Origin of the sequence: Chitinophaga ginsengisegetis (genome assembly GCF_900168065.1) — a bacterium.
GTDB classification, from domain to species: Bacteria; Bacteroidota; Bacteroidia; order Chitinophagales; family Chitinophagaceae; genus Chitinophaga; species Chitinophaga ginsengisegetis.
This window is the reverse complement of record NZ_FUZZ01000001.1, coordinates 1,384,113-1,499,455: the sequence shown is the minus strand read 5'-3', so window position 1 is coordinate 1,499,455 and position 115,343 is coordinate 1,384,113. Positions and strand designations below refer to the sequence as shown.

The 115,343-nt window shown below is 47.2% G+C and carries 103 protein-coding genes (2 of these 103 cut by a window edge); 67 read left to right on the top strand and 36 right to left on the bottom strand.

Translation table 11 applies throughout. The annotated features are described in order from the left end of the window. The 4 genes from B5Z18_RS05875 to B5Z18_RS05855 form a co-directional block, all read left to right on the top strand. Window positions 1–1,031 carry the 3' end of a TonB-dependent receptor gene (locus B5Z18_RS05875; RefSeq protein ID WP_143313504.1) on the top strand. Its footprint begins 2,278 nt before the window's first position, so 1,031 of the gene's 3,309 nt are visible here — the last part of the coding sequence; its start codon lies beyond the left edge, outside the window; it ends in the stop codon at window positions 1,029–1,031. A gap of 18 nt (window positions 1,032–1,049) precedes the next feature. Then, a complete protein-coding gene (locus B5Z18_RS05870; protein ID WP_143313503.1) occupies window positions 1,050–2,675 on the top strand; it encodes a RagB/SusD family nutrient uptake outer membrane protein in 1,626 nt (541 codons plus the stop codon). A gap of 281 nt (window positions 2,676–2,956) precedes the next feature. Then, window positions 2,957–5,515: a GH116 family glycosyl hydrolase gene (locus B5Z18_RS05860; RefSeq protein WP_079468446.1), complete on the top strand. Its 2,559-nt coding sequence runs from the start codon at window positions 2,957–2,959 to the stop codon at window positions 5,513–5,515. Window positions 5,516–5,525: 10 nt separating this feature from the next. Then, complete coding sequence (locus B5Z18_RS05855) at window positions 5,526–6,605, top strand: hypothetical protein (protein WP_079468445.1); 1,080 nt, start codon at window positions 5,526–5,528, stop codon at window positions 6,603–6,605. Here the strand turns inward: B5Z18_RS05855 and fucP are convergent. The 8 genes from fucP to B5Z18_RS05815 all read right to left on the bottom strand — a co-directional run bounded on the left by fucP (window position 6,580) and on the right by B5Z18_RS05815 (window position 16,313). After that, the gene (gene fucP, locus B5Z18_RS05850; protein ID WP_079468444.1) at window positions 6,580–7,872 is read right to left on the bottom strand and encodes an L-fucose:H+ symporter permease; all 1,293 of its coding nucleotides are present in this window, start codon (window positions 7,870–7,872) and stop codon (window positions 6,580–6,582) included. The two genes, B5Z18_RS05855 and fucP, sit on opposite strands and share 26 nt — an antisense overlap. A 15-nt stretch (window positions 7,873–7,887) precedes the next feature. Further along, the gene (locus B5Z18_RS05845) at window positions 7,888–8,748 is read right to left on the bottom strand and encodes a fumarylacetoacetate hydrolase family protein (RefSeq protein WP_143313502.1); all 861 of its coding nucleotides are present in this window, start codon (window positions 8,746–8,748) and stop codon (window positions 7,888–7,890) included. 6 nt (window positions 8,749–8,754) lie between these two features. Beyond that, on the bottom strand, window positions 8,755–9,987 hold the full coding sequence (locus tag B5Z18_RS05840; RefSeq protein WP_079468443.1) for a DUF6786 family protein: 1,233 nt from the start codon (window positions 9,985–9,987) through the stop codon (window positions 8,755–8,757). A gap of 32 nt (window positions 9,988–10,019) precedes the next feature. Next, complete coding sequence (locus B5Z18_RS05835) at window positions 10,020–11,648, bottom strand: UxaA family hydrolase (RefSeq protein ID WP_079468442.1); 1,629 nt, start codon at window positions 11,646–11,648, stop codon at window positions 10,020–10,022. A 21-nt stretch (window positions 11,649–11,669) separates the two neighbouring features. Continuing rightward, window positions 11,670–12,452: an L-fucose dehydrogenase gene (locus B5Z18_RS05830; RefSeq protein ID WP_079468441.1), complete on the bottom strand. Its 783-nt coding sequence runs from the start codon at window positions 12,450–12,452 to the stop codon at window positions 11,670–11,672. Between the two features lie 9 nt (window positions 12,453–12,461). After that, on the bottom strand, window positions 12,462–14,024 hold the full coding sequence (locus B5Z18_RS05825; protein ID WP_079468440.1) for an aldehyde dehydrogenase (NADP(+)): 1,563 nt from the start codon (window positions 14,022–14,024) through the stop codon (window positions 12,462–12,464). Between the two features lie 19 nt (window positions 14,025–14,043). Beyond that, window positions 14,044–15,186: a glycoside hydrolase family 172 protein gene (locus B5Z18_RS05820; protein ID WP_235015879.1), complete on the bottom strand. Its 1,143-nt coding sequence runs from the start codon at window positions 15,184–15,186 to the stop codon at window positions 14,044–14,046. Window positions 15,187–15,293: 107 nt separating this feature from the next. Then, window positions 15,294–16,313 carry a LacI family DNA-binding transcriptional regulator gene (locus B5Z18_RS05815; protein WP_079468438.1) on the bottom strand — a complete coding sequence of 340 codons (1,020 nt, stop codon included), beginning with the start codon at window positions 16,311–16,313 and terminating at the stop codon, window positions 15,294–15,296. A gap of 149 nt (window positions 16,314–16,462) precedes the next feature. Here B5Z18_RS05815 and B5Z18_RS05810 point away from each other — a divergent pair, with 149 nt between their 5' ends. Together B5Z18_RS05810 and B5Z18_RS05805 are read left to right on the top strand one after the other, a co-directional pair. Continuing rightward, on the top strand, window positions 16,463–16,966 hold the full coding sequence (locus B5Z18_RS05810) for a GNAT family N-acetyltransferase (RefSeq protein ID WP_143313501.1): 504 nt from the start codon (window positions 16,463–16,465) through the stop codon (window positions 16,964–16,966). Between the two features lie 62 nt (window positions 16,967–17,028). Then, window positions 17,029–18,558: a site-specific DNA-methyltransferase gene (locus tag B5Z18_RS05805; RefSeq protein WP_079468436.1), complete on the top strand. Its 1,530-nt coding sequence runs from the start codon at window positions 17,029–17,031 to the stop codon at window positions 18,556–18,558. Here B5Z18_RS05805 and B5Z18_RS05800 read toward each other — a convergent pair whose 3' ends face one another. Continuing rightward, window positions 18,559–19,356 (bottom strand): class I SAM-dependent methyltransferase, encoded by a 798-nt coding sequence (locus B5Z18_RS05800; protein ID WP_079468435.1) that lies wholly within the window; start codon window positions 19,354–19,356, stop codon window positions 18,559–18,561. A gap of 198 nt (window positions 19,357–19,554) precedes the next feature. Here B5Z18_RS05800 and B5Z18_RS05795 point away from each other — a divergent pair, with 198 nt between their 5' ends. Both B5Z18_RS05795 and B5Z18_RS05790 read left to right on the top strand, forming a co-directional pair. After that, window positions 19,555–19,896 (top strand): YciI family protein, encoded by a 342-nt coding sequence (locus B5Z18_RS05795; protein WP_079468434.1) that lies wholly within the window; start codon window positions 19,555–19,557, stop codon window positions 19,894–19,896. Window positions 19,897–19,937: 41 nt separating this feature from the next. Beyond that, entirely contained in the window at window positions 19,938–21,173 is a 1,236-nt protein-coding gene (locus tag B5Z18_RS05790; RefSeq protein WP_079468433.1) for an RNA polymerase sigma factor, read from the top strand. A 6-nt stretch (window positions 21,174–21,179) separates the two neighbouring features. Here B5Z18_RS05790 and B5Z18_RS05785 read toward each other — a convergent pair whose 3' ends face one another. Then, the gene (locus B5Z18_RS05785; protein ID WP_079468432.1) at window positions 21,180–21,998 is read right to left on the bottom strand and encodes an SDR family oxidoreductase; all 819 of its coding nucleotides are present in this window, start codon (window positions 21,996–21,998) and stop codon (window positions 21,180–21,182) included. Window positions 21,999–22,083: 85 nt separating this feature from the next. Here B5Z18_RS05785 and B5Z18_RS05780 point away from each other — a divergent pair, with 85 nt between their 5' ends. Beyond that, window positions 22,084–22,434, top strand: a complete 351-nt coding sequence (locus B5Z18_RS05780) for a winged helix-turn-helix transcriptional regulator (RefSeq protein WP_079468431.1) — start codon at window positions 22,084–22,086, stop codon at window positions 22,432–22,434. A 15-nt stretch (window positions 22,435–22,449) separates the two neighbouring features. Here B5Z18_RS05780 and B5Z18_RS05775 read toward each other — a convergent pair whose 3' ends face one another. Further along, on the bottom strand, window positions 22,450–23,634 hold the full coding sequence (locus tag B5Z18_RS05775; protein ID WP_079468430.1) for a threonine aldolase family protein: 1,185 nt from the start codon (window positions 23,632–23,634) through the stop codon (window positions 22,450–22,452). 97 nt (window positions 23,635–23,731) lie between these two features. Between B5Z18_RS05775 and B5Z18_RS05770 the strand changes: the two genes are divergently transcribed. Beyond that, on the top strand, window positions 23,732–24,385 hold the full coding sequence (locus B5Z18_RS05770) for a hypothetical protein (protein ID WP_143313500.1): 654 nt from the start codon (window positions 23,732–23,734) through the stop codon (window positions 24,383–24,385). Between the two features lie 28 nt (window positions 24,386–24,413). Here B5Z18_RS05770 and B5Z18_RS05765 read toward each other — a convergent pair whose 3' ends face one another. Next, complete coding sequence (locus B5Z18_RS05765) at window positions 24,414–24,914, bottom strand: DinB family protein (protein WP_079468428.1); 501 nt, start codon at window positions 24,912–24,914, stop codon at window positions 24,414–24,416. 173 nt (window positions 24,915–25,087) lie between these two features. Between B5Z18_RS05765 and B5Z18_RS05760 the strand changes: the two genes are divergently transcribed. Further along, window positions 25,088–25,588 carry an RNA polymerase sigma factor gene (locus B5Z18_RS05760; protein WP_079468427.1) on the top strand — a complete coding sequence of 167 codons (501 nt, stop codon included), beginning with the start codon at window positions 25,088–25,090 and terminating at the stop codon, window positions 25,586–25,588. Between the two features lie 5 nt (window positions 25,589–25,593). Then, window positions 25,594–26,244 carry a hypothetical protein gene (locus B5Z18_RS05755; protein ID WP_079468426.1) on the top strand — a complete coding sequence of 217 codons (651 nt, stop codon included), beginning with the start codon at window positions 25,594–25,596 and terminating at the stop codon, window positions 26,242–26,244. An 80-nt stretch (window positions 26,245–26,324) separates the two neighbouring features. Here B5Z18_RS05755 and B5Z18_RS05750 read toward each other — a convergent pair whose 3' ends face one another. After that, window positions 26,325–26,909, bottom strand: coding sequence for a hypothetical protein (locus B5Z18_RS05750; protein ID WP_079468425.1), 585 nt, complete (start codon window positions 26,907–26,909; stop codon window positions 26,325–26,327). 164 nt (window positions 26,910–27,073) lie between these two features. Here B5Z18_RS05750 and B5Z18_RS05745 point away from each other — a divergent pair, with 164 nt between their 5' ends. The 9 genes from B5Z18_RS05745 to B5Z18_RS05705 all read left to right on the top strand — a co-directional run bounded on the left by B5Z18_RS05745 (window position 27,074) and on the right by B5Z18_RS05705 (window position 40,761). Then, complete coding sequence (locus tag B5Z18_RS05745; RefSeq protein ID WP_079468424.1) at window positions 27,074–27,682, top strand: RNA polymerase sigma factor; 609 nt, start codon at window positions 27,074–27,076, stop codon at window positions 27,680–27,682. Between the two features lie 50 nt (window positions 27,683–27,732). Next, the gene (locus B5Z18_RS05740) at window positions 27,733–28,308 is read left to right on the top strand and encodes an RNA polymerase sigma factor (protein ID WP_079468423.1); all 576 of its coding nucleotides are present in this window, start codon (window positions 27,733–27,735) and stop codon (window positions 28,306–28,308) included. Window positions 28,309–28,333: 25 nt separating this feature from the next. Beyond that, window positions 28,334–29,503, top strand: a complete 1,170-nt coding sequence (locus tag B5Z18_RS05735) for a FecR family protein (RefSeq protein ID WP_159454207.1) — start codon at window positions 28,334–28,336, stop codon at window positions 29,501–29,503. Window positions 29,504–29,664: 161 nt separating this feature from the next. Further along, entirely contained in the window at window positions 29,665–33,309 is a 3,645-nt protein-coding gene (locus B5Z18_RS05730; RefSeq protein WP_079468421.1) for a SusC/RagA family TonB-linked outer membrane protein, read from the top strand. A 22-nt stretch (window positions 33,310–33,331) separates the two neighbouring features. Continuing rightward, window positions 33,332–34,804 (top strand): RagB/SusD family nutrient uptake outer membrane protein, encoded by a 1,473-nt coding sequence (locus B5Z18_RS05725; protein ID WP_235015878.1) that lies wholly within the window; start codon window positions 33,332–33,334, stop codon window positions 34,802–34,804. A 27-nt stretch (window positions 34,805–34,831) separates the two neighbouring features. Further along, a complete protein-coding gene (locus B5Z18_RS05720) occupies window positions 34,832–35,758 on the top strand; it encodes an ABC transporter ATP-binding protein (protein ID WP_079468420.1) in 927 nt (308 codons plus the stop codon). Window positions 35,759–35,767: 9 nt separating this feature from the next. After that, complete coding sequence (locus tag B5Z18_RS05715) at window positions 35,768–38,080, top strand: Gldg family protein (protein WP_079468419.1); 2,313 nt, start codon at window positions 35,768–35,770, stop codon at window positions 38,078–38,080. Between the two features lie 6 nt (window positions 38,081–38,086). After that, window positions 38,087–39,427: a MutS-related protein gene (locus tag B5Z18_RS05710; protein ID WP_079468418.1), complete on the top strand. Its 1,341-nt coding sequence runs from the start codon at window positions 38,087–38,089 to the stop codon at window positions 39,425–39,427. An 11-nt stretch (window positions 39,428–39,438) separates the two neighbouring features. Further along, entirely contained in the window at window positions 39,439–40,761 is a 1,323-nt protein-coding gene (locus B5Z18_RS05705; RefSeq protein ID WP_079468417.1) for a MutS-related protein, read from the top strand. Between the two features lie 12 nt (window positions 40,762–40,773). Here B5Z18_RS05705 and B5Z18_RS05700 read toward each other — a convergent pair whose 3' ends face one another. From B5Z18_RS05700 to B5Z18_RS05690, 3 genes are read right to left on the bottom strand one after another with little or no spacing between them, the layout of a single operon-like run. After that, a complete protein-coding gene (locus tag B5Z18_RS05700; protein WP_079468416.1) occupies window positions 40,774–42,141 on the bottom strand; it encodes a hypothetical protein in 1,368 nt (455 codons plus the stop codon). Beyond that, complete coding sequence (locus B5Z18_RS05695) at window positions 42,128–43,111, bottom strand: caspase family protein (protein WP_079468415.1); 984 nt, start codon at window positions 43,109–43,111, stop codon at window positions 42,128–42,130. Before B5Z18_RS05695 ends, B5Z18_RS05700 begins: the two co-directional genes overlap by 14 nt. Before the next feature lie 3 nt (window positions 43,112–43,114). After that, window positions 43,115–44,545, bottom strand: a complete 1,431-nt coding sequence (locus B5Z18_RS05690; protein ID WP_079468414.1) for a hypothetical protein — start codon at window positions 44,543–44,545, stop codon at window positions 43,115–43,117. 257 nt (window positions 44,546–44,802) lie between these two features. Here B5Z18_RS05690 and B5Z18_RS05685 point away from each other — a divergent pair, with 257 nt between their 5' ends. The 5 genes from B5Z18_RS05685 (at window position 44,803) to B5Z18_RS05665 (ending at window position 49,704) form a co-directional block, all read left to right on the top strand. Beyond that, window positions 44,803–45,267, top strand: a complete 465-nt coding sequence (locus B5Z18_RS05685; RefSeq protein WP_133256279.1) for a GbsR/MarR family transcriptional regulator — start codon at window positions 44,803–44,805, stop codon at window positions 45,265–45,267. 63 nt (window positions 45,268–45,330) lie between these two features. After that, entirely contained in the window at window positions 45,331–46,653 is a 1,323-nt protein-coding gene (locus tag B5Z18_RS05680) for a TolC family protein (protein ID WP_079468412.1), read from the top strand. Window positions 46,654–46,659: 6 nt separating this feature from the next. Then, a complete protein-coding gene (locus B5Z18_RS05675) occupies window positions 46,660–47,751 on the top strand; it encodes an efflux RND transporter periplasmic adaptor subunit (protein WP_079468411.1) in 1,092 nt (363 codons plus the stop codon). A gap of 3 nt (window positions 47,752–47,754) precedes the next feature. Beyond that, window positions 47,755–49,017, top strand: a complete 1,263-nt coding sequence (locus tag B5Z18_RS05670; protein ID WP_200817206.1) for an ABC transporter permease — start codon at window positions 47,755–47,757, stop codon at window positions 49,015–49,017. Window positions 49,018–49,020: 3 nt separating this feature from the next. Beyond that, a complete protein-coding gene (locus B5Z18_RS05665) occupies window positions 49,021–49,704 on the top strand; it encodes an ABC transporter ATP-binding protein (protein ID WP_079468410.1) in 684 nt (227 codons plus the stop codon). Here the strand turns inward: B5Z18_RS05665 and B5Z18_RS05660 are convergent. Both B5Z18_RS05660 and B5Z18_RS05655 read right to left on the bottom strand, forming a co-directional pair. Further along, on the bottom strand, window positions 49,696–50,430 hold the full coding sequence (locus tag B5Z18_RS05660) for an SDR family NAD(P)-dependent oxidoreductase (RefSeq protein ID WP_200817205.1): 735 nt from the start codon (window positions 50,428–50,430) through the stop codon (window positions 49,696–49,698). The two genes, B5Z18_RS05665 and B5Z18_RS05660, sit on opposite strands and share 9 nt — an antisense overlap. A gap of 80 nt (window positions 50,431–50,510) precedes the next feature. Then, window positions 50,511–50,774, bottom strand: coding sequence for a carboxymuconolactone decarboxylase family protein (locus B5Z18_RS05655; protein ID WP_079468409.1), 264 nt, complete (start codon window positions 50,772–50,774; stop codon window positions 50,511–50,513). Window positions 50,775–50,841: 67 nt separating this feature from the next. Here B5Z18_RS05655 and B5Z18_RS05650 point away from each other — a divergent pair, with 67 nt between their 5' ends. Continuing rightward, the gene (locus tag B5Z18_RS05650) at window positions 50,842–52,644 is read left to right on the top strand and encodes a serine hydrolase (RefSeq protein WP_079468408.1); all 1,803 of its coding nucleotides are present in this window, start codon (window positions 50,842–50,844) and stop codon (window positions 52,642–52,644) included. 301 nt (window positions 52,645–52,945) lie between these two features. Further along, window positions 52,946–53,719, top strand: a complete 774-nt coding sequence (locus B5Z18_RS05645) for a LuxR C-terminal-related transcriptional regulator (RefSeq protein ID WP_200817204.1) — start codon at window positions 52,946–52,948, stop codon at window positions 53,717–53,719. Here the strand turns inward: B5Z18_RS05645 and B5Z18_RS05640 are convergent. After that, window positions 53,685–54,770 carry an ATP-binding protein gene (locus tag B5Z18_RS05640; RefSeq protein ID WP_143313499.1) on the bottom strand — a complete coding sequence of 362 codons (1,086 nt, stop codon included), beginning with the start codon at window positions 54,768–54,770 and terminating at the stop codon, window positions 53,685–53,687. The two genes, B5Z18_RS05645 and B5Z18_RS05640, sit on opposite strands and share 35 nt — an antisense overlap. Window positions 54,771–54,931: 161 nt before the next feature. Continuing rightward, window positions 54,932–55,462, bottom strand: a complete 531-nt coding sequence (locus B5Z18_RS05635; protein ID WP_079468406.1) for an NAD(P)H-dependent oxidoreductase — start codon at window positions 55,460–55,462, stop codon at window positions 54,932–54,934. A 99-nt stretch (window positions 55,463–55,561) separates the two neighbouring features. Here B5Z18_RS05635 and B5Z18_RS05630 point away from each other — a divergent pair, with 99 nt between their 5' ends. From B5Z18_RS05630 to B5Z18_RS05565, 14 genes are all read left to right on the top strand, one after another. After that, window positions 55,562–55,918: a winged helix-turn-helix transcriptional regulator gene (locus B5Z18_RS05630; protein ID WP_079468405.1), complete on the top strand. Its 357-nt coding sequence runs from the start codon at window positions 55,562–55,564 to the stop codon at window positions 55,916–55,918. A gap of 210 nt (window positions 55,919–56,128) precedes the next feature. Beyond that, on the top strand, window positions 56,129–56,734 hold the full coding sequence (locus tag B5Z18_RS05625; protein ID WP_079468404.1) for an RNA polymerase sigma factor: 606 nt from the start codon (window positions 56,129–56,131) through the stop codon (window positions 56,732–56,734). Continuing rightward, window positions 56,727–57,446 carry a tetratricopeptide repeat protein gene (locus B5Z18_RS05620; RefSeq protein WP_079468403.1) on the top strand — a complete coding sequence of 240 codons (720 nt, stop codon included), beginning with the start codon at window positions 56,727–56,729 and terminating at the stop codon, window positions 57,444–57,446. The genes B5Z18_RS05625 and B5Z18_RS05620 overlap by 8 nt, the downstream gene beginning before the upstream one ends. Further along, window positions 57,443–58,882, top strand: a complete 1,440-nt coding sequence (locus B5Z18_RS05615) for a S8 family serine peptidase (RefSeq protein ID WP_079468402.1) — start codon at window positions 57,443–57,445, stop codon at window positions 58,880–58,882. The genes B5Z18_RS05620 and B5Z18_RS05615 overlap by 4 nt, the downstream gene beginning before the upstream one ends. A 45-nt stretch (window positions 58,883–58,927) precedes the next feature. Beyond that, on the top strand, window positions 58,928–61,669 hold the full coding sequence (locus tag B5Z18_RS05610; protein ID WP_159454206.1) for a CHAT domain-containing protein: 2,742 nt from the start codon (window positions 58,928–58,930) through the stop codon (window positions 61,667–61,669). A gap of 87 nt (window positions 61,670–61,756) precedes the next feature. Further along, window positions 61,757–62,368 carry a hypothetical protein gene (locus B5Z18_RS05605; RefSeq protein ID WP_079468400.1) on the top strand — a complete coding sequence of 204 codons (612 nt, stop codon included), beginning with the start codon at window positions 61,757–61,759 and terminating at the stop codon, window positions 62,366–62,368. A gap of 27 nt (window positions 62,369–62,395) precedes the next feature. Then, complete coding sequence (locus B5Z18_RS05600) at window positions 62,396–62,929, top strand: hypothetical protein (protein WP_079468399.1); 534 nt, start codon at window positions 62,396–62,398, stop codon at window positions 62,927–62,929. Between the two features lie 121 nt (window positions 62,930–63,050). Next, window positions 63,051–63,890, top strand: coding sequence for an NAD(P)H-binding protein (locus B5Z18_RS05595; RefSeq protein WP_079468398.1), 840 nt, complete (start codon window positions 63,051–63,053; stop codon window positions 63,888–63,890). 45 nt (window positions 63,891–63,935) lie between these two features. Continuing rightward, window positions 63,936–64,337, top strand: coding sequence for a tetratricopeptide repeat protein (locus tag B5Z18_RS05590; RefSeq protein WP_079468397.1), 402 nt, complete (start codon window positions 63,936–63,938; stop codon window positions 64,335–64,337). A 161-nt stretch (window positions 64,338–64,498) separates the two neighbouring features. Continuing rightward, on the top strand, window positions 64,499–64,879 hold the full coding sequence (locus B5Z18_RS05585) for a hypothetical protein (RefSeq protein ID WP_133256281.1): 381 nt from the start codon (window positions 64,499–64,501) through the stop codon (window positions 64,877–64,879). Between the two features lie 184 nt (window positions 64,880–65,063). Next, window positions 65,064–69,434 carry a CusA/CzcA family heavy metal efflux RND transporter gene (locus tag B5Z18_RS05580; RefSeq protein ID WP_079468395.1) on the top strand — a complete coding sequence of 1,457 codons (4,371 nt, stop codon included), beginning with the start codon at window positions 65,064–65,066 and terminating at the stop codon, window positions 69,432–69,434. Between the two features lie 4 nt (window positions 69,435–69,438). After that, window positions 69,439–70,581, top strand: coding sequence for an efflux RND transporter periplasmic adaptor subunit (locus tag B5Z18_RS05575; protein WP_079468394.1), 1,143 nt, complete (start codon window positions 69,439–69,441; stop codon window positions 70,579–70,581). A 44-nt stretch (window positions 70,582–70,625) separates the two neighbouring features. Beyond that, window positions 70,626–71,231, top strand: a complete 606-nt coding sequence (locus tag B5Z18_RS05570; protein ID WP_079468393.1) for an HD domain-containing protein — start codon at window positions 70,626–70,628, stop codon at window positions 71,229–71,231. Window positions 71,232–71,265: 34 nt separating this feature from the next. Beyond that, the gene (locus B5Z18_RS05565) at window positions 71,266–71,781 is read left to right on the top strand and encodes a DinB family protein (protein ID WP_079468392.1); all 516 of its coding nucleotides are present in this window, start codon (window positions 71,266–71,268) and stop codon (window positions 71,779–71,781) included. Between the two features lie 54 nt (window positions 71,782–71,835). Here B5Z18_RS05565 and B5Z18_RS05560 read toward each other — a convergent pair whose 3' ends face one another. The 3 genes from B5Z18_RS05560 to B5Z18_RS05550 all read right to left on the bottom strand — a co-directional run bounded on the left by B5Z18_RS05560 (window position 71,836) and on the right by B5Z18_RS05550 (window position 73,451). Next, complete coding sequence (locus B5Z18_RS05560; protein WP_079468391.1) at window positions 71,836–72,207, bottom strand: cupin domain-containing protein; 372 nt, start codon at window positions 72,205–72,207, stop codon at window positions 71,836–71,838. 11 nt (window positions 72,208–72,218) lie between these two features. Beyond that, window positions 72,219–72,638 carry a DoxX family membrane protein gene (locus tag B5Z18_RS05555; RefSeq protein ID WP_079468390.1) on the bottom strand — a complete coding sequence of 140 codons (420 nt, stop codon included), beginning with the start codon at window positions 72,636–72,638 and terminating at the stop codon, window positions 72,219–72,221. Between the two features lie 81 nt (window positions 72,639–72,719). Continuing rightward, entirely contained in the window at window positions 72,720–73,451 is a 732-nt protein-coding gene (locus B5Z18_RS05550; RefSeq protein ID WP_235015877.1) for an AraC family transcriptional regulator, read from the bottom strand. 210 nt (window positions 73,452–73,661) lie between these two features. Here B5Z18_RS05550 and B5Z18_RS05545 point away from each other — a divergent pair, with 210 nt between their 5' ends. Together B5Z18_RS05545 and B5Z18_RS05540 are read left to right on the top strand one after the other, a co-directional pair. Continuing rightward, window positions 73,662–75,521 (top strand): hypothetical protein, encoded by a 1,860-nt coding sequence (locus B5Z18_RS05545; protein WP_079468388.1) that lies wholly within the window; start codon window positions 73,662–73,664, stop codon window positions 75,519–75,521. Window positions 75,522–75,648: 127 nt separating this feature from the next. Then, the gene (locus tag B5Z18_RS05540; protein WP_143313498.1) at window positions 75,649–76,215 is read left to right on the top strand and encodes a hypothetical protein; all 567 of its coding nucleotides are present in this window, start codon (window positions 75,649–75,651) and stop codon (window positions 76,213–76,215) included. Between the two features lie 7 nt (window positions 76,216–76,222). On the opposite strand, the gene B5Z18_RS05535 is transcribed toward B5Z18_RS05540, so the two are convergent. From B5Z18_RS05535 to B5Z18_RS05500, 8 genes are all read right to left on the bottom strand, one after another. Continuing rightward, window positions 76,223–76,534, bottom strand: a complete 312-nt coding sequence (locus B5Z18_RS05535; protein ID WP_079468386.1) for a hypothetical protein — start codon at window positions 76,532–76,534, stop codon at window positions 76,223–76,225. A gap of 79 nt (window positions 76,535–76,613) precedes the next feature. Then, entirely contained in the window at window positions 76,614–77,975 is a 1,362-nt protein-coding gene (locus tag B5Z18_RS05530) for a DUF3526 domain-containing protein (RefSeq protein ID WP_079468385.1), read from the bottom strand. An 8-nt stretch (window positions 77,976–77,983) separates the two neighbouring features. Beyond that, window positions 77,984–79,426: an ABC transporter permease gene (locus tag B5Z18_RS05525; RefSeq protein ID WP_079468384.1), complete on the bottom strand. Its 1,443-nt coding sequence runs from the start codon at window positions 79,424–79,426 to the stop codon at window positions 77,984–77,986. 4 nt (window positions 79,427–79,430) lie between these two features. After that, window positions 79,431–81,716 (bottom strand): TonB-dependent siderophore receptor, encoded by a 2,286-nt coding sequence (locus B5Z18_RS05520; RefSeq protein ID WP_079468383.1) that lies wholly within the window; start codon window positions 81,714–81,716, stop codon window positions 79,431–79,433. 11 nt (window positions 81,717–81,727) lie between these two features. Next, window positions 81,728–82,423 carry an ABC transporter ATP-binding protein gene (locus tag B5Z18_RS05515; RefSeq protein ID WP_079468382.1) on the bottom strand — a complete coding sequence of 232 codons (696 nt, stop codon included), beginning with the start codon at window positions 82,421–82,423 and terminating at the stop codon, window positions 81,728–81,730. Between the two features lie 90 nt (window positions 82,424–82,513). After that, window positions 82,514–82,903 (bottom strand): hypothetical protein, encoded by a 390-nt coding sequence (locus tag B5Z18_RS05510; protein ID WP_079468381.1) that lies wholly within the window; start codon window positions 82,901–82,903, stop codon window positions 82,514–82,516. Between the two features lie 120 nt (window positions 82,904–83,023). Further along, window positions 83,024–84,037 (bottom strand): hypothetical protein, encoded by a 1,014-nt coding sequence (locus B5Z18_RS05505; RefSeq protein ID WP_079468380.1) that lies wholly within the window; start codon window positions 84,035–84,037, stop codon window positions 83,024–83,026. A 157-nt stretch (window positions 84,038–84,194) separates the two neighbouring features. Further along, on the bottom strand, window positions 84,195–85,958 hold the full coding sequence (locus B5Z18_RS05500) for a glycosyl hydrolase family 18 protein (protein ID WP_159454205.1): 1,764 nt from the start codon (window positions 85,956–85,958) through the stop codon (window positions 84,195–84,197). 515 nt (window positions 85,959–86,473) lie between these two features. Between B5Z18_RS05500 and B5Z18_RS05495 the strand changes: the two genes are divergently transcribed. From B5Z18_RS05495 to B5Z18_RS05445, 11 genes are all read left to right on the top strand, one after another. After that, window positions 86,474–87,538, top strand: a complete 1,065-nt coding sequence (locus tag B5Z18_RS05495) for a LacI family DNA-binding transcriptional regulator (RefSeq protein WP_079468378.1) — start codon at window positions 86,474–86,476, stop codon at window positions 87,536–87,538. Window positions 87,539–87,901: 363 nt separating this feature from the next. Next, window positions 87,902–91,120 carry a SusC/RagA family TonB-linked outer membrane protein gene (locus B5Z18_RS05490; RefSeq protein ID WP_079468377.1) on the top strand — a complete coding sequence of 1,073 codons (3,219 nt, stop codon included), beginning with the start codon at window positions 87,902–87,904 and terminating at the stop codon, window positions 91,118–91,120. Between the two features lie 44 nt (window positions 91,121–91,164). Next, complete coding sequence (locus B5Z18_RS05485; RefSeq protein ID WP_159454204.1) at window positions 91,165–92,739, top strand: SusD/RagB family nutrient-binding outer membrane lipoprotein; 1,575 nt, start codon at window positions 91,165–91,167, stop codon at window positions 92,737–92,739. 32 nt (window positions 92,740–92,771) lie between these two features. After that, the gene (locus tag B5Z18_RS05480; RefSeq protein ID WP_079468375.1) at window positions 92,772–94,121 is read left to right on the top strand and encodes a glycosyl hydrolase family 18 protein; all 1,350 of its coding nucleotides are present in this window, start codon (window positions 92,772–92,774) and stop codon (window positions 94,119–94,121) included. Window positions 94,122–94,134: 13 nt separating this feature from the next. Beyond that, the gene (locus B5Z18_RS05475) at window positions 94,135–95,664 is read left to right on the top strand and encodes a beta-N-acetylhexosaminidase (RefSeq protein ID WP_079468374.1); all 1,530 of its coding nucleotides are present in this window, start codon (window positions 94,135–94,137) and stop codon (window positions 95,662–95,664) included. 5 nt (window positions 95,665–95,669) lie between these two features. Next, on the top strand, window positions 95,670–96,992 hold the full coding sequence (locus tag B5Z18_RS05470; protein WP_200817203.1) for a sugar MFS transporter: 1,323 nt from the start codon (window positions 95,670–95,672) through the stop codon (window positions 96,990–96,992). Then, window positions 96,992–98,200, top strand: coding sequence for an N-acetylglucosamine-6-phosphate deacetylase (gene nagA, locus B5Z18_RS05465; protein ID WP_079468373.1), 1,209 nt, complete (start codon window positions 96,992–96,994; stop codon window positions 98,198–98,200). Before B5Z18_RS05470 ends, nagA begins: the two co-directional genes overlap by 1 nt. Before the next feature lie 11 nt (window positions 98,201–98,211). After that, window positions 98,212–98,985: a glucosamine-6-phosphate deaminase gene (locus tag B5Z18_RS05460; protein WP_079468372.1), complete on the top strand. Its 774-nt coding sequence runs from the start codon at window positions 98,212–98,214 to the stop codon at window positions 98,983–98,985. After that, the gene (locus B5Z18_RS05455) at window positions 98,982–99,626 is read left to right on the top strand and encodes a carbohydrate-binding family 9-like protein (RefSeq protein ID WP_079468371.1); all 645 of its coding nucleotides are present in this window, start codon (window positions 98,982–98,984) and stop codon (window positions 99,624–99,626) included. Before B5Z18_RS05460 ends, B5Z18_RS05455 begins: the two co-directional genes overlap by 4 nt. 31 nt (window positions 99,627–99,657) lie before the next feature. Next, window positions 99,658–100,461, top strand: a complete 804-nt coding sequence (locus tag B5Z18_RS05450) for a glycoside hydrolase family 16 protein (RefSeq protein ID WP_079468370.1) — start codon at window positions 99,658–99,660, stop codon at window positions 100,459–100,461. A 6-nt stretch (window positions 100,462–100,467) separates the two neighbouring features. Beyond that, complete coding sequence (locus B5Z18_RS05445) at window positions 100,468–101,580, top strand: acyltransferase family protein (protein WP_079468369.1); 1,113 nt, start codon at window positions 100,468–100,470, stop codon at window positions 101,578–101,580. 244 nt (window positions 101,581–101,824) lie between these two features. On the opposite strand, the gene B5Z18_RS05440 is transcribed toward B5Z18_RS05445, so the two are convergent. Beyond that, window positions 101,825–102,745, bottom strand: coding sequence for a DUF2268 domain-containing putative Zn-dependent protease (locus B5Z18_RS05440; RefSeq protein ID WP_200817202.1), 921 nt, complete (start codon window positions 102,743–102,745; stop codon window positions 101,825–101,827). A gap of 215 nt (window positions 102,746–102,960) precedes the next feature. Between B5Z18_RS05440 and B5Z18_RS05435 the strand changes: the two genes are divergently transcribed. The 5 genes from B5Z18_RS05435 to B5Z18_RS05415 all read left to right on the top strand — a co-directional run bounded on the left by B5Z18_RS05435 (window position 102,961) and on the right by B5Z18_RS05415 (window position 106,978). Beyond that, window positions 102,961–104,931 (top strand): DUF1963 domain-containing protein, encoded by a 1,971-nt coding sequence (locus tag B5Z18_RS05435; RefSeq protein WP_079468368.1) that lies wholly within the window; start codon window positions 102,961–102,963, stop codon window positions 104,929–104,931. 34 nt (window positions 104,932–104,965) lie between these two features. Beyond that, complete coding sequence (locus B5Z18_RS05430) at window positions 104,966–105,229, top strand: hypothetical protein (protein ID WP_079468367.1); 264 nt, start codon at window positions 104,966–104,968, stop codon at window positions 105,227–105,229. Window positions 105,230–105,354: 125 nt separating this feature from the next. Next, window positions 105,355–105,795: a YqgE/AlgH family protein gene (locus B5Z18_RS05425; protein ID WP_079468366.1), complete on the top strand. Its 441-nt coding sequence runs from the start codon at window positions 105,355–105,357 to the stop codon at window positions 105,793–105,795. A 79-nt stretch (window positions 105,796–105,874) separates the two neighbouring features. Further along, the gene (locus B5Z18_RS05420; RefSeq protein WP_079468365.1) at window positions 105,875–106,180 is read left to right on the top strand and encodes an HP0495 family protein; all 306 of its coding nucleotides are present in this window, start codon (window positions 105,875–105,877) and stop codon (window positions 106,178–106,180) included. 126 nt (window positions 106,181–106,306) lie between these two features. After that, window positions 106,307–106,978, top strand: a complete 672-nt coding sequence (locus tag B5Z18_RS05415) for a YceI family protein (protein ID WP_079468364.1) — start codon at window positions 106,307–106,309, stop codon at window positions 106,976–106,978. Between the two features lie 161 nt (window positions 106,979–107,139). On the opposite strand, the gene B5Z18_RS05410 is transcribed toward B5Z18_RS05415, so the two are convergent. After that, a complete protein-coding gene (locus B5Z18_RS05410) occupies window positions 107,140–108,015 on the bottom strand; it encodes an AadS family aminoglycoside 6-adenylyltransferase (RefSeq protein WP_079468363.1) in 876 nt (291 codons plus the stop codon). 152 nt (window positions 108,016–108,167) lie between these two features. Then, window positions 108,168–108,308, bottom strand: a complete 141-nt coding sequence (locus tag B5Z18_RS32450; RefSeq protein WP_159454203.1) for a hypothetical protein — start codon at window positions 108,306–108,308, stop codon at window positions 108,168–108,170. Window positions 108,309–108,424: 116 nt separating this feature from the next. Here B5Z18_RS32450 and B5Z18_RS05405 point away from each other — a divergent pair, with 116 nt between their 5' ends. From B5Z18_RS05405 to B5Z18_RS05385, 5 genes are all read left to right on the top strand, one after another. Beyond that, window positions 108,425–108,748 (top strand): ArsR/SmtB family transcription factor, encoded by a 324-nt coding sequence (locus tag B5Z18_RS05405; RefSeq protein ID WP_079468362.1) that lies wholly within the window; start codon window positions 108,425–108,427, stop codon window positions 108,746–108,748. A 7-nt stretch (window positions 108,749–108,755) separates the two neighbouring features. Continuing rightward, entirely contained in the window at window positions 108,756–109,223 is a 468-nt protein-coding gene (locus B5Z18_RS05400; protein WP_079468361.1) for an SRPBCC family protein, read from the top strand. A gap of 6 nt (window positions 109,224–109,229) precedes the next feature. After that, window positions 109,230–109,610: a DoxX family protein gene (locus B5Z18_RS05395; protein ID WP_079468360.1), complete on the top strand. Its 381-nt coding sequence runs from the start codon at window positions 109,230–109,232 to the stop codon at window positions 109,608–109,610. Window positions 109,611–109,622: 12 nt separating this feature from the next. Beyond that, window positions 109,623–110,201, top strand: coding sequence for a YdeI/OmpD-associated family protein (locus B5Z18_RS05390; RefSeq protein ID WP_079468359.1), 579 nt, complete (start codon window positions 109,623–109,625; stop codon window positions 110,199–110,201). A 200-nt stretch (window positions 110,202–110,401) separates the two neighbouring features. Next, window positions 110,402–111,298, top strand: a complete 897-nt coding sequence (locus B5Z18_RS05385) for a hypothetical protein (RefSeq protein ID WP_079468358.1) — start codon at window positions 110,402–110,404, stop codon at window positions 111,296–111,298. A 79-nt stretch (window positions 111,299–111,377) separates the two neighbouring features. Here the strand turns inward: B5Z18_RS05385 and B5Z18_RS05380 are convergent, their stop codons facing one another. After that, window positions 111,378–111,842, bottom strand: a complete 465-nt coding sequence (locus B5Z18_RS05380) for a hypothetical protein (protein WP_079468357.1) — start codon at window positions 111,840–111,842, stop codon at window positions 111,378–111,380. 102 nt (window positions 111,843–111,944) lie between these two features. Next, entirely contained in the window at window positions 111,945–113,075 is a 1,131-nt protein-coding gene (locus tag B5Z18_RS05375) for a M12 family metallopeptidase (RefSeq protein WP_079468356.1), read from the bottom strand. Window positions 113,076–113,669: 594 nt separating this feature from the next. Here B5Z18_RS05375 and B5Z18_RS05370 point away from each other — a divergent pair. Together B5Z18_RS05370 and B5Z18_RS05365 are read left to right on the top strand one after the other, a co-directional pair. Continuing rightward, a complete protein-coding gene (locus tag B5Z18_RS05370; RefSeq protein WP_079468355.1) occupies window positions 113,670–114,578 on the top strand; it encodes a helix-turn-helix domain-containing protein in 909 nt (302 codons plus the stop codon). A gap of 70 nt (window positions 114,579–114,648) precedes the next feature. Beyond that, window positions 114,649–115,343: the 5' portion of an alpha/beta hydrolase gene (locus B5Z18_RS05365; RefSeq protein ID WP_143313496.1), read on the top strand. It continues 202 nt past the right edge of the window; 695 of the gene's 897 nt are visible here — the first part of the coding sequence; it begins with the start codon at window positions 114,649–114,651; its stop codon lies beyond the right edge, outside the window.

Here is a 115,343-nt window from a genome sequence, read left to right as displayed (position 1 = left end):
GGTCCCGTATCCTGGTGCCCTCCACCAATGCCAATCCGTTTATCCGCTGGGAAGAGAAAGCTGAAGCCAACATAGGGCTGGACTTTAGTATGCTGAGGGGCCGCATCAGCGGTAGTGTGGATGTATACAACCGCCGGATCAAGGGCCTGCTGTATAATTATGAAGTGCCCAGCCCGCCAAATCTCTACCGCACCACTACCGCGAACGTAGGTAAAATGGAAAATAAAGGTATTGAGATAATGCTGAACTTTATCCCGGTAAAAGCAAAAGATTTCACCTGGAATACCAGTGTTAACTTCTCTACCAACAGCAATAAATTAATCAGCCTTTCCAACGAATTATACCAGACTACTACACCTTACTTCACTACCGGTGCAGCAGGGGTTCCCATCCAGACATTTACCAACATTGTAACCATCGGCAAAGGCATCGGTGATTTTTACGGATATAAAGTGATTGATATAGACGATAACGGGAAATGGATATACGAAGGAAGAGATGGTAAGCCGGTGAACTACGATAATTTTGCACATGCTTTTGAAGACAAGAAAGTAATTGGTAACGGCTTGCCAAAATACTATGCAGGCTGGAATAATAATTTCTCTTACAAACACTTTGATCTCAGTATCACTATGCGCGGCGCTTTCGGGTACCAGATCATTAATTCGCAAAGGATGTATATGGAGAACCCATCTATCCAGAATTATAATATCCTGAAATCGGCGTATGATCCTGTTTTTGGAAAGAAAGTATTAAATGTAAATGCACTCGAGTTCAACAGCTATTATGTAGAAAACGGCGATTTCTGGAAGATAGATAACATTACACTGGGCTACACTTTTCCACAGATAAAGAACAAGTATCTTAAAGGCGCCCGTTTCTATGTTTCCTCGCTGAATACTTTCGTTATCACAAAGTACAAAGGACTGGACCCCGAAGTAAACAGGTTGGGATTGAACCCCGGTATGGACGACCGCGACAAGTACCCGTCTGTCCGTTCCTTTACCGCCGGTGTGAACCTGAATTTCTAATCTTCCAAAAACACGTGTATGAAAATGCTTCGTAAAATAAATCTGCTGATGGTTATTGTTTTACTGTCGGCGTGTACCAAATTAAAAGATACACCATATACCACTATCATCTCCACGCAGTTTAATCCTACCAAAGATGATATAGCCGCGCTGGTGGGTGCAGGGTACTCGCAATGGCGGTTTATATTGCTTGACTGGAATGGCCTCTGGCGGGCGCAGGAAGTGACCGGCGATCAGCTGGTAATACCCAAACGTCCGTGGGGATGGTTTGATGACGGCGTATACCAGCGTTTGCATAAACATACCTGGACTACCGATGATGATGTGGTAAACCAAACCTGGTCCAGGACTTATGCGGGCATCACCAACTGTAACAGGATCATTTACCAGATTGAATCCGGCCTGATCCCTATTACGGAAGGGAAGGAAGCCACACTTGCAGAACTGAAAGTGCTCCGTGCGTCGTACTATGCCATCCTGTGCGACTTTTACGGAAATGTTCCTATTGTAACACAGTTTGATTTGCCCTCAGGATTTTTGCCCGAACAGAGTACGCGTAAGGAAGTGTATGAATTCATCGTAAAGGATCTTACCGATAATATTCCTTTTCTGAGCAAAGACAATACGGTAGCTACCTACGGCAAATTCAACAAATGGGCAGCCTTTACGCTGCTGGCTAAAATGTACCTGAATGCAGGCGTGTATACCGGCACACCTCAATGGGAAAAATGTATCAGTGCCTGTGATAGCGTCATCAAATCCGGCGCGGGATATATCCTGGAACCGGCGCAGAAAAGTGTGTTTATAACAGAGAACCAGAATTCAAAAGAAATAATACTGGCTATTCCGATGGATGAGGATTATACCAATAACTGGAACGCCTTTGATCTTCATATGCAAACACTGCAGCAGGAAAACCAGGCGACCTATAACCTGAAGAATACGCCCTGGGGCGGCATCTGTGCCATCCCCCAGTTCATCAGCACCTTTGATCCTGCTGATGCCCGGTATCAGAATAACTGGATCAAAGGACAACAGTATACCGCCGGCGGCCAGATGTTGTATGTGGCGCAGGGCGATTTCGCCGGTAAGCCGCTGAGCTTTGTAAATGAATTACCCGGTTTGGAAAAGGGAGAATCGGTGCATGGTTTCCGTTTAGGAAAATTTGAAATAAAGATGGGCTCCACTAACCGGTTGAGTAATGATTACCCACTGTTCCGCTATGCCGAGGTGCTGATGATGAAAGCGGAAAGTTTGCTTCGTACAGGCAAGGCCGATGAGGCTGCGGCCATTGTTACACAGGTAAGGCAAAGGGATTTTTCCGCCAATCCTTCCAAAGCAGTGGTAACGGGCGCCCAGCTGATAGGCGGCAGTGCCTACCAGTATGGTATGAAGGATGCTGTGAATAATCAGTTCAGCAATGAAGGCGGTGCGGATCTTGTATTCGGACGGTTTTTGGATGAACTGGGCTGGGAGTTTGACCAGGAAGGCCATCGCCGCACCGATATGATCCGGTTTGGCGCCTTTACGAAAAAATCGTGGTTGTCGCATGCCGCCACTAATAATATTAACCGCACGCTATTCCCGATACCCAGAACGGAGATTCAGAAGAATAATAATCTGAAGCAGAATCCGGGGTATTGAGGCTTGTTTTGGTTGTAGATTGATCGCGGGGATGAATATTCATCCCCGTTTTTTTTGCGGTTACATTCCCCCTTCAAAATAAAATTTCCCCAGACGCTAGGATACTATCATAAATTATTTTAGTTTCAATCTTGTTATTTTGCTTAAACGTGTAAGCAAAATCAGATGATCCACGGAGAAACGATGAAAAACGAAGTGTTAAACCAGCAGAGCCATAGTTGATTTTATTGTAAAGCGCAGCACGGGCGGCACTTGCCGGCTGTTTTAAATTTGAAACCCACATGAAAAAAAGTAACAACCGGCGTTTTTTTCTGAAAAATATTGCAGTTGCCTATCTGGGCGCTGCAACCATCCCTGCTATCGCATTGGCGGCAAAGGAAGAAACGCCTGCGCCGGGGGAAAAGAAGGCGCCGGGCGACCGTCGTTTTAATGAAGCCTACAACGGAAAGTATAATAACCGTATAGCCTTCCCCGTTGGAGGAATAGGCGCCGGCATGTTTTGCCTGGAAGGTACGGGCGCTATTTCGCATATGTCGGTGCACCACAATCCCGAAATGTTTTACGAGCCGGCTATGTTTGCCGCTATCAGTATTAAAGGCGTTCCCAACGGGGCGAGGGTACTGGAAGGAAGTGTGCCCAACTGGAAGAAGTTCGGGCAACGTGATGCCGGGTTAGGCGGTACCGGCGGCGCTACCTGGGGGCTGCCGCGTTTTAACGAAGCCACTTTTAACGCGCGTTTCCCATTTGCGGATATCCGTCTCCGTGATAACGCATTGCCCCTGCAGGTGAGTATAAAAGGCTGGAGCCCTTTTACACCGGGCGATGAAGATCATGCCAGTATGCCCTTTGGCGCACTGGAATACCAGTTTACCAATACCGGTACTAAACCGGAAGAATATATTTTTTCCTATCATGCCCGCAACTTTATGCGGCAGGGAGATAAAGGGAATAGTGTAGCGGCCATGCCGCAGGGATTTGTTTTATCGCAGGAAGCAATTCCCGATGCGCCGGAAAAGAAAGGAGCATTCGCCATCTTTACCACCGAGCCTTCCACTATTGTGGATCATTGCTGGTTCCGCGGCGCCTGGTTTGATCCCTTAACGATGGTATGGAATACCGTAAAAGCAGGCGAAACACGTGATGCAGCACCAGTGGAGAAAGACGCACCGGGCGGATCTTTGTATGTGCCCTTCCGTTTGCAACCCGGAGAAAAAAAGGTGATCCGGCTTATGATGACGTGGTATGTGCCGGATTCCAAACTGCATATAGGTGATAGTCCGGGTGGTGGTACTCCCGCCACAGGTAAGTATTACAAGCCCTGGTACAGCAGCCGGTTTAAAGATATTACAGAAGCAGCCGCTTACTGGTCCGGCCACTATGATGAACTCCACCGGCAAACATCTCTTTTTACAAATACTTTTTATAAAAGCACCCTGCCACCGGAAGTACTGGAAGCAGTAGCCGCCAACCTCACCATCTTAAAATCCGCTACGGTGATGCGGCAATACGATGGCCGCTTCTGGTGCTGGGAAGGTTCCGGCGATAACTGGGGCAGCTGCCACGGTACCTGTACGCATGTATGGAACTATGCACAGGCAGTACCACACCTGTTTCCTGCGCTGGAAAGGAGCTTACGACATACAGAGTTTCATGAAAATCAAAATACGGAAGGACACCAGGGCTTCCGGGCCAATATCCCCATTTCGCCGCTGGTGCATAACTTCCATTCAGCCGCCGACGGCCAGCTGGGCGGCATTATGAAAATGTACCGCGACTGGCGCATCAGCGGAGATCACGACTGGCTGAAGCAAATGTTCCCCCTGGTGAAAGTGAGCATGGACTATTGTATCCGCACCTGGGATCCGAAAAGAAAAGGCATTGTGGAAGAACCCCATCATAATACCTACGATATTGAATTCTGGGGGCCCACCGGTATGTGTACCAGCTTCTACCTCGGTGCACTCACGGCATTCACCGCAATGGGCGGCGCGCTTGGTGAAGATGTGAGCGCCTATCAATCGCTTTATGCAAAAGGAAAGCAATACCTGGAAACGGAGTTGTACAACGGTGAATATTTTATACAACAAATAAAATGGACCGACCTGCAGGCACCCGATCCGGTAAAAGCCCAATCGTTCAGCACGCAATATTCACCGGAAGCACTGGCATTGCTGAAAAAGGAAGGACCGAAATACCAATACGGCACGGGATGCCTCTCTGATGGCGTACTGGGCTCCTGGATTGCCCGCGTATGCGGCCTGCCGGAACCCGTTGATACTGCCAAAACAAAAAGCCACTTGCTGGCAGTACATAAATACAATCTTAAAAAAGATCTGCAGCAACACGAAAACCCACAACGCTCTACCTATGCACTGGGGCATGAAGGCGGACTGCTGCTATGCTCCTGGCCCAAAGGTGGGATGCTGTCGCTCCCGTTTGTATACAGCAATGAAGTATGGACCGGTATCGAATACCAGGTGGCTTCCCACCTGATGTTCCAGGGAGAAGTGGAAAAGGGGCTTGATATTGTACGTACCTGCCGTGAGCGGTACGATGGTACCGTCAGGAATCCTTTCAATGAATATGAATGCGGTCATTGGTATGCCCGCGCCATGTCGAGTTACGGATTGTTGCAGGGACTTACCGGTGTACGTTACGATGCTGTGGATAAAGCCATTCACATCGATTCAAAGATCGGCGATTTCAGCAGCTTCCTGGCCACCGACAAGGGCTTTGGTACTGTGAGCTGGAAGAAGGGAGTGCCGTCCTTAACGGTGGCCTATGGTACTATTCCGGCTGTACACGCCATAGTGGGAGGCAAAACGATTCCATTGGCTTAAATGAAAACAGATGAACATTTACCGCTCCCTGGTTTTTAGTATACTCGTTACCGTTAGCACTGCCGCTGCTCAGCAACCCGCGGAACCGCAATGGATCCAACCCGATAATACCGCTGCACCGCCGCTGTGGGGAATCCGCAATGGCATTGTGATCGGGTTGTGGCCAGCGGCGATTGAGGGCCCGCGACCCGGCAATGATGGTGGTCCCCGTGGACTGCTCCGCATCGGTTATGAATGGAAGGGCATCATTTATCATCTCAACTATATTGCTATAGAGCCGGTGGTGAATGGCAAAATAGAGTTTAGTGAAATATCGCCTTCACGGGCAGACGGAAAGTGGGGTAAGTTGATGTGGACCAGCGAAACCATTGAGTCTGGCCGCTTTACAGCCACTGCCGGCACCCGCGGCGTGCTCTCACATCCCGATGCGCAGCATCCGGAATACACCACACTCAGCTTTTACGTTTTCATGGAAACATTTGAAAACGGCGCCCGTCCTTATCTCCGCCTGAGCATCAGCAGCCAGCGGCCGGAAGAAGTATGCATAGAAGTATTTGATCAGCCCGGCGGCACGCCAATGGAGCGCTGCGGCATCACTGCTACAATGGGCAACTACGCGCGACTGAGGAAATTATACCTGAAAGATAAAATCGTGTATGCGAAAACGTTATATGGAGGGTATAATGGTACCGGCTTCATAGAAAAAGCGCCTTACCCGTTGCAGCAAATGCTGCGCAATAAAAGCGGCGATTACCTGGTGATGGCGCAGCCCGATGAATCACTGAAGGAGCTGGCCGCCTGGCCGGAAGATGAGCAACATGCTGCTCACTGGGGCTGGCGGTATCGTCCCTTTTATACACTTACACAATACTGGCGCAAAGAAGCCCGTGAGGCCGATAGCTCGCTGCAGGTCAGGGTAAACGGGCGGGCGAAATACTGGAGCGGTGGAAGCACCGATCCAAACGCATACATAAATATACCCGGTGGCCCATCTTTCGAAAACTTTGAATTACGGGAAAAATATAATGCCGGTCAGAAAATATATTTTGGTCTTACCCGCAAAACTACTGCGGAACTGCTTGCACAGTAACCGGCGCTGCACGTTTTAACGCATAGTAACCTACTACCGCAAAACAAACCAACGGTACTGTATATGCCAATTGCACATTGCTGTAGAAGCTCACTGCGCCCAATGCCAGTGGTATCAATGCACCGCCTACTATGGACATTACCAGGAAAGCAGAGGCAGATTTGGTTTCATTGCCAAGATCGCGGATAGCCAGTGAAAAAATAGTAGGGAACATGATAGACATAAAAAATTCCACGGCCAGTAAAAAGTAAACGCCCGTTCTACCGCCAACGGCTACACTATAACACAGCAGTAATACACAAGCGATACTGTACAGCAACAGCAATCGTTGCGGTGCTATTTTCCGCATGAACAATGTACCCGCATACCTGCCTGTCATAAAGCAAAGCAGCAACAGCCCTAAATACGTGGTGGCCTCTTTCTCTTTCATATGCCCGCTGTAGCCGGCGTAACGGATAAAGAAACTGGAGATGCATACCTGTGCACCTACATATGCGAACTGTGCAATCACACCCCAGCGGAAATGAACGTGTCTGAATACACGAAGATTAATACTCAGTCCGCCGCTGTGCTCTTCCTGTATTTTAGGAAAGCGCACTAACCGGAATAATAATGCCGTGAGCAGCAATACGCCTGCAATGGCGAGGTAAGGAACCTGCACAGAACGCGCTTCCGTGAGCAGGTATTGGTTCAATGCTTCGGGCGACATGCTGCTGCTTTGCGCTGCGGTGAGTTCCTTCCCTGAAAGGATCACTTTACTCAGGAAGAAAGCCGCCACAAAGGCGCCCAGGCCATTAAATGCCTGTGCAAAATTGAGTCGCTGTACCGCCGTTTCCGGCGTACCCATAATGGTGATATATGGATTGGCAGCGGTTTCCAGGATCGTCATACCGGCTGCCACGAGGAACAAGGCAAAAAGAAACAAGCCAAAAGAACGTAGCTCTGCGGCGGGAAAGAACAGGACGGCGCCTGCGGCTGCAATAAGCAAACCCGTGATGATACCGGTTTTATAACTCCACTTGCGCATCACCCAGGCTGCCGGCAAGGCAAAAAAGAAATAGCTGATCCAGTAGGCGGCGTCAATAAAAGCCGACTGGAAATCATTCAGCTGACAGGCTTTCCGCAGATGCGGTATCAACACAGGAATAAGATTACCGGTGAGCGCCCACAAAAAGAAAAGGCTGATAATAAGTACAGTGGCGAGTTTTAGCTGGCGAGATGTAGAAGACGCGGGCGCTGTTTGTTTGACGGCTGCAGTGGAATTCATAAGGATATTTTTTAGTTATAAGCGGTAAGTCTGTACTTCATTCACCAGCTGTCCTATATGGTCTATACTAATTTCTACCCGGTCGTTGTCCTGTAACGTGAAACTATTGTCCGGTACCAGGCAGGTGCCGGTCATGAGGAAACAGCCATCCGGGAAAGCACAGCCACGGTATAAAAAGTCCACCAGCTCCTGGTGACTGCGTTTCATCTGGCTGATAGGCACGCTATCGGAATACTGTACTTCATTGTTCCGGTAGATGGACATGCGGATGAGGGTGTCTGCAGGAATCGGCTTGTCGGGCACCATCAGGCAGGGACCAAGCCCGGCGCATTTCTCGTATACTTTTGCCTGCGGCAGATATAAAGGGTTTTCCCCTTCAATGCTGCGCGAACTCATGTCGTTGCCTATGGAATAACCTTCAATAATGCCTTTGCTGCTGATAAACAAAGTAAGCTCCGGTTCCGGCACATCCCAGGAGGAATCTTCGCGGATGTACACCGTTTGTCCATGGCCAGATACGCGGTGTGGCGTAGCTTTGAAGAATAACTCCGGGCGTTCGGCTACATATACCTTGTCATAAAAAGTGGCGCCGCCGGATACTTCTGATTCTTCCATGCGGGCGGTACGGCTCCGGTAGTAAGTAACACCGGCTGCCCATACTTCCTGTGAACCGATAGGAGGCTGCAGCGATGTTGCCAGTATTTTTTCAGCAGCAGATTTTTCGATGGGTGATAATCCTTTCAGATCCTCCACCACACACTGGTACAAGCCTTCCCTGTTTACGAATTCATTCCAGCCTGCAATAATGGTATAGTATTGTTCCTGGTAGGCGATGAGTAAAGTGGTAGTGGTTTTATAAATGCGGATACTATTCATTTGGAATTATTTGTTGGTAAGAAAATGTTGTACGTCTTCCAGTGGGAGCTGCCACAGTTGCATGGCCAGCACCTGCAATGCTTTACGGTCGCCTTCAAAGTGCAGCGTGGTTTGCCGGTAACGGAGCGATTCGCCTGCTTTCAGCGCGCGCGCATCGGAAGAGGATTCTACTTCATAGAAGGGACCCATTTGTGTGCCGTCGGCAAGTGGCCCATCATTGTAGCAATTCACCGCATCACCTTTGAAAGGTTCTTTCTGCAATTCCCATTTTGAATTTACATATCGGCCCTGTGGTACTACGTCATAGAGTAGTACGGTGAGCGTGTTGTTTTCAAGGTCAATACTACCCGCACCTTTTTTAGCTACGAGTGGGGAGAGGCCCAGTTTGCCGCGCGACTTTCCATCTGCACGGAATAGCAGCAGGCTGTCTTTTAACTGTAAATTCTGCGCTGGGATCTTTCCAAAATAGTCGTCTGTAATATGTTGTTTAGCGTCAGGCCCTGGTCTGAAAGGCGCTACAATAGCCGTTTGATCAGATGGTTTAAACATGCCTAACAGCCAGATACTTAACAACCCGTTTTCCTCCTGCCAGCTGCTGTCGCCTTTGTTGGTAATGGTGTTATCTGTTTCATAGGCCACACTGCTGATACCAGCGGGTAGTGCAAACCCAATACTGGAAACAATGTCCGCGTTGTTCAACAGGCGGATGGTTCTGTTGATCTGCAAGTGAAAAGCACTGCCTTTATAGTTTTGAATTGTTCCGTCCTGCTGATAGGTGATGCTGTTCTCCGATTGTGCAGTTACCGTATAATGTGCGGTATCTATCAGGCCGGGTGTTTGCCAGTTGGCAAAGTCGAAAGGTTTTCCCGGTGGGAAGAAGAGTGCGTATTGTCCGCCTTCCGGTCCCAGCCAGAAACGTTCTTCGCCGCCAAAGGCATTGATATGCGGTGCGTATTGCTGTGATGACACCAGGTTGTAATTGATCCAGCCAAAACTCTTTCCTTTATCACCCCCGGTGGTGCTGGTCATTACACGCGCCTGGTAGTCGCCGGTAACCACCAGCCGGCCACTGTCGCTGCCATTTTTCAATACCACTACATTTTTCAGATGTTGCTGTAAAAAGGTTACATCTTCACCAAAATTTGAAGGCTTCATATTGTTGGGTTCTTTCGTTGGTCCGGCACCGTTACAGCCAAAAAGCGCTGCAGCAATACAACCGGAGAGAAGGATAGATTTCATAACGATGGCAATTTAGCGTGATAGAAAATGAACTATAATGATACACCTCTTTTCCAGGGAATAAAATCATCCTGTCCGAGTACCTGTGCTTTTGTCTGGTAGTTGCCGCTGGCAGTGTCTATCACCATTTCCATGATACGCGCGGCTACTTCGTCAATGGTTTCTTCTCCGTTGATGATGGTGCCGGTATCAAGGTCAATGATATCATGCATCTTGCGGGCGAGTATAGTGTTGGTAGATAGTTTAACGACCGGTGTAACGGGGTTGCCGGTAGGCGTGCCGAGGCCGGTGGTAAACAGTACAATGTTAGCGCCTGCTCCCACTTCCGCTGTAGTGGATTCCACATCGCTGCCGGGTGTACATAGCAGGGCAAGACCCGAACGTTGCACCCATCCGGGATAATCTATTACATCTGTTACAGGAGAGGAGCCGCCTTTTTTGGCTGCGCCCGCCGATTTGATAGCGTCTGTAATCAAGCCATCGCGGATGTTACCGGCAGAAGGGTTGGAGTCGAAGCCGGAGCCTACAGCTTCCGCTCTGCTGGCGTAATCGCGCATCAGCTGCACATAGCGTGCAGCCATGTCCGTAGTAACGCATCGATCGCTCAGTTCCTGTTCCACACCGCATAGTTCCGGGAATTCCGATAGGATCACCGAACCACCCAATGCTACCAGGATATCGGCTACCTTGCCTACCGCCGGATTGGCGGAGATGCCGGAGAACCCGTCGGAGCCGCCGCACTCCATACCAATACATAGTTTGCTGAGTGGTGCGGGTTGCCGCTGCCAGTTGTTGGCCTGTGTTAGTCCTTCAAAGGTTTGTTGCAGCGCCTGCGTCATCAGTTCTTTTTCGGAACCTACCTGTTGCTGTTCGAGATAGATAACGGTTCTGTCGAAGCCCGGCGAGCGTTTTTCAATTTCTTCTTTAAGAATGCTGATCTGTGCGTTCTGGCATCCGAGGCTCAGCACCGTAGCGCCGGCCACATTTGGATGGGTGATGTAGCCCGCCAGTAATCCGCAGAGTGTACGTGCATCGTCTTTGGTGCCGCCGCAGCCCATGGTGTGCGTGAGCAGTTTAATGCCATCAATGTTGGGGAAGGTACGGGTGGGCAGCGTAAGCGTGGCCGTAGCGGCGGAATGATCCTGCCGGAAGTCCCGCAGCAATTGTTGCAGCATGGATTCATAGGGAGAGGGTTCCCGGTAGCCGAGTTCTTTTACCAGCATTTCATGCAGCAGCTGTACGTTGCGGTTTTCGCAGAACACCAGCGGAATAATTACCCAGTAATTACCGGTGCCTACGCGGCCATCTTTGCGGGGATAGCCCATAAAGGTGCGGTTTTTCCAGGGAGATGTATCCGGTGGTGTCCATTCAGCGTGGCGCTCGCCGCTCACGCTGAACTGGCCGGAGGCATGGCGTATATTCCGGGTGGTGATGAGTTCACCGGCAGGCAGATCTTCATTGGCCAATCCTACCAGTACGCCGTACATAATGATGGGCGCATCTTTCGGGATGCTGCCCGCGACTATTTTATGCTTGGCAGCAATATCACGTATAGCCGTTACTGTTTGTGCCCCATTGCTCACTGCTGTGCCGGCAGGAATGTTTTGCAATGCTACCCAAACGTTGTCCCCGGGATGGATTTGTAATATGCTTTGTTTCATCGTTGCTTGAATAAAATAAATTTATATCAGTGCCCTGTCGAGGTGTACATAGCCACCATCCACATGAATGAGTTGCCCGGTGGTATGGCTTGATTTCCCCGACAGGAGGAAGGCCGTCATTTGGGCAATTTCTTCGGGAGTGGTCATGCGTTTTTCGAAGGGGATGCGTTCCACAATGCTGGCCAGTTTTGCTGCTTTATCGGGGAAGGTATTGATCCAGCTTTCATATAAAGGCGTCCACGATTCGGCTACCACGATGGCGTTTACGCGGATGCTGAAAGGCAGCAGTTCCACGGCCCATTCACGGGTAAGCGCATTGCGGCCGCCGTTAGCAGCAGCATAGGCGGAAGTGTTACCCTGACCGGTTTCTGCGGTTTTGGAAGTGATGTTTACAATAGCGCCCTTTGATGTTTTGAGGAAGGGAAGCGCGTGATGCGCCATCAGGTAATAGTGTACGAGGTTGCGGTGCAATGATTGCATAAACGCTTCGTAGCTGCCTTTTTCCAGTCCTACGCCATCGTTGATACCTGCGTTATTAACAAGTCCGTCTATCCGCCCGAATTCCGCGGCTACTGTGGCCACGGCTTTTTCGCAGGCCAGCGGATCGGTCAGTTCTGCTACTGCCTGTGCGCCATTGCCACCTGCTTCACGGATACGTTCCAGCTGCAGGAGGTTATCAGCTTCACTTCTGCCGATGATAACCGGAATGGCGCCTTCCTGTGCCAGTACTGCGCTGATAGCGGCGCCAATGCCTTTGGCGCCGCCGGTTACGATGATGATCTTATCTTTTAAACCCAGGTCCATACGTAATATTTAGAGGGAGTTTTTTGAAATGTCGCCATTCACCTGTCGCCATATCTTCATAGGATTTTCATCCTGTAGTTCCGGTGGCAGCAGGTAAGCGGGGAAGTCCTGGTAACATACGGGGCGGCAGAAGCGATAGATCGCTGCGGTGCCTACGGACGTGCCGGCGGCAGGAGTGGTAGCCGGCCAGGGGCCGCCATGTACCATCGCATGACTAACGGCTACGCCTGTAGGAAAACCATTGATGATGATCCTGCCTGCTTTCTCCCGTAAGATATCTATTAAAGCTGCGTGTTGCTGCAATTCTTCTTCAGTACCATGAATGGTGGCGGTGAGTTGTCCTTCCAGCCGCCGGGCCACTGTGTATATTTCTTCTATGCTGCCGGCGTGGATGTGCAGGGAAGAGGGGCCAAACACTTCATGACAGAGGGCCGGGTTTTCCAGCACCTGCGCGGCTGTAACCTGCAACAGGCTGGGAGTGGCCTGTTGATCAGCAGGGGGGGCTTCACCCAGTACTTCTACGCCCTGCTCACGCAGGGTGGCAATACCGTTATTATACGCGGCTAATATACCGGGTGTGAGCATGTAGCCGTTTGGCAATGTGCCTACGCCCTGCCGGAGCGCGTTGATAAATGCATCTGTGTCATTGCCTGCTGCGGTGATAAACAAACCGGGATTGGTACAAAACTGCCCGGTGCCCAGGGTAACAGATTGCAGGAATTGCGTGGCCAGCGCGGTTCCTTTCTCCCGAAGTATTCCCGGAAGAAAAAATACGGGGTTTACGCTGCCCATTTCCGCAAATACAGGAATAGGCACCGCTCTTCGTGTAGCCGTGTCATATAGTGCCTTGCCTCCTTTAAAGGAGCCGGTGAAAGCAATGGCAGATACCAGCGGATGCGCCGCCAGGTATTGTCCTGTTTCATGGGAGGTGCCATGTACCAGGGAGAATACGCCATCGGGCATATTGGTGCGCAGTACTGCTTTGCGTATAGCCGTAGCCGTTAAATGGGAGGTATGCGGATGTGCTGGATGCGCTTTGAACACCACGGTACAGCCGGCAGCCAGTGCTGCGGTGGTATCGCCGCCGGCTACGGAAAATGCCAGCGGGAAGTTGCTGGCGCCGAAGATACCGGTAACGCCTATGGGAATCTGCATTTGCCGCAAATCCGGAGTGGGGGTGGTGATCCGCGCGTTTACCCAGGAGCCTTCCGTGATGGTAGCGGCAAACAGCCGCAGCTGTCCCGTAGTACGGTCTCTTTCTCCCTGTAGTCTCGGTAGCGGTAGTCCGCTCTCCGCGGAAGCTACATTGATTAATTCATCTCCCAGGGAAATTATTTCCTCCGCAATTGCCTGCAGGAAAGCGGCCCTTTGCTGCGGGGTTGTTTTTTTATAAACCGTAAAAGCCTGTGCGGCTAAATTTAAAGCCGAATCAATTTCGCCGGTGGTGGCTTCCCTGAATTCCTGTGGCAGCCATTGCTGCTGCAGGGGAGCGAATGCGCGGAAGGTATGGTCGCCTTCACCGGAAAAGTTATTGCCGATCATCTGCAATCCTGTCAACGAAGTTCTGTTCATCTTCCTGGTATTTTTATGATTAGTTTACTTCCAGCTCATTCATGGCTGGCAGTTTCGGGAACGGTGCATGTGGTTCACGCTGGTACCAGTATACTACGCTGCTGATATCCGATTGTTGCGGAAGATAGCGTCCGCCGCTGCGCCAGCCGAGGTCCTGGATGGTGATCTTCAGTTCTTTTTCAAAACGTATGGGGTCCATAATGTGCCAGCGGTACAGTCCAAACCGTTGCTGGGATTTATACAATCCGTCGGGGCGTATCACCTGTGATAGTCCTGAGTACGGTGTGCAAAATTCCTGGTAGCGGCCTTTGGTATCGAAGTTATAGGAACCGCAGAAGTAGTCTTCTGTACCGGTGCCGCAAATAGTTGGATATTGTTTATCGCCGTCCATAAAGAATTTTATTTCTCCTTCGCCCCACCAGCCGTTGTTGTTAACGCCCCAGGCGATGTAGGTGCCTACGTACTGGCCTTTTCCTTTCACGCCGTCGATCATGGTAAAGCTGGCGTCTTTCACGGGATTATTGCGGCGGAACTGTGCATGGAAATAACCGGCATCTTCAGGTACATTGGTGAGGGTGTAATCTACCTGGTAGTATAAGGTCATTCTTTCTGTGTTGATATTTTCCATTGTGATGCGGCATTTCTTACGGAAGGGCATGGCCCAGTAGCAGTTGAAGGCGCTGCCTGGATTTACGCATACTGCCAGTGAGTTGAGCGGTGCATATTCGCCCCAGCCCATCCCAAAGAAATCGCCTACGGGTACTTCTACAGAAGGCGTGGTTTCATCGTCCCAGTAAAAACGGATGATAGAGTAGCGCCAGTTGCCGGTGGGTGTCATCCAGATGTGCTGGATGGCGCCGGGGCCGGTAATTTCTGCCAGGGTAACGGTTTGGCCGGGTTCGATATGAATATATGGATTTACTTTCCAGCCCTGGCCCAGTTCTCTCGCAGCGCCGCGGGCGTTGCCCTGGTCGAGTGTGGCCATGCCGCCTTTGCCGGGTTCGCCGGTGAGGTTTTCCGGGCTGATAGAACGGGTTTTTGCATCAGACAAACGATAGAGGTTCCCCATGTTCATCTCCAGGCCATTAAAAGGTTGCTGGGCGCTGGTGGCCGTCCACGTGAAGACCGCAATAAAAGACAGGAGCAATAATTTTTTCATCATACGTGAATATTAAAAGATTAGGTTTCTACGGGTTTCTGCTGAATATAGCTTTATCGTTTAAGCAAGCTGATAAATTTTAAAAGATCACTTTCATACGTGGTCGTATATTACCGGCTGCCACAGGATTTTCTCACCACCAGCGTAGTGTCAATACAAATAGCAGTAGTGGTGGTAGTGCCATCCAGGATCTGTTCCAGCAGCACTCGCACTGCGGCCTTTCCTATTTCAAGAATCGGCTGTCTTACAAACGTTACCGGCGCATAAAACAAATCCAGCGCTTCTCCTTCATCAAATGTAATCACCGCGAGATCATCGGGTATGCGTATCCCCAGTGTATTAATATATTTCAGTCCCTCTATGGCCAGGCTGTTAGTGGCAAAAAAGATAGCATCTGCCGGGTGTTTTCCTTTCAGCAGCTCATCGATAGCCAGCCGGATATCTTCTTTTAAATGTGAGTATCTCGCCTTCTTCAGTAAACTGTTTGTTGCCTTTATACCATGTTGTTGTAAAGCATCCTGGTAGCCGCCTATCCTTTCGCTGATATGATGCAGCGTGGTTTTATACGCCACCATACCGATACGCTTCCTGCCTGCCTTAATAAGATGCGATACCGCGCCAGCTGCGGACTCCCGGTTATTAACGGCAATGTAACTGGCAGCAATCTCCGGGAAGAACCGGTCGATCAGCACAAAAGGAATCTTCTGCTCCTGCAATTGCCGGATCTGTTGCTCCGATCCTTCGGTAGGGGTGATAATAAGGCCGTCTACCTGCCGGTTTACGAGCACATTGATCAGGTCCTGCGACTTGTCCACGTTTTCGTCGGAGCTGCCAAAAATCACGTTATAATTATGCTTTTTGGCCTCGTCTTCAATTGTACGGGCAATATTGGCAAAGAAAGGATTGGAGATATCCGCTACGATCAGGCCAATGGTAAAAGACCGGCCACTTTTAAGACTGCGCGCAATATGATTGGGCTGGTAATTCAGCTTCCGCGCAATTTCACGGATCTTCTTCGCCATCTCTTCCCCGATCCTGGCCTTCTTGTCTTTGTTGGTCAGCACATAAGATACCAGCGCAGTGGATACACCTGCTTCGGTAGCGATATCTTTCAGCGAGACTTTCTTCATCTTTTAAAAATATGCTTAAACGTTTAAGTTTGCAAGCTTTTGGAAAGATTTTTTTTGAGAGAAGAAGTATTTTTAGTGCAGAAGAAGGATAGTGGCGGAATACAGCCAGTCGTTTGTATATTTACCTGCAATGGTCTATTTTTAAGGGCATGATACAGCTGGAAACATTTACTGCCGCGGATTTCGACCGTTTTATATCGTGGGTTGACAATGAAGAAGCATTGGTGCAGTTTGCAGGCCCGTTGTTTACTTACCCGTTAACCCACGGGCAATTAACCGCCTACCTGGAACAAACAAAGAAGAAACCTCTTAAAATCCGGTTACTGGAAACAAACCAGGTGATTGGTCATTGCGAATTGAATTTCGAAAAAGAAATGCCCCGTTTGTCGCGCATCCTGATAGGCGAAAAAAGCATGCGTAATAAAGGATTGGGGAAACTGGTGGTGAAGGAGATGGTTAATAAATTATTCAGCACTACGGAACATACGGCCGTTGACCTGAATGTGTTCGACTGGAACCACAATGCCATTGCATGCTATACACAGCTGGGATTCAGGATTAACCCGGATATGGCCAGTACTACAGTGGTAGGCGGAAAAATATGGCATACGCATAATATGGTGTTACAGAAAGCCGACTGGCAGATGCTGTAATATTTCCTACTTTAGCAGTTGGGCCGGCATGTGCCGCCACCCGTAAACAGAAGCCGATCAGCATGGAAAAACCAGCACTCACTTCACCAGGTTTGGTGAATGAAAATCTCGAAAAACTTGCCGCCCTCTTCCCGGATTGTGTTGTAGAAAGTGCTAACGGTAAAGTCATCGATTTTGATTTGCTGAAGCAGGAAATCGGCCATGCCGTAGTGGAAGGGCCCAGAGAAAGATACCGCCTGGAATGGCCCGGGAAGCGTGCTTCCATTGCCGCCGCTAATCTGCCGGCCACACAGGTGCTGCGCCCGGTAGAAACGGATTCCCTGCACTTTGAGGAAACAGCGAATAGCTATATCGAAGGAGATAATCTCGAAGTATTGAAATTGCTGCAGCAAAGCCATCTTCATAAAATAAAAATGATTTACATTGATCCGCCCTACAACACCGGGCGAAACTTTGTATACCGCGATAATTTTACACAAAACAATGGAAACACGCTGAACGGCGCGCCGGATGAACAACCGGAGGCCCACGCCAACTGGCTTTCTATGATGTATCCGCGGCTGAAGCTGGCCGCTGCTTTGCTGCGCGAAGACGGGATCATTTTTATTTCTATCGACGACAGGGAGCTGCCAAATCTCCGCAGGATCTGTGATGAAATTTTCGGAGAGATAAATTTTGTGAGTTGCCTGCCACGCATCACAAAAAAAGCCGGTAAGTCAACTAACATGATCGCCAAAAATAATGATTACGTGTTGTGCTACCGTAAGTCGCCCTACGCCCGCTTTAACGCCTGTACATTTGAAGCGCAGGGATACGTCCACTCCGATGAATATGAACCGGAAAGAGGTAAGTATAAATTAAATCAAACGCTGGACTACAGCTCCATCCAGTATTCGGCCTCCCTGGATTATGAAATTGAGATAGAAGGACAGGTGTTAAGACCCGGAAACGCCACCCGGGAAGAGATGTTGAAGCGGCAGCAGCGTAATCCCCAAAGCGATTTTTGCTGGAGATGGAGCAAAGCGCTATATGAATTTGGATTAAAGAATGGGTTTGTAGTGTTAAAGCAATCGAGGCACGGCTATCGCATTTATACCAAAACATACGAGAAAGCTACTATTTCCAAAGCAGGCAGCGGATATGCGGTGGAAATGAAAGAAAGGACCAAAGCCTTCACCAGCCTTGATTTTATCGATAACCGGTTCTCGAACGATAATGCCAAGAAAGACATGGGCAAATTGTTCGGGGAGAAAATATTTGAATATTCAAAACCAGTATCACTGATCAGTGAACTGATTGCCCTGGCTACCTCCGCAGATGATATTGTACTGGATTTCTTTTCGGGATCTGCCACCACAGCGCATGCGGTATATTCACTGGCGGCACACACCGGTGTACAGCGGAAGTTTATCCTGGTGCAGGAGCCTCAGCCTACCGCTGAAGACAGCGACGCTTTTCACGCCGGCTACAAAAATATTTGTGAGATAGGGAAGGAGCGGATCCGGAGAGCCGGTAAAGCAATAAAAGAGGAAACCGGCGCCAGTTTCGACGATGGTTTCCGTGTATATAAGTTGGAAAATCCGGATCAGTAGTTATTTGGAAAGAATATAAAATATTTCAGTAGGAGAAATCCGCTGCCACTTATTCACCGGGTGATATTTAATATTCCAGGAGAATATTTTAGACAGGTATTTATCTATAAAAAGATAAAACGGGTATTCATAAATAGGTTTTGCCAGCAACTTCTCTGTTTTCCTGACAAGGAAGGAAGTCATGGTGAAAAAGTGATTTTTCTTTACGACTTTGAATCCTATCTCCGGAATATTTTTCCGGAAATATTCATAAGGAATGCCTCTTTCCCATTTGGTAAGTCCCTGCCTCGTTTCGCGCCAGTCGCCCATACTATTCACCGGTTCCTTCAGCAGTAAATGCCCACCCGGCTCCAGGCAGCGGTACATTTCCCTGAGCACATTTTTTACGTTGGGAATATGATGAAGCGTATCGAAGCAAACGATCAGGTCGAAATAGTTATCAGGAAAATCTATTTTACCATCTACATTCGGTTTTTTGTAAGTTACTTTCACCTGCCCGATGGTATCGGATACCAGGTTATCGGAGGGTTCTAAAATATAGAGACTTTCTATTTGCGAACTGATAGGTTTAAATTCATGACCAAAAGCAGAGCCGATGCCCAGTACTCTTTTAAATTTTTTTTCCGGAAGATATTTGAATCCAAAAAGCTGGTTAACCCGGTGATAGCCGTAATGATAATCCTTATACCCGGATACAAGCCCCGCGTAGCCCTCTTTTTCATCATCGTACCATTGCCTGATTTCATCCAGGGTAAAATCATCCCCATGCAACACCTCCCCGGAAAAATATTTCTCCATAAATTCATTTATTTAGAACAAGATATAAAAAAAATCATATAAATACCTAAAAGCTACCGCCAAAATAGTGCCTGTTAAAGCGGCGTGATCAGTACTTCCGCCGTTTGTTTCTTTATTCCGTTATATTTGATGTGGTATGTCCAATTGCTGCCATTCCATTTGTTATAAGGTATATTATCACACTTAAAACTTAAAAAGATGGAAGAATTTATGCTGATTTTCAGACACGAGGATGGCACCAAAGTAGCCTCCCCGGAGCAAATCCAGGTTTGGATGAAACAAACGATGGACTGGATCGGGGGCATTGCCGCACAAAACAAATTCGTGGAAGGTAATGGGTTGCCTTTTGCCGACAGCAGGGTGGTACATCATAATAACGTAGTCACCAACGGGCCTTTCGGCGAAATAAAAGAAACCATTGGCGGGTACATTATTGTAAAAGCGGAATCGGTAGAGGAAGCGGTGGAGTTTGCAAAAGGAAGCCCGGTGTTACAGGGAGATGGTAATACCGTGGAAGTAAGGAAGGTGGACCGTCACTAAAAACTATACAGGCCCCTGTGCAACAGGGGCTGTTTTCATGTATGGCACAAGCTGAATTAATACCACATCTGTTCCGTACAGAGTTCCGGAAAATAACGGCGGTGCTCTGTAAGGTTTTTGGCATCGAACACCTGGAAGTTGCCGAAGACATTGCCAGTGAAACTTTTTTGTCGGCGATGGAAACCTGGACCTATAAAGGAATTCCGGAGAATCCAACGGCATGGCTATACCTGGTGGCAAAAAATAAAGCAAAGAATTATTTTCAGCGGAATCACCTGTTTGCGGCAAAAATTGCCAGCCAGGTAAAATATACTGCTTCCGGCAGTGAAGAACCGGACATCGACCTGTCTGATAAAAATATCACCGACAGCCAGTTGCAGATGATCTTCGCCATCTGTCACCCCGGCATTTCAAAAGAGGCGCAGATAGGGCTTGCACTCCGCATCCTGTGCGGGTTTGGGATTACAGAAATTGCCAACGCTTTTTTAACCAATAAGGAAATTATTAATAAACGTTTATTCCGGGCGAAAGAAAAACTGCGGGAAGAAAAAGTGCAGATGGAATTTCCGGGGAAAACAGAAATTAAAAAACGCCTGGATACCGTACTCACCACCCTGTACCTGCTTTTCAACGAAGGATATTATTCTGAAAGCCAGGATGTGGTATTGCGGGAAGACTTTTGCCTGGAAGCCATGCGGCTCACTTACCTGTTGCTGGAAAATCCTTCCACCAATACACCGGAGGTAAATGCGTTGTTTGCCCTGATGTGTTTTCATGCATCGCGGTTTGAGGCGCGCCGGAATGAGAACGGTGAAATTATCCTGTACCAGGATCAGGATGAATCGCGCTGGAATGAAACGCTGATCGCCAAAGGCGCATGGTTCCTGCATGAAGCTTCCGGCGGGGAAAAGCTTTCCCGGTATCATCTTGAAGCTACCATCGCTTACTGGAATACACAGAAGCAGGATACACCGGAAAAATGGGAGAGTATCCTGCAACTGTATAACCGTTTGCTGCAGATCTGCTATTCGCCGGTGGCGGCATTGAACAGAACGTATGCATTAGCAAAAGCCAATGGAAAGGAAGTGGCCATCGCAGAAGCAGAAAAGCTGCAGCTCACGGATAATCATTATTACTTTGTGTTGCTGGGAGAATTGTATACAGATATTGATAATACCCGCGCCGTTACCCATCTTCAAAAAGCTTTATTACTCGCTAAAACGGAAGCGGATAAACGAACTATTCAAAAGAAAATGGCCCGGCTGGAGGCGGTATAAGCCGGCTCAGGAAAAGTTCTGCGATATTTGTTCCAGGTATGTTTCAATAGGCACCGAATTTCTCAGCGCCATCAGGCCGTTGCCGGAGTTACCGATAACCGTCCGGAATTTATTGCTTTTCCTGGTGGCAAGGTCGAAGAGTACTTTTACAATATCCAGTGTATCATCTTTCAGACTCCTGTCCGCTGTTTCAAACAGGTGTTTCAGTTTGCGGGTAAGATCATCATACACTGTGATGTCGGGGTTTACATTCCAGACAACATTGTTGATAAAATTGTTGTCCGTAGAACCGCCCTGCTCAATTAAGCGCAACTCTATATTAAGTGGTTTCAGCTCATAGTACAGTCCTTCTGTAAGCCCCTCCAGCGCGAACTTCGACATATTATACAACGATCCCAGTGGTACGGCTGTAGTAAGACCCATAAAGGAGCTCACATTGATAAACATACCACCGCCGTTGTTACGGAAATGCGGCAGAAATGCGCGGATAATATTAATGGGCCCGCGCGTGTTTACGGCAAACTGCCAGTCGATATCCGCTTCCTTTGCCAGCTCCAGCGCGCCATAGGCGCCCATGCCGGCGTTGTTAATCACCACATCAATTTTTCCGAAAGCATTGATGGCATCCTGTGTGGCCTGCTGCACTTCAGCAAGATTGGTAACATCCAGCCGGAATATTTTGATGTTGGAGTATTTTGTCAGATCTGTTTCCTTTTCCGGGCTGCGCATAGTGGCCGCTACGTTCCAGCCCTGTTCTGCAAAATAACGGGCGCTGGCCTTTCCTAGTCCTGAACTGGTGCCGGTAATAAAAATAGTTTTGTTCATGATGCAATTATTTATGACACAAAACTATCGGTAAATTGGTATAACTTTGTTACCAGTATCACAGAGTATACCAAAAAAGGATAGTATGGAAAAAGTCATCCAGCCAAGAAATCAACAGGCAGAATTAAAAGCATTGCAGGATACAATTTATGTAGTAGGCGGTAAATGGACCTTACCTATTATTAACTCCATTTGCAATGGCAATAGGCGTTTCAGGGAAATAGAACGCAGCATACCTGGTATCACTACGCGCATGCTTTCCCGCGCATTGAAGGAGCTGGAACTAAATAACCTGGTAGTGCGTACCGTATATGACGAATCGCCGGCGTTGGTGGAGTACACCTCCAATGATTATTGCAAAACATTAGGACCGGTTATCCAGGCCATGATTAATTGGGGGCAACAACATAAAAATAAGATCCGGTCAAAAAAGTAATGTAATGTGGCGCAATCAGCTGCCGATACGCAGCGCTTTTGAAAATGCGCTTGTAATGGCGGCATTATCCCTTCTCAGGATCGTTGCATTCACCATCATACGCGAAGCGCCGTAAGGCTGCGGCTGACCCACAATTATCCCTTTCTCATCTCGGAGCCATTTAGCCGTTTTTACGGTATCTATCTGTTTATCAAAATGCAGGTCGAAGATATTGGTACCTCTTTCCCGTGCAGCTATTTTGATGCCGCTAATGTTGTTCAGTTCTTTAAAGAGTGATTGCGCCTTCCTGATGGATTCCTGTAGTACACTGTCGATGTTCTGCAGGTGATGCAGCGCCATAGCTGCATTCCCCCAGTTGGTGAAAATGCCGCCGCCGTGTACTTTCAGCAGGTGAGGCATTTTATCGATTACTTTCTTTTCACCGCACAGGATAGCGCCGCCCTGTGCGCCGAGGTACTTATAAAGACAGAGATATACCGTATCAAAGTTTTTCGTATAGTCGATCACTTTATTCCCGGTGAATGCGGCGGATATATGCAGCCGTGCGCCATCCAGGTGTGTTTTTATGCCTTGTTCCCGGCAATAGGCAGTGATAGCGGTAATATCTTCCAAAGGAAAAAAAGTATTGGTAAATCTTCTCACCGGCGTTTCTATGGATAGCGCGCCTACCGGGGCTTCAAACGCTTCCTCTGCTTTATGCCAGCTGATGGCCTGTTTCAGTTCATCTAACGTAAAAGTGGCCTGTTCTTTTCCCAGCGGGATCAGTCTTTTGTTAAACACCGTTTGCGCAGCGTCGGCCTCATCACGGTACACGTGGCTGCTTTCCTGTACGATCACCTTGGGATTATCGCCGGAAAGCACCTGCAATGCCAGCTGGTTGGCCAGTGTACCGGATGGCATATATATCGCTGCTTCCTTGCCGGTTATCTCGCAGCATTTATCCAGCAGCTCTTTCAGCGTACCATCGGTGCCGTAAAAATCCCTGGTGATAGGATGTTGTTGCTGGATAAGTTGAAGTTGTTGTATATAATCTGCCGGCCTGTAAAAAATACCGTCGTTGATAAAATAGATCCTTTCACTGTCTTTGTCGGGATCCATGTTGTCATGATGAGGCGTTGCTCCGGATACCAACGGGAAAGCACCTGCTAATGCGCTGAGGGAGGCTGCTTTAAGGAAATTTCTGCGTTGAATATAGGCCATAGACAGTTTATTTTTACAGGGAGATGTTTACCTGTTTATCCGGTAAATATAACAAACGCCGCACCTTACTTTTCATTGTGCGTTATTGCTTTTTTATATGCTTTCTGCAGGGATACCTGTTGTATTCATATATTTTCAGGCAAAGGAAAACACCGGCAACAATATTACCGGACCGGTTGTTAAAACAAAAGAGAAACATCATACGATCATGAAAAATATCCTGCTTTTTCTATTGTGCTTACCGCTTTTTACTTTCGCCCAGCGGGAGAAACTGTTGTATGGTTACGCTTATGGCATGATCCACGACGGCAGCGGCGGTGGCGGGGTGACCGCTAATGTAGAGTTGCTGAATCATATCATTAGTGTTGGGCCTGGCGTGGAGCTTACTTCTTACAATGACCATACGCTGATCCCGGTATTTGCGGATGTGAAGATCAAACATCGTTTCGGGCGTATTGATCCCTACATCACCGGGCAGTTCGGGCGGAATGGCTATAATGTAACCCGTACTGCGGAGGTTCCGTCAGGCGCAGGGCAGGAGTCGGTTACTTTCAATGAGTCCGGTAAATACTTCTATGGAGCCGGCGCCGGTGTTGCCTGGCACTTTAATAAGATAGGCGTGTTCGCTTCTTATATTTATCGCGGATACAAATACCGGTACCCCGACAAGATAGCGGAAGAAGATCACAGCGTTGTGTTCGGCGAAAAATCTGTAAATGCAAATGTGTTTGTCGTAGGCATTGTATTTTGAAGCAGGTGCCTGCTGTCCCAGTTAAAAATTACCGGCTTAAAATATCGGAAAGCTGTTGTTGCTTGATCTTCTCAATTTGCCGCCTGTGCCGGAGTATGTGAACAATGGCGTGTTCGGCCATTTGTTCTATATCGTATACCTGTCCCCAGCCGGCCTTTATTTTCAACGCGTTGTCCATTTGTTCCAATTCATCATCTTTAAATGCTTCGAATACTTTTTCTGTGAAGATGAAAACATTGGTCAGGTCTTCCATGTAGGCGTTTATGGTAAGATGAAATGTTTTGACAGGCCGCGTCAGCTGGGGGCCCCGGAGGTTGTGAATGCTGGTGGCATAGCCATAGCCGGAGTTGACTACATGCGACAATATGGTTTGAACCGACCGGCAGTTTTCGTCGGCCGTATGTGGATCGGTGATGATGGTGAGTGCGTGATCGGGTATGGTGCTGATCACTTCTTTTAAGTCTGAAATGGCTTTTTCATATTCATCAAGCAATGCACCGATGGCGCCTTGTCTGAAAGGTTTTGTCATATTTATCATGATGGTCTTGTCAAAAATAGGATATTCACCTGATACTGGTGAAAAAAGCTACATTTACGAATGTGGCTTTTTTGTGCGGACAGGCCATAAATCCCAGAAAAACTTTCCCGAAAATGTGATTTTTCTGTTATTGGTGCGAATAATTAAGAAATAGCATTCAACGAATGAATTCAACTGATCTGTTTCTTGCTGTTCTACAAACAAATAAGGGTATTATTTATAAGATTGCCCAATCTTACTGCCAGGATGCAGAAGAGAGGAAAGATCTTGTCCAGGAAATCATTACCCAGTTATGGCGGTCATTTGGCAGCTATACCGGCCAGGTTAAGTATTCCACCTGGATCTATCGTATTGCGTTGAATGTGGCTATTTCATTTTATCGTAAAGGAACCCGTCGCAAACAGGCTTCCAGTCCCTTGTCTGAAGATATCCTGCATATCGTGGATACCAATGTCAAAGACGAAACAGCGGAAAATATTGGTTTTCTGCAGCGCTTTATTGCCGAGCTGAAAGAGCTGGATAAGGCACTGATGCTGCTCTATCTCGAAGAAAAAAGTTACCGGGAGATAGGGGAAATCATGGGGCTGTCGGAAACCAATGTAGCTACTAAAATCGCAAGGATCAAGGGCATCTTAAAACAAAAGTTTTCGTCCATCAAAACGTAACAAAAATGGAAGACAAAGAAATGATTCATCTCTGGAAAACGTATGACAAAAAATTGGAAGAAACACTGTTGTTTAACAAGGAAGTGGCTGCAGATATTACCCGGATAAAGGTGCAGCACTTTATTGCTTCAATGAAGCCCATAAAGATGTTTACCATCATTGTGGGGATTTTATGGGTCGCCTTTGTGGACACGCTGATCATTAATTTTTTTCATGTTGCCAGCCTTTTTTTCCTGGTTTCAGCAGGGATCCAGGTGTTGCTGACACAAGTGGCCATTGTTATCTATCTGTACCAGCTGATCTTAGTGCACCAGTTGGATATTGATGAGCCGGTACTGGCTGCACAGGAAAAATTATCCCAGTTGAAGGCATCCACGCTTTGGGTGGCACGGTTGCTTTTCCTGCAATTGCCGGTATGGACTACCTTTTACCTTACGAAGGATATGTTGTTGCATGGCAATACGGTACTTGTATTGATCCAGGTATTGGTAACGGCCGCCTTCACCTATCCTGCTGTATGGCTGTTTCTTAATATCCGGTATGAGAACCGGGAAAAGAAATGGTTCCGCTTAATTTTTAAAGGAAAAGAATGGGATCCGATTATAAAATCGATGGACTTGCTGAGGCAAGTGAGAGAGTATAGAAGTGCCGGATGATGGTAGCTTACCGGTAAGGCCGGTCCACAAACCTTTTGAGGCTAAAAGGAACCGGCCCTGCATTTGTAAACTGGAAAATATTAATAATCCGACCGCTTTTTCGCTTCTTCCTTCGCCAAGTCCAGCAACGAATTTTTGATCACCTTTATATAAGCGTCTTTTGTTTTGTCGCTATAGGAAAACGACTGGAGGTATTGTGCATAATCCTTCCCCTCGTAGTTCAGTTTCTTTGCCAGCAGGAGCCAGGTATCCTGGCCGGCCTCTTTCCCGAAAATATGAATAATGGTAAGGGTATTACGTGTTAGCAGCGCAGCCAGGTAATCCTTGTGTTCCTTTGAGGTGTCTTCTTTTGCAGCGAGATCTGTCATCACTACTGCGCCGAGGTCAACACTGTTCGCATCATATACCGGCTGTGGACTATCATCGGCTTGTTGCAGGCTGTCCCTTCTCTTATAATAAATATCCTGTGTCTCTTTCATGGCGGCTTCTGCTTTCTGCAGCTTTTTGGCATCAGCCTTTTCATTTCTCAGTGTAACAGCTGCCTTCTTTATCAATGCCAGGAATTGCGCCTGCTTAACACTGTCTGCCTGTTGCGCGAAACAATTGCCGGTAACAAAAAATAAAATGATGGCAGCTGTGAACGCGGGAAATATATGCCGTTTCATAAGATCAGGGTATCTTTTTTTAAGACAGACAAATATATAATATATTATGTATATGGCGTTTCGGTTTAAAAAAATAACCTTCCGGCAGATTTTATTAATAAATTTACTTCCACAACCATAATTTACTAATCAAGGAAATTTATCCTGATTTCATTGATTCACATATGAGGGGTTTCGGAATTCATGAGGATCTGCCAGGAGAGCAGGAGTTGCTGCATCGCGTAGCTGACGGTGACAGCACGGCCTTTGCCATATTGTTTAAAGCGTATAAGAAAAATTTGTACACCACTGTTTTACATGTAACCGGCAGTCATGAGATGGCCGAAGATGTATTGCAGGAGGTATTTATCAAGGTGTGGATGCACCGGGAGCGACTGCCCGGCATTATTAATTTCCCCGGATGGCTGTATAAAGTGGCCGAGTATGCCGGCTTCAAAGTGATCCGCAATAACCGCCGTATAGCAAGCGGGCTGCATGTTTTATCCAACGATCCGTTAACTCTGCCGGAAAAAGATCCCGTTGATATTTTTATTGAGAAAGAATATGACCAGTTGCTGGAGGCCGCCATTGCGCAATTGCCGGAGAAACAGCAGCTCACTTACCGGCTCATTAAACAACAGGGACTGAAAAGAAAAGAGGTGGCAGCACGACTGTCAGTGTCACCCGAAACCGTAAAATGGAACCTGGACCAGGCCAACCAGTCCGTCCGTAAATATTGCATGGCGCACATGGGACTTACCCTGGCTTTTATGCTGGTGAACGGCCTGCAATAATTTTTTTTCGTCCTTACCCCCCAATTGTTATTCCCGTGGCTCTTATATATATGATTCACAGGAAAGGCCGTAAAAATCATACTGTTTATCTGCCTGATGAAGCAGGGTTACTCGGGAGAATTGCCAACGGAGACACCGCTGCCTTTGCCATGGTATTTGCGCATTACAGGAAACAACTGTATACCACCATCTATCACCTCACGGGAAGCCGCGAACTGGCCGAAGATGTGTTGCAGGAAGTTTTTATGAAGGTATGGTTGCACCGGGAACGGTTGCCGGTGATCACACATTTCGGAGGGTGGATTTACCGGGTAACGGAACATGCCGGTTTTAAAATGATCCGGGAGTTGCGCAGAACCGTCAGCGATCCGCAGTCACAAGCGGAAACGGACAAAAAAGATCCGCTGGACCTCTACATCGAAAAAGAGCTGGATACCTTGCTGGATGAAGCCGTAGCCCGGCTGCCGGACAAACAGCAACAAACTTATAAGCTGATAAAACAGGAAGGATTAAAAAGAAATGAAGTGGCCGATCAGCTCCTGGTGTCGCCCGAAACTGTGAAATGGAACCTGGATCAGGCGATGCGATCGATACGGCGGTTTTGCCTGGCAAAGCTTTCCCATTAAAAACATACACCTAAGAAATTGAATGATGGAACTACCAGATAATATAGCTGCTTTATATCACCGTTGCATCCAGGGCGCCGCTACCCCACAGGAACACGCGGAATTCCTGCAGTATCTGCAGCAGCCCGGCCACGAGGATATTTTGCGCGAAGTATTGCGCCGCGGTTTGCGGGAACACAAACCGCTCACAGACCTGCCACCGGAGCGGGAAGACGTGGTGTGGCAGGCTATCATGACTGCCACCGGTGCCACCCCTGCTGCAACACCGGTGTATCGCATGACCTGGCTCCGGATGGCTGCGGCGGCCTGTATAGCGGTATTGCTTGGCATAGGTGGCTATACCTATTACCGTTCGCTGGAACGCAGGCCAATGGCCGTACAAACGCCACTGGCGCCGGGTGGCAACAAAGCTATACTCACGCTGGGCAATGGCAAAGTGATTACACTGGATAGTATCAGCAACGGCCAAATTGCCGGTGAAAATGGCGTGGTTAAACAAAACAACGGCAAACTCGCCTATGCAGCCGATCCTTCGGGAGCTGTTACCATGCATGTGCTTACCATCCCGCGTGGCGGACAATATCAGCTGCAGCTGTCTGATGGTACGGAGGTATGGCTCAACAGCGCTTCTTACATCAGGTATCCCAACCGTTTTGATGATAAAGAAAGGAGTGTGGAAATTTCGGGAGAAGCATACCTCCGTGTGGCTAAGAATGCCACGAAACCTTTTATCGTTGTTTCCAAAGGGCAGCGTATCGAAGTACTGGGAACGGAATTTAACCTGATGGCATACCCCGACGAAGCAGCCATCAAAACCACGCTGATAAACGGCGCCATCAGGGTGATACAGCAGAGAGAACAGAAAATATTAAAACCCGGGCAACAGGCAGCAGTAACAAATGGCGCACCCGGTATTGTCATAACCACACCAGACCTGGAAGAAGTGCTGGCCTGGAAGGAAGGCAAATTCCGTTTTTATAATACAGACATTGCCACCATCATGCGGCAGGTGGCCAGGTGGTATGATGTAGAGATCGTATACCAGGGACAGCTGCCGGGCGAAGAATTTTACGGCGCCATTCCGAAAAGCGAAAACGCCACACAAATCCTGGACGTCCTGGAATTAACACACAAAGTACATTTTGAAATAAAAGGGAAGAAGATCATCGTTATTCCCGGTCCTAGAAAAAATTAAACCAACCAGTCATTGTGAATGAAAATATATAAATAAACCGTAGTACATCAACCAAAAAAAATCCGGAAATGGGGAAAACATTTCCGGATAACAGCAGGACTTAAACGTAAAACCAAAATCGCTTTTCAGCATTACTTTAACATCCAAACCGGTACAAAGATATGAACTTAATTGTACATGGCAGTCCCATGCCTGATGGTATGCCACTTAAACTGACCAGATTTATGAAGGTATGTTTCTTTGTTTTTACAGCAGCATTACTTCTTAGCGCCAATGCTTACGCACAAAAGATTACGATCACAGGACGGAATTTATCCCTGGAGAAAATTTTCAGGGAAGTAGAAAAACAAACAGGATATTCTGTTCTCGTCAGTAAAGAAACACTGAAGAAATCCAAATCTGTAAACCTGAATGTAAAAGATGCCTCCCTGGAGGATGTATTGGATCAATGTCTTTCAGAACAACATCTTACCTGGGAAATAAAAAATAAGGTGATTGTGATTACCCCCGAACAACCTGCTGCAATGGCGCAACCGGTAATGGTGGAGCCAGTGCCTTCCAACCCGGGCAGGATTTTCAGCGGGCGGGTAGTAGATGAACGCAAAAGACCTATTGCCGGCGCCACCGTTCACGCTGATGTATCCGCCGACCGTTTGCAGATGTCTTTTACAGACGAAAAGGGCGTCTTCATTTTATCTGAAGTAGAACTTCCGGTGGTGAAGGCCCGGATTACCGGCGTAAATATAGAACCCTGGACCGGCGAGCTGAACATGGATGAACAGCAACATACCATTGTCGTAAAAAGTAAAGTGTACCAGCTCTCCGATGTAAAGGTGATTGTTAATACCGGCTATCAGAAACTCGATAAAGAAAGGGCCACCGGCTCCTTTGGTAAGCCGGATATGGAGATTGTTGCCAAACGTACCGGCAGCATGGATATCATGCAAAGACTCGATGGACTGATCCCCGGATTAACCCTGGCAGTGGGCGCCGATTATGATGTAGATTCCCGCAACATGAATGGAAATGGCGTTACCACCCGGAGAAGTGTGATCAGGGGAAAAGGCACCGTTCAGCTGAACACAGATCCGCTGTATGTGATCAACGGCATGATCGTAAACGATTTCAGTACGCTGAACCCCGATGATATCGAGAATATCACAGTATTGAAAGACGCCGCTGCTGCCGCCATTTATGGCGCCAGGGCAGCCAACGGCGTAATAGTACTCACCACTAAATCGGGGAAAAATAATCAACGGCTCACGGTTGGCTACAACGGCTTTATTAACTTCCAGGGTAAACCCAACTACAGTTATATCCCGGTGATGAACAGCCAGCAGTTCATTGCTACCGCAAAAGAATTATTCGACCCCATACAGTTTCCGTGGAATACCTTGTATGATCAAACCATTCCGCCGCACGACCAGCTGATGTATGATCATTACCGCGGACTGATCTCTGACGCGCAGTACAACAAAGGAATGGACAGCCTGGCGTCTATCAACAACCGGCAGCAGATCCTTGATCTGATGGTTCGCCCGGCGTTTACCACCAATCATACCGTTTCTGTGAGCGGTGGAAATAACGTGTATTCATTTTATGGATCATTGGGCTATACTATGTCGCAGGATAATATGCCGGGAAATAAAGACAATAGTTACAAAATAAACCTGACGCAAAATCTTCAGCCGAATAAAAATATCAGGATCTCTGTAAATGCCTCTCTCATCAACAGCGTACAAAGCTCAAAGAACCAGATGGCAGCTGCTCCTTATGTGTTGCCCTACCTGCTGCCCAGGGATGCATCCGGGAAAAACGTGGCAATGCCATTTATGTCTGGCTGGTCAGATTCCCTGCGGCTCGATTACCAGGCGCGCAGCAGGATCAATATGGATTATGTACCGCTCGATGAAACGGATTACGCGCATAGTGAAAGGAATACTATTTTCATTAACCTTACCGCCAACGCAAACATCAAAATCTGGAAAGGATTGAGTTTTGATGGTACCTATGGTTATGTGAAATCTCCGGGTACTAACAACTATTTTAGTGATAACAGGGCGTTTTCTCAGCGGCAGCAGCTCCTGGGGTTTACCATAGCGCCTACTGTCAATTCCACACCTAAATACCTGGTACCCACTACCGGCGGCACTTTCATGGAGGGGCACAACGATCAGCGCAACTGGACCGTACGGAACCAGCTGGTATACACTGCAGAACCCGGACAGGGCCGGGATCACCTGATGATACAGGTAGGGCAGGAGGCACAGGAACAATTCAACTTTTCCACCACCAGTACTTTTTTGGGATATGATGAAAAACTGGGCACCTACGGGATGGTTGATTATGCCACCCTGAGCCAGGGTGTAACAGGTACGGTTAGTGGTTACGGCTACCTGCAGCGCCCATACTTCGTTAACCAAACGCTCTCCCGTTTTACTTCAAAATTTGCACTGGCCAGTTATACTTTTAACGGAAAATATAGTGTAGATGGAAGCTGGCGGCAGGATCACAGTAATCTTTTTGGCAGCGATGTTTCTTCGCAGAATAAGCCGATATGGAGTTTTGGCGCTAAGTGGCAACTGGCAAAAGAGCATTTTTTCAAACCCATCACATGGGTCGATAACCTTAGCATCAGAACCACCTATGGTATCACAGGGAATTCGCCCTACGTGGGGTCTGCATCAAGGAATGATATCCTGAATGCGAGCCCCCAGGCTATTAGCGGCGGAATAGCCGGTGATGCATTAGGCATTCAAACTACTGCCAATAACAAACTTGCCTGGGAGCATACTGAAACCATTAATATCGGTATAGATTATTCCCTGCTGAAAGGAAGGATCAGCGGAAGTATTGATATGTACCGCAAAACCACCTCCGACATGTTGGGCAACGTTTTCCTGAATCCATTTACCGGGTATAGAAGTAGCCTGGGAAATATCGGCAAATATTCCAATAAAGGCTTCGAATTGAATATCACTTCACAGAATATCCAGGGAAATGGTTTGAACTGGTCCACCACATTTATATTCAGCTATAACAAAAATAAGCTGCTGGATTTTGAAACGCTATCCGCCTATGCCAATACCGGGGATTATAAAATACAATCGTTCTATTATATCGGTTATCCCGCCGGACCTGTTTTCGCCTACACCTGGGGCGGACTGGATAATATGGGCGACCCGCAGATAAAACTCAGCGATAAATCCATTATCAAAGATCCCTACTACCAAACAAAGAATGAGGATATCAAATATATGGGTACCACCATTCCCATTTTCAATGGCGGGTTCTCCAATACCTTTCGTTACAAGGGCATTTCACTGTCGGTGAACATGATTTATAACATGGGCAATGTGATGCGCACTGATGCTGCCATTATCACCTCTGACCGGATAGGACAATATGCGTCAGGATTTATGTCCGGAAATCTGCCCAGCTTTTTCCTGGACCGCTGGAAAAAGCCGGGAGATGAAGCTATCACCAATATGCCTTCCTATGTAGCCAATCCATCTGAAGGCTATACCCGCCGCAACATGAACTACTATAACAGGGCCGATATCAATGTAGTGAGCGCCTCCTATATCAAGATCAGGGATCTTACGCTTAATTATGAACTGCCTGCTTCCTGGCTGAAACCTTTGAAGGTACAGGAACTGAGCGTATACGGACAAGCCACCAATTTTATGGTGTGGAAAGCCAACGATCTTGGTATTGATCCGGAATACCACGACATGCGGCAGGGAGGCAGGACCACGCCTCCTTTTCTGCATAGCTACAGCCTGGGCGTAAACCTTACTTTATAAGTGAACATAAATTGAACAGATCATGATAAAGAAAATAATTTGTCCTTTCTTATATATAACGCTGCTCTTTTCTTTTGTTGCCTGCAAAAAGGATTTCCTGGAAGTAGTGCCGCAGGGGAGCCAGGTAGCTACCACCACCGACGACTATGATAAGCTGATGAACAACCCCTGGTTTTATATGAGTGACATTTCAGGGTGGCAGGAAGCCGTATCAATGGGCGATGAAACAGGCGCAGAAGCAGCTTTCCTGAACAGGGGCTCGGTATGGATGCCGCGGCTTTTTCAATGGGCCGACAGCATCTATAAGCCTGGCGATGAACTGTCGTACCCTTTCTTATTACGGGAAGGACTGGAAAAGATGTACCTGCTCAACAAGATCATCGCAGAAGTGATGGAATCTTCCGGCGGATCAGATGCACAAAAGAAACAACTCCTCGCTGAAGCAAAAGCTACCCGCGCCTGGATAAATTTCCAGTTTATCAATTTTTACGCAAAACCCTACGACGCCGCTACTGCCGCTACAGATATGGGTTTTCCGGTTATCGACAAAGCGGATATTACCGTGCGGGAGTTCAGCCGCGGCAGCGTACAGGGTAGCTATGATTTTATTATTAAAGACCTTACAGAAGCACTGGCGGATGTACCCGTGCGCCCCAGCATTGTGACGCGCATGTCCAAACCAGCGGTGGCCGGGCTGTTGGGCAAAGTGTATATATTTATGGGCCGCTATACGGATGCGTTGCCATTACTGAATAATGCCTTCACCGATATTGCTGCCAACGGCGCACCGGTGCTGTATAACTACAACGTGGAGTTTGCACCGGGCGGCGCATTCCTGCCCATCGATCCAACTTTCGGCCCGCAGGGGCCGGGCGTTAACCGCAATGACACCAGGGAAGCAATTCTTTCTAAAGTTTATTACAATGGTCCGTTCCGGGGGAATATGTTTGGCACCGACGGACTGGTACTGATGCCGGCCACCGCAGCCTTGTATGGGCCTCATGATCAGCGCCTGCTGCTGTATACCAACAAAGATATGGATGGTAACCTCAACCCTGGCGGCAGGTTGCGTAAATATGGTATTACCTGGTCGCGCTTCGGATTGCAATTGCCCGAACTGTACCTGCTACGGGCAGAGTGCAGGGCCAGGACAAACGACCTGGGCGGCGCAGTTGCAGACCTGGAAACATTAAGAAGGAACCGCATGCCATCGGCTGATGCGCCGGTGCCGGCAATCATTGCAGGCAACCAGGTTGCGCTGATAAAATACATCATCGATGAGCGTATCCGTGAATTTGCACAGGAGGGATACCGCTGGTTTGATATGCGCAGATTATCGGTAGATCCCATTTTCAGCGGTAAGCCGATCACGCATACTTTGTACAACACCAATGGAACAACTACGGTCATTACACTGAAGCAGCCCAACCGCCTGGTGATGAAAATACCGCCCTACTTTATACAGAACAACCCGGGTATGCCCGATAATCCATAATTCAATAAAAAAACAGACCAACACGATATGACCAGCATTGTAAAGCTTGAGCGCCTGTCTCATAAGTATAGCAGCTCATGGGCGATCCGTGATATCAATATAGAGATCAGCAAAACCGGTATCGTCGGACTGCTGGGATCTAATGGTGCGGGTAAGTCCACCACCATGAACATCCTTTGCGGCGCCCTGAACCAAACAGAAGGGAATGTATATATCAATGGAATCAACATGCGCGAAGATCCGCAGCTCGCAAAAAGAGAGATCGGTTTTTTGCCACAGAACCCGCCGCTGTACATGGATCTGACGGTAGATGAATACCTGGGTTATTGCGCAGGATTAAGACAGTTGCCAAAAGACAGAATGAAACCAGCCATAAAAGAAGCCAAGGAACGTTGCGGCATCGACCACTTCAGCAGCCGGTTGATCCGCAATCTTTCCGGTGGCTACCGGCAGCGCGTAGGCATTGCACAAGCCATTGTTCACCGTCCCCGCCTGGTGGTGCTGGACGAGCCTACCAATGGCCTCGATCCCAACCAGATCACGGAAGTCCGCTCCCTGATCAAAGAAATTGCACAGGACCGGGCCGTTATCTTTTCTTCCCACATTCTCTCTGAAATACAATTGCTCTGTAAAGAAATCAAGATGATTGAAAACGGAAGGATCGTATTCTCCGACAGCATGGACGCATTCAACAACTATGTGGAACCACACAGTGTAATGATGCACCTGGAAAATCCGCCGGCTGCTGCCGAGCTGTTGAAAATAGATGGGGTTACCAAAGCCGATTTTCTTACAGAACGGCAAGTGCGCCTGTATTTCAACGGCAACCAGGATATCACCGAAAAGCTGATCATCGCCAGTGTGCAGAACGGATGGAGGCTGCGCGAAATCAATCTCGATAAAACAGCACTCGATGAGATCTTCAAACAATTATCCAGTCAATCATCTCAATAAAAATATTTAATGAAGACAATATTCAGAATTGCAAAAACAGAACTACGGGTACTGTTCTATTCTCCCATTGCCTGGTTTTTACTGGTTGCCTTTTTTATTCAATGCGGTATCGCCTATTTCCTTCAGCTGAAAGGATACGCCGGCATGCAGGAAATGGGCGGCGAACAGTTACGTTATATGGATCATCTGACTATCAAGATCTTTTCCAGTCAAATGAGCGTATTCGATAACGTGATGCAGAAACTGTATCTCTACATACCCTTGCTTACAATGGGATTGATCAGCCGGGAAACCAGCAGTGGTACTATTAAACTGCTGTATTCTTCCCCGATCAAAGTGCGGGACATTGTGCTGGGTAAGTACCTGGCCATGCTTATTTACAGCCTGCTGATGGTGGCGGCCATGAGTGTTTTCATTGTGGCCGGAATGTGGCAGATCAAATCACTGGACAGCGGGATCATGCTATCTGCTGTACTGGGACTTTTCCTGTTGCTGTGCACGTACGCCGCCATCGGGTTGTTTATGTCCAGTTTAACTACCTACCAGGTAGTAGCGGCGGTATGTACTTTTGTGATGATCGGCATCCTCAGCTTTGTAGGCACCATGTGGCAAAGCATCGATTTTGTGCGGGATCTTACCTATTTCCTGTCTATCCAGGGACGTACGCAGAAAATGTTGTTTGGTTTAATCAGCAGTAAAGATGTATTATATTTCCTCGTTATCATCTTTATGTTTATCGGCTTCACCTATTTCAAGCTGAAATCCGGCATGGAATCCAGGCCATTTATGGTGAAAGCAATGAGATATGTGATTGTGGTGGTTATTGGCCTCGCTGTGGGTTATGTCAGTTCCCGGCCTGCCTTTACAACCTATACGGATACCACGGTTCACCAGGAACAAACCCTCACACCCAATGCCCAACGGATTATTAAAGAGTTGGGAGATGAACCACTGGAAGTGATCACTTATAACAATGCTTTGAGCAGATATTCGTGGCTGGGCGTACCCGAGCAACGTAACAGGCTGCTGGACAACTGGGATCTGTATACCCGTTTCAAGCCGGGTATCAGTTTCCGGTTTGTACAGTACTATGCCGAGCCGTTGGATAATCCGCAGTTTCCGTTTGCTAAAATGTATCCCGGCAAAACTGTTAAAGAGGCGGCGGAGCAAACCATACGTGGGATGGGGATGAAGGTATCCGCGTTTAAAACACCCGAAGAGATCAAAAAAATAATTGACCTGGAACCGGAATTGAACCGGTTTGTAATGCAGTTAAAATACAAAGGCCGCTCTACTTTTCTGCGGGTATTTGATGACCAGATGGTATGGCCAGGCGAAACAGAGGTTTCCGCTGCCTTCAAACGTTTACTGCAGGCTAAGCTGCCAAAGATCCTGTTTGTAACCGGCGACCTGGAAAGGGATATTCATAAAGTGGGCGCCAGGGAATATATGACCATCACCAATACTAAACCATTCCGGTATTCCCTCATTAACCAGGGCTTCGATTCAGACACCATCTCCCTCGGTTCGCGCGATATCCCGGAAGGGATTACCGCCCTGGTACTGACAGATCCGAAAACGGCCCTCAGCGCGGCTGCGCAGGCCAAACTGGAACAGTATATCGATAAAGGAGGAAACCTGCTTATTGCCGGGGAACCAGGCAAGCAAACGGTGCTCAATCCTATCCTGCAAAAACTGGGCGTGCAAATGATGGAAGGCGTGGTGGCCCAACCCAGCAAGGATCTTACGCCGGATATCGTATTACCGCAGTTAACTCCGCTGGCAGTGTCTTTATCCGCCGATGTAGCGAAAACAGTGAAAGACAGCCTGAAAGTGGCAATGCCGGGTGTTACCGGTCTTACCTACAGCGGTAGTTCCTTCACCATTGAGCCATTGCTGATTACCGATACCCAAAAGAGCTGGCTAAGGAAAACTTCGCTGGTACTGGATTCTGCACAGGTTGTATATGATGCCGCCGCTGGTGATGAGAGAAAAGCATTGCCGGTGATGATCAGCATGACCCGCAAAGTGGACGGTAAAGAACAACGCATCATTGTAGCCGGCGATGCCGATTTTATGAGTAACAGCAACCTGAACAGGTTTGATGTGGAAACCGCTAACTTCCCTTTCATTACCGCATTATTCAGCTGGCTGGATTACAAACAGTTCCCGATAGATACACACCGCCCGGAATCGGAAGACAACCGGGTAAAAGTATCGCTCGACGATGTAGATCTGCTGAAGATCGTATACCTCTGGGTGATGCCGGGAATCATGATTGCTTTTGGCGCTATATTGCTGATCAGGCGTAAGCGGAAATAAAACTTTATGCTATTTACAACAGATAAACAAACACTGGAAGATCTTAACATCTTTGGCAAACATGGCGGAGATTCCATCTTCAATATCTTTAACCGCTGCATCACGAGAGGTGGTGCAGCGGTGCTGGATGAAATGTTCCAGTACCCGCTGTCGGACGAGCAGATGATTAACCGCCGCAGTGGCATCATTCAGCATTTTGCTGTAAAGGAAACCGTGTTCCCGTTTGAGAATACACTCTTTGATGCAGCAGAACCCTATCTCGCAAATACGGATGAACGGACCAGGCTCACCATAGAAGAACATGCGGTCACTAAAAAACTCAGCAGCCTTATTGCACCGGATGCAGACGCTGTTCAGCTCCGCAAGGGAGTGATGGCGCTTGCCAGGCTGATAAAAGGACTGCATGATTTTATTCACTCACCGGAAGTAGCGGGAATGCCTTATTATAAAACAGAGAAAGCCGCTATAGCCGCACTGCTGACGGACCCCGCGCTGAGCCCCGTGATCACACAAACGGGAAAAGACAAGCTGCCGGCCGCTACAATGGCTGCTTTCGACGGTATTTTCCGTTTCCGCCACCGGGACATTATTTTGAAACTGCTGCGGCATATCTATTACCTCGATGTATACATCGCCGTAGCAAAGGTGGCAAAGGAACGGGGATTTGTGTTCCCGGTTGCCCTGCAAAAAAGCCGCCTGACGGTAACCCTGGAAGGCGTATATCACCCGCAGGTGCCCAATGCCGTGGCCAACACGATTGGGATAACCCCGGATGGCAACGTTATTTTCCTGACAGGCGCTAACATGGCCGGGAAGTCTACTTTCATGAAATCATTGAGCATTGCGCTGTTCCTCGCACATATGGGTTTCCCTGTACCGGCCACCCGCATGGAGTTTTCAGTGCTGGATGGTATTTACACTACAATAAATCTTCCGGATAATCTTGGGATGGGCGCCAGCCATTTTTATGCGGAAGTGCTGCGCGTGAAAAAGATGGCGCATGAACTCAGTCAGGGTAGAAACCTGCTGATCGTTTTTGATGAAATGTTCCGTGGTACCAACGTAAAAGATGCCTACGAAGCTACTATTGCCATTACCAAAGCCTTTGCTACCAAACGTAACAGCCTGTTTGTGATTTCCACCCATATCATTGAGGCCGGGGAAGTATTAAAACAAGCCTGTGATAATGTTCATTTTATTTACCTCCCAACTCGTATGGATGGTAACAAACCTGTGTACACGTACAAACTGGAAAATGGTATAACGGACGACCGTCATGGTATGATCATCATCAATAATGAGGGTATCCTTGATATGCTGCGGGCAGGTATCTCAAAAATGAATTAAAAGATAATAACATGAGCTTCATTGCCGATAAACAAACATTGGATGACCTGAACCTGCTGGGTAAATATAAATCGCATTCTATTTACAGTCTTTTTAATAAAGTGCGCACAGCAGGCGGTGAGCGGTTACTGGAATCTATGTTCCAGCATCCGCTTACAACGCCGGAAGAAATCAACCGGCGCAGCAGCACGTTCCGGTACTTCCAGGAAAAGCAGCTGGAGTTTCCCTTTCAGAACGGCTCCTTCCGGGCAGCGGAAAATTACCTGGGCATGGGACCTGCCGGCAACAGGGTATCGGAAATGATTACTACGGTGAAAAAAAAGATTGGGCATTCGCTGTTGAGAGATGACCAGTTTACGATCCTGCACAACGGGCTGCTGGCCTGTATCGCCGCATTAAATGCGTTGAAGGAGCTGTTAAATCATATGGATGATAACCATCCGCATCCTTTCCGGGAACAGGTAAAAATGTTGCTGGATATTTTTTCCAATCACCGGTTAAAATGGCTTACCGAAGAAAAAGACGCAACACAGTTGCCGCTGATGAAAGTGGTCCGCTATGATTTCCTGTTGCGTAATACCCTGCGAAAGGAAATGGACATCATCCTGGAAAATATCTACCTGTTGGATGTTTACACAGCAGTGAGCCAGGTGGCGCGGGAGAAAAATTTCTCTTATGCAACCGCGCTGCCGGTAACGGATCATTTAATCCAGGTAGATGGACTCCGGCATCCGGGGCTGGACAATGGCGTGCCTAATCCTTTATCCCTTCACCTGAACCGGAACGTGATGTTCCTCACCGGCGCCAATATGGCCGGTAAATCCACCCTGATGAAGTCTTTTGGCATTGCGGTGTACCTGGCGCATATGGGATTCCCGGTAGCTGCCGTCTCGATGAAGTTTGCGGTGAGAGACGGCCTATATACCTCTATTAATGTACCGGACAGCCTGAGCCTGGGATACAGCCATTTTTATGCGGAAGTAATGCGCGTAAAAAATGTGGCCGCAGAAGTGAGTCAGAAAAAGAACCTCGTCGTAATTTTTGATGAATTATTTAAAGGCACCAATGTAAAAGATGCGTACGACGCCACCCTGGCGGTAACGGAAGCCTTTTCCCAATACAGGAATTCCTTCTTTATTATCTCCACCCATATCATTGAGGTAGGGGAAACACTAAAACAGCGATGTGATAATTTGCAGTTTGCTTACCTGCCAACCGTGATGGAAGGTACTGTGCCACGATATACTTACCAGCTGGAAACCGGTATCACTACCGACCGGCACGGCATGATGATCATAGAAAATGAAGGGATCCTGGAAATTATTTTGTCTTAAGATAGCAACCTCTCATTGCGTGGGATTTATCTTATTATAAATATCGTTGTAGGTATCAAAGTTCCGGAACACCTGGCTGGTGGGTAAATTTAATTGTTGTGCGATCGTGGAAATGCTATCTGCCCTTGTGAGCAGTTTAATGGCTTCCTTTGTCTGGTTGGTGGCGATTAGCCGGGTAACGGCCTGGATCAACCGTTCCTGGTAGGTATTACCTTTTACATTAATGATGTAAGGATGTGTAATAAAGCTTCTCGTAAGCTCGTCCAAACGGTCCATGAAGCCGGTGAGGTTGCTGTAAGGTGCATCTATCTGCGAAAAATTATTCCAGTAAAGATCATATTTAACGTAATCGATCACCATATCTATCAGCAATTCCTGTTCAAAATTAATCCCGCTGTTATTTTCATTAACGGCAAAGCGGGTCATCACGGCAGATAGTACCGGCAAAAGATTGTTTAATTCAATAAGCTGTTTGTTGCCCGCCAGCAGCTCAAGATCGGGGAGGGGAAGGAATTCGCAATCTGTAAAGTCTGTATTTTCCCCGGTGGCCAGTATTTGCAGGGCGCGGACAAGCGTTACCAAAAAAGGATGCTCCCGGATGATCCCGTGATCGCTGTCGGTGAGCTGCTGGAAATTTTTATAGTCTTTGAACGCATACATGATTTTGTCCAGCACCAGGTATTCTTCCGCCTCCCGGCGGAATGATTGTTTATTGGAATAAAAGAAGAAACAATTTTCCATATCCGCTTTATTATGATAACGGATCATGAATTGGGTCTGATAATGATCGTATATATAGAAGGGAAAGATCCTGGGATCTTCTGTGCCATTGGCTTTCAGGAAGTATAACCCGTTATCCAGTTTGCCGGAAAAAATAAACCAGCCTTCTTCATTATTAAAGCGGGTATTATCAGTGTTGAATTCAATCAATATTTCATTAGTACTGCTGAGAATGGAGTAGCTGGTAAGTAAGGTAACAGGAACCAGTTCCGGGAAAGTGTTTTTGTCGTATTTGGCGCCAAAGAAGAGGAAGTTGGGCCGGTCCGGCGTATTGGGGTTGGTGGATTGTATGCTGAATGCTTCAAGATTTTTGCACAAGTAATCATGGGTGGCTTTGAAAGATAAGATGGGTGCAACAGAGGGGTAGTCGAAGTCGAAGTGAAATGTTTTGTCGGCATCCACAATGAGCAGATATTCCTGGTAATAATCGATCAGGTTTACTTTCAGGCGGTAGATGCCTTTTTCCACAAACATATCCAGCTGGGAAGTGTACCCGGCATAAATGATCTGCAGATCGCCATCTACGAGCACCAGGTGCAATCCCTCCACTGGTTGGTTGAAAGCTACGAGAATATGGAATTTAACATCAGAATTGTTCATAACCCATAGTATTTTCAGAGAAGTTGATGATAGTTTTTTGTTCACCACTTACGTTGTCCACTAAAACATAATTCCCTTTTTCCAGTTTGTAGTGCCATTTATCTCCTGTAACTACGTTATCTGTACGCAGTTTGTCAGCGTTTTTATTATAGAGGGTCACATTGGAATTACGGTTAAAGGTGATTTCGAAGTTGTAGGCTTCTTCCAGTTTTTTTACTTCGCAGATCACGATGTTATCGCCGCCATTGTCCGTAGAGGCACTGCCGTTCTGGATCTTATTGTATTTCAGGGCATAGGTGGGGAAATTGTTTTCTATGTGCTGTTTCAGGTCCAGTGCGGTGATCCTGCCACTGTTGTTGGTATCGGCATCACCTTTCAGGCTTTCGATGAGGAAAGAGGTAAAGGCGCCTCTTTTCTGGTTGGAGTCGATCGATACTTCGTAGCTTAATTTCCCGTAGATAGTGGAATTGCAAACCAATACTTTGGGTACGCGTTCTCCTACTTTATTCTGCCAGTCGCCGATAGGAGGAAGCCCTTTTATCATGGTGTCGTTTTCCCGGCAGCAGTCGAGGAACAACAGTACTTCATCAAAGATTCCTTTGTTAATCAGCCCGGTTAAGTAATCCAGGCTGGAGATACAGTGATTAATCATTTTGGGCCAGAACCGCATGCATAGGGCGGTATTGTTAAAGGTATTGCCGATACCATGACCGGAAAAATAAAAGTAGATGCGATTGGTTTCGTTCCGGTGTGTTTTCGCATTTTCTGTGATGGCTTCAATGGCACTATCAATTTCATAGCCAATCACAATCTGGTTGCTGGCATCGGATTTCAGTAGTTTAATATTATCGGGGTTGGAAACGAGCTGCATATCGGTCAGGAATTTTGCAAATGCCTCTGCATCGGCTACTGCCCCGGAGAGTGCCCTTTTATCATAATGGTCAATACCTATTATAATTGCATATTCCATGAGTTAAATACTTTTTAGAATAGCGGTTAAAGTGAGTGTGTCGTTGTCAAAATCGCCGTGTTTAAGAGAGCTGCAGCGCAGGCTTTCATCGGCATTTTCAAGATCTGTGGAGAGGATCAGTTTATTATTGCTGATATATTGATTCAGTTTTTTCAGTTCATCAAAGCTTTCGTAACGGCCGGTTGCCTTCAATTGTTCATGCAGCCCCATAATTTTGGCGTCCACCTCTTCTTCAAAAAGACCGGACACCAGGTACAATAAGGAGTGTGTGTAAGCAAAGGGAATACAATGATCTTTTTTCTCATTGCTTTCGTCCATTGTAAACATCTTAAAATGTTTGAACACGCCTTTTTCCTGCGCTGGGCTTCCCTTCTGGAGGAAGAAGTCCGTTCTGCAGGCGGGCGCCAGGAAGAAAACATTGTTATAGGTAATGGCATTGAAATGGTTGGTAGTGGCTTCGAGCAGGTTGCATACCGCAATGGCGCCGGCGCTGTGTCCTATCAGTTCTATATCCAGTTTTTTCCCTGCGGCTTTTCGTTTTTGCAGGTGTGCATCCAGCAGGGAGAGGAAGTGTGTACCGGCATGCAGGTTGTTACCGGTTCGTCCGCTGTTGCTGCTGAACATGTTGCCGGATTTATCTTTGATCTGTTTCCAGCCCCATCCGCCAATTTTATCCAGGTACAGTTTTCTGAAGGCTTCTTCCATGATGGTGGGGTAGAAGTCGTGGTGCGTTTTTTTGAAATAGCGTTTTAATACTGCAAAGGCTATCTGCGCTACTACTTTGGCTACAAACAGCATTCCGCCCCTGGCCACTTCATCGCCTTCGGCCTGTTCATATTTAAGTTCGTCCGATCCTTCGGCGCTCACCAGGCCTTTGGCTTCTGTTTCCAGTTTGGCGTAGTAGGTGCTGTAATTTTCGTCTTCCTCATCTATTTCAAGGGGTGTTCCGCCGCGGGCATCCAGCGACCGGTCGAGGTCTTCAAAAGGTTCGATCTTTTGTTTTTCCGCGGCAATGGTTTCATCGCTGAGGTAGGTGCCGCCGCCTTTGGCATCATCCAGTCCCAGTTTTTTAGCCACCAGTTTGGTAACGAATTTCACGATTTCATCGAACATGCCTTTACCGGTAAGTTCCTTCAGGTTTTTCAGGTTTTGCATCACTACTTCGGCTGGACCGGTTTCCCATACAAAGGCAACGGTATGTCTTTTGGCCGCGGTATCGGCGAAGTGTTCTTTCATGACGGTGGCAGCTTTCAGCCCGCTTTTTTCGCTGACTAATCCCCCGTGAAAATAGATGAGCAGTTTTTCGATATCTTTTTCTTCGAGGTAGCTGAAGATTTGTTCTACATCGGCAGGGGTGGTGGACAGGTGACCGGAATCAGCAAAGGTGCCATCGGCGCCTGCATTCACAAAGAAGATTTTTTCAAGTGCTTCCATGATCTTTTTTTGGGGATGATTTGAATACACGGAAAGGCCCATCTTTATTTGGGATGATTGGGGTACTGGTTTGGAGTTACTCGTCTTTTGGGGCTTCTTTTCCTGATCTCTAATATCGGTCATTTTTACAGAAATTCAAATTTATTGTACCAGGGAGAGGGTCCGCCGGGTTTAGTGCTATCTGAAAAAATTATTGGTTCTTTTTAAAGAAAACCAGAATACTTGTATACCTTTACACCCGGATATCAGAAATTATATTGGAAAAATACAGGGAAAAGATTGAGCAGCATAGTACAACTATGGAATCAATGGGGCTTACCCCGGTGGCGGCAAGGGTATTTATATACCTGATGCTGAGTGAAGAGCACCAGGCAACCTTTGAGCAAATGGTGAATTACTTTGGCGTGAGTAAAAGCGCCGTTTCCAATGCGCTCAAAATGCTGGAGTCGGTAAAGATGGTAGACGCCAAAACCATTGGTGGACAGCGTAAGCGGTATTTCTCCGTGAATGTGAAAACCATGTTCAGTGAAGATCACATCTCTGAAAAGATAAAGCAGTTTTATACCATAATGGATGATATCAGGGCCACGAGAAAGGTAGATGACGCATTTAACGAAGAACTGAAAGAAGTATCAGACCTGTACAAGATGATGTTGTTTGAAATTCCGTTGATCCTGGAACGATGGAAAAGAACCATTGAATTAAAACAACAGCAAAAATAAACCTCTTTTTTTGCCAACTTTAGTTCTTTTGATTCAGAACTAAAAGAAATACAAGCATATCAGATGAAAACAGTCAGCCTGTTGCTGTTACTGGCTCTCCATGTAAGGATAGCAGCCGGGCAAAGCATGCCCGTAAACAGCACTTCTCCGCAATGGACCCTTGAAAAATGCCTGGAATACGCCACCAGCCATAACCAGGACATCCTCTCACAAAAGCAGCTGGTACAAGCCGGCACACAAGACCGCAAAGCAGCTGCCGCCCAACTCACGCCGCAGATAACATTGAAAGGAGAAATAGACAACTACTGGAAAATTCCCGTACAGGTATTTCCCGGGGAGCTGGTGAACCAACCCGCCGGTACTTTTATCCCCGTTAGAATGGGAACCCCCTGGATGGGCAGCTACGGTGTGGATGCCGACCTGCCGCTGGTAGACATACAAACCTGGCAACGCATCAAACTCGCCCGCCTGAAGGAACAGGGCGCACAGGCGGAGTACAACTCCCTGCTGAAAACGTTGCTCAGGAATGTACGCATTGCCTGGTACAGCGTACAGCAACAACAGGAATATGTTGCCGTTACCACTCATCTCCAGGAAAATTATCAACACATCCACCAGCTGATCAGCCGCCAGTTTGATAAAGGACTGATCGATAAAATTGTGCTGAACCAATCGGCCACCCTGCTGAAAAACCGGGAGGTGGAGCATCTGGAAGCCGTTGCCACCTTGCAGCAAAACTACCTGGACCTGAAATTCTGGATGGGCTTTCCATTGGAAGAAACGCTGCCGGTGGCCGCATCCGGCGAATTACCGGAACTGGCCATCACCGGGTTCAACGGCGAACAGCTGCCGGATTATGAAGCGGAGTTATCTAAAGTAAAAGTAGCGCAGCAAAATTACCGTTCTTCCTTATCGGCCATCTACCCAAGCTTGCATATCAAAGGCACCTGGGAGCAACTGGGTTTTGGCGATAAAACCAGTTTCATTACCCGCTCCCCGTGGTTTACTGTAGGCTTTGTGGGCCTGCAACTCAGTATGCCACTGTCGCTCAGCAGGATCGCCTATCAGCCCCGCAGCCAGAAAGCCCGCTGGGAAGCCGCTGATCAGCAGTTCAAAAGTTATACATCTCAACAGGAAAAAAAATACCGGCAGGGAAAAGTACTACTGGAACAAGCTGCCAAAAATATCCAGCTGCAACAGGAAAATATCCACCTCGCCACAGAAAATGAACAACTTACCACGCTGAAAATTAATAAAGGCATCATCGATATGATCCAGCTGAAAGAAGTACAAACAGATCTCTACAAAGCACAGGAACAACTGAACGATGCGAGGATGGATTTTTTCAGACACTATACAGAAATAAATTACTTACAAAATAAATAAGCCTGCATGAAAAAGCTTTTATTAACAGCAGGAATAGCCATCCTGGCAACCGCCTGCAAAGAAAAAATACCCGTTTATACCGTACAGCAACGTACCCTCAATGAAGCCGTATACGCATCCGGGGAAATCATGCCCCAGGCTTATTATTTCTTGAAATCCAACAGCGCCGACCTTCTCCTGCAGGTAAAAGTAAAAGAAGGCGATGCCGTAAACCGCGACCAGGTACTGGCAGTGCTGGGTACGCCCAGTCAGCTTACACAATCGGATATACTCCACCGCCAGGTAGCACTGGCCGGCAGCAATGCGGAAGACGGCTCCGCCACCCTCAACGAATTAAAAGAACGGATTGAACAGGCCCGGCAAAAGTATGAAGCCGATAACCTGAACGCCGCACGATATACCGATCTCGCAAAAGATAAAGCCGTTGCGGAAAAGGATGCGGAACAAACACGGCTGGAAGCAGCTAACAGTTTACATACCTACCGTTCATTACAACAGCAGTATCTCGCACAAAAAAATGCCCTGGCGGATAAACTGCTGCAAACACGCGAACAACTGGCAGCAAACAACCAGGTGAGGGAAGGAAAAGTACTGAAAAGCCCGGTAGATGGGAGCGTATTTAAAGTATACCTGAAAGAAGGAGAGCTTGCGCCGCTCAACGACCCGGTAATGATGATTGGCCTGCCCGGCAAATTTAAACTGGAACTACTGGTAGACGAAAGGGATATCAGCAAAATTAAAACCGGGCAGAAAGTATATTTTGAAACAGATGTGTATGCCGGTAAGCAATTTGCCGCCACCATCAATAAAATTATTCCGGTATTGCAGAAAGAAAGCAGGAGTTTCCAGGTGGAAGCCGCAGTATTGGATAGCAATGCATTTTATCCACAGTCGTCGGTAGAAGCCAATATCATCATCCGGGAAAATATACGCGCTCTAATGATCCCCGCCGATTACCTGCTGAAAGGCGACAGCGTATACCTGCAACAGGGAAAGGAATGGCGGAAGACGCATATCACCACTCATACAAAAAGCGGCGAGTGGGTGGAAATAACAGGCGGACTACACGCCGGGGATATCATCGCAAAAAAAGAGTAAGCCATGAAATTGCTAACCGACATACAGCTCACAGCATCTATTGCGCTTACGCATATGCGCACCAGGCTGAAACAAACCGTTATTGCCACCATAGGCGTTACTTTCGGGATCACGATGTTTGTATTTATGGTGAGCTTTATCCAGGGCTCCAATGATTTTGTTAAGGCCGTAGCCTTTGAGCAATCGCCACACCTGCGGCTGTACAACGAAGTACAAACCACGCCAGGTACCATCCTCGATAAGGTGCAAACACACGCGGTAAATATAGTAGATCACGTAAAACCAAAAGATGTTTTACTGAGTTTGAAAGATGGAAAGCAGATTGTACAAATGCTGCAACAGGACCATCGTATCCGTGCAGTCTCCGGCGCTGTCAACGCACAGGTATTTTACAGGATGGGTTCCAGCGCTATCAATGGTATCATCAACGGGATTGAATTTGAAGCAGAGAATTCGTTGTTTAACCTGCAGGCCAAATTGGTGGATGGTAGTTTTCATGAATTATCTACCATGCCCAACAGCCTGGTAATGGGCATCGGGCTTGCCAAACGGCTGAATGTAAAAACGGGCGACCGGTTCGCACTCACAACAGAAAAAGGAAACTCCTTTTATGTTACCGTGGTAGGGATTTTTAAAACCGGCATGACCGATATCGACAAACAACAAAGCTATGCCAGTCTTAATACCGTGCAACGTTTCCTCGGCGTGCCCGCTGCATACATCACCGATATAAAGATCAAACTGCATGACATGGAGCTGGCGCCCGCATTGTCAAAGGAACTGCAAACGAAATATGGCTTCCAGGGGTCCGACTGGAAACAGGATAACTCTGCTATCCTGGAAGGCGACGCACTCCGGAAGATGATTGTATACAGCGTAGCCATCACCATATTGCTGGTAGCAGGGTTTGGCATTTTCAACATCCTCACCATGATGATCTATGAAAAAATGAAGGACATTGCCATCCTTAAAGCGATGGGGTTTTCCGATGCGGATATCCGGTGGATCTTTTTGATACAGGCGTTGATCATTGGTATTATCGGCGCATTGCTGGGATTGTTGTTTGGCTTTCTTTGTGCCTATGGTATTTCAAAAATGCCATACAAAAGCGATGTCATGATCACGCTGGATCATTTGCCGGTAAGTTTCAACGCGGTGTATTATACCACCGGTTTTTCTTTTGGCATTCTGACCACTGCGCTCGCCGGCTACCTACCATCGCGCAAAGCAGCCCATGTAGATCCTATCACTATTTTAAGAGGGTAAACCATGAACCTGATCTCCGTTAAACATGTAAATAAATATTTCCTGCAACCCGCAAAGATGCAGGTGCTGAATGATGTGAGTTTTGAGATAGAAAAAGGAAAATTCGTTGCTATTACAGGGAAATCCGGCAGTGGCAAATCCACGCTGCTATACCTGCTGTCTACCATGGATACTGCTTTTGAAGGCAGCATCCGTATTAACCAGGAAGAAATGCAGGGAAAAAGTAATCCCTGGCTCGCTGATTTCAGGAACCATCACATTGGTTTTGTATTCCAGTTTCATTACCTGTTACCGGAATTTTCCGTGTTGAAGAATGTGATGTTGCCTGCACTTAAACTACGAAGATATTCATCTTCAGAAATAGAGCATCGTGCGAATGAACTCCTTAAATTGCTCGGAGTAGCCGACCAGGCGCATAAGCGGGCATCATTGCTTTCCGGTGGCCAACAGCAGCGGGTGGCTATTGCGCGGGCACTGATCAACGAACCGTTGATCATTATGGGAGATGAACCGACCGGTAATCTTGATAGCCATAATGCTGCAGTAGTATTCGATCTCTTTAAAAAATTATCAGCAGAAAACGGGCAAACGATATTAATGGTAACCCATGATGAAGACATAGCCAAAAGATCGGACCGCACTATTCATCTCACAGATGGTAAAATAGACGAGGTACATCTAGGGTAGCCGGGCGGCCAGCTTCTCCGGCATATATTTCAGCACCTGGTAAATGATCTTCCATTTGGCTCCCGGCACAATGGCAAAGCGATTCCCGGCATTCACTATTTTCTGTGCAATAAAGGAAGGCTCCATCAGCAGGTATTCAGGAAGGTCAAGTCCGGCGGTCATTTTACTGCGGATATATCCTGCTATAATTACATTAACAATAATTTTCCTGGAGAAGAGATATTGCCGCAGTCCTGCAAGATACTGTGTGAATGCAGCTTTGGTGCTCCCATATACAAAGTTACTCTTGCGTCCGCGTACGCCGGAAAGCGACGATAGCCCGATGATTCTTTCCAGGTGATCGTTTTCTTTGTCTGTGATAATGAGGTTAAGAATAGACAGCGCGCCGGCATAATGCACATTGATCATCCGGTAACTGCCTTCCCAATCTACCAGTGCCTGTTCGTTGGTTACCTGGAATCCGGCAGCGTATACCACGATATGAGGTTTGGCGGGCAGGCCGGCATAGAATTCTGCATGACCGGAAAAAGCGGTGGCATCAAAATAGCAGATGGTCAGTTGCTGATCAGCTACGTTCCTGGCTTTCATAAATGATGCGATGTCGCCTGTGCTGCGCGAAGCAGCTATAACATGATAGCCTTTTTCCAGGTACAGTAATATTGCTTCTTTGGCCACATCGGAATTGGCGCCGAGGACAAGGACCGTTTTGATAGCATGAAGATTCATAGATCATAAAAATAGTCATTGTCCGGAAATTAGTTGCATTGCCGGAAATTACGTTTCCGGCAATGCAGCGGGGAGCAGCATCAGGACCTTCTTTTACTGATATCACACAGCATATCGGAATGGATGTTCAACCCGATGTTGGTAATATTATAAAGATGTTCGCTGGCCACCAGCCAAACAATTTCACAGATCTGGCGATCAGAGTAATACTCCGGCAAACGGCTGAAAGTGGTAGGGTTTACCGTTTTATCCCTGGTAAGTTCTGTTACATAGTCGAGCAGCGCTTTTTCCGCGGGTGAAAAAAGCGGGCTTACGGTATAGTCGTCCAACGCATCAAGGGACATCTGTTAAAAACCTATCTTGTTAAATCCGGTTATTTACTGTAATCTTATAGGGTAATAAAGTAACCCGATGACAGTACCTATCATTAACAGGTGGATCTCCTGCCTGTGTTGTTTAACTATGGCGGCAGTAGCCACTGCCCAATCTCCCGCAAAAAATAACAAGCTTGAAAAGATAGACGCTGCCCTGACAGATATTCTGCAGGAAGCGCAGGGCGCCGGCTTTGCGGTAGCGGTAGTGGAAAAAGACCAGGTGATATTTTCAAAAGGCTTTGGCTACCGGGACATGACCCGTAAATTACCGGTTACCGCGCATACCCGTTTTGCCATTGGCTCCTGTACCAAAGCATTTACCAGCGCCTTACTCGGCGACCTGCGCCAGGAAGGGAAGGTTGATTTTGATAAACCGGCAACGACCTATCTGCCCGCACTGGATTTTGCCGACAGCTATCTCAATACCCAGGTTACCTTGCGTGATATGATGTGCCATCGCACGGGTTTTTCCCGTTACGACCTGGCATGGTATCTTTTTGAAACGGATTCGAGAGACTCGCTGCTGAAGCGCATGCACTTCATGAAACCCAATGCGCCTTTACGCGCCCGCTGGCAATACAACAACTTTATGTTTATGGTGCAGGGAATGGTAGCAGAGCGGTTAACGGGACAGTCGTGGGAGCAGAATATTACCAGCCGCATTTTTCAGCCACTGGGCATGAGCGAATCTTCCATCGGTACTATTGCCCTGGCGGCTGCGGACGAGCCGTCGCGCGGATACCAGTTCAGTAAGGAAAACGGCATTAAGGAAATGAAGTATCACCCCATAGTGGCAATGGGGCCGGCCGGCGCCATCAACAGCACGGTAATGGATATGTCGAAATGGCTCATCACCTGGATCTATGGCGGGAAGTACCACGGGAAAGAAATCATCCCGGCAGATTATGTGAAAGAGGCCATTTCTTCCCAGATGGTGATTCCGGGCGGTGAACCGGATAAGCAAACACCGTATATCCAGTTTGCCAATTACGGACTTGGCTGGATGCTGCTTTCTTATCGTGGTCATTATCGCGTGGAGCACGGCGGGAATATAGATGGCTTCACCGCATTGACTACCTTCTATCCAACAGATAGTATTGGTATTGTGGTGCTGAGCAATCAGAATAATTCCGCCATTCCTACAAAGGTGACGAACCTGATCACCGACCGGCTGCTGGGCATTGTGGCCGACACCAAATCTAAAAATAAGCCCGGTAAAAAAGAGGATGATCCTGCGCCGTCCAGGGATTCAGCGTTTAAGCCGCATGCTGCTACACACCCGGTGACAGCGTTTGCCGGGGTGTTTAAAAATGATGCTTATGGTAACTTTGAAATTTCTGTGAAGAAAGATTCCCTGTTTGCCACATTCCCTGATGTAACGTGGTACCTGAACCAGGAAGACTATAACATTTTCTCTCCTTATGATGCTGCAGACAGCGTGATTGATGTAAAGTATAAGTCGAATGTAAGAGTACAATTCCTCATGAATAACAGCGGGGAAATTGACCGGCTGAGTTTTGCCTACGACCCGTCCGGCGATCCGGTGATATTTGACCGTGTGCCGCAACAGGTGGTATTATCGGCCGCCTCACTGGCGCCGTTTGTGGGCGCCTACAAATTGGCTTCCGTGCCTATCCAGATCAAACTATCGGATACCCAGGTGCTCACAATGGTGGTGCCCGGGCAACCGGTGTATACGCTGGAAGCGATCGATAACAGTACTTTCCGTATTAAGGGGCTGAAAGAGTTTAAAGTAAAGTTTATCAGGGATGATAAAGACAAAGTGGTGGCGTTAACTTCCATTCAGCCCAATGGTACCTTCCGGGCGGAGAAGGAATAATGCATTTTCCATGCAAGAAAAAACCGGTGCAGCTCTGTATTACTGCACCGGTCTGGGGAACATTGTATTTATTGATGGGGCCGGGTTACGAACAACGACGTTAAGACACACTATTAAAAACTAAAATTGGGGTGTTACCGAGATGCCATCATTATTACAAACCGTTGCCAGGCATGTGTTTGATGGGATCTCCGGATAAAAGGCCATCAGCTATTCTTCTTGTTAATCCGTAAAGGATTGTATTACAGGGGCAAAAGTATAGCGCGGAAACCAGGCAATCAACTGCGAAAATTCGCAGGTTATGCGATTCTTTATTATTTTTACGATCAAAAAGATGCATCCTGATAAGTTGGCGTTTGGTAGTTACTCGAAAGGATTTATAACTGATGTTCCGGCTGATCTGACCAGCCCGGAGGCATTGCATTTTAAAAATACGATCCGCCGGTTTGCGGATGAAGCCATCTATATTTATTCGTTTAAAGAAAATAAGATGCTGTATGCTGATGGCTGGGAGGAACTGCTCGGCTATGCGGATAATGAAATCAGCATGCTCACCATTGTAAATATCACTGCACCCGAATATGCCCCTTTTTCCAATGAACTGAACGATAAAGCCCTGATGTTCCTGCACAATAAATTTATTGGCGATGAACCATACAGCTTTACTATCGAACTAAAAAAGATCCATAAAAACGGTACGCCGGTACCCCTCATCAGCAAAGTGGGCGTATTTACCACAGAACAGGGGAAGGTGACCAGCATCATTGGCCACTCCCAGAAAAATGAGAGCATTAAATTCGGAAACGTGATGCGCTATGCCGCATACGGACCGGAAAAATCCGAGTTTGAAGAGGAGCTGAACAAGCAGCTGTTCCGGTATTACGCCATCTCTGAAAAAGAGAAAGACGCCCTTTCGTTGGTGGCTGAGGGTTATTCCTTCAAGGAAATTGCCGCCCGGTTTGGCGTATCGCAGTCGGCTATCGAAAAGAGGATTTTACCGATGTATAAACGTTTCAACGTAAAAAGCCTGACCCATCTCATCAGCTTTGCATTTGCAAATCATATTCTGCCTTAGCCGCCTTGTTTTTCCGGACATACCGCTCCAGGTTGAGTGAAAGCATCTTTTCCCGTTCCACCCCTATGCTGTGCAGCATGTTTTGCCAGGTGGCAGATAGTTTACGGTCCTGATCGTCATTGCCCAACACCCAGATAACATTGGTATCCTTCAGTGCGGTCCTGTTAATGTCGTTGGTAGAGGAGCCATCCACAAAGCTGAGGAAGCGGTCGGATGTGATCAGATCTTCCTTCACCGGGTTGCCGGGGTTAATATCATCAATCACCAGTATGGAAGCTTTGCGCCAGGTCCACAGCACATCGGCGGTGGAGTCATCGTCCTGTTCATAAAACATGCAGTAAAGCTTCATGGCAGACGTATACACCGCGGAATAGTGACGGATGGATAACTCGGTAGCTATGGCCACGCTCAAACTTGTTTTGCCGCTGTTCTTGGGTCCAAACAGGAACAGGTGCATGCCCTGTGTATTGCTGTCCAGGAAACGCCTGATCAGATCAATATCTTCCGGGGCAATCTGCTCTGTACTCCACTGGCTCAGCCGAAACTGAAACGGATAGCCGGGTGTTTGCAGGTACATTTTGGTGAGGTACCAGTAATAGGTAGGATACACAAGTAAAGCGGCAGTTACTATAACTACCACTCTGGCCACCGTGGTATCTCTGCATAACAGGGAACAAAAAAATGCGCCCAGCCAGAAAAACAACAGGTCGGTGATGGTATCAAAAGCCACATTTCCCCAGGCAGGCTGAAATATATAAGACTTTACACCGCCTTTTTTCCCAAAGGTCAGTGGCCACAGGAAGTTGATGGCCTCAAATACCAGCCATACGGCGCTGATGCTCCAGGCGGCGGTAAGTGCGGCACGTGTTTCCTCCATGCGGTTTTTCAGCACCAGGTATAAAATGAAAGCGGGAATAAACCCCAGAGAGAAGTGACCAAACTGATTTGCCAGCCACGTATAGGTAAGCGTAACCCCGCGGTAAGAGTCCTTACCTCCGAGGTCAGCCTTCAGCTGACGGAACATGTTTCCGCGGGTAATAGTTTTTTTCATGAGCAGTTCGGGATAGCAGCGGTTGGGTAATTGAGGGTAAATATAATAAGTTGACAGAAATAATATACCGGCTTCCCCAAAAAAGCATTGAAATAACAAGGAGCTCCGGGTTAATACCCTGCGGAAAATGAGTATTAAACCCGGAGCAATCAGTAAGATTTTTATAAAGCATTTAAGAAATCCAGGTACAGGGGAACGCTTTTTTCAATCCATTCGGCAGAAGAATTGTACTCAATCCCATAGTATGCAAACAGCGGTTTGTAATCGGCTTTTATATATTCAAAAGTCAGCTCAAATGGACGGGTTAATTCTTCCAGGGTATATTTGTATACTTCTGTTGGGCCATATTCATGTTCATCCACTCCCAATGAGATAGCCAGGGCAATTTTCTTTCCCGAAACCTTATAACCGCTTTTACTTCCGTAGGCCCATCCGTGAGTCAAAACTTCATCCAGCCATTTCTTGAAAAGCGGCGGACAATTGAACCAGTAATATGGAAACTGAAATACAATTTTGTCATATTGCTCTACCAGTTTTTGTTCAGCTGCTACGTCAATTTTTTCATCAGGATAGACTTCGTACAACCGGTGAACTGTATATCTCTCGGGAAATTTATTTAATTCTTCCATCCATCTCCTGTTAACAACCGAATTTTCCATATCAGGATGGATGATGATTACTAATGTCTTCATTTTATCAAAGCTTAAAATTATTTGACGCAAAGATAAAATGCATAGCCTTAATTTTGTGGGGTAGCAACCCAATGTAACGTACTATAAAAAATGTAAGTAATGTCTAAGATAAAAGAAACATCCACAAACTTTGCCAACAAACAGGCATTGGCCGATGAATGTTCAGAAGCTTATGCCGCAAACATTATTGGCGGACAATGGGCGTTGGTAATTTGTTCCTGGTTGATAGGCGGAAAACTCCGATTCGGTGAATTGAAGAAGAAGTTGCCCAACATAACGGAACGAATGCTGACCCTGCAGCTGCGGAAACTGGAGGAAAACAAAATTGTGAAACGAACCGTTTACACAGAAGTGCCACCACGGGTAGAATATGAACTAACCCCTATCGGGTACGAATTGAAACCCATCATCAAACACCTCGAAAAGTGGGGGCAGAAACATAAAGATCTGATGTAAACGAATTACAGGTATTGCTTTAAAGAGAAAGGGCCGGGAGTAGATGCCGGCCCTTTATTTTTGGAGTTAACAACGTTCCGGCGGAAGCCGGATGTGGGGAACTGTTTGTGTGCTGTATAATTAGTCGGCAATAATACCCGGAAGGAAACAGGGATTTGGCTTTTTTTTCTGTAAATTGGGTAAAACCCATTCTGCGCTTTTACTCATTTTATGATACCCTTATCGGCATACAATGGTCAGGAACAGGAAATTCTCGCCGGACTGCGGCAGGGAGGCCACCAAAGGCGCTCTTATGAAGAACAGCTGTATAATACATTCCATTACTTCACCCGGGAAGGAGCACGCAAATACGGATTGACGGAAGAAGACAGCGCCAGCGCCTACTCTGATACCATTATCAGTGTGATAGATAATATCGTGTATAACCGCTTTGAAGGCAGATCTTCGTTAAAATCCTATACTTACCAGATTTTTTCCAATAAATGTGTTGACCTTAAACGAAAAAGCACGACTAATAAAGAGAAGGTACATCAAACCCATCATCTTGATACATTGATCATGATGCTGCCCGACAATGCCCGTAGTGTTGTGCAACAGCTCATCGACAACAGCAACCGCTCCCTGCTGGAGAAAGGTCTCCGGGAAATAGGCGAAAAATGTAAGCAGGTATTGCTGTTGTTTGAAGATGGTTACAGCGACCGCGAAATCGCTGCTATGCTGGAATACAATTCGGCAGACGTGGTAAAGGTAAGCAGGCGCAGATGTATGGATAAACTGAAAGAAAAAATAGGAGCCTTTAACCGGAATTATGAGTGAGATATCAGACTATATAGATGATTATTTTACCGGCGCTTTATCTGCAGAAGAAAAACAGGTATTCGCAGACCGCTGCGTATCGGACAATGACTTTGCACAGGAAGTAGCCTTTTACCTGAGCGCACGCGCTACCCTGAAAGCACAGCTGCAGGACCAGAAGCAACAGGCGCTTGCCGCCACAACTGTTCCCAAAGCAAAGGTGCGCCGCATAACATTATATCTCGCGGCGGCTGTACTCACCGGTATATTGGCGCTGGCAGGTTGGTGGATCTTTTTCAGCACGCCTTCTGTTCAGCAGCTGTCGTCGCGGTATATTAAAGAACACCTGCAACAGCTGGGCACTACCATGCACAGTGGCAGCGATAGCCTGCAAAGTGGTATTGCCGCCTACAACAATAAAGACTATCAACAGGCGGAAGCCATATTTACCGCTCTCAGCAAACAGGAACCCGGTACACCGGATGCGGTAAAATATCTCGGGCTGGTTTATCTCGTTACCGGGAAATACGATGCCGCTATTGTACAGTTTAACCGGTTGATACAGTACCCCCTGTATGCCAACCCCGGCCCTTTTTATAAGGCATTGGCACTGCTGCAACGCAATGGTCCCGGCGACCGGCAACAGGCCAGGACACTGCTGGAAGAGGTACGCAGCAACCAGTTGCCAGGTAATAAACCCGCAGATGAATGGCTTAAAAATATATCACCATGAAACCTCGTAAGTTTAACCCCCTTTTATGGTTGCTGATACTCTGTATCATCATCATTATTATTTTATTGGTAAGATACTGTGGCCCCCGCGCAAAAGGGCCTGTATCCCGGATCCCCGGCGTTGATAGTCCGTATAGGGCGCCCCGTTACCACGACAACCAGCTGGTGTTGTTTTTCAGGCGACCGCCTACCGCGGAGCAACGCATCAGCATCAAAAAAAATATGAAAGATTACGGGATAGATACCGGTAAAATCACTATCAATCGTTGTGACAACTGTGGCGATCACCAGGTAGAGTTATGGAATGCGCCAAAGATAGAAACCTATGTACACGCCGAACCTGTAAAAGGCGGCGCCACTTCCAACCCCGGCTCAAAAGGCGTGGGAGAAGACAGCCTGGCTTATTATACCCAGAATTATATCATCAGTGCGCCACCTGAAGTAAACCCGGCAACACCCTACAACAGGCTGGAAACAAAACTGGCGTTTCCTCCTCCCTTCCGGCACAAAAATGATACAGTGCGTGTAGCCATCCTGGATACCGGTATAGATCCGAATTTGCTGAGTAACCAGCAATATTTCTGGAAAAATCCGGACGAACAGTCCAACAATACAGACGACGATAAAAACTGCCTGGCAGATGATATCAATGGCTGGAACTTTGTAGACAGCACCAATCAAACCGCGGACGACAGCCGCGATGGCCACGGTACACGGGTGGCATTGTTTATCATCAATGAATTTCAGCGCGATAACACCAACGCCCTGCAGCTGATGATCCTGAAAACCCATAATGCCAACGCAGAAGGAGACCTGTTTAATATTATCTGTGCTATTTGTTATGCGGCGGATAAACATGCCAATATCATCAATGCCAGCTGGGGTTATTACAGTCAGTATAACCTGCCATCGCCCTATGAACCGCTTGATTCCGTGATCACGAAGATGCTCGCAGACAAAGGTATCCTCTTTGTAACCGCGGCTGGCAACCGCATGGCAGATGCAGACGACAGCGCCATGCACGTAGGTATCAAACCCGCGGACCTGCGCAACCTCGATGTACATCATTTTTATCCAGCCTGTTTGGGCGCTGGCGATAACAACATCCTGGTGGTTACTACCACCAACGATACCGCAGTAAGTGCTACCCAAAACTACTCCGCCAGATTTGTGGATCTAGGTGTGCGGGCAGATGAAACGGAAGATGGTTTCCTGAAATTCAAAGTACCCTTTGTGCTGAGCCAGCCACAGTATGTTTCAGGTTCGTCCTTTGCCACGGCTATCGCTACCGGGAAAATTGCCGCCCTTTGCAAGACAGCATTATTTGCACCGGGCCTGAAGGAACAGCACTTTATAACAGACCTCGGTACGGATGTAATTGTTTCAGATAAGCTGGCAGGGCAGGTGAATAAAGGAAGATATATCAGGCACCATTAATAAGATATGCATTCCTGTACGCAGGTAAACTTCATAAAAAAGATCTTGCGCAGGCAACTGTTGATAACAGGTTGCCTGCTAAGTTATTTTTATGCCATCGCTCAATGCCCGCCGGCAGCAATATTTGTAAACAGGATTACAGCCATAGAAGAAAACAACCTGCCGGACAAGGAGAAGATAAAACAACTCGATTCGTTGCTAGCCCTTTACCAGCAATGCTTTTCGCAGAAAGACAGTATATACGCGCGCATTGTACACCGTATCGGGAATCTCTGTCATCTCGAAGGAAACTGGCCGGATGCACTGCGTTATACAAAAGAAGCCATAGCGGTGAACCGCACCGCAAAGGCCAGGCAGGAAGCATTCCTCACCAACAGCTATTTCAACCTGGGCCTGTTCTACAACAAACTGCACCTGTACCCTGAATCACATTACTACTACGACAGCTGCATCATCATAGGTTTGAAGTACCCCGGGAAAACGGCTATTGCACTGATGGCCTTTGAAGCCAAAACGTTTTCGCTGTATGGCACCGGCGATTACCGCCGGGCCGTAGAAACCGCCGATCTTGGTATATTGGTGGCGCGGAGTGTACAGGATACCATGTCTGAAGTAGCCCTGCTGGCCCAGAAAGCCCAATCCCTGCTCGCGGTAGACGATACCAGCGCAGGAACGGTTATCAGGAACGCCCTGCGCCTGTTACCCGCAAATGCCCCACCGGCACACGAGGTGGCCTGTTATACTATTTATGCCAGTATCCTCGGAAAAGAAAAACAATTTGGTAAAGCCGTTGCCTGGTATCAGCACGCATTACAGGCAAACCGTGAACAACAACGCTGGGATCAATGCGCCCGCAATACGCTGGATCTCGGTAATCTTTATGCAGAAGATATAAAGAACGCTGGCACAGCGCTCCGCTATTACCGGGAAGGGATACAGTTTGCACAAAAATCCGGTGACCCATACGTATTAGCAGGCGTATATAATAACATTGGCTACGCATGCTGGAAACTGCGCCGGTACCGCAAAGCATTATCCTACTACCAACAGGGGCTCAACGCCCTGCCGCTTCATTTTAAAGATACTGCCCTGCAAAGCAACCCCGGCTATCATATGCTGCGCAATGTGGCCAATGACTATTTTGTATCTACCCTGCTCGGTAATAAAGGCGAATCCCTGCTGGCATTATTCCGGTCTGACGGTGATACGGTGTGGCTGCGCTATGCGCTGAATGCATTCCGTGCAGCGGATATATCCGTTGACCAGATGCGGTGGAAACAATATGGCGATCCTTCCCGGCTTTTCTGGCGTAACCGCACCAGAACGATGTATCAGAAGGCCATCGAAACCTGTTACCTGCTACAGGACATCCCCTCGGCATTCCACTTCTTTGAAAAAAGCCGCGCGGTATTACTCAACGATAAACTCAATGAGCTGGGCGCCAGGAAGTACCTGTCGGCAGCAGATATTGCACAGGAACAACAACTGCGCATCCAGACAGTAACCCTGCAACAGCAGCTGGAGGCCACTTCCCCGGATGCGCCGCTTTACGTGGCCACCTACCGCCGGCTGCTCAACGCACGGGATGCGCTGGAACGCTTTATTAAAAACCTGGAAAAAGCACATCCCGCTTATTACCAGTATAAATATGATACGGCCGTGTATACGGTAGCGGATATACGAAAAAAGCTGTTGGCACATGGAGAAACACTGGTGACTTACTTTACAACAGACAGTACCACTTTTGTGCTTGGTATTTCTGCCGGCAACAGCCGCCTGCTGAAAGCTGCCTGGAACAGCCGGGAAGTGAAGGAACTGATGCAGCTATGCACCAGTCCTTCCCTGTTAAACACCCAACACCAGCGGTATTGTGTATTGGCCAACCGCCTGTACCGGCAACTGTTTGCGCCGCTGCAACTCCGCGGCGGAAGCGTCATCATCTCCCCGGATGAATACCTGTTGCCGTTTGAAGTATTGTTGTCGGACAGTACAGACCCTAACAGTTTCCTCCTGAAGCAATTTGCATTCAGCTATACCTATGCAGCCGGCTCCCTTATGAAGCTGCGGCCGGAGAGAGCCGCCGCGGCGCATAGTTTACTGGGCATTGCCCCCGTAAACTATGCCGCATACCTGCAACAACAACCGCTATATGGGGCAGATGAATCGCTGCTGCAGATCAAAAAAAATTACGCCGCCGTATATAATCTTTCCGGGAAAGCCGCTACGAGGCAACATTTCCTGGAGCAGTTGCCCAACAGCAGTATTGTGCAGCTGTATTCACATGCCAGCGCCGGCAGCCCCGATAAAGACCCGGTGCTGTACTTTGCAGATTCTGCATTATATCTCCCGGAAATACAATTATTGCAGGATACGGTCACTGCTCTCATTATATTATCTACCTGTGAATCCGGCGCCGGCGTGCAGGCAAGGGGAGAAGGAGTGTTAAGTCTTGCGCGTGGATTTACGCTTACCGGCATCCCCGCTATTGTTACTTCCTTATGGCAGATCGATAATGAAGCGACCTACGAACTGACTGAAAACTTCCATCGCCTGCTGCAAAGCGGTCTGCGTAAAGATGTGGCCCTGCAACAGGCCAAGCTGCAGTTTCTCGCAAACAACGATAAAGGCAGCCGGCTGCCTTATTTCTGGGCAGCAAGTATCCTGGTGGGAGATGCCGCCCCGGTGCCGGAAACCCGTTCCCGCAGCGGGGTGTCGATATGGTGGATAGTAGTGGCCATCGCTGTGGGGCTGGCACTGATACCTGTGCTCCTGAAAAAAAACCGGTAATGGTTGTTCCCCTTTCTGCTTGTTATCCCGACTAATATCATGAGCCGGCGTGCCGGCAACAATCCTCTGACTCCAAAAAATACTGCAATGGAAAACACAGCAACCTCCCGGTCTGAACAACTGTCTTCATTTGCCAGCCGGTATGTAAAAGGATATGGTTCCTATCCTAATCCGGAAGACCCTGATCCTCACCCCTGGCCTTTTGGCCCCCTGGTACGGAATGCCTGGAAAAGCAGCCTCTTAACTTACATGGCTCAACGTGATGCCAGGCTATGGGAAATTATTAATGGCCCCGGACCGCAACCGTGGGCTGGCCCTCATCCGGAACCCTGGCAATATGGTCCGGTACCCGACCCCTGGCTGCGACCCGGTCCTGTGCCCTGGAAAGTAACTTTTGCCCGCTCCTTTGCGCAGGAAGTGATAGACAAGGCACAACTGATACAATATAGCGGTGAAAGTGCCAATGGTTCCTCAGATCACTCCGGTGGAAGCAAGTTTATATACGACATAACAGATGAACTTTGCCCGCCACCAAAAAAAGTACCACCCCGGCCAAAATTTGATGAACTGGATCTTTTTGTGATTGGCCTGGAATTTAAACAGGCGGCTGAATTCATCCGGCAGGATTCATTGAAAACCGCCTTACTCACTTCGGCCGGAAAACTAATCGAAACAGGTATCAATCTTTCTAATGGTTAATCAACATTCCTGTTAAAACAAATTTGTATGAAAAATATCATCACAATGCTGGCAGGCGTATGCATATTATTACTGGTAAGTTGCAGTAAAACGGGTGATACCGGTCCGGCCGGCCCGGCAGGTACTGCCAATGTAATGTACTCCAACTGGGTAGATACCAGCCCGTGGATGCACTCCAGCACTTCCGTTGGCGTCGGCAAGAAAACCTATTACTTTGATCTTGCCGCACAACAGGTAACCCAGGCCATTATCGACGGAGGCACGGTGCTCGTGTATATGAAATTTGTTTCCGATCCGGATGGTGCAGGTATTGCTAAAATGCTGCCCAGTATTTATTACAATATCGGCGGCGCCGATACCCAATACCGTTTTCAATACGGTTTGTTTGTAAATAAAATAAGGGTGATCTGTGATATTATACCTGGTGGCTCTCCTGCCAATAATAATAAGATCCGTTATATTGTTATTCCCGGCGGTGTGCCAGGCGCCCGTATGGCCAGCTATGATTATAAGAAGATGAGCTATGAAGAAGTATGTAAACTTCTCCAGGTTCCCCTTTAACCAAAACACCTATGCGTGCAGCATACCTGTTGCTGCACGCATTGTTACAAAAAAATATCGCGGTGTCGGTTTTGTTCTATTTTACGGCTTACCCCCATAGTAGCTTTGAGAAAAATAGATCATGAAAACAGCAAATACCACAAAACAAACCGTACTCGTATTAGGTGGCACCGGTAAAACCGGCAGCAGGGTAGCCGCACAACTCAAAGAAAAAGGCTGGCCTGTACGTATCGGGTCACGTTCTGCCGACCCTTCTTTTGACTGGGAAGATAAAACCACCTGGGAGCCTGCCTTACAGGGTATTGACGCCGTATATCTCAGCTACCATCCGGATCTGGCCATTCCCGGCGCAGTGGATAAAATACGTACACTTACCCAAACAGCTGTAAAAAGCGGTGTGAAGAAAATAGTGTTGCTTTCCGGCCGGGGAGAAAAGGAAGCCCAGGCATGCGAGCAGATTGTTATGAACAGCGGCATCAGCTGGACCATCGTCAGGTGTGCCTGGTTTAACCAGAATTTCAGTGAAGGATACCTTGTAGATCCACTGTTGGCCGGCCATGTAGCGCTCCCGGCCGGAAACGTGGCAGAGCCGTTTATTGATGTGGAAGACATTGCCGATGTAGCCGTTGCGGCGCTTATCACAGAGGACCATAACGGCCAGGCGTATGAACTCACCGGTCCGCGTATGATGACCTTTGCAGAGGCCGTCCAGGAAATTGCCACCGCTGCAGGCAGACCCATTCAATACCAGGCTATACCGGTGGAAGAATACAAAGCCATGCTTGTTGAATACAATATCCCGGATGACTTCATCTGGCTGGTCACCTATTTATTTACCGAAGTACTGGATGGCCGGAACGCCCATCTCAGCGATGGCGTGCAACGCGCACTGGGCCGTGCCCCACGCGACTTCTCCGAATACGCCCGGAAAACTGCTGCCGAAGGCGTTTGGAACGCATAGAGAAGGGCATATAATTTGTGGCAGCTGATTAACAATCATCGTTTCATGGCGGAGAAAATTTCCCATAAAAGCTTATTGGAACAGGCACGCCAGCTGGAGGCGGAAGATGACCTGCCCGGCGCCATTGCCCTGTATAACGAGGCGCTTTCCAATGACCCGCTCACGATTGCTGCCTATAACCGGTTAATGATCATTTACCGCCGGCAGAAGGCGTATAAAAAAGAACTGGATACCATTAACAAGGGGATAAAATCGCTGGAAGATAATGTTCATCAAACCAGGACCACCTGGATGAAAGCGCACCGGAAAGCCGCAAAGTTAAGCCAGGCATTGGCAAAAAGCCTGGGACAAATAGATGCCAAAGGAAAACTGACAAATGAAGACCCGGTTATTACCGGATGGAAGCGAAGAAAAGCGCTTGTTTTAAAACGAATGAAGGCCCCATAAGTTTGCCGTATAAAAAAAGCGTCTTACAATGTTATGTTGTAAGACGCTTTCGTATTTTAAATACTGTCTTATACTTGTATATCGGCTATATTTTCTTGTATTAATATGTTAGTCCCGGAAGATGAATACTCCCGTCTTACTTTTTTTTATAACTTTAGGGCGTGAAAAAGGCCGTCGCTATATTTTTAATGGCTCTCTACCTGCTGGGTACTACCGAGGCAGGGCAGGTGTTAAAACTGCCGCTGCTGGTGGAGCATTATATAAAGCACAAGGGTGAAAGCCCTGGCATTACCATCGCCTCATTTTTCAGGATGCATTACGTGGATCCTCAGCCATATGACGCGGATTACAGGCAGGATATGGAGTTACCGTTCAAAACCTGTTTATATTTTTTCACGCTTACGCCACCAAGCATTTTACCTATCTTACCACAATTATCGTTTAAAGTGCCTACCCAGGTACCGGTAAAACGGAAAATAATAAATGACGAGATACCTCCTTGTCTCCTTTCTCACAGCATTTTCCAGCCTCCCCGGGCATAACTATATCATACAATTCAGGTTTTTGTTTTTTCTGAAACCGGTATAATGCCGCCTATGGCCGCATGCGGGAAGTTTTTGGGATGTGTTATCCCATTTAACTGACCGGCGCGTGCCTTGCAGGTGCAGCGTATGCTGTATTTGCGGGCCATTATGCTGTTGTATTCATGTAGCCCAATAGATAATCATGTTAAATAAGATCATTCATTTTTCTGTCAGGAATAAACTGATCATCCTGTTGTTTGTACTGGCATTGATCGGCTGGGGTAGTTATTCGGTAACACGCCTGCCTATTGATGCGGTGCCTGATATCACCAATAACCAGGTGCTGGTGATCACGTCGGCGCCGAGCCTTGGTGCGCCGGATGTGGAACGTTTTATCACCGTTCCCATAGAACAGGCCACGCGGAATGTGCCCGGCATTATTGAGCAGCGCAGCTTTTCCCGTTTCGGGCTTAGCCTGGTAACCATTGTATTCAACGACAATACGGATGTGTACTGGGCGCGGCAGCAGATCAGCGAGCGACTGGCACAGGTGCGTCCGCAGATCCCTCCGGGCATGGGAGATCCGCAGCTGGGGCCCGTAACTACCGGCCTGGGGGAAATATTCCAGTATGTGGTGAAGCCCAAACCAGGCTATGAAGGCAAATACGACCTGATGGCCCTGCGGGATATCCAGGACTGGATTGTGCGGCGTCAGCTCCTGAGCGTGGAAGGTGTGGCCGATGTAAGCAGCTTTGGCGGCATGGTAAAGCAATATGAAGTAGCCATTGACCCTGATAAACTTAAAAGTTTCGGTCTAACGGTAGCGGATGTATTTAAAAGTCTGCGGGATAACAACCAGAACACCGGCGGCGCCTACATTGAAAAAGGCCCGAACGTGGTTTTTATCCGGAGCGAGGGCCTCGCCAAAAATATCGGGGACATCAACAATATTGTGGTGAAGCAGGTAAACGGCGGCGTGCCGCTGCTGGTAAGGGACGTGGCTAAAGTGCAGCAGGGCCATGCCGTGCGGTATGGCGCTACCGTGTATAACGACGAAGGAGAAGTAGCCGGCGCCATAGTGATGATGCTGAAAGGAGAAAACAGCGCTGCGGTAATAAAAGGCATCAAAGACAGGGTAAAAGAAATTGAAAAAACATTGCCGGAAGGCGTGATCATTGAACCCTTCCTGGACCGCACCAAAATGGTGGACAACGCTATTTCCACCGTAGAACGGAATCTGCTGGAAGGAGCGCTCATCGTGGTTTTTGTGCTGGTGATATTTATGGGCAACATCCGGGCCGGGCTGATTGTAGCCTCCGTGATCCCGCTGGCGATGCTGTTCGCCATCATCATGATGAACCTCTTTGGGGTGAGCGGCAACCTGATGAGCCTCGGTGCGCTCGATTTTGGCTTGCTGGTAGATGGCGCCGTGATCATCATCGAAGCAGTGATGCATAAGCTCACCAAAGGCGCCTCCCTGCGCGGAACCACCCTGATGACGCAGGAGCAGATGGACAATGAAGTAGAAACTTCTGCCAAAACCATGATGAACAGCGCGGCTTTCGGGCAAATCATCATCCTGATCGTTTATCTCCCTATACTTTCCCTCCAGGGCATCGAAGGAAAGATGTTCCGGCCAATGGCGCAAACAGTGTCTTTTGCTATTATCGGTGCATTTATTTTATCACTTACCTATGTGCCGATGATGGGCGCACTGGTGTTAAATAAAAAGTTAAGTCATAAAGAGAGCTTCGCGGATAAAATGATGCGTGCCGTGCAGCGGTTTTATGATCCTTTGCTGAAGAAAGTATTGCGTACGCCCCGGCTGGTAGTAGGACTGGCATTTGTATTATTTGCTGCTGCCATCCCGGTGCTGATGTCGCTGGGCGGAGAGTTTATCCCGCAGCTGGAGGAAGGGGATTTTGCGGTAGATACAAGGCTGCTCACGGGTTCTTCTTTAACCAATACCATCAACACCACGCAGAAGAGCGCGCGGGTGCTGCTGGATAAATTCCCCGAGGTGCAGAAAGTGGTGACCAAAATAGGTTCCGGGGAAATACCGACCGATCCTATGCCGATGGAAGCCGCTGATATGATGGTAATATTAAAACCAAAAAAGGAATGGACCAGCGCCACTTCCTTCCCGGAGCTGGCAGGAAAAATGAGTGCAGCACTGGAAGAAGTGCCTGGTATTGCCACCGGCTTCCAGTTCCCGGTGCAGATGCGGTTTAATGAACTGATGACCGGCGCGCGGCAGGATGTGGTATGCAAGATCTTTGGCGACGACCTGGACACGCTATCAGCTTATGCTGATAAACTGGGTAAAGTGATACAATCCATAAACGGGGCTACGGATCTTTATACAGAAACGGTGACGGGTATTCCACAGCTGGTGGTGACCTACAACCGGGAAGCGATTGCGCGGTTCGGGGCATCGGTAAATGACATCAATAATACATTGCAGGCGGCGTATGCCGGCGCCGTAGCGGGCCTGGTGTTTGAAGCGGACAAACGCTACGACCTGGTGATCCGTATGGACGACCGGCAGCGCCGGGATATCAACGAAATAGGCAACCTGCTGGTGGGCCTGCCCGGCGGACAACAAGTGCCGCTGCATATGCTGGCCGCTATTGAGCTCCAGGATGGCCCTTACCAGATCCAGCGCGAAGATGCCCGCCGGAGGATCACCGTGGGCTTTAACGTGCGGGGAAGGGATGTGCAGAGCATTGTGCAGGAGTTGCAACGTAAGGTGGGCAGCCATGTAAAATTCCCTGCGGGTTACTACGTTACTTACGGCGGACAATATGAGAACCTGCAACATGCTACCCGGCGTCTTGCTATAGCACTGCCCGTGGCGCTGCTGCTGATCTTCCTCCTGTTGTTTTTTGCATTCCGCAACCTGAAATATTGTGTGCTTATTTTTTCGGCCATTCCTTTATCTGCTATTGGAGGAGTGCTGGCGATCTGGCTGAGGGGAATGCCTTTCAGCATCTCCGCCGGCGTTGGTTTTATAGCGCTTTTTGGCGTAGCGGTATTAAACGGGATTGTGTTGATAGGAGAAATGAACCAGTTGAAAAAAGAAGGTATGACAGATATCATGCAAATCATTTTACAGGCCACGCACGACCGGTTAAGACCCGTGCTGATGACGGCCACCGTGGCATCGCTGGGCTTCCTGCCGATGGCGCTGAGCCAGGGCGCAGGTGCGGAAGTACAACGGCCGTTGGCCACCGTGGTAATAGGCGGACTCATTACTGCTACCATGCTCACCTTACTGGTGTTGCCCTGCCTGTATTACCTGGCGGAAAAAGGATGGCGGCCACCCAATGCGAAGGCCGTTGCCGTTCCGCTGGTAGTACTATTGCTGGCTTGTCCTGGTTTGCTGCAAGCACAGGAGGCTAAACCGCTATCACTGCAGGAGGCGCTTCATATCGCGGTGGAACAAAACCGGCAGATAGCGTTGGGCCGTTTGCAGGAATCTTATTACGAGGCATTGCGGCATTCCTCCGTAGATCCGGCCAGAACCACTGTTACCGGAGAACTGGGAAATATTAACAGCACTTCTTTTGATAATAAGTTTACCATTGCCCAGGGGTTTTCTCTCCCCGCCCTATACAAAAAACAAAAGAATGTTTTTGAACAGGAATGGCTGGGAGCACAATGGCAAACCACTTTACAGAAAGCTGAAATTATCCGGCTGGTGAAACAGGCGTACCTGCAACTGCAATACATCAACAGCCGGCGGTTATTGCTGGAGAAAATGGACAGCACCTACTCCCGGTATACCAAAGTAGCCGCCCTGCGTTTTGAGAAAGGAGAAACCAACCTGCTGGAAAAAACATCTCTGGAGAACCAGGCCAGCCAGATAAAAATGATGCTGCGGATGACCTACGCCGATGAGAAAGTTGCCGGTGTACAATTAGCCACTTTGCTGAATGAACGCGGCGCTATAACGGCTACGGATACACTGAACGCAAATGTGGTGTTGTATGATACCACTTTGCTGGCGCAGCACCCGGTGCTACAGCTTTACCAGCAGCAGCAGCGGATTGCGGCAGGGAATACACAACTGGAAAAAGCAAAGCTGCTGCCGGACTGGAACCTGGGGTATTCTAACCAGTCGATCATAGGCTGGCAGATGGATAGAAGCCAGGTGGATCATTATTACGGCAGCGGCACCCGTTTTTCCACGGTGCAGATAGGTGTGGGTATTCCCATCTTTGCCAGAACGCAGCGGGCAAAAATAAAGGCGGCTACACGTATGGAGGATATCGCGGCATTGTCGTCGGAAGTGGCCGCCACCAGGCTGTGGGCGCAATTGCAGCAGAACCACAGTGAATACCTGAAATACCAGCAGGCAGTGGATTACTATACCGGCAGCGCGTTGCGACAGGCAGAGATTATGATCAGAACGGCTAATCTTACCTATAAGAACGGAGAGATCAGCTATATAGAATGGGGAACGCTGATTAACAGCGCCGTTACCCTGCAAAGCGAGTACCTGGACGCCGTAAAGGAACTGAACCTGCGGAAAATTGAGCTCGAATATTTATTGTCATCCAATCAAAATTAGCGGCATGAAAAAGTTATTGATATATAGTGCGCTGATGGTTGCGGCAGTTGCCTGTAAGCAAAAGAGCGAAACGGCAGCTTCCACATCATCCGCACCGGCAGCATCAGAACAGAACGTGGTGATGCTCGACAGTTTACAGAAGAAGAACGCAGGCATTGTAACCGCTACCGCGCAGGAAGGCACCACACACGCTACTATCCGGGCCACCGGCTCCGTAGATGTGCCTCCCCAAAGCCTCATTTCGGTGAGCTTTCCGTTGGGCGGATATTTAAAAAGCACCACCCTGCTGCCAGGGTCCCCGATTTCCAAAGGGCAGGTAATTGCTGTGATGGAAGACCCGGCCTATGTGCAGTTACAGCAGGATTACCTCACAGCAAAGGCGAAGATGCAATACCTGGCCACAGATATGCAACGCCAAAGGGAACTGAGCGAGGCCGATGCTACCAGTAAGAAAAGCTACCAGCTTGCCCTCAGCGAATACAATACACAGGAAGTGATGATACAATCGCTCGCCGCCAAGCTGCGGATCATTCACATTAACCCGGATAAACTAAGCCCCGGCACCATATCCGGCGTAGTGCCCATTTATGCGCCTATCAATGGTTATGTGAGCAAAGTGAATGTGAACATCGGCAAATACGTAAATCCCGCGGATGTATTGTTTGAACTGGTAAACCCTGACGATATCCATGCCGCTATTACGGTGTTTGAAAAGAATATCAACTCCTTTAAAAAGGGCATGCATGGAAAAGTAAGCCTGGTGGATAAACCGGACGAGTGGTACGATGTGGAAACCATTTTGGTGACCCGCAACGTGGATGAAAACAGGAGCGGCGTGTTGCATTGCCATTTTGAAAAGCAGATGCTGCACCTGTTGCCGGGCATGTTCCTGAACGCCGTATTTGAACTGGATAATAAACCGGCCGCAATTGTACCAGAAGACGCGCTGGTGCGTTATAATGGTAAGGAGTACGTGTTTACGACAGCAGATGAAAACAGTTTCCACCTGGTACGGGTAACCGCCGGCGACCGGGAAAATGGCAAAGTAGCATTGCTGCCGGACAGTACCGACTGGCTGAAAACAAGGATTGTTGTTCAGGGTGCATATGCCCTGTTAGGCAAATTGAAAAACAGGATGGAAGAGTAGGGGTACCGGTGCGGTTATACGTCTTTGTAAAAAATTGATATGTTATGTATTCCAATAAGACTGACCTGTTAGGGGAGATAGAAGGATATATCAGTTCATTGCTGAACAGGGGGCTGGCGGCGCCGGTTTCGTTTCACACCATAGCCCATACCCGCACCGTGGTAACGGCAGTTACGGAAATAGGCGCCGCCAGCGGGCTTACACCCGCCCAGCTGGAACTGGTGCAGATAGCCGCCTGGTTTCATGATGCGGGTTATTGCTATACGTACATAGGCCATGAAGAGGAAAGCAAAAAGATAGCGCGGCAATACCTGACACAACACGGGATGCCCGACGCAGCCATACAGCAGGTACTGGCCTGCATTGAAGCCACCAAAATGCCGCAGCATCCTTTAACGCTTATGGAAGAAGTGCTTTGTGATGCGGACCTTTACCACCTGTCGCAGGATAATTACCAGGAAGAAGAAGCGCTGCTCCGGGAAGAATGGGCGGGCTGCCTGTTCCGGTGTTTTACGGATGAGGAATGGAACCGCATGAATGATGCCTTCCTCATCCGGCACCAATACTTTACCGACTACGGACGAAGGGTATTACAGGAAAGAAAGGAGATGTGGTTGAAAAAAAGAGACAACAGGCAGGCAGACATCTGAAAAAAATGGTAGCTTCCCACTATAGAAATCAGCAATGGAAACAAACCAAGTCGCTTTACGCCAACATTTCAATGAAACGATTGAAAAATGGATGGCTCACCTCAACGACTACACGTTGAAGATGCTTTGCCGGAAACCCCGCGAGGATGCCTGGTCGCTGGGACAGGTGTACCTGCACATTATAGCAGATACCAGCTATTTTGTGGAGCAAATGAAAGCTGCCTTGCTGGACAATGCCAACCATGATAAAGCCATGCACAAACATGCCAAAGTGATGTTTGCCAATAATGCCTTCCCGGATATGTTGTTAGGAAACCCCTCCAATGATCCTTATTCAAGACAACCCCAAAGTAAAGACGAGTTATTGCAGGGCCTGTTGCGTTTAAAGCAGGAGGTGAATGCTATCGATCTTTCAACGGCACGCGGAAAAACCGAACATCCGGGTTTGCTCTTTTTTAATTCGCTGGAATGGCTTCAGTTTGCAGAGATGCACATGAGACATCACCTGAGGCAGAAAGAGCGGATTGATGAACAACTCTTCAGAAGTTAATTGTCAGATCTTTTATTTACAATACCATTGTAAATAAAAGATCTGACAAAGTATCTATAGTTCACCTGAACCGGGAAGGATCTCCACTTCCTCCGGGATCACAAAGAACAGCACGCATCCGGTGTTGCTGGTAACAGAATGCCGGAAGCCTGGTGGCGTATACAGGTAGTCGCCCGCCAGCAGTGTAGTATGTTCCAGTACGGCGTCGCCACTCAGCACAAAGATTTCTTCACCTCCCGGATGATTATGATACGGATAATGGGCGCCGGGCTCAAACTTGAGCAGGATGGTTGTAGAGCGTCCGGCGGCTTCGTCGTACCGGAGCGACTTCACGAATATTCCTTTATAGTGAATATTTTTCTCTACGAGTGGTTGCCATTCAACCTGGTTACTTTTAGTGATGTAGTGATTGATATCAGTGTTCATGATTTTATTTTTTATTTGGTTAAGTATTGATCAATGCTCCATTTGCCTGCGGGCATGGTAGCTAAAAGGAAAGCGGCTGCGCTGAAAACGAAAACGGAGTAGTCCAGGGGTTCTTTCAGCCCGAAGGAGTAGGTCATGCTAACCGCAAACAGGCAGGTGAGTATCATGGCGCCGGTGGCCGCCAGCGACGTTTTGAACCCCAGCAGCAGTAAAATGCCCAGCAATGTTTCAAGAATAGTGCTGGCTACAGCCAGTGCAGGGATCATTTTTTTGGGTGCAAATGAATTTACCTGGGCGGTATACTGGAGGAACTTTTCCCATCCCGATGACTGTTGCCCCCATAAACCCAATCTGCTTGCTACTGCAGATAAGAAGCCTGTTGCCAGTGCAAGCCGGAGTAGCAGGGAAGCGATGTGTTGATAAGTTTTCATGTACCAGTTGTTTAACTGATACAAAGGTGGGTTTTATGGGTGGCCCTGGGAATAGAGAATCCTGCAAAAAGCATGTAATATTTACCCGGCGAACTGCTCTTTATAAAGTTTTGGGGAGATCTGTGTTTGTTTTTTGAAGAAGTTGGAAAAATAGAAAGGGTCGTTGAAGCCGAGTTTATAGGCGACTTCTTTTACAGACAGATCGCCATAGGTAAGCATTCGTTTTGCTTCAGATGTAACAAGGCCGTAAATCACGTTCTGGGCTGTTTTCCCGGCATGGAGCTTTGCCAGTTCATTGAGTTTGGCCTCCGTAGTGCCGAGCAGCTTTGCAAATTGTGCGAGGGTATAGTTATGCTCAAAATTATCCCTTACGGCTTCCAGGAACCTCAGGAATAGCGCTTCCGGTTTCCAGATCTCATCGCCACGTTTCACCTTTGCCCGGTTGATGGACACCAGTATCAGGGCCACGCGGCTATGCACGGAAATAAGGTATTGGTAAGGCTGCTCCTGTAATTCTTCCCGGATGAGGGCCAGTTGTGTTTCCATGATATCTTTATCCACAGGGATTACCTCATTCATGGCGAAGTGGCAGAAAAGTCCGTTGTGAAAAATGAGTTCAATATCCTTATCATCTTTACAGAAAAAATCCAGTGTAAATTCCAGCACAAATCCTTTGGCTTTCGGGGCCGGCTGGATACTGTGTACCTGGCCGGAGGTAATAGTGATAACGTCGCCCGGTTTCAGGTTAAATACAGTATGATCTGCCTGTACATTTAGTTTTCCTGCTGTACAGTAAACCAATACATACTTCATGATGCGCCGCGGTTTGTCGGGAAACGGGCTATGGTCCAGATCTTTTATTTCAATCATCCTGTAGATGGTGGTTGTGTTACCGAAGGTAGTATTTTAAACGGTATCCTGAATCTGCGTGTTTAATATTTCCGATACGCATTTACAGTGCGTATCGGAAGCTGATTTTTATAAAGACAATTTCTTTATTGAAACCCCAAAACCAAATTAAAAATGACATTTAAAAATGTAACTGAATTGACAGGAACTGCCGGCACAACTAATGGAGAACTTTGCCATCTGTTGGGATATAATAATCCGGCTGATGGAGGAGGTGGCGTATTTTACTGGGATAGTACTTCTTCTTTAAATCCCAACCTGGGTACTATATTCAAAGTGGGTAATCTACCCGGCAGGTGGATCAGGAATATTGATGGAGACATTGTAAATGTCCTGTGGTTTGGCGCTTCAGGAAATCCTGCGATTGATTCAACCGCCGCATTGCAGGATGCGGTCCGTGTAGCAAATGCTTATTCGGCCACTTCGCCGGATCCGGGTTCCACTTATTATGGGAATAAGCCTACGTTATATTTCCCCAGGGGCGACCGGTACACCTGCAAAGCTACCCTCAATATTGCCGCCGGTGTGAATGTGGAAATGGAAGCGCCGGTAAGTTTTGTTGATCCTACTGATTCACTGCCGGGTATGGTGATAGGAAGTGATAGCGCAACCAATGCATCCGTAAAACTCAGCCTCCGGATCGTTAAGGAAACAATATCAGCCTGGACAAATGAAAGCTGTGTTGGCGTAAAGCTCATCAACCTTTTATCATCCAGACTGAACCTTGAATTTGTAAGCTCCTTTACCATTAATGTGCAACTATTTGGCAGTGGGCAATGCGCCTACAACAGGGTGGGGATAGGTACATTAAAAGATGGAAAAATACAGCTGGACCTGCAGGCGTCAGGAACAGATGGGTTTTGTAATGAGAACGTTTTTACCGGCGGGCGATTCAGCGTGAACTCAGTAAGTACCCTGGCGGATAAAGCAAGGTATGGCGTCAGAATAGGCATGTCGGGAACAACCGCGCACATACCCAACAACAATGTATTTTATAAACCCAGTTTTGAGCTGAGTGAGTCATACATCACTGATCCAACCGTTACGGAGTGCCGCGCCGTATTAATAAACCGGGGAATTAATAACCGGGTATGGGATGCACGGAATGAAAACAGCGGGAAGTGTTCAATGAAAATCACCGGTGCAGACAGCGTGCAGAATAGTGTTTATATCGGATATACCGATTTATCTGCCAATGAGGTAAATAATGCTGCTGTTCAGATAGAAGACGGAAGTAAATCCCGTAACAACCGGGTGGCTAATTATCCAAACTATTATAACGACGCCGTTAATAACAGCAATTGCTGGCAATCGCTTTTCCTGCCATTGCATATCAATAAATACAACAGTACCAATTACTTTTTCAGGGGGCTGCATTGTGCCGATAAGGCCAGCAGCGCTGTACTGCCGTCAAGACTCATTGCAGCAGTGACAGCCAGTTATGTGGAAATTTCCGGTAACACCGGCATTGGTGTTTTTATCAATACTTCCTCCGCGAAGAAATTTATTGTAAGAAAGAACGTAGATGCCGGATTTGGCGGTAGGGTATCTGTTGTTTGTTACGATAGTACCGGCAATATACTGGCGCCTGTAATCGGAGCCAACCTCTTTTCACCGCATTTGACAATAGTTAATGCGGGACAGTTTGGAGGATGTTATCTGAACAGTTCAGATGTTGATTTTGCAACCAGTTTTACTGTGGGCGATAATGTAGCGTTTATAAGGGTGATATTAACATCCGGTACAGCGAATCTGAGGATAAGATCATTCTCGGTGGCTACGCTCGACTTTAAACAGGTAACAGCCTACACTGGTCTTGAAGCAGCAGGTATTGATCACAATTTATCTTATGCGGCCGTTGTACCAACGGAAGTGAAGCCTAAAGGAACCATCATATACAACGACTGGAGTATAACAACCGGACACCTCTGCTGGAGAAATGCAAATGGAGGTACTACCTGGAATGAATTGTAAGCAGTAACACTTGAAAGCCCGCCTGGAGCGGGCTTTCAAAATGGCGAATGGAATATTAGTAAGTTTCCTGCAGACTATTTTAGCACTACTAAAGAATTATTATTAATTTCCGGTATAAAAAATTACGATGCGCCATCTATTCAAACTATGCCTGTTACTTTCTGTTTATCTGCCAGCGATGGCTCAGAAACCCGCTAATGAACTACATTTTACCAGCAGCCAGCAACAGCTGATCACCGTGTACAAGGGAACTATTTTCGTGAATGGTAATAAAGCCTTTGTGCTGCATGAAGACATTATTAACTACAAAAGTAAGCGCAACCGCCTGGTGGAGAACGGTAAATCCGTTTTTCTTTTCCTGGAAGTAAACGGGAGCCCCAACAAGAACCGGTTGTATGTGTTCAATATTGATCACTCCCTGGCAGACTCGCTGTTGAGTGCAGTGAGTTCAGATGTGAAAGACTGGGATCGTGACGGTAACCTTGAATTTGGAGGCAGTGATCTCACTGAGGTACACCCTGCTGCTGATTCGATGTATTACGTTCCATCGAAGTTCTATGAAATAAAACGTGGCAAGATCACCTATGATGCTGAGCTGACGGAAACCACTGATAAAAAAGTCAATGGTATTTTCCTGGCCCCGCCATTGAACAGCAGCAGTACAGTAATACCTAAACCCAAGAAGCGTTACTAGCGGATAGTTAAATTTCCTGGTCGTTGTTCTTTTCTCTTTGCTCCGCCTTCCAGATAAGGAGGTCGATTCCTGACAACCCGGAAGGGTGGGAGGAAGCGTCCTCCTTATCTGTTTTTTCTTTCTTTACAACCGGTGTAACCGGTGTGAGCGTTTTAAAATCATTTGCAAAATCGGTGGTTGCCGGCCGGTTGTTTTCCCAGAACTTCGACAGGAAGTTTAAGGCTTGCTGGGGCGTATCTATCTTCTCTTCTTCCTTCAGCAATTCCAGCAGCTTTAAATCGAATCTTACCGGTACCGGCTTGTTTTTTTCTTTTGCCATAGCTATAAAGGTACTACCTTACCCGCACACCAGGAAAAGATATCCGCTTTGTGACGGCGGCAGCTGAATAGCCCTTTTATCAGTACATCTTCTTTCTGAAATTATATATTGCCATACCCGACAACAGCGAAGTGAAAACCACCAGCGAAAGAATACTCTGCCAGATGGCGCCGCTCCCATCTTCATAATAGTGCTTTAGTTTAAACTGGCTCCAGTCAATGCTTTTAGCCGGTTGATCCTGGAAAATGGCCGGGTAAAAATACAGGCGTAGCTGTTCGTGATAATTTCTGAGCGCCTGCTGAAAATCCAGGTGCTGCTGAAGATCAGATCCGGCAATTCCATTCAGCGTGAGCTGGGTTTGAATACCGGGAAGGATAAACGCCACAGCATTTGTAAAATCGTTTCTTTGCGTCAGTTTGTGTTGCATGGACCTGGCGCCGGGGGCAGCCTGGTCGTCGCCGTTTTGCTGCATGGCGAAGTACCAATACCAGCTGAACGCCAGTTCCTCTGGGAATGGATATTTCTTAAACTGTGGATAATGCCGGTAAAATGAATTGAGTGCAACACGCTTGTCCATATCCCATTTTTCATGATACCCCTCCCGCTGCATCACCACGGTTTCCAGCGCTTCCGGAACAGGATATTTCCGGGTAAGCCAAACATTCACCAAAGCAGGTGCAAGGATGTTCAGCACCACCCAACACGAAATAAGCGTAACTGCATTCACGCTGGAAGATTTCCCCCGCGAAATAACCCAGAAGGAGAGCGCGAACCAGAACAGCAGGTACAGGCTCAATACCACGATTACGGTCAGCAAACGAAGGTCTGCTGCAAGCCGGAGGTAAACACCCGCTGCAGCCATCAATACCAGTGCTGTCAGGTAAATGGCGGCCATTCTTATAGCAAACTTCCGCCATAGTATTTTCAAAGGAGTGGCCGATTGCGAACGAAGCAGCCCCCATATACCGGATTCCTGTTCTCCCGAAAGTAAATTATAAGTAAATGCAATGATGATAAGGGGAAATATGAAGATAAATACAAAAGCCAGGTCCATATTGCCCAGAAGCAGGGTGGTAGGGTTGTTAAGATCGGTATCATAGAGTTGCCCTTCCAGGCCCAGCGTGGTAACCCCGATGAGATAAGGATTGATGTCGCGCTGACCATTGGAAAAAGCCGCCCAGTTGCGCGGCTCGCTGGCCATCGAAAATTTGGTATGATATAACACCAGTCCCAGTTCTTTACCAAAGTATTTAATGTTCCTGGCGGTATTTTCGGTCTGTAGTTTTTCCGCTTTGCGGATCACTTCTTTCTGTCTCTCTATAAAATTCTTTCCAAAATACAACCCGGCAAACCCGCTGATCAGCAGGATGAGTATCCCTGTCAGCAGTGTTTTATTCCTGAAGAAGATCTTGCATTCCAATAAATATATACGTTGATCCATATTCGCTGTTATAAAGTTTTAACCCATTTTGATGATAGCAGCAGGCATCCCAGCAAGACCATTAACCAGCAGAGCAGGGAAACGATGGTGCTGATGTGATGCGATATCACCTGGCTAACCGGTTTAAACACATACTTGAAATCGGCCTGCTCCGCCCAGTGGGCGCGGCTGATGGTTAAAGGCTTATCCTTTTCTCCGGGAGGCGTGTTGCTGATCTTTTCTTTCTGCAATTTGTTCATCCGTTGGGCGAGCCCGTAGCGGTAGACTTCTGCCTGATCCTGGAAATCGGCAAAGGTGTTAAAGTCGGAGGCCGTGAGCGCCATGGAGAGATTCTTAATAGCGAGGAACGGGTTCAGGTAGCCCGCTGCCACCTGGAAACTGTTTTGCTGCTCAAATGTTTTTGTAAGCGCTTTCTGATGACGGGTATAAATATCCGCCGAAATCCTTTCCCCTTCAGCCATTACATAGCCACCGTAGTTAAAGGGAAGATCTTTGACATCATTTACCCCGTACTGTTTTAATACGTCTGCCCGGAACTTCGCGTAATGCGGATCATCCGGATTATGGCTATCCCCCTGCTGGTGAAGGTCTGATTCAACAGCAGCCGCAAATTCAATTTTCGATGGAGAAGGATACACTTTAACGCCAATAGCCTGCGTAATCCTGGGCATCACAATGGTAAAGAACACCCAGCAGGCCAGCAACGTAGTAAGAGCGGCCCTCGATGTTTTGTGAACGGCGGATACCACCACTGCAATACCGGCACAAATGATAAAGTAAACAGCATAAGCCAGTACCAGTAATAAAAGACGGATGGCTGCATCGGCCGTTACCTGCCAGTGACTGAGCATAGCCCACATGAAAATGGTGAGCAAAATGACCGGGATAAAAAGTGTAAAGCTAACGGCAATGATCCCTGCAATTTTTCCCGTTAACAGCGCCCGCCAGCTAACGCCCTGGCAAAGCAGTATTTTTAACGTACCATTCTCGCGTTCTGCGGAAATACTGTTGTACCCAAGAAAAAAGATCAGCAACGGAACAAGCAGCTGCAACACCATTGCTACACTCATTTCCCCGAAACGAAGCATACCATTGGAGAAGCCGGCTTCGCTGAAGTTAACGGTATTTTGTTTGTGCGCTTCCAGGAAAATGGATACGCCCGCGAAGCTTTCAATACCAAAGTCAAAAAAGCTCAGTTCATGTTTATCACGGAAAGCGAGGTAGCCATAATGGGCCATCCGGTGCGGGTGCTTATCCGGCTTGGCCAGCCATTGCTGGCGGACGATTTGTTTGTATTTCAGTCGCTGGCCATTCTGGATATTAAAGTTCTGCCACCCGATATATGTTGCCAGGCACAATGCGAGTCCGAGGATCAGGGTGAGAGCCAGCGTGGCTTTATTCCTGAAGGATGCTTTCCAGGTGCTGCCTGCAATTAGAAGGATTGTTTTCATGCGGTCAGAATTTATAGGTAGCATTAAACATCACATTTCTGGGAGAACCGGGGAAAAGGCGGAGGTAATTCTGCGCACCTATCCAATAGGTTTTATTCAGTATGTTGCCGATATTCAATGCCAGTTGTATTCTTGTTTTTGCCGGGCTATAATATAAAGCGGCATCCAGTAAAGTGTATGCGGGTAGTGTAAAATCGCGGATGTACCACGGCAATTTGTTGCCGCTGTATTGGACGCCGGCGCCAAAGCCAATTCCTTTTAACAGGCTATTGTCGTCCAGGTCGTAGCGGGTCCACAGGCTGCCGCTGTGTTTGGGCGTGTTCTGTACGCGCTCACCTTTTAGTTTTGGATTTAAGTCTTCGAGGATGATGGCATCCACAAAACTATACCCCGCATTAAATTGCCAGTTGGGTCTGATAAACCCCGAGGCTTCGAGTTCTACTCCGCGGCTGCGTTGCGCGCCCCTTTCTATCAGCCGGTTCACATCTTCAGGGTCGTTGGCATTCATCAGCAAATTTTTCTGATTGATTTCAAAAAGGGAGATGTTCACCATCAGCAGGTCATTCAGCCAGGTTGATTTTGCGCCGATCTCTTTAAGATCACTTTCCAGCGGTTTATAGTTGGTGCCTGCCGGCGGCGGTACCACCACCAGTGTAGAGGTGTTGCCCTGCGGCTGGTAGCCGCGGAGGTAAGTGCTGTACAGGTTTATATCAGGTGTGATGGCATAGGTAACACCTATCCTTGGCAGCAGTTTCTGCTGGGAAATTTTCTTTTCGTTAGGAAGTTTATAGTTGCTGAAATCTTCATACCATTCCTGCCGCAGGCCAAGCGTGAGAGTGAGCTTCTGATAGTTCACCTGGTCCTGGATATATACGCCGTTAACGAGGTAGTAAGCGGGAGGAATTTCTGTTCTGCCGAAAATATAATCGCTCAGGTTACGGATGGTATAACTGGGATTGGCCAGGTTAAAGAAGTCCACATTAGGTACTGGTGCATTTACGCCGTTAATTGTTTTAAAAAGATAGAGCTCTTTCTTTGCCGGGTCGTATCGTGTAGCGATGGTGCCATCTTTCAGCCGGTAGCCCTGGGCAGAGTTTTCGCCGCCGCCCCGGTATTTCTGTGTGTTGATGCGGTCGTATCCCGCTACGATCTTATGATTTACAGCGCCGGTGTTGGCGTTGATGCTGAAATAGGCGCTCAGGTTATCTGTATTCCATTTCTGTTGCCGTTGTACGGCGCGCATGCCGGCTAAGGTGGGGATAGGAGTATTGTTTTCATCTACGCCAAACGCATTGGTGGTGCGGTGTTCGAAGAGGTCTTCATTCCAGGTTTGCTTCATGTAGGCAACATTGAAAACCACCTTTGACGTAAAGGCGTGGGAGCCGTTAATCATCAGCATCAGGTCCTGTGTATTGAAGTAGTCGTTGCTGCCACCCATATTAAAATTGACAGGCGTGCTGTTCAGGTTGGTTTGCCCGGCGATGGCCCCGAATATGGCTTGTCCGCGGTCCAGCCTGGAGTTGCTGTTATTCATCACCAGCTCTACGTTCATGCTGGTGCTTTGATTGGGCACATAGGAAAACGAAGGTGAAATCAGGTATGCTTTTTTGTATTGCAGGTCGCGGAAACTTTTGCTGTTTTCGTATCCTACATTCAGGCGGTACAGCAGTGTTTTTTCCTTGTTCAACGGACCGGTGAAATCGAGTGCGGCTCTTATAGTGCTGAAGCTGCCGGTGGAGATGCTTACCTGTTTCCTGTTTTCCGTGAGTGGTTTTTTTGTCACCATATTGATACTGCCGCCGGGATCAACACTGGAAAAAGTAGCGCTGGCGGGTCCTTTGATCACTTCAATGCGTTCCAGGTTATTGGTCAGCGGTTGATTAAAAAAGTACTGGCGCGTGCGCATGCCATTGATGATGGCGCCTTCTTCATTCTGACTGATACCGCGTATCGCAAACTGGTTATAGTAGCTGCTCTGGGAAACGCCTGTTACATTTTTCACGGCATCTGCCAGCGTAAATGCCTGCCGGTCGGCGATCAGCTCTTTTGATACCGAAGAAATGGCCTGCGGAATATCTTTGTTGGGAGATGCGATCTTTGTGGCCGAGAAGGAGTAGTCGCCATAATACTTTTGTGCGTTGGTACCGGTGATTTCCACCGTTTGTAATTCTACTTTTTTTCCGGAAGAATCAATAACCTTTGTTTGCGCCGCTGCCACCGGTGACAAATACACAAAGCCTGTTACCAGGAATAAGTTCCTGGCCACGGGGTAAGAAGAAAGAAATTTCATGAAGTATGTAACTAAATGGTTTGTAAGTATAGTTCCTGGAGATCGCGGGCATTGATATCGCCGGCGTTTAAGGTATGCACAAGCTGACCTTTGCGCATGATGCCAATCCGCGCGCCTACATTAACGGCATTGAATATATCGTGCGTAGCCATTAACACGGATTTGCCCTGCCTGCCCAGTTCCCGGACCAATCCCGTGAATTCATCGGTGGCTTTGGGATCCAGTCCGCTGGTAGGTTCATCCATGAGGATCACATCCGCATTTTTTGCCAGCGCTATGGCGATGCCTACTTTTTGCCGCATGCCTTTGCTGAAGCCGGAGAGGTGCTTGTCGTGCGCCTCCTGCTGTAAGCCGCAATCAGAAAGAAAAGCAGTGAGCCTGGCTTTATCATACTTAAAACCGGCCAGCCGGCTGAAGTAGTCCAGGTTTTCGGTGGCGGTTAAGCTGCTATACAGCATTACCACTTCGGGGATATACGCCAGGTGTTTGCGCGTTTCGGCGTCGCCGGGCTGCACTTCTTTCTGGTGGATCATTATTTTCCCCGATGTAGGCGCAGTAAAGCCCAGGAACAGGTTGATGGTAGTGGTTTTGCCCGCGCCGTTCTGGCCCAGCAAACAGAAAATTTGACCTGGCTTAACTTCCAGGTTGAGATTGTCCAGCGCAACGTGCGACTGGTAATGTTTTGATAACGATATTGCCTGAAGCATAGAAAATAGAATATAAGCAGCAATACACCTCCCGTATAGCAGGTGTGAAAAATCAAGAACCGGATGTTACATCCAATAGCAGTAAATGATTTAGCAGAAAGCGGGAGGCCCTTTATTTGTACAGGAAAGCAGGTAGCCGGAATAAGCCTGTACGCGGAAAAGTGAAGCGGTTGTTTTTTTAACCGGGGAGATGAATACCAGGTGAGGCAATTGTGTTGGCAGGAAGTGATGCGACTGATGTTTTATCAGATCGCACAGCTTACACTTTGCATGGACCGTATTGAATTGATGATCGCCGGTATCCGTATGTTTTTTTAGCAGCAGTTCAGTGCCGGGGTTGCAGTGATGATGGTGGAAAGCCTCTATCAGCGGGGCACTCAGGAAGATGAGCAATAGAAATATTGCTCCGGTCCTGGAGAGTAGCTGAAGGCGGTATTTTTGCTTTTTATTCAAAATATGCAACGAAGTTACAATTTTCATTAAAACGGAGGAAGTTTTATTTTTTGAGTTTGTATGTAGAAGTAATAAAATAGCTTTTGGACCGTTTCTCCAAGCATATTGTAATTTGCCTCCTTATAATCATGGCCGGTTATAGGTTGCCTACTCTGAGATATCACCCATTACAGGCAGAGCATCGTATTGAATTTTTTTTACCATTACCCATTGTTTCCGGCCTTCACGGGGAGGGTGGATGGTATAATTTGTTGAAAGACAGAATTTTATTTTTAACCAATAAAAAGCATCCGGATCATAGGCAAGCAGGAATTTTAACTGATCTATCTGGTTGAGATATCGGTTACATTTATTTAAAACACTTAATGTGGGTTCTTTATCAAAAAAAAGGTAGATGGAGGAAGCCGATTTTTGTTGTTTATATTCTTTCAGAATGGCCCCGTAAATGGTTCCGGCCTTTAGCTCATTTTGTAATTGCCCGCCTACTGTCCACATGTCTTCATTGTAAAAGAAATGTGCATCAATGACATTTTTTGTCGTGTCATGATTATTTGTAAAAAATTCAGATTGCCGTTTTGAAAAAAAGAAAGCTGGTGAAGTAAGACCATCCCTGTAAAAGATTATTCTTCCGGATAGTACACCGGCTTCCAGGTTAATTGTTGCTATAGGTGCATTAGGGTCTGTTATGTATTCCAGATTTTTAAAAATATGTTTTTGGGAACTACTGTCCAGAAATCCCCCACTGTATTGTTTTAATAGTATCCTGGTAATGGATTCACCATCTTCAGAACTGTCCAGTTGATGGTATCGCGCGTAGTACTGCTTTTTGGCATAAGTCAGTTCTCTTGAATAATTCTTCGATGTAGAAGAGTTAAAGAGAGAATCTTTAAAGTGAATTCTAAAATAGTAATAGGGTCCAACCGGTACCAAAGATAGTTTCATAAATTCATTATCCTGATGAAGCTTTTCTGCTTCTGCTTCGCTTTCATACTGTAGGAATAATGACATGGATAGGGTAATGGCAAGGCAAATGCAGGTGATAATTCCCCAGCGGGTGATCACTTTGACTTTTTTTTCGCCTTTATCTATTTCTTTATGCGTATCAAGTAAAACTCCCAGGATAGCCAGGATACCGGTAATAATGGTGAGGAGGTAACTCATGGAATAGGAATAATTAATTAACAATATGGGGCCGTAGTATTAATACTAACCTAAGATAATAAAATTTATCAAAAAAACACCAGGTGGAAGGTCGCTTTGAAATTAAAGCGCCCGATCTCTTCTTAAGAGAATCAGGCGCTTTAATGAAATCCGGCACTTAGTTCTTCAAATCAAAACTGATAAAAATATTACTCAACGTAGCCAGCAGTGAATTAGCACTTGTTGGCGGCGTGGTACCAGGTGTTCCTGTATTGCCTGATGCGTTGAAAGAAAAACTATTGATGGTGCTAAGGGCCGCCAGTTCCCCGGTAGCCGGGAAGTTTGTTAAGGAAGAAGCGCCTTGTATCAGCACATCATTTACCCAAAGATTATAGGTTTGTGCCGGCAGTGTATAGCTGTTGGCGCCTTTTGTATAATTCTCTCCTGCGCTGCTGTTGTTGCAGTATAATTCAATTTTATAGTTCCCGGTTTTATTGAATACCGTATTGTTGATGGTGGTGTATCCGAAGGTAGCATTGCGGTAGGAGAGGGTGGCAAAATTGCCGCCGTAAAAATCCAGGCGGATAGCTGCGAAAACGCCGGGTGTGTTAACGGAAGTGAGCTGGTTGGTGTTATTAAAGGTACTGCTGCTGGTGGTGCTGTAGCCAAACGGAATGATCAGCTGGCCGTTTGTTAAGGCAGCATTGAGGTTGAGATTAAAAGTGAGTGCTGCCAGTGGCTTTGCCTCGTCGATAGTATACCACGAAAGTTTTGCTGGGGTGTTGGTGGAGCTGGCGGCGATTTTCAGGCCGGGAGGATTAGTGCCTGGCTGCAGCTGAAAGTATCCGCCGCAGGTGGCCGGCAGAAATACCCGCCCGTAGCCATATGGCGGAGCAGGGAGAAAGCCGGGTGTTCCTTTTACGGAAACAGAGGCTTTGGCAGCGGTGGAGTCGGTGAAGGTGGCAGACGCCGGTGAGCTGAGGTCAAATTTCCAGGTGATGTAGGGATGCGCCCATCCGGTGCTGCTGTTTATTTTGTCATGAATAGCATTGAGCAGGGAAAGCGATCCGCCTGCATCCTGGAGTACCTGCCAGAACATAATGCCGCCGGCTTCCTGTTGGGCATAGGCTGTTTTATTCTGAATGGTGGGGATGCCGTTGTAGTTAACTACGTTGCCATCTGTGCGCCGCACGGTGTCTTTGTTTTCGGCGCCGGGATATTGTGCGGTGATCTCACTGAATTTCATGGATTGTAAATTGCCGGATGCCGTGTATAGCCCGTAGAACGGCACGCCTACCACTATTTTATTTGCTGCCAGTCCTCGTTGTCCTTTCCAGTATTCCACATGTTGTTTCGCATAGCTGTATGGCGAATGTTCGTCGCCGGCTTTGTCGTAGGCCATTACGTTTATAAAGTCAAAGGCAGTGAGACAGGAATCTGTAACGCGGTCGCGCGTCCACCAGGCAACGGCTGCGGTGAGCAGTTTTCCGTTGGGTTTGAGTTGAGCCGACAACCCGGTGATAAATGCTTCGTAGTTTTCATCGATGTTATCTCCTTCCAGGTCTACATCTATACCGTCCACATTGTATTGTGATACGAGGTTGACCACTTTGGTAATGAAGGCGGCCCTGTTGGCTGCAGTGAGCAGGTTGGCATACTGGCTCTGATTGGAGCCGCCACCGAGCGACAACAGCACTTTAACGTTGTTAAGATGCGCTTTTGACACAATGGTATCCAGCCCGGTGCCTTGTGATGCAGGGAAGTTACCGTTTACATCCGGGTTAAAGAATGCAATGTTCAGGTGGGTGACTTTTGAGAAATCGAAGGCATTGATATGATCTGCGAGTGTGGAAGTATATTTAGGCAGATAGGCCACTATCTTAAACCCGGTTTCTTCCAGTTGCAGTGTGGACATATGCCCTGTTTTGTTTGTGTTAAGCATATACCGGATTTTTGTACAGCCGGAAATAAGTAACACCAGGATAGCGGATACGACTAGTTTTTGTTTCATTTTCTTTGGTTTAAATGAACAGTAAATGATAAGCGGAAATATTTTAAATAGCTGGTTTTACCCGGTGCGGAAATTACCGGGAATCCATGATTTGGCTGATGTTATACAATCGGGTAGCCATCATCGTTATACCCTTAAAGAAGTGGTACAATAATGCAGCATGGAAGCCTGTCTTTTAAGACCTGCTTTCTCAATGATGGGAGGTATGTTTTTGGGCGAACGTTTTTTTACCTATTTTCGTGTACGTACACAAAAATAGCTTTTATTTCTTCATTTCCAAGTTTTACAATAAAAATATCAGGCATTAGTGTGGGAGGCAGGAATAGATGAAAACAGGATTAAATTAGTATTTTTGATGTATTACCGGCTGGTATAGCAGGTTTTGCCGGAACAGGCATACCTTCGCTACTGTAAGCCGAATAATTGAATGCTCAATAAACCAGTTAATGAAAGATACAAAAGAAGCAGCATTGGTAGGAGTGAAGGAAATTGCCCGCAGGGCAAATGTTTCCATCGGCACTGTAGACAGGGTACTGAATAACCGTACCGGTGTGGCGGATAAAACGAGGGAAAAGGTACTGGAGATTATTAAGGACCTGGATTATCAGCCAAATATTATGGCAAGGCGATTGGCATCCAAAAGGCTTCTTCACCTGGCGGTGCTGATCCCGGCGGCTTCCGGTGAAACAGGATACTGGAATGCACCACTGAATGGTATCAGGCAGGCGGCTGCCAGCATACGTGACTTTGGGGTAACCGTGGAAATTTACTTTTTTGATCAGAACGATAAAACTACGTTCACTGCCAGGGCCAACGAAATTTTAAAGAAGGAATACCAGGGTATCCTGCTGGCGCCTATGTTTGAAGAAGAGTCCTTGAATTTCACTAAGAAATGCCGGGCAAAGAAGATTCCTTTCGTATTTATTAACTCAGATATCGAAACAGCCGGGAGCCTCACGTATATTGGGCCGGACCTGTACCAGAGCGGTTACCTCGCGGCGCATCTCATCAGCTATCTTGTAAGGGAAGGGCAGCAGGTACTGATTGTTAATATATCAAGGGAAATGGACCTGCATCATCACCTGCTCAGGAAAGAAGAAGGGTTCCGGGCATATTATAAAACACATCCTGCAGACATCCAGATAAGAAAAACCGATATCCGGCAAACCGACTATAAATCTGTAAAAAGTAAATTACACAAAGCACTGGCGAAAACGCCGGTGGATATAATCTTCGTTACCAATTCAAGGGTAGCCACGGTGGGGCGTTACCTGGAAGAAGCCGGTCTTGGCCACATCAAACTGATAGGCTATGATTTCCTCGCAGAGAATATCGACTATCTCAGAAAGTCGGTGATCGATTTCCTCATTTGCCAGAAGCCGCAGGAACAGGGACACAAAGGCATCATGGCTTTATACGACCACCTGGTTCACGGCGCTGTGATTGAACAGCAGCAGTACATGCCTATTGATATCATCACAAGGGAAAACTATCTCAACTACAGGAATTAACCCTGATTTTTATCTCTCCGGAAAAAAAATATTTTACGATAGATAGCATTTTCTGATTTTTATTTCTATATTCGTGTACGTTAACGAAATGAGGGATATTGTAATTCCTTTACCTCTTTCGTTAACGTGCAGGAATTGTGCTTTGGGGCGATTCCTCTTTTTTACCTTTTTTTCGTGTACGTTAACGGTCGTAATTTCAGCCATCGTTTTTAACAGCCTGTATTATTTCATCGTTGTTGCCAGGGAGTATTTAGTCAACCAGAATGCGCTGCGCTTTATTCCGGATAAAGTGAAGCCGGGCGGGTATTTATTGATCACTGCTTGTACTTATCGAATTAGGCCAGAACCAAAATCACTACCACCATGAATGCAATTGTCAAGTTTAAACATCTGTACTTATGTATAACGATGTTGGCGGCTTCCCGGCATTACGCCGCTGCGCAGGCCCCCGCTGTTATAAAGGGCATCATCACCGATGAAAAAGGCGCTGTCATTCCCGGCGCAAGTATCTTCAATAAAAACAGTAAGGAAACGGCCATCTCGGCGGGTGATGGCGGTTATTCCATCAAAGCCGCGGGCGGCGACAGTATCATCATCCAGATGATTGGATATGAACGTACCGGCTTCCTCACCAGAACGCAACGCCTCATGAACATAAGGCTGCAGTCGCGTTCAGAAACACTCAGAGATGTGGTGGTAACCGCTCTCGGTATCCGGAGAGAAGAACGGGAGCTGGGTTACGCATTTTCCGAAGTAAAAGGAGATGATATCAACAAAGCAAAAGAAACCAACGTGATCAATTCCCTCGCAGGAAAAGTGCCGGGCCTGATCATCAACAGTACGGCCGGAGGCCCCTCCGGTTCTTCAAGGGTTATCATCCGCGGAAATACCAGTATTACCGGCAACAACCAGCCACTGTATGTTATCGACGGCATCCCGATGGATAATTCCAACTACGGCCAGGTAGGCGATACCAAGTTCGCGGAAGGTGTGGATATGGGCGATGCCATCTCCGCTATTAACCCGGATGATATCGATAAAATCAGCGTACTGAAAGGCCCCTCTGCCGCTGCATTATATGGTAGCAGCGCAGCCAACGGGGTAATCCTTATCACTACCAAAAAAGGCGCGAAGTCGAAGGAATTGGGCGTGGAACTGAACAGCACCGCTACCATTGAAAACCAGCTTACAAAAGTAGATGGCAACCAATACCTGTATGGACAGGGCCGTTCCGGGCAATTGCCGCAGGATCAGTCGCAGGCGCAAAGCACCATGTTCACCAATTTCGGACCCCGGTTGGATCCCAGTCTGAATGCCATCGGATTCGACGGCGTAACCAGGCCCTATGCCCTCGCAAAAGATAATTTCGGAAGCTTCTTCAGAACAGGATCTTCCCTGAATAATACACTGTCGCTCACCAACGCAACGGACCGGTCCAACTTCCGCTTCTCCGTTTCAGACCTGCGGTATAAAGACATCCTGCCGAACAGTGATATCCGCCGCAATAATTTTACGTTCAGCGGCCGGTCTAAATTCGGCAGCAAACTCGATGTGGATGTAAGGGCCACCTATCTGAACGAAAGGGTTAACAACAGGGCCGGACTGGGAGATGCGCCCACCAACATTGGCCAGAATTTTAACGGCCTGGCCAATAACATTGATCAATCTGTTTTTTCCGATACCTATAAATCCGACAAGGGTGAATACGTGGAATGGGGCGGTGGCGCTTACCGCCTGAATCCTTACTGGATCCTTTATGAAATGTCGAACGTTACGCTGAAAGACAGGCTCACCGGTGCTTTCAACGCTACCTATACGGTTAACAGCTGGCTGAGTTTCCTGGCAAGGGCTTCCACCGATATCACTTTCCTGGACTACCGGAAATACAGTCCGCGTACAACACCGCTGGCGCTTTCGGGCATGATGAATGTACTGAATCAGAAGTACTCCACTACCCAGGCCGATTTCATGGCTACCCTTACCAAAAAAATTACACCCGATCTTAACTTCTCTGCACGCCTCGGCGCCAGCCTTAACCAGCGTATCAGGAAAGGCACTACCGCTACCTATTCCAATATGACGGTAACAGATGTTATCAGCATCAACAGCTACCAGGATAAAAGTATCGAAGAAAATAACAGCCGCAGGGAAATAAGATCGGCCTATGGATTGTTCACCTTCGGCTATAAGAATTACCTGTACCTCGATGCTACGGTGAGAACCGATGCTTCGTCTACCTTGCCGGAAAACAACAACGTATATACCTATCCATCCGTATCTGCCAGTTTCATTTTTACCGATGCGTTTAAAATGAAGAACGATGTATTGTCGTTCGGTAAGCTGAGGGCTTCCTGGGCAGAAGTAGGTAACGACACCGATCCTTACATGCTGGATGTGTATTACAGTCTTTACCCACTGGCATTTAACGGTGTGCAACCGGCTAACCTGGCCACCAAAATATTACCGAACATTAACCTGAAACCCACCAGGACCCGCTCATTTGAAGCCGGTACCAATCTGAAATTCTTTAACGGCCGTCTCAATTTTGATGCAACGTATTATACCTCCCGCTCCAGGGACCAGATCAATATTGTACCGGCGCCTATCTCTTCCGGGTATCCGAAACAGATCATCAACGCCGGTATGATCACCAATAAAGGAATAGAATTGTTATTGTCCGGTACACCTGTATCTAAAAAGGATTTCTCCTGGGATCTCACATTGAATTTTGCACGCAACATCAATAACGTAGAATCACTGGCTGATGATGTACCGTTTATTGCTTTATCAGAAGCAAGATGGCTTGGCCTGCTGGTGGCCGCTATGCCCGGTCAGAAATACGGCGCTATCCTCGGATATGACTACCAGAGAGATCCGGACGGAAACATTATCCTTAACCCATCTTCACTAAATCCGATACCTACACCCGACAGAAAAGTATTGGGCAAAGGCGTGTTCGACTGGACCGGTGGTGTGATGAGCCGTTTTACCTATAAGAATTTCAGTCTCAATGCTGCATTCGACATCAAATACGGCGCTGATATTTTCTCTATGACAGACCTGTTCTCCGTAGTAAGAGGCAGCAGTGTGAAAACTTTGCCGGGCCGCGAGGAATGGATCCTTTCAGAACAGGAAAGGCTCGCCGCCAAAAAGACTCCCGGCGAATGGCAGGCAGCCGGAAATGTAAAAGGATATGTGCCTGAAGGCGTAGTACAAACCGGCACCGATGCCGGCGGCAAACCGGTATACACAAAAAATACACGGGCAGTAGATCCCTCTGTTTACTGGGGTGGTTTTTATTCCGATGGTAATGGTATCGCGGTGCCGTTTATTTACAAAGCTACCTATGTAAAAGTGCGGGAAATCACGCTGACGTACAGGTTGCCGGGCGCCTTCAACAGGAAGTTAGCGATCAAAGATGCGGCGGTTGGTTTGGTAGCGAGGAATCCGTTTATCATCTATAAAGATATCCCCAACGTGGATCCGGATTCCAATTACAATAACGGTAACGGGCAGGGACTGGAATATGGCTCACTTCCATCAAGACGGGGCTGGGGAATTAACCTGAATGTCAAGTTCTAAATGATCACAACATGACAGACATGAACACTAAAAGCAACCATTCAATGAGATATATACTACTGGCGCTGTTGCTGCTGATATCCGCCTGCAGCAAATTCGGCGATCTGAATACAGATCCCACCAAGTCCAGCAAAATAAACCCCGAGAACCAGTTGATCTTTGCACAACTATGGTTCTCCGGAGATCTCTCTACGCAGGAACGTACCAACAGCATTGTGCTGATGCCGATGATGCAACAGCTGGGCGCCGCTTATTATGCGCGGGTAGGAGGCATGTATATCAAAGACATTACGCGTATGTGGGTAATGTGGGAAAACAGTTATCAGAATGATGTGGTGAATATAGTAGATGCTGTAGAACGCACCAACGGCGTAGCATCAAAAACCAACCTGAATGCCATCTGCCGGATCATGAAAGTATATACTTTTGCCAGGTTAACGGATCTGTATGGAGATATACCCTATTCCCAGGCCGGCAGCGCTTTTTACACCCAGGTGAAGCGTCCTGTGTATGATCAGCAGCAGGACATCTACAATAATTTTCTTGAAGAACTGAAAGCCGCATCCGCGCAACTGGACCCTGCGAAAGATAAAGTATCCAATGAAATTTTTTACAAGGGGGATATTGCCGCCTGGAAAAAATTTGCCAATTCCCTCCGGATCAGGCTGGCCCTGCGCCTGGTGAAACGTGATGCTGAAAAGGCTAAGAAGGAAATACAGGAAGCCTTTAATGCAGATGGCGGCGTTATGATCAGCAATGCGGATAACTGCATGACGAAGCACATGGACATCCAGAATAATTATTCCGACCTGCGTGGCAACTCCGTGTCGGCCGCCATCAATCAGCAAAGCGCGATGCCGAAGCTGGTTACCACTTTCCTGGATCAGCTGAAAAATACCAACGACCCACGTATCAACTACATACCACGCTGTTACAAACAGAATGTGCCGCTGAAGCCTTTTGAAAGGGAAGATATTACCGCGCAGGTAAGAGCCAGCGTGCTGGGGCTGGTGGGGTCCAAACCTGGTAAGTATGTGTATGAAGACTGGGTTGGTCCGGTTACAGTTAAACTCGCCAATGGCGCCAATTATAACGCAGTGAACGGTGATTTGAAATGTGAGATGAATACTTGTTTTATGCGCAATAACGCCCCCTTCCTGCATTTGACCTATGCAGAAGTGGAGTTGTTATTGGCAGATGCGTCTGTACGCCTGGGGCTCACACTGGGTGCAGACGCGGCTACGCATTATCAGAAGGGGGTAGAGGCAGCCATGAAACAGCTGAGCCTTTACCCCGGCGGGCCGGTGATCCCCGATGCGGAAATAGCTGATTTCTTAACCAACAATCCGCTGCAGCCGGGAACGGAATTAAAACAGATCAATAACCAGTTGTGGATCGCTTTAATGCTGAACGGGCCGGAACTGTTTGCCAACTGGCGCAGGAGCGGGTATCCTGAACTGGTAGCTACGCCCAACAATGAATCCACCTCCCTGACTATACCACGCCGGTTCCAGTATCCATTGTCCGAAAAAGAGCAGAACAAAGTGAACGTGCAGGCTGCCATTGACCGGATAGGGGAAGATGACTGGCTGAAAAGAGTATGGTGGGACAAAGAATAAACATCCAAACACAGGAATAAAAATATTAACTGATGAAACGATCCATTTATTTATTGCTGGCGGTTTTTATGGGATGCTGCCTGATGATAGCAGGATGTAAAAAAGATGAAGCAGATGAACAGGCCGATGGAAGGCCGTTCACACCGCGCGTATTCAATGAAGCGGCCCTGTTCCCGGAAAGCCCGGACAGTGTAAGGGTGTTGATGATAGGAGAGAAGCTGCCCTTCACCGGTATGCAATATTCTCCCGGAGGCAAAGTGGCCATTTCGTGGAAAGTAAACGACAAAGAAGTGTCTACTGCCGATACCTTTGCATTTACAGCCACAACCGGCGGCGCTTTCCGTATCCGCCTGGAGGTGTCTTATGAAGGTAAAACCACCAGTCGCTACCGCGATGTTTTTGTAGTGCCTGACACGTATCAGAAAAAGACGGCTGCCGGTGTTGTGCTGGCATACCTGAATGATACAGCCGGCTATAAGTATATCGACTGGAACACGATCACACATCTGGCGTACAAAGTAGGCACTATCACAGCCGCCGGTGTGATGGATATATCGAAAGGAGAACCTTACCGCAAGGCCGAGGAGCTGACAGGCAGGGCGCACATCAACGGCGTGCCGGTACTGCTGTGTGTAAGCGGCACGTTGTCGGGCGATGGATGGAGCGTAAGCCAGAGTAATAATTTTGGCGCTGTGATCACTGATGCGGCAAAAAGAGCGGCGCTGGTAAAGGCCATTGCAGGTTATATTGCCGCGAAGAAAATGGATGGTGTGGATATCATGATGACGGATATCAACGCATCTTCTGCTATTATTAATGCTAACATTGCAGCAACGGGTTTGTTATTGAACGAGCTGCGGGCGGCACTTGGCGCAGGCGCTATTATTTCAGTAACAGTACCCACCAATCAATATCATGATCGTTATCCTGATCTCTCCGCCGCCACCTGGCTAAACGTGCATGCCTTCGAAGACGGCGTGCATGTAGGGCCGGGTAAGGTTCCGGGCCAGCCTTCGGGATATGATTATTTTGTGGCCGGCGCGCAGCTGTGGAAAGCAAAGTACCCCGCTTCAAAACTGGTGCTTGGCATACCGGCGTTCGGACTGCGATATAACCAGCTGGATGCAGACGGGAACAACCTGAGCTGGTCGTCTTATAACTATATTCCCTACAAGGATATCCTGGCAGCAGTGCCTACTGCGTCTGATAAGGAATACGCGGCGATTTCCAAAGGGGTATACTTTAATGGCTTACCACTGGTAACGCAGAAAGCCACTTATCTTAAACAGAATGGTTTCCTCGGTGCTTATATCTGGACGGGCGATTATGATGTAAAAGGCGCCAATTCTTTAACCGGCACTATATTCAACGTATTGAAATAAAACAAGCAGTACTATGATGGCAAAGCGTGTATTAACAGTGGTGTTTATATTGGCCATGTATCTTTCCGTAAGTGGCCAGGCGAATACTTTCCGCGTGAAAGGTTTTCATCTCGACCTGCGCATACAGGTGATGAAGATGCCGGCGTTGAAAGCCTTTGCGCGGCAGTTAAGTGAACATGGCATCAACACACTGGTGATGGAATGGGAGGCCACCTATCCCTATCAGCAACACGCCGTTATTTCCAACCGGTACGCCTACACGCGAACGGAGGTTATTGATTTTGTAAAGTACTGTAACGGGTTGGGGATTGATGTGATCCCTCTCCAGCAAAGCTTTGGCCATGTTGAATATATTCTCCGGCACTGGCGCTACCGGGAACTCCGGGAAGACCAGAAAGATTATTCCCAGGTGAACCCAACCAAAGAGGCAGCCTGCAAGGTACTATTTAGTGAGCTGTATAAGGATCTCATCTCCACACATACCTCCCGGTATATTCATATTGGAGGCGATGAAACTTATCTGCTTGGTCATTCGGAAGCCTCCAGACAAAAAGTAGCAAAAGTGGGCAAAGGACGTTTGTATGGAGATTACATAAAAATGTTGTGTGAAGAAGTAGTAAGGTTGGGCAAGATACCGGTAGTATGGGCAGATATTGCATTGAAATATCCCGACGCGTTACAGGGCTTACCAAAGCAAACTGTTTTTATAGACTGGAACTATGGATGGGACCTTAACCGTTTTGGAGATCATGAAAAGCTTATGCAGAGCGGGTTTGAAATATGGGGTTCCCCGGCTATCCGGAGTGGTCCTGATAATTATTTCCTGACCGACTGGGAGAAACATTTTAATAATATCCGTGACTTTATTCCGCAGGCGAGGAAGCTGGGTTACCGTGGTATGATCATGACTTCGTGGTCTACCTCCGGAATATATTCGCCGGTGTTTGAGTCGGCCAACGATATTACGGACCTGTATGCGATTCGCCGGGTATATCCCATCACGGGGTTTGATATGCTGATAGCGGCGTATTTTGAAAGTTTGCGTACCACAGCTCCGCTGGAGGTAGAAAAATTCATTGCACGCTACTGCAAAGATCAATACGGCTTTAATGAAACGCAGGCCCTGTCATTTTGGAATGCCCTGAAGAAAACGCCTTATGAAGTATCACAGGGAGCGGTGGTGAAGCCGGGCGTTTCGCTTGCCGCGTTGCTGGACAGTGCCCGGGAAACAGCCAGGGTGCTATATTCCCTGCAACCTTCCGCTAACAAAGCCAGCTTCGGTCACTTCCTGTTATTGAGTGATATCCGGGTTTATTACCTGTCTTGTTTAATGATAGAAGCCAGGATGAATGATGTTGCCTACACCCGCAATCAGGCTGCGGGCCTGCTGCAACAGCTCAATGATCTGAAGCCGGAGGAGCTGAACAAACGTTTCTCTCTTATGAACAGGGACGTATTGTTTCCTGCTGAGATTGAAACAGAAAATACCTTACGTAATGAAAGATGGAATCAGTTAAGAACTAAGCTGGAGGCTAACAAATGACACATATGAACATGCAGGGAGTATTGTATAAACGAAGGGAAGATACCATCCCCATTATGATCATCGGGTTGATGTTTTTTATTTTTGGGATGGTCACCTGGATCAATGCGATCCTGATCCCTTATTTTAAGATAGGCTGTGAACTCAATAATTTTCAATCCTACCTGGTGGCATTTGCTTTTTATATTGCTTACCTGGTGATGTCGTTGCCGGCCGGCTACCTGTTGAAGAAAACAGGTTTCCGCAAGGGAATGATGATCGGGTTCTGGATCATGGCATCCGGTACATTGCTCTTTGTGCCCGCGGGTATTACGAGGGCTTATCCGCTTTTCCTGGCGGGGCTTTTCACGATCGGTTTGGGCCTTGCTATCCTTCAAACCGCGGCCAATCCATATATCACTATACTCGGCGACAAGGAGCGGGCCGCGCAGCGTTTCAGCATTATGGGTATCTGCAACAAAGCAGCCGGCATACTGGCGCCGCTTTTATTTGCGGTGGCTATTATCCGGCCGGGCGATCAAACGCTTTTCAGGGAGCTTCCCGCCATGCAGGGACAGGAAAAGGAAGTGATACTGGACCAGCTGATCCAACGGGTGGTGGTACCTTATGCAGTGGTATCTGTTGTTTTATTTTTGTTGGGATTATTGATAAGATTTTCTCCTTTGCCGGAAATTGATACCGATACGGAACCCACAGCTACGGCGGTTCCACAGGAGCGCCCGAAAAGCATCCTGGAATTTCCGCACCTGGTGTTAGGCGCGGTAGCCATTTTCTTTCACGTAGGCTCACAGGTGATTGCGGTGGACAGTATCATCAACTACGCTTCCAGTATGGGGATGCCATTTCTCGAAGCAAAGATATTTCCGTCGTATACTTTAGCGGCCACTATCACGGGTTATATACTGGGTATTTTATTGATACCACGGTTCCTTTCGCAACTGACGGCGCTGCGTATCTGTACGGTACTGGGTCTTTTGTTCAGCTGTATGATTCCCTTTGTACAGGGAAAGGTGCCGCTGTTGGGGCATCACACGGATGTTTCTGTATGGTGTATTGTACTCCTGGGATTCGCCAACTCCATGATATGGGCGGGAATATGGCCACTGGCGCTCGACCACCTCGGACGCTTTATAAAAACAGGCGCCTCTTTACTGGTGATGGGATTATGCGGCAATGCTATTTTGCCGCTCCTGTATGGCTATTGGGCCGATAAGTATGGATTGCGCATTGCCTACCTGGTACTATTGCCCTGTTATGGCTACCTGATCTTTTACGCATTTTATGCATTTGGCCTGAGAAGCTGGAACCGGAAAACCATAAATGAATAATGAAATATCTGAAGATATATAACGGAACGGTGCTTACGCCGCAACGCACGATTAGCGGTGGTTGCGTGATCATTGCAGATGGCATCATCGCAGAGGTGAGCGATAAAAACATAGCAATACCCGGCGCAACAGAGATCGATGCCCGCGGAAAATACATTGCGCCCGGCTTTATAGATATGCATGTGCATGGTGGCGGTGGACACGACTTTATGGACAATACAATCGAAGCTTTCCTGCAGATTGCGATTACGCATGCGCGTTATGGCACCACGGCCATGATGCCCACCACCCTGAGCTGCGATAAGCAGGATTTGCTGGATACCCTGGCTATTTATGAACAGGCGCACAAACTGAATGATAAAGGCGCCGCATTTGCCGGACTGCATATTGAAGGGCCATATTTTTCCATGCAGCAGAAGGGCGCGCAGGACCCGCGGTATATCCGCCATCCCGACCCTGCTGAATACGTGGACATACTTTCCCGCTCGCCGGCCATCAAAAGATGGAGCGCTGCGCCTGAGCTGCCCGGCGCATTGGAATTCGGAAGATATTTAACCAACAGGAATATCCTGGCAGCACTGGCGCATACCGATGCCATTTATGAAGAAGTGATAAAAGGCTATGAAGCAGGTTTTACACATGCTACACATTTCTATTCCTGTATGTCCGGTGTTTCGCGGCGTAATGCGTACCGCTATGCCGGGGTCATTGAAAGCGCTTACCTGATCGACGGCATGACCGTAGAGATCATTGCTGATGGTATTCATTTGCCTGCCCCGTTGCTGAAGCTGGTGTATAAAATTAAAGGCCCCGAACGTACCGCCCTGATCACCGATGCCATGCGGGCTGCGGCCATGCCGGAAGGACCATCGGTATTAGGCAGCCTTAAAGATGGTTTGAATGTGCTGGTAGAAGATGGCGTAGCCAAATTGCCCGACCGCAGCGCTTTTGCAGGAAGCGTAGCTACTGCCGACCGGTTAGTGCGGAACATGATAGAACTGGCAGAGATACCCCTGCGTGATGCGGTAAGGATGATGAGTGAAACGCCCGCATCTATTCTTCATATACAGGACCGGAAAGGAACAGTGGTAAAAGGCAAGGATGCGGATCTCGTCATCTTCGACGACGGGATAAACATTGACACCACCATCGTGAACGGAAACATTGTGTACATGTCGAAAGAATCTTTCTCCGGTTATCTTATCTAAATAAAACAAACATGATAAAGGAATTTAAAGCAGGGAAATTAACCGCGAAGATTTATCCGGACCGGCAGGAAATGGGCAGGGCAGCTGCAGCAATGGCGGCAACCACCCTCCGGTATTTATTGGGAAATAAAAAAGAAGTGAATATCATTTTTGCAGCTGCCCCTTCCCAGAACGAGTTCCTGGAAGCACTGCTACACGAGAACGGCATGGAGTGGAACCGCGTAAATGCTTTTCACATGGATGAATACATTGGCCTGCCGGCAGATGCACCACAGGGATTTGGCAACTTTTTGAAGCACCGGATCTTTGACGCATTACCCTTTCATACCATTCACTATATCGATGGCAGTGGCACGGAAACAGCCTGTGAAAAATATACTGCGCTGCTGCAAACGTATCCTGCAGATATAGTATGTATGGGAATAGGAGAGAATGGTCACCTTGCTTTCAATGATCCGCCCGTGGCGGATTTTAAAGATCCGCAAAAAGTGAAAATAGTAACGCTGGATGAAGTGTGCCGGCAGCAACAGGTAAACGACGGTTGCTTCACCACGTTGGAAGAAGTGCCCACACATGCCGTTACATTAACCATCCCCACACTGCTGGCAGCGCCGTATATTTTTTGCGTAGTACCCGGCCCACGGAAAGCAGCGGCAATATATGATACTATTCACCGGGATATACAGGAACAATATCCGGCTACTATCCTGCGAAACCACCCCGGCGCCATACTTTTCCTGGATGAGGAAAGTAGTGCCCGGCTAAGTCATCAAAAGGTATCATGATGCGGAAACTGGAGGTGCCCTTTATTCCGTTGTATGGTAAACCCGCGCCTGCTGAAGTGAGCAGGCTGCTGGACAGGCTACAGGTGATCCCGATCAGTTGTAACCCCTGGCCTCAGTATGCGCATGCAGTGGAGGCAGCGTTTTCCATTGCCCATAGTGAAGATGCCATCCTGCTCAAATACTACGTAAAGGAAAGTCATTTGCTGGCGGCGGCTTCTACCAACGGGGATATTCATAAAGACAGCTGCGTGGAATTTTTTGTAGCCTGCGACGATGGCGGCAACTATTATAACCTGGAGTTTAACTGCATCGGCTGGTGTAAAGCCGGGTTTGGATCCAGCCGTGAAAACAGGGCCCCGCTGCCCGTTACGGCTACTGACCTGATCACCACCGCTACTCATATCATATCGGCAGTGGAGCAGGGCAGGAGGTCATTTGTTTGGGAATTAACGGTGATTATACCAGCGGTGGTATTTAGCTATCATAACATTACCACGCTCACCGCCATGAAGGTAAAAGGCAATTTTTATAAATGCGGAGATGAAATGCCGGCGCCACACTTTTTAACCTGGAATGATGTAAAGGCCGCTATGCCCGATTTCCACCGGCGGGAAGATTTTGCTGACATCTGTTTTCTCTGATTATTCAATAACCTATAAAAAGTACAAAGTTATGAAAAGCATTTTTGTATGGCTGTTGGCAGCCATCCCTGTTTGTTTTGCAAATTGTACCTCCTCCAGGCCCGATGGCCCGGTTCAAACAAAAGCAAGTGTGCAGCACGGCAAAGCCAATACGGTTGCGGTGAACGGCATAAACCAAACCACCATCCAGTTTTCCGGCTACACCTGGATCGTAAAGGAGCCGGCCGGTCAGCAAGGGCCTCACAATAATTACTGGAGCGGTGATAACGTTTGGGTAGACAGCAACGGGCGGTTACACCTGGTGCTTAAAAAGCATAATGATACCGGCCGGTGGGAATGTGCAGAAGTAAGAAGCACCCAGTTGTTCGGATATGGCACCTACCAATGGAAGATCGAAGGAGCCGTAAATGCGCTGGATAAAAATATTGTATTCGGGCTTTTTAATTATTCCGGGAACAGCCGTTTCGATGAAATGGATATTGAGTTTTCAAGATGGGGGTATCCCAACGCGCCGATACTGAACTATACGGTTTGGCCGGCTACCGGTGATACCGGCATCAGCAACGTAACCTATGCAAAGGATTTTGTGCTGAACGGAACCTATACCACACACCGGTTCCGGCGCGATGCCACCTCCATTCACTTTCAGAGTTTGCACGGCTTCCAGAATGGAAACCTGAACCAGTTTGAAACGAAAACCTGGACTACACCCACCTCTATCAGTACCTTACAAATGCCCATACACATGAACCTCTGGCTTTTTAATGCACCGCCTTCTAATGGCAACGCTGTAGAAATCATTATACACGAATTCAAATTTACCCCCTTATCTTAATTAAGTATGAAATCTGTACCGGAAAGATACCCTGCGTTGGATGTGCTGAGAGGCATGACTGTTGCTTTCATGATAGTGGTGAATACACCCGGCAACTGGAATGCGATTTATGCGCCTTTTAAGCACTCCGACTGGCACGGATTTACGGTGACCGACCTGGTGTTTCCTTCCTTCCTGTTTGTGGTAGGAAACGCGCTTAGTTTCAGTATGAGGAAGATGAAAAGTTTTGCTCATACTGAATTTATGGGGAAGGTATTCAAACGTACAGCCATCATTTTTGTAAATGGCTTATTGCTCGGTATGTTCCCTTTTGTTCAGTACGAACAGGGTCATTATATGTGGAAGCCTCTGGCTGACATACGGATCTGGGGCGTTTTACAGCGTATTGCGGTTTGTTACTGCATCGCAGCTTTTATGATCCGTTATTGCAATAGCCGGACGCTCGTTATCATGTGCGTATTGATATTATTGTTGTATTGGTATGTGCTGTATTGTTTTGGTGTACCGCCCGGCCCTTACAGCCTGGAAGGCAATGTGGTTGGCAGATTGGACGCGCTTTATTTATCTCCGGGGCATATGTATAAGCATTATGGCTTTCCGTTTGACCCGCTGGGGCTATTGAGCACATTTCCTGCTGTTGTTAATGTGGTGGCAGGGTTTCTTACGGGGAGTTTTGTGCAGAAGAATGGAGGTGTACTGAAATTGTTTGCTGCCGGCATATTGCTGGTGGCAGCCGGCGCGTTGTGGAACAGGTGGCTGCCTATCAATAAGCCGCTCTGGACCAGCTCCTATGTTATTTATGCCACCGGTTTTGATTTGCTGATCCTCGCTGCATTGATTACCATCATAGATGTATGGTTATTCCGGAAATGGACTTACTTCTTTGAAGTATTCGGTAAAAATCCCTTGTTCATCTACATTGTTGCGTGGGTAGTGATTGTGCTGATGGGGATGATACGCATAAACGGAGGATCGGTGAAAGGGATTATTTACAGGGATGCTTTTAGCAGTTGGTTATCTGACAAAAATGCTTCCCTGTTGTTTGCTATTGCTTATATGCTGATGATGTGGCTGCTTGGGTATGTGATGGACAGGCGGAAGATATATGTGAAAGTGTAATTTAAATAATGGCCCACGTATGCCCGGCTAAAACAGGGAGGCTGATGAACCCCGCGGATGCTTCTGCGATGCCTCGGACTTGCGTATGTCATGGATAGCCCATGCACTATCAATACTGTTCCCATGCACTCCTCATGCACTCCCCATGCACTGTTAATGCACTCCCCATGCACTATCTCCCCCCTGGAGGCCCGCATGGGTCCGCTAAGATAAGGGATGCGGTCCCTAATAGTATATTTACATTTTATTTAATATAATCCTTCAGATACCCGCTTTGGGCCAAAAAAGCCTTATAATCCTTAATGTCAAGAATTTCCCTGACAGCCTGCTTTTTATCTGCCGCCTTCATGAAATATTGTTGTGTGATCTTATAACCCATCCAGTAACCCAGGTCATTAGGCCGGTCGTCTTTCCGGGAAACATCGTATAGCCAGTCGATATAGTTTGTACTGTCAATTCTTGTTACAAATTCCCGGCATAGTTTGTCCTCGTTTCTATTCCCATAGTCTATTGCGGTTTTATTGGTGGTTGCCCCGGATATCAGTTCTCCCAAAAAATCCGCACTGCCTTCAACAATGCTCTGCTGCAATAAAGTTGGATTTTCCATCCAGTTCTTTTGCTGAAAATGAATCAGCTCATGCGCCACAATAAACGGGATGTTGCTGATATCAGTTTGTTTTTCGGCGCCAATAAACAAACCCTCCTCATTGAATGTTCCACCTGAATTGTAAGCGCCAATCACAAAATAAACAGGCGGATACTGTGCCGGCGGGTACCAGTATTTTAAAGCGTAGAACGCGCTTCTGCATTGTTTTTCCTTTTCTTTCATCTGCAAAGTTGTGGTCCTCACTTTTTCATAGTCGCTGCTGCGCTTCCTGACCACCTTATACAAATTTTCGGCGTTTTTAATCCTGTCCGGAATAAATCCTTTCACTCCCGCACTGCCAATGTCGATGTAGGCACTGCCAAACGGGTTAACGGTGGTATCTTTTTTAAAAAGGTCAAAAGCTTTCCAGAAATTATCTATGTCTTTGGTAAGAAAAACAGCGCTGTCGGGGTTATTTGAAAAAGCTGTCTGGGAATAGGCAACGGTGCCGGTAAGCGCAACCAGTAATAACGTCAGGCAATATTTAAGCATAGCAGCAGGTAATTGAAAGGGCTTCATAATAATGTAAAGTAATTTTTTTGAAGCAAATTTTAACAGGAATGTACGGGTTGAAATAAATAATTAATAAGAAACCTTCTGGCTACGGGAGAGTTGTCATCTGACAAAAGTTTTGGCGGAAAATTCTTTTTTTAACAGGCTTTTCGTATAATTATGCAGCGCACCGGTAACCCGGTTAACCCAATTTCAGGAAACCATATCAAAAGAACGGGCTTATGGAACTTCATGCTTTTGTGCCACCAGCGGATGGTAAAGATCACTTTCAGATAAACGATTTTATTTTTGAGATGGATGATGCGCAGTCCGGACAGGATTTCGATTATTCCGGCGCTTTACTTATTACTATTGTTGCCCGCACCAGCGATGTGGAAAGGGCTGTAAAGGCGGAGCTGCTGGACGAATACCAGCCCACCGGGGAAGTGAAAATAGTGATTCCTGCCCTGGGGATTTATAAAAGCGATGCACCGGAAGGAGTGATTCACTTTAAGGAAGATAAACATGAGGAGCCCTATCTTTCTATGAACCGCGGACGGTTTCATTATACGCTAAAGTTTTTTGGAGATGTTGTTTTTAAAGATGGCTGGGTAGCGTTGCTGGGGCAGCTGAAACCTTCCTGGAGTGATCAGCCGGTTTTTTCGGTTACTATTTACAGGAAGATAAATACCGCGCAGTTAAACTGGGAACGATATTGTTTTACTGCTGTGGAAGAAGCAGCCGCCGCCCCGGTAGAATGGGTGAAAAAACTGGTGCTTATCAACCCCACATTCGACCGGCTGCCGAATGAATTTTATCGCCTGAAAGCATTGCGGCACGTGGAGATCACCGCTAAATGGCCGGTGAAGAAGCTACCCCTGGAACGGCTGGATGATAAGCTGCTTCATCTCCAGGAACTGGAGCATCTTGTGATTGTTGATTCAAGCCTGTGCCGCATTCCTGAATATATGAGCAAGCTCACAAAGCTCAAACATTGTTCGTTTGCCGGCGGCGATTTGTCGCGTGTGCCCGCCCACCTCATGGATATGCCGCACCTGGAATATCTTAACCTGAACGGCAACCAGCTCAGCGAAATTTCAGTGTTTGAATTGCCGGAGCTTAAATACCTGCACCTGGCGAAGAACCAATTAAGAACTTTGCCGGAAAACCTGCTGGCTCTGCCAAAAATTGTGAAGATCAACGCCGCCAATAACCCGTTTTCATTCCTGCCCGCCGCTTATTCAGCTTTTGCCGGGCTGGATCTGGATATGAATAATAAACAGCAGTTGCTTGATAATACCTACAAAGATGCAGATGGCAACGGACCGGTTAAGTGGAACGATGAACTGTTTTTTGCACAACAGGACGAAGCGTTAATCCGGCCCGTCGACGAAATTCTCATGGAAGAAGGGTTACTGCCACACGGTGAAGCCTTACGTGCGCTCGTAAAACGGACGATCGGGTTTAATCATTCCGGTGAGGAAGACTACACCGCTACCGGTAATCACCGGTTTGGCGGCATGCCCGACCTGCCTGAGAATATTGACTATCCTGATTATTACGACGATTATAACAAGCAGCATTATAAGTATGAATTTATAGCCCAGGTTAATTGCGAAGCACTGGCGCCGTTGCAGGAATATTTACCGGCAACGGGAACGCTTTTCTTTTTCCTGGAAACTATCCATAACATCGGCGCCCGCGACGGGCATTTGCCTTGTAAAGTGTTGTATGTGGCCGATAACTCCACCCTGCAATCGGGCAAAAGGTTTTCCTTCCCGGAGGAGGACTTTTATGAATTGGAGAACGGACAATATACGCCCTATAAAGCAAATGCCGTTGTTAAAAATTCGGTGCCGGGGTTTTACTCCTGGCATTCCAACCAGTACATTTTCCGGGAGGTTTCAAAACCTTTACTGCAGGAGGAAGCACTACTTGATAGCCTGTACGAAGTTTTTGAAGAACCGGTTAATTTTCTGCAGGAAAGTGATTATGAAATCAACAACTATGGTTTCACCCAGCATCAATCCCCGGAGTTGCAGGCGGCGCTGGCCTGCAAAGGAAATCCTGAAGACTGGACCATCCTGCTTACTGTAAAATCCCGCGGGGATTTTTCCTGGGGAGATGCCGGTGATTTGTTTTTTGTTATACATAAAAGCGACCTGGCGAAAAAGGATTTCCGCAAGGTGTTTATAACGATAGAGAGCAGCTAAGTTTCACAGATTACATAATGAAAGTTATATTGTTATGAGAAGAAAATTAATTTTGTTCTGGCAGCGTTATGGTCCTCCTATAGAAGTAGCGGGGCTTATACTTTTAATTATCGGGAGCACCTATATGAAAAACTCCGTTACTTTTAAAAGTATCGCCGTTGCATTCTGGATTGTGTGTATGGTGATTTATATAATAGCGGAACCAACCTACCGGACCTTCCGGTTCTGGCTTTTTCTGATACTTGGTTTAACCCTGGCCACCAGCCAGGTACTTCAGTTGATAGGTACCTTTAATTAATTATCCGGGGGGAGATAGATAACTGCACATAGTGGTCGCTTTCTTTTAAACAGGTTGCCGCGGGCACGAAATTCCTTTTTGATGCGTACTTTCGAAGTTTAATAAAGCTCCGGGTTTACAAAGTTATGGATGCAGGAATATTTATAACCAGCACATCGCTGCTGGATGATACCTTTTTTGAAGATGCAACCCTTTTCATTACTGAATATAATGAAAAGGGAGCGATGGGATTTGTGGTGAACAAGGAGTTTCCCCGTAAGTTTAATGAATTGGAAGAGTTCAGATATAGTCCGCCGTTTCCGCTGTATGATGGCGGCCCCGTGGACCGGGAACATCTTTATTTTGTACACCGGCGCCCTGATCTGATAGCAGGAGGTGTCCCGGTAGCGGATAACATCTATATGGGAGGTGACTTTAAGGCCGCGGTGATGCATATGAATAATGGAACAATATTGGAACAGGACATCCGGTTATTCATCGGGTATTGTGGCTGGAACACGCATGAACTCGAAGAGGAAATAGCAGAGGGCAGTTGGGAGATATGGGAGGAAGGCAGGCTGTTTTAATGGCTGACAGGTGGATTTTTAAAAAAGAAGTTATTTTGCAGGTTGATTTTGCGAAATAAAATTGATAAATAGTATTAATATGTCTACAGGTGAAAATGTAAATGCCAGCTTAGGCGGAGATCCGTATGAAAATTTTCGTTCATTGTTGCAGCAATCAATAGTATTCCCTACTGAATATACTTTTAAGTTTATTATTAAGGCGGACGAGGATAAGATAGCAGAGCTGAAGTCGATGTTTGCGGATGTAAGCGCAAGAATTACAGAAACCAGTTCTTCCGGGGGGAAATATAAATCCTTTACGGTGCAGGTACCTGTTCAGGATGAGGAAGAGGTGATCTCGTACTATAAAGAGGTGTCAAAAATTGATTCGGTGATTATGCTGTAGGGGTGGCTGCTATGCAAAAAAGTATGCATGAATTGTTATAATATTGACATTTTTCGATATGTTGCATCGTGATTAAACCCAATTGCCTATATTCGGGAACTTATATATAATTTTAATTTGAAATTTATGAAGCAAACAGTACCTGCCTTTGCCCTGCTGCTTACACTTGCAGCATGTGGCGGTGCTTCGACTGATCAGGCGAAGACCGAAGAAAAGAAAGAAGCAGCTGTGACCGCCGGCGCAGCTTATACAATTGACACTGCCACTACAACTGTACAATGGCGTGCTACTCACAAAGGTGGATTTGCCCCCCGCTTTGGTACTATCAAAGTTGCAGATGGTAGTCTCAACGTTGAAAACGGAGCGGTTACCGGTGGTAGCTTTGATGTAAACCTGACTACCCTGTTGGCAGATCCGGCTTCTGTTACTGAACCGGATAAAAAGGCTTCCGATCTGGAAGGGCACCTGAAAAGCCCCGACTTTTTTGATGTAGCCAAATATCCATCAGCTAAATTTGTTATCACATCTGTAGCTCCTTTCGACAGCACCAAGCAGAAAAGCCTGCTTCCAGGCGCTACCAATCTTATCAGCGGCAACCTGACCCTGAAAGACAGCACCCTGAACATTACTTTCCCTGCACAAATCACTGTTGGCGAAAAGGACGTTACTGCTAATGCAAAATTCGTGATCGACAGATCTTCATGGGGTATCAACTACAAAACAGAAGGTAGCCCTGAAAACTGGATGATCAGTAAAGATGTTGAAATTGGTTTCAGCCTGAAAGCAGCAAAGAAATAAATTCTTTACTACGGCTTAAAGGCCTGATATATCAATATCAAAATAAAGCAGCCTGGCACGATCATGTGCCAGGCTGCTTTATTTTAGCTAGTTGCTACCAAAAACTCTTCTCCGTACTGACGAAGGACGTGGCGCTTTACCGGATCAGAAATGATAAGTAGTTATCTGCTATCATTACACTTCGCTCTTATCTCTTCCAGATATTTCCTGATATTTTTTTCCAATTCCGCCGGGTAACTATATCCCAGCTTTTCAGACAGTTCAACGCCCAAGAGATGCACCAGGTCAGCGTAAGCAAACAGGGCATTCCAATTTTCCCCGATGTCACTTCCCGAAAATGTGGATTCGATTTTTTCCCACAAACCGGAGGGCAGGTATTTTTTGAACAACCTGCCGTGTTTGTTGGTAGTGATATCCCAGTTGTGGCGACTGGCGATATACCACTCTATCATGGGAACTAAATAATCCGTTCTCATCATATTTTCGGTCATGAATTTGGCATAGAAAATTTCATCACGGGCGAGGCATTTAGCCACGTAGGTCATATCCCACCAACAATCATTCATCACCTGGTTGAACTTTTGCACTGCAGGTTTTTTAATGATGACAGATTGGTAAGTGGGCGCCTTTAGTTGTTGAGTAAGATGGTGCTTGTCAACAAGAACTTTGTAACCCACGTCCCAATCCTCCGGTAAGGTGTCACTATGGATCTCTTTTATAAACTCAGATTTTTTATATAGCTTGAAATCTACTTTTACATAATCATCATACAGCACCATTTTCATAGCGTGTTTATTGTCAAATACGGTTTCATCTTCTTCAACCATTGAAACAGGTGTTCCAAAGGTATGCGTCCATTCATTATTCAGCTGATAGGCTTCCATGTTTTCAAAAACCAGCTCAATATCAAGGTCGCTGAAGTCGTCGACCGGGGCCAGTGGGTTTACCAGTGAGCTGGTGAGGAGCATTACGCTGACATCTTTATTATCTTTAGCCCAATCAATAATTTGCTGTAGTTTTTCGTCTCTTATCTTCATCGGATGAAATTAGCTTTAGCATTAAAGATAATGCATTTTTAAACTTATTGGAGATAGCCGATAGCCTTATCCCGGTTGAGTATTACAGGTTTTACGATGTACGGTTTTTATGACGGTACCTGTTATGCCTGTTGTTATCTGTTGCCTCCGGCTTACAATGCCCCAAAGCTGAACAGTATTTCTCCTTTATTTACCGGTGGCGTGGCGATCTGGTAAACGATAAAGCCATCAATGGGCGAATAGATATCGGTTAGCAGGTTCCCTTTAAAATCGGTGATGTAGCCTAACTTCATCCCCTTGCTGATCAGCTGTCTGCTTCTGCAATCGCTGTAAAAGATACAGAGCCGGGCAAAAATAAATTTGTGTAGTTAAATAACTACATTTATATTTGTAGTCAAATAGCTACACAATGAATTTACGACGAGATGTATTTCAAGCCATAGCGGACCCGACAAGACGGGCTATACTTCTATTGGTAGCTTCGCAGGCCATGACAGCAGGTGCAATAGCCTCGAACTTTGACACGGCGAGACCGACCGTTTCAAAGCACCTGCAGATACTCACGGAGTGTGAACTACTTGAACAAAAGCAAAACGGCAGGGAGATTTATTATCACATCAACGCAAAAAAAATGAAAGCAGTAGCAGACTTTATTGAGCCATTCCGCCAAATGTGGGATGACCGGTTTAACAAATTGGAGGCCATCATGAAAAAGTACAAATCAAAAAAATAACACCCATATGGAACGTAAAACAAAAGTTAATGCCGAAGACGGCAAACAGGAATTAGTAATAACGAGGGAGTTTGATTTGCCGGTGGATCTGCTTTTTAGAGCCTATGTAGAGCCCGAAATTGTGGAGCAATGGATGGGAACCAAAGTGCTGAAGCTGGAAAATAAGAAGCACGGCGGCTGGCATTTTGAAACAAGCGATGCCAGCGGAAAGGTAGTGTTTGAGGCCAGTGGCACCATCCACGAGTTTGTTCCGGATCAGAAAATTACCCGGACATTTGAAATGGAGAATGCGCCTTTTCCCGCCCAACTCGAATTCCTGGTATTTGAACCCCTTACAGACGACACCAGTAAACTCAGTATGCATATCGTATATAAATCTGTTGCACTCAGGGATCAGATGATGCAAATGGGTTTTGCCCCAGGTCTGAATATGGCGCATAACCGGTTACAAACTATTGTAAGCAAATTAAAATAACACATCATGTCAAAGAGAAATAAAATTATCTACTGGATTGCTACGCTCTGGCTTGCATTGGGAATGGTATCTACCGGAATAGTACAATTATTCAAAGTGAAGGCGGAAGTAGATTTTACAGAGAATTTAGGCTATCCCACCTATTTACTGACAATACTGGGTGTCTGGAAATTGTTGGGAGCTGTAGCAGTACTTATTCCTAAATTTCCTTTATTGAAGGAATGGGCGTATGCAGGCTTTTTCTTTGCCATGTCGGGAGCGGCCTTTTCACATCTGGCAACAGGCACCACGAACCATATATTTCCCTCGTTGTTATTACTTGCACTGACTGTAATATCCTGGTACTTCAGGCCGGCGGATAGGAAAACCATTTTAGTTAATCAATAAAAATGAAATAAAATGAATCCCAAGGTTGATTTTTATTTTGACAAAGCTAAAACGTGGAAGAAAGAAATAGAGAAGTTGAGAGCGATTGTGCTCGATTGTCACCTGACTGAAGAATTGAAGTGGGGATGTCCTTGTTACACGTTTGAGAAAAGTAACATCGTTTTAATACATGTTTTTAAAGAATACTGTGCGGTGTTATTTTTTAAAGGCGCGCTGTTAAAGGATCCTAAAGGTATCCTGATCCAGCAAACAGAGAATGTGCAGGCGGCCCGCCAGGTGCGGTTTACCAGCCTCCAGGAGATCACCAAACTGGCATCTACCCTGAAAGCCTACATTTACGAAGCCGTTGAACTGGAAGAAGCCGGCGTGAAAGTGGAGTTTAAAAAGACCAAAGAATACCCCGTTCCGGAGGAATTTCAAAAGCAACTGGATAAAACGCCTGCTTTGAAAACTGCTTTTTATGAACTGACGCCAGGCCGGCAAAGAGGATACCTGCTTTATTTTTCTGCTCCTAAACAATCTAAAACACGGGAGTCGAGAGTGGAAAAATATATAGAGCAAATTCTCGATGGTAGAGGATTAGATGATTAAGAAGAACAGCCTGTAGCAGCCAAAATAAATACCCGACCTGAATCGCAGAACTTTGTGGATCTGATGCTGTAGATTTTTAACCTGGAGGAAAGAAATATTTTTTCCCTGAAACTTATGTTTTCATTTTCTTTTCCCGGAGAAGCATGTATCTTTAGTAAGCATGAAAACACTATTTGCATCTGTTATCTAATCCCAATAACATGGCCAGCTTCAAACTCTCATGGTCGGGTGTTACCCTCATTATTATCACGCTGTTTAGTCAATTGCCGGTAAATGCACAGTCCCGCCAATTCTCAGTATCAGGCGGTGGCGCCCTGAACGTAAATAATTTCGACTGGTCCATTGCAGGCAATTCAGAGGGGCAATCCCCCAATGTTTTATCAGAGCTGCATTTTAACAGCATTACCTCTCTTGGTTTTTATTTAAATGGCGCCTACAGGCCGGTGAAATATCTGCGGTTTGATGCGTACTATCAAAGAAACGGTGTAGCCGGTGGCAGCGGGATGGACACGGATTATAAAGGCGATGACCGTACAGATCCTACGTTTCAGCAATCCTTTTCCAGCGACAGGGGCTATTTGGAGGTGTTCAGGATAGGCGTCAACGTTATATTTCTCCAACGTACAAAGTTCAGTTTGGGGGCCGGCGTATCCTATAAGAACACCCGGCAAAACTTTGTTATCCTCAGCCCGGAGTTAACAGACCTGCAAAGCACTTACACTGCAAGGTGGCGTGGACCAGCATTCTCCCTGGAAGGTAATTACCTGATTAACCGGTCGCTGTCGGTTGGCGCCAATATAGCCTATACGTTGATCCGTTACAGGGGAGAGGCGGACTGGAACCTGATAGATATCTTCATGCATCCATTGAGTTTTGAACAAACCTCAAAGGGGCACGGCATGGATTATGGTTTGAATTTCAGATATGCCGTTAATGGTTTTCTTTCGTTTTCACTGGACGGAGTTCTGGGGAATGCAAGGGTTTCCAAAGGAACCGATATATCTTACCTGACAAACGGTACACAGATTTCCACACAGTTCAATGGTTCCGGTAATTACTTTTATGGCGCCCGCCTGGGAGCCATGGTACAGTTCTGATTAGTTTAAATGAACCGGCTATAAACACCTAAAGCCAGTTTTAATAACCGGCAGTTTATAATTTTTTAAGTAACAGTGCTTACTTTTCCAGTTTGTATTTTATCGTAATCGCCGGTGATACTGCTGTGTTGAGCACCACTAATGAAGTATCCGGGGAATAGGTTATTTTCCCTTTCAGATCTGTTCTTGGCTTGCCATTTCCATCCAGGAAATAGATACTGTCGGCAGTCAGCTTAATTGCAAATACAGAATCTTTCCGGATAGTATATACAAAATCTGTTTTGATATTTGTGCGAAGACCATAAGCCGCGAAACCGGTGCTTTGCAGTGTGTTGTCTTTTGCCAGCCAGGAAAATACGTTGCCATTACTGATCTTTGTCCAGGCCCCTTCCTGTTGTGTTTTTATAGAATCTTCCCGCCAATCGAATTTAGCGCCATAGGTAAAAGGGTCTACCTGTAAATCATCATCCTTATCGTTCTTATCGCAGGATTGTAACAACAGCAACGTCACAATTGGACATAAAAAAAAGAAAAAGCTTTTCATCCGTCGATATTTTAGCTATGTTGAAAAGTAAATTACGTTTTTATCTTTTAAATGGGAAAGAAGCCCGTCGTTTGTGACAGGCTTCTTCCCGGTATTGTTAACTTAAGGACAAGTAAACTTTCCCAGATCGTTGGCCAGCGTACAACAATTAGGAGGCGTTGGATTGCCGTTGTTCAGGTATGCCTGAAAATCGAGTCTTTCACTCGGCGTCATGATCGTGTTATCCGACTTGTACACCGTAGGCGCTAACTCAGCATACACATCTGTTCTTGCCATATACGGAATATAGAAGTAGTTTATCCAGGATCTGTCGCTGTTGGAAAGAAAACTACCCTGGTAGATATCAGTGCCGTCTGTTTTAGTGTACATCGGCAGGCTGGTGTTATGTACAATGGAGGTACTGCTTGTATAAGAGCTGTATCCCATTACAGAAGTGTAGTCGTAAGTACCTGTCTGGTAGTAATTGGTGGACGGGATATTAAATTGCGCCAGTCCGGATGAAGTAAGATTGGATGTATTCACAGTAACAAACGAGTTCCTGTCGAGGCGCGTATGTTCATGTCTTAATCCCAGTGCATGGCAGATTTCATGAATAATTACACTGTTATCCCACGAATTAAAGGCAAAATCGGCGAGGTTGATACGTTGTACACCGCCAGTTCTTCCGAGGTTTGATTCACTGACATCAGCACCATCTGTAGACCAGAATTCGATGTTGGGGTAGGTAAATCCATAAGTGGGGTCAACGAGTGGTTCGCAGGTGGCATTGTAGAATCTTACGTTGGTATTGGACTGCATTTCAAGCAGTGCTGAACGTACTTTCTGCTTCTCTGCCAACGTTAAATTTGATCCGTATATAATCCTCACCATTGCCCATAAATTATAGGCGGTGGGGTATATACTGAATGCGCGTGGAATGGTGCGACCCTGAGCGGTGTTTTGAAAGGGCACGTTGTAAACCGGGTGTGCGTTCTTCTCAGCGCCTACATAGTCGGGCTTCTTCGACTGTAACTGACCATAGAGATCCAGGTTTTTGTATTGTTCTTTAGTAAGGCGGATGTCACCTTCCCAAAAATAATCAGCGCCCTTTTTTTCGACCATCACACCGGATTTTAAAGTGATGGGGCCGTCTTTCTGGTTATCTGATTCATTAGATTGCTTATCCTTACTACAGGATAAGAAAAACAATACTGCTAACAATGGGATTGTTTTCAAATAGTGGGTACGTTTCATGGGTAATTTTTATTGGTTGAAAAAATACTTGGGTTATTGTGAGACTATAGCAAAAAAATGAGAAATAGGTTAAGCAAATCAGTTTCGTGATACCTGAGGGTCAGTAGCACGCATAACGATATCTAAAGTAAAAGAATATTTCTAATTACAGGGAATTTATTTTTAAGCAGATGATCTGTAGTCCTAATAATAAGAAAGATCCGTATTGAAATCGGCTTGTATATTTTTGATAATCAATTGTTTCCCTGCTGATTAATTTTTCCCGGGCCGGATGTAAATAATTTTGAGTCATGCCGGGGCTAATTTTATCAAGCAGGTAACATTAACTTATCTACTTCTTATACCTGAACTTTTTTAGCAACTCTTCCTTTTTACGCTGCGATACTGTTACATACACCCCGTTTTCCAGTTCTATCTGCCCGTCTTCTCCGCGGATGTAACGCTTGATGCAGTGCGGGTTGATAATGTTAAAAAGCCCTACACGATCGGCGGCAGGAAAAACCGGGGCTGGCCGCTTTTTGAGCGGCGATATTAAACAAATTTCACGGGGTTATAGATTTAATCGTAATATTAGATCATTGAACTGCGCAGTATATGTATTTTACCAGTGTGCCTGATCATACAGAGCCAGGATTTGATGAAGCATTGTATTTCAGCAAATTCAAAAAGCATAATATTATTATTAATGCGGAAAGCAGTGGTAGTCGTTGCGATGATCATGTGGGATGTCTTTCTGTTAAAACGGTACTCAGCGGAGAGGAGTGCTATGGGATTGATCGTCGCAGGCTGGTTATAAGGCCGGGGCAATTCCTGGTATTGAATGACGACCAGCGTTATTCCTGTCGTACTGACGGCGACGAAAAAGTGAAATGCTTATCCATATTCTTTCAAAAGGAATTTGCTTCATCAGTGTTTGATGATATGCTTAACAGTGAGGAAACACTGTTGCAGTACCCATCTTCAGATAATAAAACCGCACCTGAGTTTTTTCAAACACTTAATACTATCACACCTGATTTGCAGGCGCAGCTGACCGGGCTCACCACCACCATTGAAAACAGGGGGTATGACGCAGCGATGGCAGATGAACGCCTGTTTTTTTTATTGCGGCACCTGATCGGGGTACATAAGTCCGAAATGGTTCGTGGGGATAAGGTAAATGCGGTGAAGGCAACCACGAGAAAGGAGATCTACAAACGGTTATGCATAGCCAGGGATGTCCTGCATTCTTCTTATAGGGAGAATCTTGATTTATATAAGATCAGTCATCTGGCCTGTTTATCTGTTCCTCAATTAATCAGGCAGTTCAAAGCGGCGTTTCATTGTACGCCTTATCAATACCTTATCCGCATCAGGCTGGAGCATGCTGCCCGGTTGCTGCAACACACCAACAAACCTGTGCAGGAAATCACCTGGATATGCGGGTTTGAAAATACGAGCGCTTTCTGCCGGGCATTTAAATCAGCTTATGGCATCCAGCCTATGATTTTCAGGAAAAAATAAAATTGAGCATTTCTGCACATCTCATCGGCTGGCGTATGTATAATTTGGGTGTTATATGATGTTTATAAAGATGAAAAGAATAATATCAGTATTGGCTTTTTTGTCATTTTTACAGTTGGCCGGTGCGCAGGAAAAAATGATACCGCTGTATGAGCAACATATTCCGAACTCCAGAAAGATACCTCCGGATTATATAGAAGAAACAGATACCTCGGGTTTAATAAGAAAAGTAACGCAACCGGGCCTGATACCTTTTTTCCCAAAGAAGGGAACCGCCACCGGCACGGCCATCCTTATTTTTCCCGGAGGAGGTTATTTTGTGCTGGCGCCGGCTACCTGCTATGAAATTGCCAAAGCGCTCACTGAAACGGGCGTCACTGCGTTTGTAGTGAAATACCGTTTACCGCATGATACCATCATGATTGATAAAACAATTGGCCCGTTACAGGACGCCCAGGCAGCCATCCAACTGGTACGTAAAAGGGCTGCGGAGTGGGGCATTGATCCTCACAAGGTGGGCACAATGGGACTTTCAGCGGGCGGTCACCTGGTGTCAACAGCAGGTACGCAGTTAAACAGGGTGGTTGTTGAAAATACGGAACGGGTTAATCTCCGGGCAGATTTTATGGCACTGCTGTATCCTGTTATCATCTATGATCCTGCTATTCCAAGAACCCGCGAAAACCTGATCGGTAAAAATCCATCCGCAGCATTGCTGGATCTGTATAGCACCGATAAACAGGTTACCGCAAATACGCCGCCAAC

What these genes read in the sequence shown, in the direction of transcription:
- B5Z18_RS05870 (WP_143313503.1), top strand. Translation starts at nt 1,050, where the DNA reads ATGAAAATGCTTCGTAAAATAAATCTGCTGATGGTTATTGTTTTACTG.
- B5Z18_RS05860 (WP_079468446.1), top strand. Translation starts at nt 2,957, where the DNA reads ATGAAAAAAAGTAACAACCGGCGTTTTTTTCTGAAAAATATTGCAGTT.
- B5Z18_RS05855 (WP_079468445.1), top strand. Translation starts at nt 5,526, where the DNA reads ATGAACATTTACCGCTCCCTGGTTTTTAGTATACTCGTTACCGTTAGC.
- fucP (WP_079468444.1), bottom strand. Translation starts at nt 7,872, where the DNA reads ATGAATTCCACTGCAGCCGTCAAACAAACAGCGCCCGCGTCTTCTACA.
- B5Z18_RS05845 (WP_143313502.1), bottom strand. Translation starts at nt 8,748, where the DNA reads ATGAATAGTATCCGCATTTATAAAACCACTACCACTTTACTCATCGCC.
- B5Z18_RS05840 (WP_079468443.1), bottom strand. Translation starts at nt 9,987, where the DNA reads ATGAAATCTATCCTTCTCTCCGGTTGTATTGCTGCAGCGCTTTTTGGC.
- B5Z18_RS05835 (WP_079468442.1), bottom strand. Translation starts at nt 11,648, where the DNA reads ATGAAACAAAGCATATTACAAATCCATCCCGGGGACAACGTTTGGGTA.
- B5Z18_RS05830 (WP_079468441.1), bottom strand. Translation starts at nt 12,452, where the DNA reads ATGGACCTGGGTTTAAAAGATAAGATCATCATCGTAACCGGCGGCGCC.
- B5Z18_RS05825 (WP_079468440.1), bottom strand. Translation starts at nt 14,024, where the DNA reads ATGAACAGAACTTCGTTGACAGGATTGCAGATGATCGGCAATAACTTT.
- B5Z18_RS05820 (WP_235015879.1), bottom strand. Translation starts at nt 15,186, where the DNA reads ATGATGAAAAAATTATTGCTCCTGTCTTTTATTGCGGTCTTCACGTGG.
- B5Z18_RS05815 (WP_079468438.1), bottom strand. Translation starts at nt 16,313, where the DNA reads ATGAAGAAAGTCTCGCTGAAAGATATCGCTACCGAAGCAGGTGTATCC.
- B5Z18_RS05810 (WP_143313501.1), top strand. Translation starts at nt 16,463, where the DNA reads ATGATACAGCTGGAAACATTTACTGCCGCGGATTTCGACCGTTTTATA.
- B5Z18_RS05805 (WP_079468436.1), top strand. Translation starts at nt 17,029, where the DNA reads ATGGAAAAACCAGCACTCACTTCACCAGGTTTGGTGAATGAAAATCTC.
- B5Z18_RS05800 (WP_079468435.1), bottom strand. Translation starts at nt 19,356, where the DNA reads ATGGAGAAATATTTTTCCGGGGAGGTGTTGCATGGGGATGATTTTACC.
- B5Z18_RS05795 (WP_079468434.1), top strand. Translation starts at nt 19,555, where the DNA reads ATGGAAGAATTTATGCTGATTTTCAGACACGAGGATGGCACCAAAGTA.
- B5Z18_RS05790 (WP_079468433.1), top strand. Translation starts at nt 19,938, where the DNA reads ATGGCACAAGCTGAATTAATACCACATCTGTTCCGTACAGAGTTCCGG.
- B5Z18_RS05785 (WP_079468432.1), bottom strand. Translation starts at nt 21,998, where the DNA reads ATGAACAAAACTATTTTTATTACCGGCACCAGTTCAGGACTAGGAAAG.
- B5Z18_RS05780 (WP_079468431.1), top strand. Translation starts at nt 22,084, where the DNA reads ATGGAAAAAGTCATCCAGCCAAGAAATCAACAGGCAGAATTAAAAGCA.
- B5Z18_RS05775 (WP_079468430.1), bottom strand. Translation starts at nt 23,634, where the DNA reads ATGGCCTATATTCAACGCAGAAATTTCCTTAAAGCAGCCTCCCTCAGC.
- B5Z18_RS05770 (WP_143313500.1), top strand. Translation starts at nt 23,732, where the DNA reads ATGCTTTCTGCAGGGATACCTGTTGTATTCATATATTTTCAGGCAAAG.
- B5Z18_RS05765 (WP_079468428.1), bottom strand. Translation starts at nt 24,914, where the DNA reads ATGACAAAACCTTTCAGACAAGGCGCCATCGGTGCATTGCTTGATGAA.
- B5Z18_RS05760 (WP_079468427.1), top strand. Translation starts at nt 25,088, where the DNA reads ATGAATTCAACTGATCTGTTTCTTGCTGTTCTACAAACAAATAAGGGT.
- B5Z18_RS05755 (WP_079468426.1), top strand. Translation starts at nt 25,594, where the DNA reads ATGGAAGACAAAGAAATGATTCATCTCTGGAAAACGTATGACAAAAAA.
- B5Z18_RS05750 (WP_079468425.1), bottom strand. Translation starts at nt 26,909, where the DNA reads ATGAAACGGCATATATTTCCCGCGTTCACAGCTGCCATCATTTTATTT.
- B5Z18_RS05745 (WP_079468424.1), top strand. Translation starts at nt 27,074, where the DNA reads ATGAGGGGTTTCGGAATTCATGAGGATCTGCCAGGAGAGCAGGAGTTG.
- B5Z18_RS05740 (WP_079468423.1), top strand. Translation starts at nt 27,733, where the DNA reads ATGATTCACAGGAAAGGCCGTAAAAATCATACTGTTTATCTGCCTGAT.
- B5Z18_RS05735 (WP_159454207.1), top strand. Translation starts at nt 28,334, where the DNA reads ATGGAACTACCAGATAATATAGCTGCTTTATATCACCGTTGCATCCAG.
- B5Z18_RS05730 (WP_079468421.1), top strand. Translation starts at nt 29,665, where the DNA reads ATGAACTTAATTGTACATGGCAGTCCCATGCCTGATGGTATGCCACTT.
- B5Z18_RS05725 (WP_235015878.1), top strand. Translation starts at nt 33,332, where the DNA reads ATGATAAAGAAAATAATTTGTCCTTTCTTATATATAACGCTGCTCTTT.
- B5Z18_RS05720 (WP_079468420.1), top strand. Translation starts at nt 34,832, where the DNA reads ATGACCAGCATTGTAAAGCTTGAGCGCCTGTCTCATAAGTATAGCAGC.
- B5Z18_RS05715 (WP_079468419.1), top strand. Translation starts at nt 35,768, where the DNA reads ATGAAGACAATATTCAGAATTGCAAAAACAGAACTACGGGTACTGTTC.
- B5Z18_RS05710 (WP_079468418.1), top strand. Translation starts at nt 38,087, where the DNA reads ATGCTATTTACAACAGATAAACAAACACTGGAAGATCTTAACATCTTT.
- B5Z18_RS05705 (WP_079468417.1), top strand. Translation starts at nt 39,439, where the DNA reads ATGAGCTTCATTGCCGATAAACAAACATTGGATGACCTGAACCTGCTG.
- B5Z18_RS05700 (WP_079468416.1), bottom strand. Translation starts at nt 42,141, where the DNA reads ATGAACAATTCTGATGTTAAATTCCATATTCTCGTAGCTTTCAACCAA.
- B5Z18_RS05695 (WP_079468415.1), bottom strand. Translation starts at nt 43,111, where the DNA reads ATGGAATATGCAATTATAATAGGTATTGACCATTATGATAAAAGGGCA.
- B5Z18_RS05690 (WP_079468414.1), bottom strand. Translation starts at nt 44,545, where the DNA reads ATGGAAGCACTTGAAAAAATCTTCTTTGTGAATGCAGGCGCCGATGGC.
- B5Z18_RS05680 (WP_079468412.1), top strand. Translation starts at nt 45,331, where the DNA reads ATGAAAACAGTCAGCCTGTTGCTGTTACTGGCTCTCCATGTAAGGATA.
- B5Z18_RS05675 (WP_079468411.1), top strand. Translation starts at nt 46,660, where the DNA reads ATGAAAAAGCTTTTATTAACAGCAGGAATAGCCATCCTGGCAACCGCC.
- B5Z18_RS05670 (WP_200817206.1), top strand. Translation starts at nt 47,755, where the DNA reads ATGAAATTGCTAACCGACATACAGCTCACAGCATCTATTGCGCTTACG.
- B5Z18_RS05665 (WP_079468410.1), top strand. Translation starts at nt 49,021, where the DNA reads ATGAACCTGATCTCCGTTAAACATGTAAATAAATATTTCCTGCAACCC.
- B5Z18_RS05660 (WP_200817205.1), bottom strand. Translation starts at nt 50,430, where the DNA reads ATGAATCTTCATGCTATCAAAACGGTCCTTGTCCTCGGCGCCAATTCC.
- B5Z18_RS05655 (WP_079468409.1), bottom strand. Translation starts at nt 50,774, where the DNA reads ATGTCCCTTGATGCGTTGGACGACTATACCGTAAGCCCGCTTTTTTCA.
- B5Z18_RS05650 (WP_079468408.1), top strand. Translation starts at nt 50,842, where the DNA reads ATGACAGTACCTATCATTAACAGGTGGATCTCCTGCCTGTGTTGTTTA.
- B5Z18_RS05645 (WP_200817204.1), top strand. Translation starts at nt 52,946, where the DNA reads ATGCGATTCTTTATTATTTTTACGATCAAAAAGATGCATCCTGATAAG.
- B5Z18_RS05640 (WP_143313499.1), bottom strand. Translation starts at nt 54,770, where the DNA reads ATGAAAAAAACTATTACCCGCGGAAACATGTTCCGTCAGCTGAAGGCT.
- B5Z18_RS05635 (WP_079468406.1), bottom strand. Translation starts at nt 55,462, where the DNA reads ATGAAGACATTAGTAATCATCATCCATCCTGATATGGAAAATTCGGTT.
- B5Z18_RS05630 (WP_079468405.1), top strand. Translation starts at nt 55,562, where the DNA reads ATGTCTAAGATAAAAGAAACATCCACAAACTTTGCCAACAAACAGGCA.
- B5Z18_RS05625 (WP_079468404.1), top strand. Translation starts at nt 56,129, where the DNA reads ATGATACCCTTATCGGCATACAATGGTCAGGAACAGGAAATTCTCGCC.
- B5Z18_RS05620 (WP_079468403.1), top strand. Translation starts at nt 56,727, where the DNA reads ATGAGTGAGATATCAGACTATATAGATGATTATTTTACCGGCGCTTTA.
- B5Z18_RS05615 (WP_079468402.1), top strand. Translation starts at nt 57,443, where the DNA reads ATGAAACCTCGTAAGTTTAACCCCCTTTTATGGTTGCTGATACTCTGT.
- B5Z18_RS05605 (WP_079468400.1), top strand. Translation starts at nt 61,757, where the DNA reads ATGGAAAACACAGCAACCTCCCGGTCTGAACAACTGTCTTCATTTGCC.
- B5Z18_RS05600 (WP_079468399.1), top strand. Translation starts at nt 62,396, where the DNA reads ATGAAAAATATCATCACAATGCTGGCAGGCGTATGCATATTATTACTG.
- B5Z18_RS05595 (WP_079468398.1), top strand. Translation starts at nt 63,051, where the DNA reads ATGAAAACAGCAAATACCACAAAACAAACCGTACTCGTATTAGGTGGC.
- B5Z18_RS05590 (WP_079468397.1), top strand. Translation starts at nt 63,936, where the DNA reads ATGGCGGAGAAAATTTCCCATAAAAGCTTATTGGAACAGGCACGCCAG.
- B5Z18_RS05580 (WP_079468395.1), top strand. Translation starts at nt 65,064, where the DNA reads ATGTTAAATAAGATCATTCATTTTTCTGTCAGGAATAAACTGATCATC.
- B5Z18_RS05575 (WP_079468394.1), top strand. Translation starts at nt 69,439, where the DNA reads ATGAAAAAGTTATTGATATATAGTGCGCTGATGGTTGCGGCAGTTGCC.
- B5Z18_RS05570 (WP_079468393.1), top strand. Translation starts at nt 70,626, where the DNA reads ATGTATTCCAATAAGACTGACCTGTTAGGGGAGATAGAAGGATATATC.
- B5Z18_RS05565 (WP_079468392.1), top strand. Translation starts at nt 71,266, where the DNA reads ATGGAAACAAACCAAGTCGCTTTACGCCAACATTTCAATGAAACGATT.
- B5Z18_RS05560 (WP_079468391.1), bottom strand. Translation starts at nt 72,207, where the DNA reads ATGAACACTGATATCAATCACTACATCACTAAAAGTAACCAGGTTGAA.
- B5Z18_RS05555 (WP_079468390.1), bottom strand. Translation starts at nt 72,638, where the DNA reads ATGAAAACTTATCAACACATCGCTTCCCTGCTACTCCGGCTTGCACTG.
- B5Z18_RS05550 (WP_235015877.1), bottom strand. Translation starts at nt 73,451, where the DNA reads ATGAAGTATGTATTGGTTTACTGTACAGCAGGAAAACTAAATGTACAG.
- B5Z18_RS05545 (WP_079468388.1), top strand. Translation starts at nt 73,662, where the DNA reads ATGACATTTAAAAATGTAACTGAATTGACAGGAACTGCCGGCACAACT.
- B5Z18_RS05540 (WP_143313498.1), top strand. Translation starts at nt 75,649, where the DNA reads ATGCGCCATCTATTCAAACTATGCCTGTTACTTTCTGTTTATCTGCCA.
- B5Z18_RS05535 (WP_079468386.1), bottom strand. Translation starts at nt 76,534, where the DNA reads ATGGCAAAAGAAAAAAACAAGCCGGTACCGGTAAGATTCGATTTAAAG.
- B5Z18_RS05530 (WP_079468385.1), bottom strand. Translation starts at nt 77,975, where the DNA reads ATGGATCAACGTATATATTTATTGGAATGCAAGATCTTCTTCAGGAAT.
- B5Z18_RS05525 (WP_079468384.1), bottom strand. Translation starts at nt 79,426, where the DNA reads ATGAAAACAATCCTTCTAATTGCAGGCAGCACCTGGAAAGCATCCTTC.
- B5Z18_RS05520 (WP_079468383.1), bottom strand. Translation starts at nt 81,716, where the DNA reads ATGAAATTTCTTTCTTCTTACCCCGTGGCCAGGAACTTATTCCTGGTA.
- B5Z18_RS05515 (WP_079468382.1), bottom strand. Translation starts at nt 82,423, where the DNA reads ATGCTTCAGGCAATATCGTTATCAAAACATTACCAGTCGCACGTTGCG.
- B5Z18_RS05510 (WP_079468381.1), bottom strand. Translation starts at nt 82,903, where the DNA reads ATGAAAATTGTAACTTCGTTGCATATTTTGAATAAAAAGCAAAAATAC.
- B5Z18_RS05505 (WP_079468380.1), bottom strand. Translation starts at nt 84,037, where the DNA reads ATGAGTTACCTCCTCACCATTATTACCGGTATCCTGGCTATCCTGGGA.
- B5Z18_RS05500 (WP_159454205.1), bottom strand. Translation starts at nt 85,958, where the DNA reads ATGCTTAACACAAACAAAACAGGGCATATGTCCACACTGCAACTGGAA.
- B5Z18_RS05495 (WP_079468378.1), top strand. Translation starts at nt 86,474, where the DNA reads ATGAAAGATACAAAAGAAGCAGCATTGGTAGGAGTGAAGGAAATTGCC.
- B5Z18_RS05490 (WP_079468377.1), top strand. Translation starts at nt 87,902, where the DNA reads ATGAATGCAATTGTCAAGTTTAAACATCTGTACTTATGTATAACGATG.
- B5Z18_RS05485 (WP_159454204.1), top strand. Translation starts at nt 91,165, where the DNA reads ATGAGATATATACTACTGGCGCTGTTGCTGCTGATATCCGCCTGCAGC.
- B5Z18_RS05480 (WP_079468375.1), top strand. Translation starts at nt 92,772, where the DNA reads ATGAAACGATCCATTTATTTATTGCTGGCGGTTTTTATGGGATGCTGC.
- B5Z18_RS05475 (WP_079468374.1), top strand. Translation starts at nt 94,135, where the DNA reads ATGATGGCAAAGCGTGTATTAACAGTGGTGTTTATATTGGCCATGTAT.
- B5Z18_RS05470 (WP_200817203.1), top strand. Translation starts at nt 95,670, where the DNA reads ATGAACATGCAGGGAGTATTGTATAAACGAAGGGAAGATACCATCCCC.
- nagA (WP_079468373.1), top strand. Translation starts at nt 96,992, where the DNA reads ATGAAATATCTGAAGATATATAACGGAACGGTGCTTACGCCGCAACGC.
- B5Z18_RS05460 (WP_079468372.1), top strand. Translation starts at nt 98,212, where the DNA reads ATGATAAAGGAATTTAAAGCAGGGAAATTAACCGCGAAGATTTATCCG.
- B5Z18_RS05455 (WP_079468371.1), top strand. Translation starts at nt 98,982, where the DNA reads ATGATGCGGAAACTGGAGGTGCCCTTTATTCCGTTGTATGGTAAACCC.
- B5Z18_RS05450 (WP_079468370.1), top strand. Translation starts at nt 99,658, where the DNA reads ATGAAAAGCATTTTTGTATGGCTGTTGGCAGCCATCCCTGTTTGTTTT.
- B5Z18_RS05445 (WP_079468369.1), top strand. Translation starts at nt 100,468, where the DNA reads ATGAAATCTGTACCGGAAAGATACCCTGCGTTGGATGTGCTGAGAGGC.
- B5Z18_RS05440 (WP_200817202.1), bottom strand. Translation starts at nt 102,745, where the DNA reads ATGAAGCCCTTTCAATTACCTGCTGCTATGCTTAAATATTGCCTGACG.
- B5Z18_RS05435 (WP_079468368.1), top strand. Translation starts at nt 102,961, where the DNA reads ATGGAACTTCATGCTTTTGTGCCACCAGCGGATGGTAAAGATCACTTT.
- B5Z18_RS05430 (WP_079468367.1), top strand. Translation starts at nt 104,966, where the DNA reads ATGAGAAGAAAATTAATTTTGTTCTGGCAGCGTTATGGTCCTCCTATA.
- B5Z18_RS05425 (WP_079468366.1), top strand. Translation starts at nt 105,355, where the DNA reads ATGGATGCAGGAATATTTATAACCAGCACATCGCTGCTGGATGATACC.
- B5Z18_RS05420 (WP_079468365.1), top strand. Translation starts at nt 105,875, where the DNA reads ATGTCTACAGGTGAAAATGTAAATGCCAGCTTAGGCGGAGATCCGTAT.
- B5Z18_RS05415 (WP_079468364.1), top strand. Translation starts at nt 106,307, where the DNA reads ATGAAGCAAACAGTACCTGCCTTTGCCCTGCTGCTTACACTTGCAGCA.
- B5Z18_RS05410 (WP_079468363.1), bottom strand. Translation starts at nt 108,015, where the DNA reads ATGAAGATAAGAGACGAAAAACTACAGCAAATTATTGATTGGGCTAAA.
- B5Z18_RS32450 (WP_159454203.1), bottom strand. Translation starts at nt 108,308, where the DNA reads ATGAAGTTAGGCTACATCACCGATTTTAAAGGGAACCTGCTAACCGAT.
- B5Z18_RS05405 (WP_079468362.1), top strand. Translation starts at nt 108,425, where the DNA reads ATGAATTTACGACGAGATGTATTTCAAGCCATAGCGGACCCGACAAGA.
- B5Z18_RS05400 (WP_079468361.1), top strand. Translation starts at nt 108,756, where the DNA reads ATGGAACGTAAAACAAAAGTTAATGCCGAAGACGGCAAACAGGAATTA.
- B5Z18_RS05395 (WP_079468360.1), top strand. Translation starts at nt 109,230, where the DNA reads ATGTCAAAGAGAAATAAAATTATCTACTGGATTGCTACGCTCTGGCTT.
- B5Z18_RS05390 (WP_079468359.1), top strand. Translation starts at nt 109,623, where the DNA reads ATGAATCCCAAGGTTGATTTTTATTTTGACAAAGCTAAAACGTGGAAG.
- B5Z18_RS05385 (WP_079468358.1), top strand. Translation starts at nt 110,402, where the DNA reads ATGGCCAGCTTCAAACTCTCATGGTCGGGTGTTACCCTCATTATTATC.
- B5Z18_RS05380 (WP_079468357.1), bottom strand. Translation starts at nt 111,842, where the DNA reads ATGAAAAGCTTTTTCTTTTTTTTATGTCCAATTGTGACGTTGCTGTTG.
- B5Z18_RS05375 (WP_079468356.1), bottom strand. Translation starts at nt 113,075, where the DNA reads ATGAAACGTACCCACTATTTGAAAACAATCCCATTGTTAGCAGTATTG.
- B5Z18_RS05370 (WP_079468355.1), top strand. Translation starts at nt 113,670, where the DNA reads ATGTATTTTACCAGTGTGCCTGATCATACAGAGCCAGGATTTGATGAA.